Origin of the sequence: Thermomonospora catenispora (assembly GCF_006363815.1) — a bacterium.
GTDB classification, from domain to species: domain Bacteria; phylum Actinomycetota; class Actinomycetes; order Streptosporangiales; family Streptosporangiaceae; genus Thermomonospora; species Thermomonospora catenispora.
The window spans coordinates 1-110,873 of the sequence record NZ_RRYT01000016.1; the positions used below are offsets into that span (position 1 = coordinate 1).

111 protein-coding genes, 3 pseudogenes and 3 riboswitches (1 of these 117 running past the window's edge) are annotated in these 110,873 nt (G+C 73.6%); of the genes and pseudogenes, 73 read left to right on the forward strand and 41 right to left on the reverse strand.

Annotation, left to right across the window (positions count from 1 at the left end):
- The 4 genes and pseudogenes from EIO00_RS13980 to EIO00_RS13990 all read right to left on the reverse strand — a co-directional run.
- A partial coding sequence (locus EIO00_RS13980) for a M17 family peptidase N-terminal domain-containing protein (protein ID WP_277752879.1) occupies window positions 1–320 on the reverse strand: 320 nt, incomplete at its 3' end.
- Window positions 321–473: 153 nt separating this feature from the next.
- On the reverse strand, window positions 474–644 hold the full coding sequence (locus EIO00_RS25800; protein WP_338325931.1) for an adenosylcobinamide-GDP ribazoletransferase: 171 nt from the start codon (window positions 642–644) through the stop codon (window positions 474–476).
- Between the two features lie 112 nt (window positions 645–756).
- Window positions 757–1,224: pseudogene (locus tag EIO00_RS25805) on the reverse strand (adenosylcobinamide-GDP ribazoletransferase); the annotation flags it as partial.
- Window positions 1,221–2,165, reverse strand: coding sequence for a bifunctional adenosylcobinamide kinase/adenosylcobinamide-phosphate guanylyltransferase (locus tag EIO00_RS13990; RefSeq protein WP_140179018.1), 945 nt, complete (start codon window positions 2,163–2,165; stop codon window positions 1,221–1,223). The pseudogene EIO00_RS25805 and the gene EIO00_RS13990, both read right to left, overlap by 4 nt.
- 106 nt (window positions 2,166–2,271) lie before the next feature.
- Between EIO00_RS13990 and EIO00_RS13995 the strand changes: the two genes are divergently transcribed.
- Window positions 2,272–2,460: a hypothetical protein gene (locus tag EIO00_RS13995; protein ID WP_338325928.1), complete on the forward strand. Its 189-nt coding sequence runs from the start codon at window positions 2,272–2,274 to the stop codon at window positions 2,458–2,460.
- A 90-nt stretch (window positions 2,461–2,550) separates the two neighbouring features.
- Here the strand turns inward: EIO00_RS13995 and EIO00_RS14000 are convergent, their stop codons facing one another.
- Entirely contained in the window at window positions 2,551–3,552 is a 1,002-nt protein-coding gene (locus tag EIO00_RS14000) for an aldo/keto reductase family protein (RefSeq protein ID WP_140179023.1), read from the reverse strand.
- A gap of 50 nt (window positions 3,553–3,602) precedes the next feature.
- Window positions 3,603–4,199 carry a DUF3043 domain-containing protein gene (locus EIO00_RS14005; protein WP_140179025.1) on the reverse strand — a complete coding sequence of 199 codons (597 nt, stop codon included), beginning with the start codon at window positions 4,197–4,199 and terminating at the stop codon, window positions 3,603–3,605.
- 172 nt (window positions 4,200–4,371) lie between these two features.
- Between EIO00_RS14005 and EIO00_RS14010 the strand changes: the two genes are divergently transcribed.
- Window positions 4,372–5,223: a PspA/IM30 family protein gene (locus EIO00_RS14010; protein WP_206664138.1), complete on the forward strand. Its 852-nt coding sequence runs from the start codon at window positions 4,372–4,374 to the stop codon at window positions 5,221–5,223.
- A complete protein-coding gene (gene pspAA / locus EIO00_RS14015; protein ID WP_140179029.1) occupies window positions 5,220–5,498 on the forward strand; it encodes a PspA-associated protein PspAA in 279 nt (92 codons plus the stop codon). Before EIO00_RS14010 ends, pspAA begins: the two co-directional genes overlap by 4 nt.
- Before the next feature lie 125 nt (window positions 5,499–5,623).
- On the opposite strand, the gene nadA is transcribed toward pspAA, so the two are convergent.
- Window positions 5,624–6,805: a quinolinate synthase NadA gene (nadA, locus tag EIO00_RS14020; RefSeq protein ID WP_140179031.1), complete on the reverse strand. Its 1,182-nt coding sequence runs from the start codon at window positions 6,803–6,805 to the stop codon at window positions 5,624–5,626.
- A 299-nt stretch (window positions 6,806–7,104) separates the two neighbouring features.
- Here nadA and EIO00_RS14025 point away from each other — a divergent pair, with 299 nt between their 5' ends.
- Together EIO00_RS14025 and EIO00_RS14030 are read left to right on the forward strand one after the other, a co-directional pair.
- On the forward strand, window positions 7,105–7,467 hold the full coding sequence (locus EIO00_RS14025) for a HesB/IscA family protein (RefSeq protein ID WP_140179033.1): 363 nt from the start codon (window positions 7,105–7,107) through the stop codon (window positions 7,465–7,467).
- Between the two features lie 202 nt (window positions 7,468–7,669).
- The gene (locus tag EIO00_RS14030; RefSeq protein ID WP_140179035.1) at window positions 7,670–8,644 is read left to right on the forward strand and encodes a carbohydrate kinase family protein; all 975 of its coding nucleotides are present in this window, start codon (window positions 7,670–7,672) and stop codon (window positions 8,642–8,644) included.
- Window positions 8,645–8,771: 127 nt separating this feature from the next.
- On the opposite strand, the gene EIO00_RS14035 is transcribed toward EIO00_RS14030, so the two are convergent.
- Both EIO00_RS14035 and EIO00_RS14040 read right to left on the reverse strand, forming a co-directional pair.
- Window positions 8,772–9,146 (reverse strand): sulfurtransferase TusA family protein, encoded by a 375-nt coding sequence (locus EIO00_RS14035; RefSeq protein ID WP_140179037.1) that lies wholly within the window; start codon window positions 9,144–9,146, stop codon window positions 8,772–8,774.
- A gap of 11 nt (window positions 9,147–9,157) precedes the next feature.
- Entirely contained in the window at window positions 9,158–10,309 is a 1,152-nt protein-coding gene (locus EIO00_RS14040; RefSeq protein ID WP_140179039.1) for a cysteine desulfurase family protein, read from the reverse strand.
- Between the two features lie 198 nt (window positions 10,310–10,507).
- Between EIO00_RS14040 and ctaC the strand changes: the two genes are divergently transcribed.
- The 4 genes from ctaC to EIO00_RS14060 all read left to right on the forward strand — a co-directional run bounded on the left by ctaC (window position 10,508) and on the right by EIO00_RS14060 (window position 14,868).
- The gene (ctaC, locus tag EIO00_RS14045; protein ID WP_422100049.1) at window positions 10,508–11,272 is read left to right on the forward strand and encodes an aa3-type cytochrome oxidase subunit II; all 765 of its coding nucleotides are present in this window, start codon (window positions 10,508–10,510) and stop codon (window positions 11,270–11,272) included.
- Window positions 11,269–12,951 carry an aa3-type cytochrome oxidase subunit I gene (gene ctaD, locus EIO00_RS14050; protein WP_140179043.1) on the forward strand — a complete coding sequence of 561 codons (1,683 nt, stop codon included), beginning with the start codon at window positions 11,269–11,271 and terminating at the stop codon, window positions 12,949–12,951. The genes ctaC and ctaD overlap by 4 nt, the downstream gene beginning before the upstream one ends.
- Window positions 12,952–12,954: 3 nt before the next feature.
- The gene (locus tag EIO00_RS14055; protein ID WP_140179045.1) at window positions 12,955–13,365 is read left to right on the forward strand and encodes a cytochrome c oxidase subunit 4; all 411 of its coding nucleotides are present in this window, start codon (window positions 12,955–12,957) and stop codon (window positions 13,363–13,365) included.
- Window positions 13,366–13,554: 189 nt separating this feature from the next.
- Window positions 13,555–14,868 carry a L,D-transpeptidase gene (locus EIO00_RS14060; protein WP_241661347.1) on the forward strand — a complete coding sequence of 438 codons (1,314 nt, stop codon included), beginning with the start codon at window positions 13,555–13,557 and terminating at the stop codon, window positions 14,866–14,868.
- A 10-nt stretch (window positions 14,869–14,878) separates the two neighbouring features.
- On the opposite strand, the gene EIO00_RS14065 is transcribed toward EIO00_RS14060, so the two are convergent.
- The 6 genes from EIO00_RS14065 to EIO00_RS14090 form a co-directional block, all read right to left on the reverse strand.
- On the reverse strand, window positions 14,879–16,174 hold the full coding sequence (locus EIO00_RS14065) for a M48 family metallopeptidase (protein ID WP_140179047.1): 1,296 nt from the start codon (window positions 16,172–16,174) through the stop codon (window positions 14,879–14,881).
- Window positions 16,171–17,427: a hypothetical protein gene (locus EIO00_RS14070; protein ID WP_140179049.1), complete on the reverse strand. Its 1,257-nt coding sequence runs from the start codon at window positions 17,425–17,427 to the stop codon at window positions 16,171–16,173. The genes EIO00_RS14065 and EIO00_RS14070 overlap by 4 nt, the downstream gene beginning before the upstream one ends.
- Window positions 17,428–17,478: 51 nt before the next feature.
- Complete coding sequence (locus EIO00_RS14075; RefSeq protein WP_140179051.1) at window positions 17,479–18,270, reverse strand: CHAP domain-containing protein; 792 nt, start codon at window positions 18,268–18,270, stop codon at window positions 17,479–17,481.
- A gap of 11 nt (window positions 18,271–18,281) precedes the next feature.
- Window positions 18,282–18,432: riboswitch (cyclic di-AMP (ydaO/yuaA leader) on the reverse strand.
- A 145-nt stretch (window positions 18,433–18,577) separates the two neighbouring features.
- The gene (locus EIO00_RS14080; protein ID WP_140179053.1) at window positions 18,578–18,784 is read right to left on the reverse strand and encodes a hypothetical protein; all 207 of its coding nucleotides are present in this window, start codon (window positions 18,782–18,784) and stop codon (window positions 18,578–18,580) included.
- A gap of 32 nt (window positions 18,785–18,816) precedes the next feature.
- Window positions 18,817–18,985: riboswitch (cyclic di-AMP (ydaO/yuaA leader) on the reverse strand.
- Between the two features lie 408 nt (window positions 18,986–19,393).
- Window positions 19,394–20,323: a C40 family peptidase gene (locus tag EIO00_RS14085; RefSeq protein ID WP_241661348.1), complete on the reverse strand. Its 930-nt coding sequence runs from the start codon at window positions 20,321–20,323 to the stop codon at window positions 19,394–19,396.
- Window positions 20,324–20,535: 212 nt separating this feature from the next.
- On the reverse strand, window positions 20,536–21,966 hold the full coding sequence (locus EIO00_RS14090; RefSeq protein WP_241661349.1) for an NYN domain-containing protein: 1,431 nt from the start codon (window positions 21,964–21,966) through the stop codon (window positions 20,536–20,538).
- Between the two features lie 98 nt (window positions 21,967–22,064).
- Here EIO00_RS14090 and EIO00_RS14095 point away from each other — a divergent pair, with 98 nt between their 5' ends.
- The 3 genes from EIO00_RS14095 to EIO00_RS14105 all read left to right on the forward strand — a co-directional run bounded on the left by EIO00_RS14095 (window position 22,065) and on the right by EIO00_RS14105 (window position 24,944).
- Window positions 22,065–23,846 carry a DEDD exonuclease domain-containing protein gene (locus EIO00_RS14095; protein ID WP_241661350.1) on the forward strand — a complete coding sequence of 594 codons (1,782 nt, stop codon included), beginning with the start codon at window positions 22,065–22,067 and terminating at the stop codon, window positions 23,844–23,846.
- 4 nt (window positions 23,847–23,850) lie between these two features.
- Window positions 23,851–24,597 (forward strand): rhomboid family intramembrane serine protease, encoded by a 747-nt coding sequence (locus tag EIO00_RS14100; protein WP_140179061.1) that lies wholly within the window; start codon window positions 23,851–23,853, stop codon window positions 24,595–24,597.
- A gap of 62 nt (window positions 24,598–24,659) precedes the next feature.
- Entirely contained in the window at window positions 24,660–24,944 is a 285-nt protein-coding gene (locus tag EIO00_RS14105; RefSeq protein ID WP_140179063.1) for an Lrp/AsnC family transcriptional regulator, read from the forward strand.
- Between the two features lie 37 nt (window positions 24,945–24,981).
- Here the strand turns inward: EIO00_RS14105 and trpD are convergent, their stop codons facing one another.
- Window positions 24,982–26,043: an anthranilate phosphoribosyltransferase gene (gene trpD / locus EIO00_RS14110; protein WP_140179065.1), complete on the reverse strand. Its 1,062-nt coding sequence runs from the start codon at window positions 26,041–26,043 to the stop codon at window positions 24,982–24,984.
- A 73-nt stretch (window positions 26,044–26,116) separates the two neighbouring features.
- Complete coding sequence (locus EIO00_RS14115) at window positions 26,117–26,560, reverse strand: response regulator transcription factor (RefSeq protein WP_140179067.1); 444 nt, start codon at window positions 26,558–26,560, stop codon at window positions 26,117–26,119.
- An 82-nt stretch (window positions 26,561–26,642) separates the two neighbouring features.
- On the opposite strand from EIO00_RS14115, the gene ctaE reads away from it, so the two are divergent.
- The 5 genes from ctaE (at window position 26,643) to EIO00_RS14140 (ending at window position 32,207) form a co-directional block, all read left to right on the forward strand.
- Window positions 26,643–27,302 carry an aa3-type cytochrome oxidase subunit III gene (ctaE, locus tag EIO00_RS14120; RefSeq protein WP_140179069.1) on the forward strand — a complete coding sequence of 220 codons (660 nt, stop codon included), beginning with the start codon at window positions 26,643–26,645 and terminating at the stop codon, window positions 27,300–27,302.
- A 43-nt stretch (window positions 27,303–27,345) separates the two neighbouring features.
- A complete protein-coding gene (qcrC, locus tag EIO00_RS14125) occupies window positions 27,346–28,257 on the forward strand; it encodes a cytochrome bc1 complex diheme cytochrome c subunit (RefSeq protein WP_140179071.1) in 912 nt (303 codons plus the stop codon).
- Window positions 28,254–29,369: a cytochrome bc1 complex Rieske iron-sulfur subunit gene (gene qcrA / locus EIO00_RS14130; protein WP_140179073.1), complete on the forward strand. Its 1,116-nt coding sequence runs from the start codon at window positions 28,254–28,256 to the stop codon at window positions 29,367–29,369. Before qcrC ends, qcrA begins: the two co-directional genes overlap by 4 nt.
- Entirely contained in the window at window positions 29,366–31,003 is a 1,638-nt protein-coding gene (gene qcrB, locus EIO00_RS14135) for a cytochrome bc1 complex cytochrome b subunit (protein ID WP_140179075.1), read from the forward strand. Before qcrA ends, qcrB begins: the two co-directional genes overlap by 4 nt.
- Before the next feature lie 70 nt (window positions 31,004–31,073).
- On the forward strand, window positions 31,074–32,207 hold the full coding sequence (locus EIO00_RS14140) for a glycosyltransferase family 4 protein (protein ID WP_140179077.1): 1,134 nt from the start codon (window positions 31,074–31,076) through the stop codon (window positions 32,205–32,207).
- Window positions 32,208–32,290: 83 nt separating this feature from the next.
- On the opposite strand, the gene EIO00_RS24205 is transcribed toward EIO00_RS14140, so the two are convergent.
- Entirely contained in the window at window positions 32,291–32,722 is a 432-nt protein-coding gene (locus tag EIO00_RS24205) for an ATP-binding protein (protein ID WP_161602720.1), read from the reverse strand.
- Window positions 32,723–33,061: 339 nt separating this feature from the next.
- Between EIO00_RS24205 and EIO00_RS14150 the strand changes: the two genes are divergently transcribed.
- Both EIO00_RS14150 and EIO00_RS14155 read left to right on the forward strand, forming a co-directional pair.
- Window positions 33,062–33,592 carry a DUF6624 domain-containing protein gene (locus EIO00_RS14150; protein ID WP_140179081.1) on the forward strand — a complete coding sequence of 177 codons (531 nt, stop codon included), beginning with the start codon at window positions 33,062–33,064 and terminating at the stop codon, window positions 33,590–33,592.
- Between the two features lie 178 nt (window positions 33,593–33,770).
- Window positions 33,771–34,334: an NADAR family protein gene (locus EIO00_RS14155; RefSeq protein ID WP_140179083.1), complete on the forward strand. Its 564-nt coding sequence runs from the start codon at window positions 33,771–33,773 to the stop codon at window positions 34,332–34,334.
- Window positions 34,335–34,709: 375 nt separating this feature from the next.
- On the opposite strand, the gene EIO00_RS14160 is transcribed toward EIO00_RS14155, so the two are convergent.
- On the reverse strand, window positions 34,710–35,117 hold the full coding sequence (locus EIO00_RS14160; protein ID WP_140179085.1) for an ATP-binding protein: 408 nt from the start codon (window positions 35,115–35,117) through the stop codon (window positions 34,710–34,712).
- 210 nt (window positions 35,118–35,327) lie between these two features.
- On the opposite strand from EIO00_RS14160, the gene EIO00_RS14165 reads away from it, so the two are divergent.
- The gene (locus tag EIO00_RS14165; protein ID WP_140179087.1) at window positions 35,328–35,981 is read left to right on the forward strand and encodes an NAD(P)H-binding protein; all 654 of its coding nucleotides are present in this window, start codon (window positions 35,328–35,330) and stop codon (window positions 35,979–35,981) included.
- Between the two features lie 69 nt (window positions 35,982–36,050).
- Here EIO00_RS14165 and EIO00_RS14170 read toward each other — a convergent pair whose 3' ends face one another.
- Window positions 36,051–37,841 (reverse strand): AMP-dependent synthetase/ligase, encoded by a 1,791-nt coding sequence (locus EIO00_RS14170; protein ID WP_140179089.1) that lies wholly within the window; start codon window positions 37,839–37,841, stop codon window positions 36,051–36,053.
- A gap of 264 nt (window positions 37,842–38,105) precedes the next feature.
- Between EIO00_RS14170 and EIO00_RS14175 the strand changes: the two genes are divergently transcribed.
- The 5 genes from EIO00_RS14175 to EIO00_RS14195 all read left to right on the forward strand — a co-directional run bounded on the left by EIO00_RS14175 (window position 38,106) and on the right by EIO00_RS14195 (window position 41,990).
- Window positions 38,106–38,804, forward strand: a complete 699-nt coding sequence (locus EIO00_RS14175) for a copper homeostasis protein CutC (protein WP_140179091.1) — start codon at window positions 38,106–38,108, stop codon at window positions 38,802–38,804.
- Between the two features lie 76 nt (window positions 38,805–38,880).
- Window positions 38,881–39,648 (forward strand): metallophosphoesterase family protein, encoded by a 768-nt coding sequence (locus EIO00_RS14180; protein ID WP_140179093.1) that lies wholly within the window; start codon window positions 38,881–38,883, stop codon window positions 39,646–39,648.
- Between the two features lie 96 nt (window positions 39,649–39,744).
- Window positions 39,745–40,176, forward strand: a complete 432-nt coding sequence (locus tag EIO00_RS14185; RefSeq protein WP_140179095.1) for an SRPBCC family protein — start codon at window positions 39,745–39,747, stop codon at window positions 40,174–40,176.
- A 145-nt stretch (window positions 40,177–40,321) separates the two neighbouring features.
- On the forward strand, window positions 40,322–41,269 hold the full coding sequence (locus EIO00_RS14190) for an ROK family glucokinase (RefSeq protein ID WP_140179097.1): 948 nt from the start codon (window positions 40,322–40,324) through the stop codon (window positions 41,267–41,269).
- A gap of 19 nt (window positions 41,270–41,288) precedes the next feature.
- Window positions 41,289–41,990 carry an endonuclease/exonuclease/phosphatase family protein gene (locus EIO00_RS14195; protein ID WP_140179099.1) on the forward strand — a complete coding sequence of 234 codons (702 nt, stop codon included), beginning with the start codon at window positions 41,289–41,291 and terminating at the stop codon, window positions 41,988–41,990.
- A 39-nt stretch (window positions 41,991–42,029) separates the two neighbouring features.
- On the opposite strand, the gene EIO00_RS14200 is transcribed toward EIO00_RS14195, so the two are convergent.
- Window positions 42,030–42,827 carry a hypothetical protein gene (locus tag EIO00_RS14200; protein WP_140179101.1) on the reverse strand — a complete coding sequence of 266 codons (798 nt, stop codon included), beginning with the start codon at window positions 42,825–42,827 and terminating at the stop codon, window positions 42,030–42,032.
- Between the two features lie 366 nt (window positions 42,828–43,193).
- On the opposite strand from EIO00_RS14200, the gene EIO00_RS14205 reads away from it, so the two are divergent.
- From EIO00_RS14205 to thiI, 9 genes are all read left to right on the forward strand, one after another.
- A complete protein-coding gene (locus EIO00_RS14205; RefSeq protein ID WP_140179103.1) occupies window positions 43,194–43,910 on the forward strand; it encodes a lysophospholipid acyltransferase family protein in 717 nt (238 codons plus the stop codon).
- 4 nt (window positions 43,911–43,914) lie between these two features.
- Complete coding sequence (macS, locus tag EIO00_RS14210; protein ID WP_140179105.1) at window positions 43,915–45,069, forward strand: MacS family sensor histidine kinase; 1,155 nt, start codon at window positions 43,915–43,917, stop codon at window positions 45,067–45,069.
- Between the two features lie 106 nt (window positions 45,070–45,175).
- Window positions 45,176–45,862 carry a response regulator gene (locus EIO00_RS14215; protein ID WP_140179227.1) on the forward strand — a complete coding sequence of 229 codons (687 nt, stop codon included), beginning with the start codon at window positions 45,176–45,178 and terminating at the stop codon, window positions 45,860–45,862.
- Between the two features lie 148 nt (window positions 45,863–46,010).
- Entirely contained in the window at window positions 46,011–46,949 is a 939-nt protein-coding gene (locus EIO00_RS14220; RefSeq protein WP_161602721.1) for a TIGR04222 domain-containing membrane protein, read from the forward strand.
- Window positions 46,950–47,051: 102 nt separating this feature from the next.
- Window positions 47,052–47,597: a hypothetical protein gene (locus EIO00_RS14225; protein WP_140179109.1), complete on the forward strand. Its 546-nt coding sequence runs from the start codon at window positions 47,052–47,054 to the stop codon at window positions 47,595–47,597.
- On the forward strand, window positions 47,594–48,418 hold the full coding sequence (locus EIO00_RS14230; RefSeq protein WP_140179111.1) for an MbnB/TglH/ChrH family RiPP precursor modification enzyme: 825 nt from the start codon (window positions 47,594–47,596) through the stop codon (window positions 48,416–48,418). Before EIO00_RS14225 ends, EIO00_RS14230 begins: the two co-directional genes overlap by 4 nt.
- A 23-nt stretch (window positions 48,419–48,441) precedes the next feature.
- Window positions 48,442–48,939 (forward strand): SCO6045 C-terminal-like domain-containing protein, encoded by a 498-nt coding sequence (locus EIO00_RS14235; protein WP_206664139.1) that lies wholly within the window; start codon window positions 48,442–48,444, stop codon window positions 48,937–48,939.
- A gap of 112 nt (window positions 48,940–49,051) precedes the next feature.
- Entirely contained in the window at window positions 49,052–50,077 is a 1,026-nt protein-coding gene (locus EIO00_RS14240; RefSeq protein ID WP_140179113.1) for a 6-phosphofructokinase, read from the forward strand.
- Between the two features lie 149 nt (window positions 50,078–50,226).
- On the forward strand, window positions 50,227–51,462 hold the full coding sequence (gene thiI / locus EIO00_RS14245) for a tRNA uracil 4-sulfurtransferase ThiI (RefSeq protein WP_140179115.1): 1,236 nt from the start codon (window positions 50,227–50,229) through the stop codon (window positions 51,460–51,462).
- Window positions 51,463–51,474: 12 nt separating this feature from the next.
- On the opposite strand, the gene EIO00_RS14250 is transcribed toward thiI, so the two are convergent.
- The 3 genes from EIO00_RS14250 to aroF form a co-directional block, all read right to left on the reverse strand.
- Window positions 51,475–52,371: a DUF5954 family protein gene (locus EIO00_RS14250; protein ID WP_140179117.1), complete on the reverse strand. Its 897-nt coding sequence runs from the start codon at window positions 52,369–52,371 to the stop codon at window positions 51,475–51,477.
- A gap of 126 nt (window positions 52,372–52,497) precedes the next feature.
- Window positions 52,498–53,424 (reverse strand): EamA family transporter, encoded by a 927-nt coding sequence (locus EIO00_RS14255; RefSeq protein ID WP_241661351.1) that lies wholly within the window; start codon window positions 53,422–53,424, stop codon window positions 52,498–52,500.
- A 347-nt stretch (window positions 53,425–53,771) separates the two neighbouring features.
- Complete coding sequence (aroF, locus tag EIO00_RS14260; protein WP_140179121.1) at window positions 53,772–54,818, reverse strand: 3-deoxy-7-phosphoheptulonate synthase; 1,047 nt, start codon at window positions 54,816–54,818, stop codon at window positions 53,772–53,774.
- 252 nt (window positions 54,819–55,070) lie between these two features.
- Between aroF and EIO00_RS14265 the strand changes: the two genes are divergently transcribed.
- Window positions 55,071–55,694, forward strand: coding sequence for a sulfite oxidase-like oxidoreductase (locus EIO00_RS14265; protein WP_140179123.1), 624 nt, complete (start codon window positions 55,071–55,073; stop codon window positions 55,692–55,694).
- Window positions 55,695–55,786: 92 nt separating this feature from the next.
- Entirely contained in the window at window positions 55,787–56,581 is a 795-nt protein-coding gene (locus tag EIO00_RS14270) for a LytR/AlgR family response regulator transcription factor (RefSeq protein ID WP_140179125.1), read from the forward strand.
- 363 nt (window positions 56,582–56,944) lie between these two features.
- Here EIO00_RS14270 and EIO00_RS14275 read toward each other — a convergent pair whose 3' ends face one another.
- The 5 genes from EIO00_RS14275 to thiO form a co-directional block, all read right to left on the reverse strand.
- A complete protein-coding gene (locus tag EIO00_RS14275) occupies window positions 56,945–57,844 on the reverse strand; it encodes a deoxyribonuclease IV (RefSeq protein WP_140179127.1) in 900 nt (299 codons plus the stop codon).
- A 73-nt stretch (window positions 57,845–57,917) separates the two neighbouring features.
- Window positions 57,918–59,921 carry a Stk1 family PASTA domain-containing Ser/Thr kinase gene (gene pknB / locus EIO00_RS14280; protein WP_140179129.1) on the reverse strand — a complete coding sequence of 668 codons (2,004 nt, stop codon included), beginning with the start codon at window positions 59,919–59,921 and terminating at the stop codon, window positions 57,918–57,920.
- An 85-nt stretch (window positions 59,922–60,006) separates the two neighbouring features.
- The gene (locus tag EIO00_RS14285; protein ID WP_140179131.1) at window positions 60,007–60,801 is read right to left on the reverse strand and encodes a thiazole synthase; all 795 of its coding nucleotides are present in this window, start codon (window positions 60,799–60,801) and stop codon (window positions 60,007–60,009) included.
- 1 nt (window position 60,802) lies between these two features.
- Window positions 60,803–61,003 carry a sulfur carrier protein ThiS gene (thiS, locus tag EIO00_RS14290; protein WP_140179133.1) on the reverse strand — a complete coding sequence of 67 codons (201 nt, stop codon included), beginning with the start codon at window positions 61,001–61,003 and terminating at the stop codon, window positions 60,803–60,805.
- Between the two features lie 16 nt (window positions 61,004–61,019).
- Complete coding sequence (gene thiO, locus EIO00_RS14295; RefSeq protein ID WP_206664140.1) at window positions 61,020–62,168, reverse strand: glycine oxidase ThiO; 1,149 nt, start codon at window positions 62,166–62,168, stop codon at window positions 61,020–61,022.
- Window positions 62,169–62,371: 203 nt separating this feature from the next.
- On the opposite strand from thiO, the gene EIO00_RS14300 reads away from it, so the two are divergent.
- The 4 genes from EIO00_RS14300 to EIO00_RS24545 all read left to right on the forward strand — a co-directional run bounded on the left by EIO00_RS14300 (window position 62,372) and on the right by EIO00_RS24545 (window position 64,922).
- Complete coding sequence (locus tag EIO00_RS14300; RefSeq protein WP_140179137.1) at window positions 62,372–63,562, forward strand: NAD(P)/FAD-dependent oxidoreductase; 1,191 nt, start codon at window positions 62,372–62,374, stop codon at window positions 63,560–63,562.
- Window positions 63,563–63,609: 47 nt separating this feature from the next.
- A complete protein-coding gene (locus EIO00_RS14305; RefSeq protein WP_140179230.1) occupies window positions 63,610–63,984 on the forward strand; it encodes an Rv2175c family DNA-binding protein in 375 nt (124 codons plus the stop codon).
- A gap of 92 nt (window positions 63,985–64,076) precedes the next feature.
- On the forward strand, window positions 64,077–64,721 hold the full coding sequence (gene thiE, locus EIO00_RS14310) for a thiamine phosphate synthase (RefSeq protein WP_241661356.1): 645 nt from the start codon (window positions 64,077–64,079) through the stop codon (window positions 64,719–64,721).
- Window positions 64,722–64,766: 45 nt separating this feature from the next.
- Window positions 64,767–64,922 (forward strand): hypothetical protein, encoded by a 156-nt coding sequence (locus EIO00_RS24545; protein ID WP_175596226.1) that lies wholly within the window; start codon window positions 64,767–64,769, stop codon window positions 64,920–64,922.
- 18 nt (window positions 64,923–64,940) lie between these two features.
- Here the strand turns inward: EIO00_RS24545 and EIO00_RS14315 are convergent, their stop codons facing one another.
- Window positions 64,941–65,867: a serine/threonine-protein kinase gene (locus tag EIO00_RS14315; protein ID WP_140179141.1), complete on the reverse strand. Its 927-nt coding sequence runs from the start codon at window positions 65,865–65,867 to the stop codon at window positions 64,941–64,943.
- Window positions 65,868–65,957: 90 nt separating this feature from the next.
- Window positions 65,958–67,019, reverse strand: coding sequence for a polyprenyl synthetase family protein (locus tag EIO00_RS14320; RefSeq protein ID WP_140179143.1), 1,062 nt, complete (start codon window positions 67,017–67,019; stop codon window positions 65,958–65,960).
- A 102-nt stretch (window positions 67,020–67,121) separates the two neighbouring features.
- Here EIO00_RS14320 and EIO00_RS14325 point away from each other — a divergent pair, with 102 nt between their 5' ends.
- A complete protein-coding gene (locus tag EIO00_RS14325) occupies window positions 67,122–68,489 on the forward strand; it encodes an acyltransferase family protein (RefSeq protein WP_140179145.1) in 1,368 nt (455 codons plus the stop codon).
- Window positions 68,490–68,498: 9 nt separating this feature from the next.
- Window positions 68,499–69,440 carry a methylenetetrahydrofolate reductase [NAD(P)H] gene (gene metF / locus EIO00_RS14330; protein ID WP_140179147.1) on the forward strand — a complete coding sequence of 314 codons (942 nt, stop codon included), beginning with the start codon at window positions 68,499–68,501 and terminating at the stop codon, window positions 69,438–69,440.
- Here the strand turns inward: metF and EIO00_RS14335 are convergent.
- The 5 genes from EIO00_RS14335 to EIO00_RS14355 are packed head-to-tail and all read right to left on the reverse strand — an operon-like array spanning window position 69,426 to window position 72,108.
- Window positions 69,426–70,025 carry a GNAT family N-acetyltransferase gene (locus tag EIO00_RS14335; RefSeq protein WP_241661352.1) on the reverse strand — a complete coding sequence of 200 codons (600 nt, stop codon included), beginning with the start codon at window positions 70,023–70,025 and terminating at the stop codon, window positions 69,426–69,428. The genes metF and EIO00_RS14335 overlap by 15 nt on opposite strands.
- Window positions 70,026–70,034: 9 nt before the next feature.
- Window positions 70,035–70,364 carry a hypothetical protein gene (locus tag EIO00_RS14340; RefSeq protein ID WP_140179149.1) on the reverse strand — a complete coding sequence of 110 codons (330 nt, stop codon included), beginning with the start codon at window positions 70,362–70,364 and terminating at the stop codon, window positions 70,035–70,037.
- Window positions 70,361–71,218, reverse strand: a complete 858-nt coding sequence (locus EIO00_RS14345; RefSeq protein ID WP_140179151.1) for a hypothetical protein — start codon at window positions 71,216–71,218, stop codon at window positions 70,361–70,363. The genes EIO00_RS14340 and EIO00_RS14345 overlap by 4 nt, the downstream gene beginning before the upstream one ends.
- Window positions 71,219–71,268: 50 nt before the next feature.
- A complete protein-coding gene (locus EIO00_RS14350) occupies window positions 71,269–71,622 on the reverse strand; it encodes an arsenate reductase family protein (protein WP_140179153.1) in 354 nt (117 codons plus the stop codon).
- An 18-nt stretch (window positions 71,623–71,640) separates the two neighbouring features.
- A complete protein-coding gene (locus tag EIO00_RS14355; protein ID WP_140179155.1) occupies window positions 71,641–72,108 on the reverse strand; it encodes a YbaK/EbsC family protein in 468 nt (155 codons plus the stop codon).
- Window positions 72,109–72,195: 87 nt separating this feature from the next.
- Between EIO00_RS14355 and EIO00_RS14360 the strand changes: the two genes are divergently transcribed.
- From EIO00_RS14360 to EIO00_RS14370, 3 genes are all read left to right on the forward strand, one after another.
- Window positions 72,196–72,981 carry a L,D-transpeptidase family protein gene (locus tag EIO00_RS14360; RefSeq protein ID WP_140179157.1) on the forward strand — a complete coding sequence of 262 codons (786 nt, stop codon included), beginning with the start codon at window positions 72,196–72,198 and terminating at the stop codon, window positions 72,979–72,981.
- Window positions 72,982–73,405: 424 nt separating this feature from the next.
- Window positions 73,406–73,846 carry an SAV_6107 family HEPN domain-containing protein gene (locus EIO00_RS14365; RefSeq protein WP_140179159.1) on the forward strand — a complete coding sequence of 147 codons (441 nt, stop codon included), beginning with the start codon at window positions 73,406–73,408 and terminating at the stop codon, window positions 73,844–73,846.
- Window positions 73,847–74,317: 471 nt separating this feature from the next.
- On the forward strand, window positions 74,318–75,739 hold the full coding sequence (locus EIO00_RS14370) for an MFS transporter (protein ID WP_140179160.1): 1,422 nt from the start codon (window positions 74,318–74,320) through the stop codon (window positions 75,737–75,739).
- A gap of 147 nt (window positions 75,740–75,886) precedes the next feature.
- Here EIO00_RS14370 and bldD read toward each other — a convergent pair whose 3' ends face one another.
- Window positions 75,887–76,381, reverse strand: a complete 495-nt coding sequence (gene bldD / locus EIO00_RS14375; RefSeq protein ID WP_140179162.1) for a transcriptional regulator BldD — start codon at window positions 76,379–76,381, stop codon at window positions 75,887–75,889.
- A 505-nt stretch (window positions 76,382–76,886) separates the two neighbouring features.
- Here bldD and pyrR point away from each other — a divergent pair.
- The 19 genes and pseudogenes from pyrR (at window position 76,887) to rpe (ending at window position 99,106) form a co-directional block, all read left to right on the forward strand.
- A complete protein-coding gene (gene pyrR / locus EIO00_RS14380) occupies window positions 76,887–77,543 on the forward strand; it encodes a bifunctional pyr operon transcriptional regulator/uracil phosphoribosyltransferase PyrR (protein ID WP_140179164.1) in 657 nt (218 codons plus the stop codon).
- Window positions 77,540–78,481 (forward strand): aspartate carbamoyltransferase catalytic subunit, encoded by a 942-nt coding sequence (locus tag EIO00_RS14385; RefSeq protein WP_140179166.1) that lies wholly within the window; start codon window positions 77,540–77,542, stop codon window positions 78,479–78,481. The genes pyrR and EIO00_RS14385 overlap by 4 nt, the downstream gene beginning before the upstream one ends.
- A 49-nt stretch (window positions 78,482–78,530) precedes the next feature.
- Complete coding sequence (locus EIO00_RS14390) at window positions 78,531–79,820, forward strand: dihydroorotase (protein WP_140179168.1); 1,290 nt, start codon at window positions 78,531–78,533, stop codon at window positions 79,818–79,820.
- Window positions 79,817–80,935, forward strand: a complete 1,119-nt coding sequence (carA, locus tag EIO00_RS14395) for a glutamine-hydrolyzing carbamoyl-phosphate synthase small subunit (RefSeq protein WP_140179170.1) — start codon at window positions 79,817–79,819, stop codon at window positions 80,933–80,935. Before EIO00_RS14390 ends, carA begins: the two co-directional genes overlap by 4 nt.
- Before the next feature lie 91 nt (window positions 80,936–81,026).
- On the forward strand, window positions 81,027–84,362 hold the full coding sequence (gene carB, locus EIO00_RS14400; RefSeq protein WP_140179171.1) for a carbamoyl-phosphate synthase large subunit: 3,336 nt from the start codon (window positions 81,027–81,029) through the stop codon (window positions 84,360–84,362).
- Between the two features lie 7 nt (window positions 84,363–84,369).
- A complete protein-coding gene (locus EIO00_RS14405) occupies window positions 84,370–85,269 on the forward strand; it encodes an iron-sulfur cluster-binding protein (RefSeq protein ID WP_140179173.1) in 900 nt (299 codons plus the stop codon).
- Complete coding sequence (locus EIO00_RS14410; protein ID WP_140179175.1) at window positions 85,266–86,273, forward strand: dihydroorotate dehydrogenase; 1,008 nt, start codon at window positions 85,266–85,268, stop codon at window positions 86,271–86,273. The genes EIO00_RS14405 and EIO00_RS14410 overlap by 4 nt, the downstream gene beginning before the upstream one ends.
- Window positions 86,270–86,965 (forward strand): orotidine-5'-phosphate decarboxylase, encoded by a 696-nt coding sequence (gene pyrF / locus EIO00_RS14415; RefSeq protein ID WP_140179177.1) that lies wholly within the window; start codon window positions 86,270–86,272, stop codon window positions 86,963–86,965. Before EIO00_RS14410 ends, pyrF begins: the two co-directional genes overlap by 4 nt.
- Before the next feature lie 297 nt (window positions 86,966–87,262).
- Window positions 87,263–87,589 carry an integration host factor, actinobacterial type gene (mihF, locus tag EIO00_RS14420; protein WP_140179179.1) on the forward strand — a complete coding sequence of 109 codons (327 nt, stop codon included), beginning with the start codon at window positions 87,263–87,265 and terminating at the stop codon, window positions 87,587–87,589.
- A 169-nt stretch (window positions 87,590–87,758) separates the two neighbouring features.
- A complete protein-coding gene (gene gmk / locus EIO00_RS14425; protein WP_140179234.1) occupies window positions 87,759–88,307 on the forward strand; it encodes a guanylate kinase in 549 nt (182 codons plus the stop codon).
- 14 nt (window positions 88,308–88,321) lie between these two features.
- Window positions 88,322–88,579 (forward strand): DNA-directed RNA polymerase subunit omega, encoded by a 258-nt coding sequence (gene rpoZ / locus EIO00_RS14430; protein WP_140179181.1) that lies wholly within the window; start codon window positions 88,322–88,324, stop codon window positions 88,577–88,579.
- 21 nt (window positions 88,580–88,600) lie between these two features.
- Window positions 88,601–89,876, forward strand: a pseudogene (coaBC, locus tag EIO00_RS14435) (bifunctional phosphopantothenoylcysteine decarboxylase/phosphopantothenate--cysteine ligase CoaBC).
- A gap of 168 nt (window positions 89,877–90,044) precedes the next feature.
- Entirely contained in the window at window positions 90,045–91,238 is a 1,194-nt protein-coding gene (metK, locus tag EIO00_RS14440) for a methionine adenosyltransferase (RefSeq protein WP_140179183.1), read from the forward strand.
- A 146-nt stretch (window positions 91,239–91,384) separates the two neighbouring features.
- A complete protein-coding gene (locus EIO00_RS14445) occupies window positions 91,385–93,427 on the forward strand; it encodes a primosomal protein N' (protein ID WP_140179236.1) in 2,043 nt (680 codons plus the stop codon).
- Between the two features lie 16 nt (window positions 93,428–93,443).
- Window positions 93,444–95,207, forward strand: coding sequence for a hypothetical protein (locus EIO00_RS14450; protein WP_140179185.1), 1,764 nt, complete (start codon window positions 93,444–93,446; stop codon window positions 95,205–95,207).
- Between the two features lie 73 nt (window positions 95,208–95,280).
- Window positions 95,281–95,826, forward strand: coding sequence for a peptide deformylase (def, locus tag EIO00_RS14455; protein ID WP_140179187.1), 546 nt, complete (start codon window positions 95,281–95,283; stop codon window positions 95,824–95,826).
- Window positions 95,827–95,882: 56 nt separating this feature from the next.
- Window positions 95,883–96,809 (forward strand): methionyl-tRNA formyltransferase, encoded by a 927-nt coding sequence (gene fmt, locus EIO00_RS14460; protein ID WP_140179189.1) that lies wholly within the window; start codon window positions 95,883–95,885, stop codon window positions 96,807–96,809.
- Window positions 96,809–98,218, forward strand: a complete 1,410-nt coding sequence (locus tag EIO00_RS14465) for an RsmB/NOP family class I SAM-dependent RNA methyltransferase (protein ID WP_140179191.1) — start codon at window positions 96,809–96,811, stop codon at window positions 98,216–98,218. Before fmt ends, EIO00_RS14465 begins: the two co-directional genes overlap by 1 nt.
- 210 nt (window positions 98,219–98,428) lie before the next feature.
- Window positions 98,429–99,106, forward strand: a complete 678-nt coding sequence (rpe, locus tag EIO00_RS14470; RefSeq protein WP_140179193.1) for a ribulose-phosphate 3-epimerase — start codon at window positions 98,429–98,431, stop codon at window positions 99,104–99,106.
- 48 nt (window positions 99,107–99,154) lie between these two features.
- Here the strand turns inward: rpe and EIO00_RS14475 are convergent, their stop codons facing one another.
- On the reverse strand, window positions 99,155–99,562 hold the full coding sequence (locus EIO00_RS14475) for a DoxX family protein (protein ID WP_140179195.1): 408 nt from the start codon (window positions 99,560–99,562) through the stop codon (window positions 99,155–99,157).
- 159 nt (window positions 99,563–99,721) lie between these two features.
- Window positions 99,722–99,852: riboswitch (FMN riboswitch) on the forward strand.
- Between the two features lie 287 nt (window positions 99,853–100,139).
- Here EIO00_RS14475 and EIO00_RS14480 point away from each other — a divergent pair.
- The 7 genes and pseudogenes from EIO00_RS14480 (at window position 100,140) to EIO00_RS25810 (ending at window position 105,294) form a co-directional block, all read left to right on the forward strand.
- Complete coding sequence (locus EIO00_RS14480) at window positions 100,140–100,745, forward strand: riboflavin synthase (protein WP_140179197.1); 606 nt, start codon at window positions 100,140–100,142, stop codon at window positions 100,743–100,745.
- A 106-nt stretch (window positions 100,746–100,851) separates the two neighbouring features.
- A pseudogene (locus tag EIO00_RS14485) lies at window positions 100,852–101,448 on the forward strand (nicotinamide mononucleotide transporter family protein); the annotation flags it as partial.
- 218 nt (window positions 101,449–101,666) lie between these two features.
- Window positions 101,667–102,887 (forward strand): bifunctional 3,4-dihydroxy-2-butanone-4-phosphate synthase/GTP cyclohydrolase II, encoded by a 1,221-nt coding sequence (locus EIO00_RS14490; protein ID WP_140179238.1) that lies wholly within the window; start codon window positions 101,667–101,669, stop codon window positions 102,885–102,887.
- Between the two features lie 34 nt (window positions 102,888–102,921).
- Window positions 102,922–103,434, forward strand: coding sequence for a 6,7-dimethyl-8-ribityllumazine synthase (ribH, locus tag EIO00_RS14495; protein WP_140179199.1), 513 nt, complete (start codon window positions 102,922–102,924; stop codon window positions 103,432–103,434).
- A gap of 47 nt (window positions 103,435–103,481) precedes the next feature.
- Window positions 103,482–104,357, forward strand: a complete 876-nt coding sequence (gene hisG, locus EIO00_RS14500) for an ATP phosphoribosyltransferase (protein WP_140179202.1) — start codon at window positions 103,482–103,484, stop codon at window positions 104,355–104,357.
- On the forward strand, window positions 104,350–104,799 hold the full coding sequence (locus tag EIO00_RS14505; RefSeq protein ID WP_241661353.1) for a PH domain-containing protein: 450 nt from the start codon (window positions 104,350–104,352) through the stop codon (window positions 104,797–104,799). The genes hisG and EIO00_RS14505 overlap by 8 nt, the downstream gene beginning before the upstream one ends.
- Window positions 104,800–105,087: 288 nt before the next feature.
- Entirely contained in the window at window positions 105,088–105,294 is a 207-nt protein-coding gene (locus EIO00_RS25810; RefSeq protein WP_338325930.1) for a hypothetical protein, read from the forward strand.
- A gap of 19 nt (window positions 105,295–105,313) precedes the next feature.
- On the opposite strand, the gene EIO00_RS14515 is transcribed toward EIO00_RS25810, so the two are convergent.
- From EIO00_RS14515 to EIO00_RS14525, 3 genes are all read right to left on the reverse strand, one after another.
- Window positions 105,314–105,751 carry a hypothetical protein gene (locus EIO00_RS14515; protein WP_140179204.1) on the reverse strand — a complete coding sequence of 146 codons (438 nt, stop codon included), beginning with the start codon at window positions 105,749–105,751 and terminating at the stop codon, window positions 105,314–105,316.
- Window positions 105,748–108,309 carry a multicopper oxidase domain-containing protein gene (locus EIO00_RS14520; RefSeq protein ID WP_140179206.1) on the reverse strand — a complete coding sequence of 854 codons (2,562 nt, stop codon included), beginning with the start codon at window positions 108,307–108,309 and terminating at the stop codon, window positions 105,748–105,750. Before EIO00_RS14520 ends, EIO00_RS14515 begins: the two co-directional genes overlap by 4 nt.
- Window positions 108,310–108,526: 217 nt before the next feature.
- Window positions 108,527–109,213 (reverse strand): helix-turn-helix transcriptional regulator, encoded by a 687-nt coding sequence (locus EIO00_RS14525; RefSeq protein WP_140179208.1) that lies wholly within the window; start codon window positions 109,211–109,213, stop codon window positions 108,527–108,529.
- 75 nt (window positions 109,214–109,288) lie between these two features.
- Between EIO00_RS14525 and EIO00_RS14530 the strand changes: the two genes are divergently transcribed.
- Together EIO00_RS14530 and EIO00_RS14535 are read left to right on the forward strand one after the other, a co-directional pair.
- Window positions 109,289–110,116: a DUF2249 domain-containing protein gene (locus tag EIO00_RS14530; RefSeq protein WP_161602723.1), complete on the forward strand. Its 828-nt coding sequence runs from the start codon at window positions 109,289–109,291 to the stop codon at window positions 110,114–110,116.
- Window positions 110,117–110,207: 91 nt separating this feature from the next.
- Window positions 110,208–110,873 carry the start of an amidase gene (locus EIO00_RS14535; RefSeq protein WP_140179212.1) on the forward strand. 693 nt of this gene lie beyond the right edge of the window, so the window shows 666 of its 1,359 coding nt (coding positions 1–666); its start codon is at window positions 110,208–110,210; the stop codon falls past the right edge of the window.

The window sequence follows — 110,873 nt, forward strand, 5'->3', positions numbered from 1 at the left end:
AGCGCGCGCACCGCGGCGCCGGCCGCGCGGCGCAGCGCGTCGGCGTCCGCCTCCTCGCCCAGCCCGGCGGCCACCACGAGCCGGGCGGGCACCGCGCCCAGCGTGGGCAGCTTGACGACCTCCCCGGCCTTGCCGGTGGCGCCCATCGACCGCAGCGCGTCGCCCAGTCGGCCGTCGAAGGCCCGGTCGACGTCCTGGCCGCCGGCGGCGAGCCGGGGCGGGGCGGTGGGGTCGTCGGAGCTTCCGGGAAGGGTCCCGATCACGATCGCGTCGACGTCCAGGGCCGACGGGGCTGAGCTGTCGAGGCTGATGGTCGTCACATCGTCCGATGCTAGTCCTCCCGCCGACCGCTTTCGCCCACGGGACCGAGCCGCGCCCTCGGCGGGCCGATCCGGGCCGTTCGGCCCGGCCGGCGCGGCGGAGACGCTCTCGGGCGCGCGGGAGGACGCCGACGTGCGCGCCCGGAGGACGCTTCAGCGGACGGCGATGAAGGCGACCAGCGCGGCGGTCTGGGCGATCTCCACGAGGGCGCCGAGCACGTCCCCGGTCACCCCGGACAGACGCCGGACGACGCGCCGGAGCGTCACCAGCCCGGCGGCGAGCCCGGCGGCGACGGCGCCCGCCCCGTGCAGGGCGCCGTCCAGGCCGCCGGCCGCCGCCCCCGCCGCCCCCGCCGCGACNCGCGGTGACGGCGACGGCGGCGGGCGCGGGGACCGTGCCCGCGACGAGCGCGCCGAGGCCGCCGGGACGCGCGCTCGGCACCCCGACCCGGCAGGCCCACGGCAGCGTGAGCCGCCCGGCCACCGCCGCGATCACCGCCGCGAGGGCCGGGTCGGGCGTCGCGGCCAGCACGGTGACCTGGATCAGCAGCGTCAGCAGCACCGCGACGACCCCGAACGGGCCGATGTCGGACCGCTTCATGATCTCCAGCGCCTCGGCGGCGGGCCGGGCGCTGCCGAGACCGTCGGCGAGGTCGGCCAGGCCGTCCAGATGCAGGGCGCGGGTCACGCCCGCCGTGGCGGCCACCGCCAGCGCCGCGGCGGGCAGGCGGGGAACGCCGAGCGGATCCGCCGCCAGCAGCACCGCCGCGGCGGCGCCGCCGGTGATCAGCCCGACGGCCGGGGCGAGCAGCATCGCCGCCCGGGCCGCCGCGCGGTCGGTGCGCACCGGCCCGGCCGGGACGACGGTGAGCAGCGTCACCGCCAGCCGCAGGCCCGCGATCACCGAAGCTCCAGGACGCGCCCGGCGACGACGAGCGCCGCCTCCTCCGACTCGGCCGCGAGCCGTTGATTGAGCCGGCCGAGCCGGTCGCCGAACGCCCGCCCGGCCGCCGTCAGGGGGACCGGCGCCAGGCCGACCTCGTCGCTCACCGCGACGACGCGGGCCCGGGCGGCGCGCCACGCCGCCACCAGCTCCTCCAGGAGCGGATCCACGCGGGAGGGGTCGTCCCAGGCGCCGGCCTCGTCCATCGCCGCGGCCAGCCAGGCGCCGACGCCGTCCACCAGGACCGCGCCCGTGGCGGACGACAGGACGCCCGCCAGGTCGGTCGTCTCGACCGTGCGCCACCAGTGCGGGCGGCGCCGCCGGTGCTCCTCGATCCGCGCCGTCCACTCGGCGTCGCCCCTCCTCGGCGCCGCGGTCGCCACGTACGTCACACGCGGATGCGTCAGCAGCCGCAGCTCGGCCTCGGCGGACTTGCCCGACCGCACGCCGCCCAGCAGCAGCGTCCGGTGCGGCCCCTCCTCGGGGCGCGTCCACCAGCGGAGACGGCGGCGCAGCTCCTCGGGGGAGGGGAGGCGGTGGTCGTTGTGCACGGCGAACACCCGGGTGGTCGCGGCGACCGCCCCCCGGTGCCGCAGCAGGCCCAGATGCTCGGGGCATCCGGCCAGGTCCAGCAGCACCGCGTCGTAGACGACGCCGGCGGCGGGCTCGGGACGCGCGCCGGGACCGGACGCGTACAGCACCCGTCCCCCGCCCGGCGCGCGGACGTCGTATCCGCCGGGCACCTCGCGGCGGGGGAGATCCTCCAACGGGACGCCGTCGATCAGGGCCCGGGTGGGCTCGAACGCCGTCCCCCGGGCCCGCAGCCCGTTGCAGGAGGCGCAGCGGCACCCGGGTTCGGGCCAGCCGCGGGGGCCGGCGGTCCCGGGGAGCTCGATCTCCATGCCGTCCATGTCACCGCGCCACTCTACGGGGCCGCCGGCGGCGGACCGGCTAGTCTCGATCTCCGGACGAGGGAGGTCGAGACTGTCCATGCCGTGGAGCTGGCGTTTGCAGAAGGGCGACGGGGAGACGGTGACCGTGCCCGGCATGTCCGAGGAGACCTTCGCCACGCAGTCCGACGCCGAGTCGTGGCTGGGGCTGCACTGGCGCGAGCTCCGGGACGAGGGGGTCGAGCAGGTGGTCCTCGTCGAGGACGGCCGGGTCGTCTACCCGATGAGCCTGCTCGACCCCGAATAGGACCGACCCGAACAGGACCGGCGGGACCGGCGGCTCCGGAGCGCCGGTCCGGACCGGCGCTCCGGACCGGCGACGGGGCGGCGGGACCGGTCAGGGGCGCTGGGCGGGGCTGGCCGTCTTGGCCGGGTCCCGCACGACGACGGGCCCGAGCACCTCGTCGATGCGCTTGAGCACGTCCTCCTCCAGCTTCACCCCGGAGGCCTTGACGTTGTCGCGGACCTGCTCGGGCCGCGAGGCCCCGATGATCGCCGCCGAGACGTTGGGGTTCTGCAGCACCCAGGCGATCGCCAGCTGCGCCATCGACAGGCCCAGCTCCTGGGCGATCGGCCGCAGCCGCTGCACCCGGGTGAGGATGTCGTCGGTCAGCAGCTTCTTGATGAAGTTCGCCCCGCCGGCCTCGTCGGTGGCGCGCGATCCGGGCGGCGGCGGCTGCCCCGGCAGGTACTTGCCGGTCAGCACGCCCTGGGCGAGCGGGGACCAGACGATCTGGCCGATGCCCTCCCGCTCGCACAGCGGGACGACCTCCTCCTCGATGACCCGCCACAGCATCGAGTACTGCGGCTGGTTGGAGACGATCCGGTCCAGGCCCATCTCGTCGGCGATCTTCAGGGCGCGCTCGATCTCCTCGGCCCGCCACTCCGAGACGCCCACGTACAGCACCTTGCCCTGCCGCACCAGGTCGTCGAACGCCCGCAGGGTCTCCTCCAGCGGGGTCTCGTGGTCGAACCGGTGCGCCTGGTACAGGTCGATGTAGTCGGTCTGCAGCCGGCGCAGCGAGCCCTCCACCGACTCCATGATGTGCTTGCGCGACAGCCCGCGGTCGTTCTTGCCGGGGCCGGTGGGCCAGTACACCTTGGTGAAGATCTCCACGCTCTCGCGCCGCTGGCCCTTGAGCGCCCGGCCCAGCACCTCCTCGGCGCGGGTGCCGGCGTAGACGTCGGCGGTGTCGAACGTGGTGATCCCCTCGTCGAGGGCCGCGTGCACGCAGGCGACGGCGGTGTCCTCCTCGACCTGGGAGCCGTGGGTCAGCCAGTTGCCGTACGCGATCTCACTGATCATCAGGCCGCTGCGGCCAAGGTGTCGGAATTCCATGTCCTCGACCCTAAACCTCAAGATCCGGCGCCCCGGACCGCGAGGCCCGATCAGCCGCGGCCGCGCGCCTCCACCCGCTCGCCCAGCTCGACCCTGGGCTCGGGGATGCGGAACCGGCGGATCTGCATGGCCCGGACCGCCGCGTACAGGCCCACGCCCTTGAGGTTCTCGCCGGGGAACCGCTCGGCCGCCAGCCGCTTGACCCGCCAGCTGATCCACGCCCCCTCCACCAGCACGATCAGCAGCAGCAGCGGCGGGGCGAACAGCGTCAGCAGCACCGTGATCGGGGAGCGGATGAAGCTGAGCAGCACGATGACGAACATCGCGTACATCAGATAGGACCCGAACGTGCGCCGGCCGTCGACGTAGTCGCGGGCGAACGCGCGGACCGGACCCCGGTCGCGCTTGGGCAGGTACCGCTCGTCGCCCCTGCGCATGCCCTCGCGGATCCTCCTGCGCTGCTCCGCCTGACGCTCGCGGAACCGCCGGTAGGCCTCCTTGCGGTCACGGGGCGCGGTGATGTACTGGCGCCGCCGCTTCTCGGCCTCCTTGCGCTTGGGCGTGGGGCGGCCCTTGCCCCCCGGCTTCACCGGTCGGGGGGGCTCCTGGGCGGGGACGGTCTCGGTGCGACGTCGGAACACGGGCATCAGGGTACCGTTCGCCGCCCGTCGCGCCGTCCGGTGGAACTCCGCGCATGCCGGGTACGTCTCACCTGTACCAGGTAGGCGACATCATGGAGCCGCCGCCCGTTAGCGCGTAGGGTGATAACAACCCCAGCAGTGGTCATTGAGTACATCACGAAGGGACCGGCGCCGCGCGATGAGCGTGATGAAGCGAATGTCGATGATCTTCAAGTCCAAGGCGAACAAGGCGCTGGACCGGATGGAGGATCCTCGCGAGACCCTGGACTATTCCTATCAGCGCCAGCTGGAGATGCTGCAGAAGGTGCGCCGGGGCGTGGCGGACGTCGCGACCTCGCGCAAGCGCCTGGAACTGCAGATCCAACAGCTCGAGAAGCAGCATGAGAAGCTGACCGAGCAGGGGCGCAAGGCGCTGCAGGTGGGGCGCGAGGACCTGGCCCGGGAGGCGTTGCAGCGGCGGGCGGCCCTGGACACGCAGCTGGCGGACCTGCGGACGCAGTACGAGAACCTGCAGAGCGAGGAGGAGAAGCTCACGCTGGCCTCCCAGCGACTGCAGGCCAAGGTGGACGCGTTCCGCACCCGCAAGGAGACGATCAAGGCCACCTACACCGCGGCCGAGGCGCAGACGAAGATCAACGAGGCGTTCGCCGGGATCTCCGAGGAGATGGGCGACGTCGGCCTGGCCATCCAGCGGGCCGAGGAGAAGACCGAGACCATGAAGGCCCGCGCCGGGGCCATCGACGAGCTGCTGGCCTCCGGGGCGCTGGACGACTTCTCCGGCCCGCGCGACGACATCCAGGCCGAGCTGGACCGGATGGGCGCCACCGCCGGTGTGGAGCTGGAGCTGGAGCGGATGAAGGCCGAGCTGGGCCAGGGACCGGCGCCCAAGCAGCTCGATCCGGGCACCGCGCAGGGGCAGGGCCAGGCCCAGGCGGGGCAGGCGCAGCAGCCGGCCCCTCAGCAGCAGCCGGCGCCCCCGCAGCAGCCGGGTCAGGGACAGTGGCCGCAGCAGCCCGGAGGTGCGCAGTGATCGTCCGGATCATGGGGGAGGGGCAGCTGGACGTCTCCTCCGAGGATCTGGCCGCCCTCCAGGAGCTCGACGGGGCGGTCGAGGCCGCCATCGAGGCCGGGGACGAGGAGGCGTTCCGCACCGCGCTGCACGCGCTGCTGGACAACGTGCGCAGCGTCGGCAAGCCGCTCCCGGCCGACAGCCTGGAGCCCTCGGAGCTGATCCTGCCGCCGGCCGACTCCGACATGGAGGAGGTCCGCAAGATGCTGGGCGACGAGGGGCTCATCCCCGACTGACGACGCCCTCGATTGGCGTCCCCGGCCGACGTCCCCGACCGGAGTCCGATCGACGACGCACCGTGCGGTCCCGCCCGCGCGATGCCGCCGTGGCCACGCCTCCGCGGCCACGGCGGCGACCGCCGTCACGGCAGGGCCAGCATCCGATCCAGGGCGACCCGGGCGTAGTGCGCGGTCTCCTCGTCCACCTGGATCCGGTTGACGACCTCGCCGTGGGCCAGCGACTCCAGCGCCCACACCAGGTGCGGCATGTCGATCCGGTTCATGGTCGAGCAGAAGCACACCGTGCGGTCCAGGAACATGATGTTCTTGTCCGGGTGCCGGTGGGCCAGCCGCCGCACCAGGTTCAGCTCGGTGCCCACCGCCCACGACGAGCCCGCCGGGGCCTCGGCCAGGGTCCTGATGATGTACTCGGTCGACCCGACGCGGTCGGCCTCCACCACCACCTCGTGCCGGCACTCGGGGTGCACCAGGATGTTCACCCCCGGCACCCGCTCCCGCACCTCGTCCACCGACCGCTTGGTGAACCGGCCGTGCACCGAGCAGTGCCCTTTCCACAGCAGCATCCGCGCGTCGCGGATCTGCTGCGGGGTCAGTCCGCCGTCCGGACGGTGCGGGTTGTAGACCACGCAGTCCTCCAGCGACATGCCCAGCTCCAGCACCGCGGTGTTGCGGCCCAGGTGCTCGTCGGGCAGGAACAGCACCTTCGAGCCCTGGGAGTACGCCCACTCCAGGGCGCGCCGGGCGTTGGAGGAGGTGCACACCACCCCGCCGCGCCGGCCGACGAACGCCTTGATGTCGGCGGAGGAGTTCATGTACGTGACCGGGACCACCTCGTCGGCCAGCCCCATGTCCTCCAGGATCTCCCAGCACTCCTCGACCTGGTCGAACGTGGCCATGTCGGCCATCGAGCAGCCGGCCGCCAGGTCGGGCAGCACCACCTGCTGGTGGTCGGCGGTGAGGATGTCGGCGGACTCGGCCATGAAGTGCACGCCGCAGAACACCACGTAGGGGGCCTGCGGGCGGGCCGCGGCCTGCTGCGCCAGCTTGAAGGAGTCGCCGGTCACGTCCGCGAACTGGATCACCTCGTCGCGCTGGTAGTGGTGGCCCAGCACGAACACCTGCTCGCCCAGGGCGGCCTTGGCCGCCCTGGCACGCTCCACCAGTTCGGGGTCGGAGGCCGGCGGCAGCGCGCCGGGGCAGTCCACACCGCGTTCGCTGTTCGGGTCCGACCCGGCGCCCAGCAGCAACAGGGGCAGGCGCGGCCCGGCGGAGCCGGGGGCGCCGATCTCCGGGGTGGTGGTCACGGTGGTCTCCCTTCGCGACGGGGACTTATCGTCGCATTGACGACTAATGGTCGCACATGCCCGGGAGTGCGCGTTCCCTCGGGTGGGGGATCGGCCGCAGGGCGCCCGCACGGCGTCCGGATCGCCGGATGGTCCGCCGACGCGTCCGGCGATGGGCGGAATGCTCGCGGAGCGGGGTACGTTGGTGTGTGCCAGAGGCGCAACGGCGTCTTGGGGCCACCGGCCCCGATCCGACAACAACGACATCTGGACGCGACGGTCGCCGGACGGCCGGCGGAGTGAGACCGGGAGCTGAACACATGACGGTAGAGAGCACGCAGGAGACCACCGAGCAGGTCACTGGCGTCATCCTCACCGACGCGGCGGCGAGTAAGGCCAAGGCCCTGCTGGAGAACGAGGGGCGCGACGACCTGGCGCTGCGTGTCGCCGTGAAGCCGGGTGGCTGCTCCGGGCTGATGTACCAGCTCTACTTCGACGACGAGGAGAGGGACGGCGACCTGATTCAGGACTTCAACGGCCTGACCGTGCGGGTGGACCGGCTGAGCGCTCCGTACCTGACCGGCGCCACCATCGACTTCGTCGACACCATCGAGAAGCAGGGCTTCACCATCGACAACCCCAACGCCACGGGCTCGTGCGCGTGCGGCGACAGCTTCAACTGAGCCGCGACGATCGTTCCCCGGCGGCCCGGACGCCCGGCGTCCGGGCCGCCGGCGTGTCCGGGGGTGCGCGCGGGGCGCCCGCCGTGATGCGATGGACGGTAACCGCTAACCTGTCCAGGCCCCCACGACGGGGCCGGACGGCCCCGGGGTTGACCACAGCCGGATACAGAGCCGGACGACCCAGACGAGGAGAAGCGACGTCGTGCGCATCGCCGTGACCGGATCCATCGCGACCGACCATCTGATGACCTTCCCCGGCAGGTTCACCGACCAGCTCGTGCCGGACCGGCTCGACCAGATCTCGCTGTCCTTCCTGGTCGATGAACTGGAGGTGCGCCGCGGCGGCATCGCCGCCAACATCTGCTACGGCATGGGGTCGCTGGGGCACCGGCCGATCCTGGTCGGCGCGGTCGGCGACGACTTCGCCGACTACCGCTCCTGGCTGGAACGGCACGGCGTCGACACCGCCTCGGTGCACGTGTCCGAGCTGCGGCACACCGCCCGGTTCCTGTGCACCACCGACATCGACCACAACCAGATCGCCTCGTTCTACGCCGGCGCGATGAGCGAGGCCCGCGACATCGAGCTGAAGCCGGTCGCCGACCGGGTCGGCGGGCTGGACCTGGTGATGATCAGCCCGAACGACCCCGAGGCGATGATCCGGCACACTGAGGAGTGCCGCGAGCGCGGCTACGCCTTCGCCGCCGACATCTCCCAGCAGCTGGCCCGCATGGACGGCTCCGACATCCGCACCCTGGTCGAGGGCGCCGCGTACTTGTTCACCAACGAGTACGAAAAGGGATTGTGCGAGCAGAAGACCGGCTGGAGCGACGCGGAGATCCTGGACCGGGTGCGGATCCGCGTCACCACCCTCGGCGCCAAGGGCGTGGTGATCAACCGTAAGGGCCAGCCGGAGATCCACGTCCCCGCCGCCCCCGTGGCCAAGGCGGTCGAGCCCACCGGCGTGGGGGACGCCTTCCGCGCCGGATTCCTGTCCGCGGTGGCCTGGGGCCTGTCGCTGGAGCGCGCCGCCCAGGTCGGCAACCTGCTGGCCGCCCACTGCCTGGAGAGCCCCGGCCCGCAGGAGTACCGCCTGACCAGCGCCTCCTTCCTGGAGCGGCTCGCCGACGCCTACGGCCGGGAGGCCGCCGACGAGGTGGCCCCGCACCTGCCGTGACCTCGCGGGGGTAGACCGCGGACACGGGCCGGGTCCGCGTCCCGCCCGCCCGTCCCGCCGCGCCGGAGCCGCTCCGCGGCGGCTCCGGCGCGGTCTCTTCTCGCGCCCGCGCGGGGCCCGGCCCGCATCAGTAGCAGCGGCGGATGTGGAAGGCCCACCCGCCGCCCTCGAGGGTCTCCTCCCGGACGAACTCCTGGGACTTCATCCGGCACCAGGCCGGAACGTCGGTGCGCGCCGCCGCGTCGTCGGCCAGCACCGCCACCACCTCGCCCACCGGGACCTCCCGGATCCGTTCGGCCAGCCAGATGATGGGGATCGGGCACTTGCGGCCGAGGGCGTCGATCACCAGCGCCGGGGCCGGGCCGGCGGGCTCGGCCGGCGCCCCGGCCGGCGTCCCGTCGGACGGTCCCGCGGACGCGGCGGCCCGCTGCTCGGGTGCGGGCTGGTCGCGCCGATGGCGGCCGGTGGTGGCGCGGCGGGTGCCGCGGCTACGGAACCTCATGGGCGCTCCTGTCACGCGGTGGTCATGCCGGCACCGCGACGCAGCCTGCTCACCGCGTCCGGGAGCACGGCCAGGAACCGGTCGACTTCGGTGGACTGCACGCCACGGGGCAGCGATACCCGGACGTTCCCGTGGGTGATCACTCGCATCGCCTCCAGCACGTGGCTGGGACGAAGCGTATCGGCTGTGCACGAGCTGCCGGAGGAAACCGCGAATCCCAGCCGGTCGAGTTCGGTCAGCAGCGCCTCGCCCTGGACGTACAGGCAGGAGAACGTGACGATGTGCGGGAGCCGCCGCACCGGGTCGCCCACCACCTGCACGTCCGGCACCGTCTCCGGCACGGTCCGGCGGATCCGGTCCACCAGGGCCGACAGCCGGGGGCCGTCGGCGGCCATCTCGGCGCGGAAGGCGCGCAGCGCCGCCGCGGCCGCGGCGGCGGCCGGCACGTTCTCGAACCCCGGGACCCGGCGGCCCTCGCGCTCGTCGTCGGGCAGCGGCGACCTCCATCGGGTGTTCTTGCGGATCACCAGCACCCCGACCCCGGCCGGGCCGCCCCATTTGTGCGCGCTGGCGGCCAGCATCGACCATCCGCCGGGCACCTCCACCCGGCCCACGGACTGGGCGGCGTCCACCATCAGCGGCACCCGCGCGGCCCGGCACGCCTCGGCGACCTCCGCCACCGGCTGCAGCGTGCCCACCTCGTGGTTGGCCGACTGCAGGCAGGCCAGTGCGGTGTCCGGGCGCAGCGCGGCGGCGAACGCCTCCGCGTCGACCCTGCCGAACTCGTCCACGCCGATCCGGGTGACCTCGCCGCCCTCGCACTCGTGCAGCTCGGCCGCGTGCAGCACGCTGGAGTGCTCCACCTCGCTCACCACCAGGTGCCGGCCGGCGCGACGGCGGGCGCGCAGGCCCCCCAGCACCGCCAGGTGCACCGCCTGGGTGCCCGAGGAGGTGAAGAAGACCTCATCCGGCCGGACGCCGAGCACCTCGGCGACCTGGGCGCGGGCGGCGTCCAGCAGCATCCTGGCCCGGCGGGCGGAGCCGTACAGCCGCGCGGGATCGGCCCAGCCGCCGTCGAGGGCCTCCAGCAGCGTCGAGCGCGCCGCCGGATGCAGAGGCTCGGTGGAGGCGGCGTCGAAATAGCCTTCGGGCGCACTGCTCACGCCCCGACACTAACCCGTCCCGTCCCCAAACCCGCCACCCGATCAGGGGGGTGAGGCACCTTCGCGCTAATGTGTCTGCACACATGTGAACTACCGACCTGACCGCCCGGGAGCTCCGGGCTTCACCTGTGGGGAAGGCATTCCGTGAGTCCGACCCGCTCAAAGGAGCGGCGTACGCCGGTGCGCGGCCGCCGCACAGTGACCAGTGCCGGCGCGCTGGCCCTGCTGGCGCTGAGCGCCACCGCGTGCAGTGAAGAGGCGACCCGCCTTGGCATGCCCGAGCCGATCAGCGAGCAGGCCGAGCGCATCCTGACGCTCTGGCAGGGCTCCTGGATCGCCGCGTTCGCCGTGGGAGGCGTCGTCTGGGGTCTGATCATCTGGGCGGTGTTGTTCCACCGCAAGCGCTCCGACGACCTCCCGCCGCAGGTCCGCTACAACCTGCCGATCGAGATGCTCTACACCGCGGTGCCGTTCGTGATCATCGCGGTGCTGTTCTACTTCACCGCGCGTGATCAGAACTACGTCGAGAAGACCACCGACGACGTGGCCGCGGTGATCGACGTGCACGGCTTCCAGTGGAGCTGGCAGTTCGATTACAAGGAGAGCCTGGCCCCGAACGCGCCCGTGGTGGCCTCGGTGGTGGGCGTCCCGGTGGACCCCAACGCCGCCGACAAGCCGCAGGTCGTGATCCCTGCGGGGCAGAAGGTCCGCTTCCGGCTGCACTCCAACGACGTGATCCACTCGTTCTGGGTGCCGGCCCTGCTGTACAAGAAGGACGTCATCCCCGGCTACGTCAACGAGTTCGAGGTGACGGCCACCAAGACCGGTCTGTACGAGGGCCGCTGCGCCGAGTTGTGCGGCGTCGACCACAGCCGGATGCTCTTCCAGCTCAAGGTGGTCACGCCCGATGAGTACCAGAAGTTCATTGCCGATTCGAAGGCGGCCCGAGGAGCACAGCAGTGACAACGCTCAGCCCCGCTCCGAGCGCATCGCTCGCCGCGTCGCGGACCAGCAAGGGGCGCATCATCGCCTCCTGGCTGTCCTCCACCGACCACAAGGTGATCGGTAACCTCTATCTGATCACCTCGTTCGTGTTCTTCCTGATCGGTGGCGTGCTGGCCATCGTGATGCGGGCCGAGCTGTTCAAGCCGGGCCTGCAGGTGGTGAGCAACGAGCAGTTCAACCAGTTGTTCACCATGCACGGCACGATCATGCTGCTGATGTTCGCCACGCCGCTGTTCGCCGGCTTCGCCAACGCGATCATGCCGCTGCAGATCGGCGCTCCGGACGTGGCGTTCCCGCGGCTGAACATGCTGTCGTACTGGCTGTTCCTGTTCGGCAGCCTGATCGCGCTGTCGGGCTTCCTGACCCCCGGCGGCGCCGCCAGCTTCGGATGGTTCGCCTACGCCCCGCTGTCGGACGCGGTCCGCTCGCCCGGCGTCGGCGGCGACCTGTGGGTGCTGGGACTGGCCCTGGGCGGTCTGGGCACCATCCTGGGCGCGGTCAACTTCATCACCACCATCCTGTGCATGCGCGCTCCGGGCATGACGATGTTCCGGATGCCGATCTTCACCTGGAACGTCCTGCTCACCTCGATCCTGGTGCTGCTGGCGTTCCCGCCGCTGGCGGCGGCGCTGCTGGGACTGGCCGCCGACCGGCTCTACGGCGCGCACATCTTCGACTCCTCCCACGGCGGAGCGATCCTGTACCAGCACCTGTTCTGGTTCTTCGGCCACCCGGAGGTCTACATCATCGCGCTGCCGTTCTTCGGCATCGTGACCGAGATCCTGCCGGTGTTCAGCCGCAAGCCGATCTTCGGCTACATCGGCCTGGTGTTCGCCACCATCGCCATCGCCGGTCTGTCGGTCACCGTGTGGGCGCACCACATGTACGTGACCGGCCAGGTGCTGCTGCCGTTCTTCTCCTTCATGACGTTCCTGATCGCGGTGCCCACCGGGGTGAAGTTCTTCAACTGGGTCGGCACCATGTGGCGGGGACAGCTCACCTTCGAGACGCCGATGCTGTGGGCGGTCGGCTTCCTGGTGACGTTCCTGTTCGGCGGTCTGACCGGCGTGATCCTGGCCTCCCCGCCGCTGGACTTCCAGCTGTCGGACTCCTACTTCGTGGTGGCGCACTTCCACTACGTGCTGTTCGGCACCGTGGTGTTCGCGATGTTCGCCGGCTTCTACTTCTGGTGGCCCAAGTGGACCGGCAAGATGCTGAACGAGACGCTCGGCAAGGTCCAGTTCTGGATGCTGTTCATCGGCTTCCACGGCACCTTCCTGGTGCAGCACTGGCTGGGCGCGGCCGGCATGCCGCGGCGCTACTCCGACTACGCCGAGGAGTTCACCGCGCTGAACCAGGTGTCGACGGCCTTCACGGTCCTGCTGTCGCTGTCGATGCTGCCGTTCTTCTACAACGTGTACATCACTGCGAAGCGGGGCAAGAAGGTCGAGGTCGACGACCCGTGGGGCTACGGCAACTCGCTGGAATGGGCGACCTCCTGCCCGCCGCCCCGGCACAACTTCACCTCGATTCCACGGATTCGCTCGGAGCGTCCGGCGTTCGACCTGCACCACCCGCATGTGGGGGTGCGCGGCGAGCTGGCCGGCGCCGGGACCGCTACCAAATCGGAGCACTGACCGATGCGCGTTCAGGCGTTCATGTTCTACGGGTGCGCCATCTTCTTCCTGGTCACCGACGTCGTCTACTGGCTGTGGTCCAAGGAGTGGACGGGCACCACCGCACTTGCCCTGGCGGTCGGTCTGGCCGGGCTGATCGGGTTCTACATCCACTTCACCATCCGACGGCTGGAGAAGGCCAACGGCGGACCGCTGTATGAGGACGACCCCGACGGCGAGATCATGCAGGCGGCCGGTGAGCTGGGCTTCTTCAGCCCGCACAGCTGGTGGCCGCTGTTCGTGGCGCTGTCGGCGGCGACCTTGACGCTGGGCTTCGTCTTCGGCTGGTGGCTGGTGATCTTCGGAATCGCGGCGGTCCTGATGAGCAGCATCGGACTGGTCTTCGAGTACTACCGAGGCCACTTCCAGCACTGACGGTTGGTTTTAGGCAAAAGGTCTCCTAAGGGGGCCGGTGTCCGCTTACCGCCGGGCATCGGCCCCCTTCATAATTGACCCGTCCATCCAATCGGGTGAGCGCGTGACATAACGGGGGAAAACGGGCGTTCCGTCTCCAGTGGGCGGGGAACGAACGCGGTCGCCCGACGAGGAACGGGGGGTGGAGACGTGAGCGGTGGCGTCCGGAATCCGGGGGGCGGCAGGACCGCCCGCACCGCCGGGGCGATGGCGACGGCGGCGGCGCTGGCGGCCGCGGCGGCCGGGTGCAGCGGAGACGACGCCCGGCCCGTCCGACCGTTACCGATCGGGCTCAGCGTGATCCCGCAGGGGGCCGCAGAGGTCCCTCCCGAGAACCCCATCGTGGTCCGGGTGCACGACGGCACCCTGCAGAACGTCACCGTCCGGACCGGGAACGAGCGGGTCGAGGGCTTCTTGAGCGGCGACCGCAGCGAATGGCGGTCGCGCTGGGCGCTCACCCCGGGCTCCGGCTATGAGGTGATCGCGACCGCCATGGGCCGCGACGGGCGGACCCGCACCGTCACCGGCCGGTTCACCACCCGCAAGGTCTCCAAGGGGATCGAGGCGTCGGTGGAGGCGCCGAATCCCGGGGAGACGGTGGGCGTCGGGATGCCGATCATCCTGCGGTTCGACCGTCCGGTGACCGACCGGGCGGCCGTGGAGCGGGCCCTGGAGGTGCGCTCCAGCCGCCGGATCGAAGGGGCCTGGCACTGGTTCGCCGAGGGACGGAGCGTGGTGTTCCGGCCCCGCAGATACTGGCCGGCCCACACGGAGGTGCGGCTGATCGCCCACCTGAACGGGGTCCGCGCGGTCCGTGACGGCTACGCCACCGAGGACCTGGACCTGAAGTTCCGGATCGGGGAGGAGCACGCCACCGTGGCCGACGCCAAGACGCACCGCATGGTCGTCTACCGCAACGGCCGGAAGATCAAGGACTTCCCGATCAGCATGGGCAAGGGGACGATCCGCAAGTACACCACCACCAACGGCGTCCATCTGACGATGGACAAGGGCAACCCGGTGATCATGGACTCCTCCACCGTGGGCTGCCCGCCCGGATGCCCCGACTACTACCGCCTGACCGTCCACTGGTCGGTCCGCATCTCCAACAGCGGCGAGTACGTGCACTCCGCGCCCTGGTCGGTCGGCTCGCAGGGACGCGCCAACGTCAGCCACGGCTGCATCAACATGCATCCCACGGCGGCCCGCTGGTTCTACAACTTCAGCTACCGGGGCGACCCCTACACCGTCACCGGCACCGACCGCGAGCTCGAGCCCGACAACGGCTGGGGATACTGGCAGCTCGGCTGGAAGAAGTGGGTGGCGGGGAGCGCCCTGGGACAGTCGGTGATGGTCGGTCCCGAGGGCAGCACCCCCGTCCCGCCGAGCCGCCCGGAGCAGCGCCCGCCGGCGTCGCCCTCGGCGGCGATCCCCTCGGCCTCTCCGGCCGCCCCGGGTGGCTGAACGGGGCCGGTCACCAGCCGCGCGGCTCGGGCACCCCGTTGAGGCGGGCCCAGGTGCGGGCCATGGCGATCCGTTCGGGCCCGCTGGGGTGGGTGAACCACAACGCGTACTCGACCGGGTCGGGCCGCAGATCCGACAGGTTGCGGATCGACAGCTCGCGCTGCATCGACACGAAGGTGGCCGGGTCGCGGGTCAGGTTCAGGGCGTGGGCGTCGGCGCGGGCCTCGATGCGCCGGCTGACCAGATTCTGCACCGGGCCGCCGAGCTGGGTCAGCACGGTCACGGCGGCCAGCAGCAGCGCCAGCTGTCGGGGATCCGCTCCGTCGGAGCCGTCGTCGGCCAGCCCGGCCCGGCGGCGCAGCCGCGGCGAGGTCAGCACCAGGAACAGCAGGCAGACGCAGCCCGAGACGCTCAGCGCACCCACCAGGGTGCCGTGCAGCACGTCCCGTCGCTTGGCGTGCCCCAGCTCGTGCGCCACGATCGAGCGGATCCGCTCCGGCGGCGAGGACAGCAGCGTGTCGTACACCACGATCCGGCGGGTGGAGCCGAAACCGGACACGTACGCGTTCAGTGCGGTCGTCCGCCGGGACGCGTCGGCGACCAGCACGTCCTCGACCGGCACCCCGTCGCGCTCGGCCATCTGCAGCAGCTCGGTGCGCAGCCGTCCGGCCGGCAGCGAGGTGAACCGGTTGAAGAGCGGCTCCACCACCACCGGATAGACGAACGACACCGCCACCACCAGCGCGAACCCGCCCACGGCGGCCCCGGTCCACCAGTAGCGCGGGAACCGGCGGGCCAGCGCGAACAGCGCCAGCGCCGCCACCGTCCAGATCACCCAGGTCAGCCCCAGCGACTTGAGCTGGTCCAGCAGCCAGGAGGGCCAGGTCTGGACCGACAGCCCGTACCGTCGCAGCACGCTCTCCCGCCAGACCGCGAACGGCAGCGCCACCAGCCGCAGCAGCGTGGTCAGCGCGATCACCGCCGTCACGAGCCGCAGCGTCCGCCGGCGCGTCCACCCGGTGCACGCGCCGAGGAGACGCGCGCCCAGCGGCGTCAGGCCCAGCAGCCCCACCGCCAGCAGCCCGACCAGCAGCCCGGCGTAGGCGGGCGGGGTGATCGCCTGATCGAACGCCGCCGAGCGGGCCAGCTCGGCGGGGGCGAAGTCGCGCTCGGGGTCCGGCCGCACCGCGCCGCCCGGCACCCGGCCGGGCAGCGGGTTCCACGGCGTGGTCGCCGCCAGCACCGCGGCCACCGCCGTCAGCAGCACCGCCGCCGTGATCAGCGCCGCCCTCCGGGCCCGCCTCATCCCAACTCCTTCCGCAGATAATCGCGCCACATCGCGGTGAACTCGGCGGTGCCCACGCCCAGCGTCGCGCGCAGCGCCGCCTCCTGGGACCGGCGGCCCGCCGTCCGGTACAGCGTCATCAGCGTCTTCTCGCCGTACCGCTCGGCGATCATGCGGCAGGCCAGCCACGCCTCCGCGTACACCTGGGGGAGCCGGGCCGGGCCGTCGAAGTCGGCGGCCTCCGGCAGGGATTCGGGCACCCGGCCGGCCGCCACCTCGCGGGCCAGTTCCCGCGCCGCCGAACGCACCGGCACCGTGGTCGACCGGTAGCCGAGGTAGTCGGCCAGCCCTTCGATCAGCCACAGCGGGGTGCGGCCGTCGCGTGCGGCCCCCGTGGCGATGTGGGCGAGCTCATGGGTGAGGACGACCTCGCGGCCGAGGGCGTTCAGCCTGCCGAAGGTGCCGGGGGCGATCACGATCCGATCCTCCCCGGAGGGACCGGAGACGGCCAGCGCCGCGACGTTCGTCACCGAGTCTCCGGGGGTCAGCGCGGCGGCCCCCTGATCGTCGGCGGGGACCAGCGCCACCGCCCGACGCGGCCAATCCTCCCCCACGACCTCGGTGATCTGCGGCACGGCGGCGTCGAGCCGAGCGGCGATCTCCTCCAGGCCGCCGGTCGCACCGATCACCAGGCTGCGCCGGCCGCGCACCACGGCGATCCGGGCCCCGTCCCAGACGTCGGCGTCGTCGCGCAGCCCGTGCACGGTCCCGTCGCCGACGATCCGCCAGGCGGATCCCTCGCCGGGGGCGAAGGTCAGGTAGCGGGTCCGGACGACGTCGCGTTCGTCATGCCCGCGCAGCCGGTACCGCAGCGTCAGCCGCATGGTGGCGCCGCGGTCGCCGGTGGCGACGGGCACGGGGGAGTCCACCTCTTCCCGCCAGGTCTCCAGCGGCAGCCGCATCAGGTTGTCGAACAGCAGACGCTGCGCCTCGCGGAACGTCTCGGCGGCCCCGGACACGGTGGCCAGGAAGGCGATCCGGTCGCGCTCCCGGACCGCGCGCGCCCGGTTCCGCAGGAGCGCCTGCACCGCCTGCGCATCGGGAGGCGGGACGGATGCGCTCGCGGCGGCCGCCGGGGCGGGGGAGCGGCCCGGTCGGGAGACCGTCCACACGCCGCCGGCGAGCAGGACGGCGACCAGGACCGAGACGACGAGCACCGGCCGGCGCCTTCCGCGCCGGCCGGTGCTCGGGGGGTGCGGTGTGCCGTCGGCCATGCCGGTGATCCTATTGACCGGGCATGGGCGCGGCCTCTCCGCGGGAGGAGGTCACTCGACGTACTCGGGGTAGCCGTAGCCCACGATGGTGTCGGGGGTGCGGACCTTGGAGACGACCTGGTTGGAGATGTTGCCCTCGACGGTCTTGACCTTGCCGTCGTCGAGGACCTCGGTGACCAGGCCCACGTGATCGATGCCGCCGATCCGCTTGCCGCCGGCCCAGTCGAAGAAGACGATGGCGCCCGGCTTGGCCTTGGTGCCCCAGCGGCCCTGGTCCTTGAACGAGCTCGCGTAGGTCACGGTGTAGGGGTCGGCGCCGAGCACGTCCTTGTCCCCGGTCTTGTCGGCGACCCAGGCCAGGAACATCGCGCACCAGGCGGCGTCCTCATAGACCTTGGGGTTGCTGCCGCCGTCGCGCCTCACGGTCTCCTTCGCACGCTCGGTGGTGGCGAACCACTGGCCGTACTTGGACCGGCCAGCGCCGTCCTCACTGATGCCCACCTGGCTCTTGGCGATCTCGATGACCTCCTCGGCCGTGGCCTTCTTCGCGGCGGTCGCCTCGCCCTCGCCCTTGCGCGCGCGCTTGTCCTTCGTGCTCTCGCCCTCGTCGGCGGAGCGGTCGCTCACGTCGGTGAACGCGGTGATCGGGGAGGCGGCCTTGACGGCGGACTCGGCCGGAGCCTGGGTCGCGATGGTCAGCCCGGTGGTGGCCACCGCGCCGGCGACCAGGGCGCCGGCGACCGCGCTCTGGCGGGAGCGGAAGCCCTCGGCCAGACGGGTCAGGGCGGGGATGGCGGTGTCGGTGATGCTGGTGAGACGGTCGAAACGACGCTTGCCTGCCACGGCGTGTGCGCTCCTCTGCTTCCAAGCCGCCTACCGGGTTAGCTGACGGGTTCGGGCTGGAAGTCGCCCTACGGCCCGATCGGGCCGATTCACCCCGGGATGTAGGTGGGTCCCCGGCTCCGCACCTCTGTGCGAGACATGCGGACTCGGCGGCGGGCGCCTCGTGAACGGGCGCCCGTCTGGGCATGTGGACAGATCGCCCTGCGGTTCAGGGCACGGCTCGGCCTAGGGCCGGCCTTCGGTAAGGGTCTGGGTGCGCCGGAATGATGCGGTGGGACCGGTCGGGCCCATGGCGCCGGCGCGCGCCTCAGGGAGTGGCGGCCCGAGTCCCGGCGTCGCCTGCCGCGTCGGGCGCGACCTGCGGGTGCTGCACGGACGAGGTGTGCACGCGCTCGGCCGGGTTCGGCGCCGTGTCGGTCGGCGCCTGAGCCGGGGTCGCGGTCGCCAGGACCAGGACCGGGGTCAGGGCGAGCGTGCCGGCGACGGCGCCGCCCGCGAGCTTGACCTTGCGCATGAGACTGATGACAGCGTTGCTGGACAGGGGTGACTCCTTCTTCCAGACGCCTACCGGGTTAGCTGACGGGTTCGGGCTGGAAGTCGCCCTACGGTGCTCCTCGCCCCGGAAGGATCCGGGACAGGTGCGCCGATTCACCCCGGGATGTAGGTGGGTCCCCGGCTCCGTCGCGCCTCTGTGCGGGTCCGGCGCCCGGTGCTCGGACCGGTGCGCCGTCCGTCCGGGGGAGAGGAACTGACGGACTCGGCGTGGCCGCGTGCTCGAGCGGCCTCGTTGACGAGCTTTCCTGATTGTGCGAACCGGGCGGACCGGTCGGCGGCCGTGTGGATCACAGCGGGCCGGAACCGGAGCGGCCGGTGCAGGCTCGGCATCTGGGGGACACCGTCGCCGCTGCGACGCGTAGGGGAACGCCGCTGTCCGTTATACGGTACCAAACACCCAGCTCTAGGCAAATCATCCGCAAAACGGACACGGCGTGGGTCACGAGACCCTGCTGGGCGTCCGCTCTAGGTTATGCAGGGGTAAACGTCAGGTCTAGGCGGAGGTATTCCCGGTCGTCGGGCCGTCCGCCGAGCGGACGGCCCGTGCCTCACCGACCGGGCGAGGGCGTCATGGACGCCCGGCGCCGTAGTAGTTGGCGGCGTAGTAGCCCGAGGTGATGTCGACGATCTCCACGTTCTTGCCGGTGCGCGGGGCGTGGATCATCTTGCCGCCGCCCACGTACATCCCCACGTGCCCCAGGTTGTTGAAGAACACCAGGTCACCGGGCTGCAAGGCGGAACGGGAGACCCGACGGGTGGCCGCGTACTGCGAGTTGGTGGTGCGGGGCAGGTTGACCCCGGCGGCCCCCCAGGCCCGCATCGTCAGACCGGAGCAGTCGAAGGCGTTCGGACCCTCGGCGCCGTACTGGTACGGCTTGCCCAGCTGCGCGTAGGCGTAGTTGAGCGCGACGCGCGCCGAGCCGCTGGCCGGGCCGGTGTAGGTGCCGCCTATCTTGCCCGGCCGGTCCGGGGAGATGCCCATCCGTTGCAGCAGGGCCTTCTGCTGCGCGATGGACTTCTCCACCGTCTTCTTCCGCTCGCGCAGCTCGTCGGTACGACGCTTGACCTCGTCGTAGGCCTGCTGCGCCTGTCCCTGCTGACGCTGCAACCGCTGCGCGGCGGCCAGGAAGGTGGCCAGCTCCGAGCTGCGGTTGCGGGCCAGGTGGGTGAAGATCGCCGACTGGTCGAGGACGGCCTGCGGATCGCCGGTGCCGATGAACCTGGCCACGTCCAGCTCGCCGTTCTTGTAGGCCTCGGCGGCCATCTCGGCGACCCGGGTGCGGGCCTTCTCGAAGTCGGCCTGCTCGGCGGCGGCGGCCTTCCGTGCGGCCTTCAGCTTGGCCCTGGCCGCCTTGAGGTCCTCCTCCGCCTGGTTGTACTTCTCCACCAGCTGCTCGACTTCTTTGTTGAGCTTGTCGAGCTTCTTTTGCACTGCAGCGGCCGAGGGGGTGGGATCGGCGTGGGCGGTGGCGACGGGAAGCGCCACCGTCGTCGCCACGGTGAGGCAGGCAGCTGCCCAGAATCGGCGGGTTCTGTCGCTGGCCACGATCGTGTTAGCCCCTCTCTTCCACCTTGTCGGCGGATCACGTTAGCGAGGGGTCACATCAGTCACAACCGATACGTGCGTTCTTTCAGGCTCAATTAAGGCGATGTCGCCATACGCTCCCGCGTGGACGCGGAGCGTCATCGGATGATCGCGGAGAGGGCGGCTCAGGCCCGGCCCAGCCGGCGCAGCAGGAGGGTGGAGGGGGCCGGGCGGGCCTCCGCGCGACGGGCGGCGTCGGCCACCTCCTGGTCGGAGGAGACCACCACCACCGGACGGCCCGGCGGCTCGGCCCGCACCAGCTCGCCGATCAGCTCGTCGGCGGTCTGCCCCGGCCGGCTGAACCGCACCCGCACCCCGCGCGGCGGATGCATCGGGACCGGCGCGTCCAGCTCGGCCCCGTCGAACACGCAGGTCACCTCGGCCCCGGTCTGGGCGGCCAGCCCGCCCAGCGCCCGCACCAGCCGATTGCGCTGGTCGGCCAGCGGCAGCTCGCCGTAGCCGGTCTTGGTGACGTTGTAGCCGTCGATGATCAGATGCACCTGGGGCAGCGTCAACAGCCGGTCCAGCAGCTTGGGGTCCTGGTCCGACAACGCCCGCCCGGGCAGCGCCCGGTACGTCGGCTCGTGCGGGTCCCCCGCCCCCACCGCGTCGGCCGGCCGGTCGATCATCGACGGCAGCGCCAGTTCCCGACGCACCCCCTGCGCCGCGTCGATCAGGGTGTCCAGCAGCATCCGCAGCCGGACGTCGTCGACGTTGCGGCCCGCTCGCGCGGACCGCCGGGCGAGTTCGACGCCGGCCTCGGCCTCCGCCAGGCGGGCGCGCAGCCGGCGCAGCTCCTTGTCGGCCGCGGCCGAGGCCTCCCGCGCGGCGGCGTGCTCCCGCTCGACCTCGGCGGCCAGCTCGCGCATCCGCTCCCTGGCGGCCTTGTGCCCCATCCGCTCCTCGTGCAGCCTGCGGCGCAGATCGGCGATCTCCGCCTTGGCCGCCCGCAGCTCGGCGCGCAGCCGATCCAGCTCCGCGCTCCGCGCCTCCCGCGCCGCGGCCAGCTCCCGCTGCAGCGCGGCGACCCGGCGCTCCAGCGCCGCCCCCTCGGCCGCGTCCGCCGAACGCTCCAGCTCGGCCCGGGCCGCCTCGACCAGCCGGGTCCAGCCCGGCGGACGCAGCAGGTAGGCGGCGGCGGCCACCGCCGCGGGGTCGGCGAGCGGCGGCGCCGCCCCCGACTCCACCGCCTCGACCAGCTCCGGTTCGCTCTCCCGCAGCCGCTCGGCCACTCGGACGCGGAACTCGGCGTCCTTCTCCAGCACCGGGGCGATGTGCCGCCCCGCGTGCCGGGCCCGCTTGCGCGGCTCCCACCGGGCGAAGGGACGCAGCGTGGGCGGGATGCGGTCCATCGGCAGCGCCCCGATCAGCTCCGCGGCCACCTCCACCACCCGGTGGCGCACCGCCTCGGGGAGCGGACCGCCGAGCCGTTCGGGCGGGTCCGCCCCCGGGGTTTCCGGGCCGCTGTCGATGATCGTGCTCCCTCCAGGATCCCGATTGCGATTCGGCGCGCGCGGCGGCACCTCACCGGCCTTCCACGCGTGAAACGATCGCAAACGCACAAGCGTACGTATCCACAGTAGAGCCCTTCGCAGGGCCGTGAAGCGGGGGTGACCGGACTGAAATGTCCTCGTTGTGGATTACCGTGCCCGCCATGACCTGTGAGGGGGCGGACCATGCGGCACCGGCCGCGCGGGCGGTGCAGGGCACGCTGGAGGACCTGGGCACCCCGCTGGCGGATGTCGCCTTCGTGGTGGTGGACCTGGAGACCACCGGGAGCTCGGCCGCCGAGGCGGCCATCACCGAGATCGGCGCGGTCAAGGTGCGCGGCGGCGAGGTGCTCGGCGAGTTCGCCACCCTGGTCGACCCGGGCGGCCCGATCCCGCCGTTCATCACCGCCCTCACCGGGATCACCCAGCAGATGGTGGCCGCCGCGCCGCGGATCGAGTCGGTGCTGCCGGCGTTCCTGGAGTTCGCCCGCGGCTGCGTGCTGGTCGCCCACAACGCCCCGTTCGACGTCGGCTTCCTGAAGGCCGCCTGCGCCGCGCAGGGATACCCCTGGCCGGCCTTCCCGGTCGTCGACACCGTCGACCTGGCCCGCCGGGTGCTCACCCGCGACGAGGTGCCCGACTGCCGGCTGGCCACGCTGGCCCGCCACTTCCGCTCGACCGCCGATCCCCGCCACCGGGCGCTGGCCGACGCCCGCGCCACCGTCGACGTGCTGCACGGGCTGATCGAACGGCTCGGCTCCCTCGGGGTGCACTCGCTGGAGGAGCTGCGGACGTTCGCCAAGACGCCCACCCCCGAGCAGCGGCGCAAGCGGCGCCTGGCCGACGGCATGCCCGACGCCCCCGGCGTCTACCTGTTCGAGGACGCCCGCGGCGAGGTGCTCTACGTGGGCAAGAGCACCAACCTGCGCAGCCGCGTCCGGTCCTACTTCACCGCCTCGGAGACCCGCCGCGGGATCCGCGAGATGATCGGCCTGGCCGAGCGGGTCCGGCCCATCGTGTGCGCCACCGCGCTCGAGGCCGAGGTGCGCGAGCTGCGGCTGATCGCCGAGCACAAGCCCCGCTACAACCGGCGGTCCAAGTTCCCCGAACGGGCGCTGTGGCTCAAGCTCACCGCCCACGAGCCGTTCCCCCGGCTGTCGATCGTCCGGGAATGCCGCGACGACGGCGCGGTCTACCTGGGGCCGTTCGGCTCCACCCGGCTCGCCGAGGAGGCCCGGGCCGCCCTCCACGAGGCGGTTCCGCTGCGGCAGTGCACCCAGCGGCTCACCCTCCGCCTCGTCGAGCAGGGCAGGGCGCGCGGCTGCGTGCTGGGCGAGATCGGCCGCTGCGGCGCCCCCTGCGAGGGCCGCGAGCCGCCCGAGGCCTACGCCCGTCGTGTCGAGGCCGCCCGCGCCGCGATGGAGGGCGACGTCCGCCCCGTGATCGACGCCGCGCTGCTGCGCATCGACCGGCTGGCCGCGCAGATGCGCTACGAGGAGGCCGCCGCCCAGCGCGACAGGCTCGCCGCGTTCGTCCGCGCCGCCGCCCGCAGCCAGCGGCTGGCCGCCTTCACCCGCTGCGCCCAGATCGTCGCCGCCCGGCCGGCCCTCGACGGCGGCTGGGAGCTGGCGGTCGTCCGGTACGGACGGCTCGCCGGCACCGGGACCGTCCCGCGCGGGGCGCACGTTCGGCCCTATGTCGACGCGGTGGTCGCCACCTCCGAGACCGTCGTCCCGGGGCCGGGCCCGGCCGGCGGCGCGCTCCCCGAGGAGAGCGAGTGCATCCTGCGCTGGCTGGACCTGCCCGGCACCCGCCTGGTCGAGGTGGACGGCGAGTGGACCTGTCCGGTGCACGGGGCCGAGAGCCGGCGGGAGTGGCTCGACCGCGCCTACGCCCCGGTCGAGCCGGAGGACCGTGTGCGCCGGGCCGGTCGGCCACTAAGGTGAGCGCGTGGCCCTGCCTCTGTACGACAGCCAGCCCACCCGCCGCCCCCCGGTGGTCACCTACCTCCTGGTGGCCGTCAACGTGCTGATCTTCCTGGGCACGCCGATGGCCTCGATCATCGCCTCCTACGGCGCGGGCGAGGTGCGCGAGTGCGCCGCGGTCGAGTTCGTCCTGGAGCAGGGGGCCGTCCCCAAGGAGCTGCTCAGCGGGGAGCAGCAGCCGCCGCCGGAGCGGGTCGGGTCCTGCCCGGTGGGGCCGTACCGCAAGGTGCCGTGGGTGACCGCGTTCACCTCGATGTTCCTGCACAGCGACTGGCTGCACCTGACCGGGAACGTGGTCATGCTCTTCGTCCTGGGGGCGGGCGTGGAGGACCGGCTGGGCCGGTGGCGGTACCTGCTGGCCTATCTGCTGTTCGGGCTGGTGGCGGTGTACGGGTTCGCGCTCGCCTCGCCGGACTCGACGGTCCCGCTGATCGGCGCGTCCGGGGCCATCGCGGGCGTGCTGGGCGCCTACATGGTCCTCAACCCGCGCGGCCGGATCGTCAGCTACGTCGCCCCGGTGTTCGTCAGCAGGCTGCCGGCCTGGGTGCTGCTGGGACTGTGGTTCGTCCTGCAGTGGCTGTCCCTGGAGGACACCGACAGCAACGTCGCCTACGTCGCGCACATCTACGGCTTCGTGGCGGGCGTGGTGTTCGCGCTCTGGGCCCGGTGGACGGGGCCCGCCCGCAAGGCCGTCGCGCTGGCCGCCGAGTGAGTTCCGGGAGGATCCCGGCGCACCGGTAGGCTTCCTGCGCAACCGAGGAAGCAGGAGGCGCAGTGATCACCGCGATCGTGCTGATCAAGACCGAGGTCGCCCGGATCGACGAGGTGGCCAGGGAGATCGCCGCTCTCGACGGGGTCAGCGAGGTCTACTCCATCACCGGCGAGTACGACCTGGTCGCCATGGTCCGGGTGCGCGGGCACGAGCGGCTGGCCGAGGTGATCCCCGGACGGATCAACAAGGTCCCCGGAATCCGCGAGACCGAGACCCACCTCGCCTTCAAGACCTACTCCCAGCACGACCTGGAGGCCGCCTTCTCGCTGGGGCTGCCCGAGGAGTAGTCGGGGCGGATCCCGGCGCGGGCGCCGGGATCGCGCGTCAGCCTCGGAACGACTGCGACACCTGGACCCAGCGATCCAGCAGCGCGGCGGCCCGGCCGGAGTCGACCGCCTCGGCCGCCCGCGCGTAGGCCTCGCGCAGCGCCTCGGTGAGCCCGGCGGCCGGCGGCGCGCCCTGGGCCGCCACCATCACCGCCGCGGCGTTCAGCAGCGTCATGTCCCGCACCGGGCCCGGCTCCCCGGCCAGCAGCCTCCGCGCCACCTGCGCGTTGTAGGCGGCGTCCGCGCCGCGCAGCTGGTCGAGCGTGGACCGCGGCAGCCCCAGCTCGGCCGGGTCGAACCGGACCTCCTCGGCGGTGCCCTCGCGCACCACCCACACCGACGAGGTCCCGGTGGTGGTCAGCTCGTCCAGTCCGTCGTCCCCGCGGAACACCAGCGCCGAGGCGCCCCGCTCGGCGAACACCCCCGCGATCACCCCCGCCATCCGCGGATGGAACACCCCCACCGCGGCCGCCTGCGGCTGGGCGGGGTTGGTCAGCGGGCCGAGGAAGTTGAACACCGTCGGGGTGCCCAGCTCGCCGCGCGCCTTGGCGGCGTGCTTGAGCGCCGGGTGGTACAGCGGGGCGAAGCAGAAGGTGATGCCGACCTCCTCGGCGACCCGCGCGGTCGCCTCCGGAGGCAGGTCGATCGCCACCCCGAGGGCCTCCAGCACGTCCGCCGATCCGCTGGAGGAGGAGGCGGCGCGGTTGCCGTGCTTGACGATCCGCACCCCCGCCGCCGCGGCGACGATCGAGGCCATCGTGGAGAAGTTGACGGTGTGCGCGCGGTCTCCGCCGGTGCCCACCAGGTCGGCGGTCCGCGCCCCGTCGGGGGCCTGGACCTGGATCCGGGTGGCGTTGGCGAGCATCCCCTGGGCCAGCCCGGTCACCTCGGCCACCGTCTCGCCCTTGGCCCGCAGCGCCACGGCGAACCCGGCGATCTGCACGTCGGTGGCCTCGCCCGACATGATCTCGTTCATCGCCCACGCCGTCTCCTCCGCCGACAGCGACTCGCCGTCGAGCAGGGCGTTCAACAGTGCGGGCCAGGTCCTGCGCGCGTCCATCGGTTCCCCACAGGAAATAGGTGTCGGCAATGCAGAGGACGGCGGGCGCCGTCCCGCGCCCGCCGGACTCGGACTAGCGGACCGGCAGCCGGGCGGCCCGGCGGCGCCGCAGCTGATCCGCCACCGCCTCGGCCAGCGCCATGGGGTCCAGCGGCTGGCTCACCACGGCGTCGGCCCGGGACCAGGTCGCCAGCCACCCGTCGTCGCGCCGGGCGATGATCGCCACGAACGGCGGGCAGTCGTAGACCTCGTCCTTGGCCTGCCGGCAGACCCCGAGGCCGCCGGCCGGCTGCGCCTCCGCGTCCACCACGGCCACGTCGATGTCGCCGGCGTCCAACCGCGCCACCACGGCGGGGTGGGTGGCGACCTCCACGTACTCCACCGGGGGCAGGTCGGCCGCCGGCCGCCGGCCGATCGCCATCCGCACCTGCGCGCGGGTGTCGGCGTCGTCGCTGTAGACCAGGACCTTCATGGGGGCTTCGCCGTCGGCGGCGGGCCCGGACGTGGAGATGCTCATGGCAGGCTAGGCTACCGGTTCCGAGCCGGTCGGACCCCCTAGTGGGGGGTCATGCTCGGGACCTCCCCCGGGTGCCGCAATAATGTCGCCCGTGGCAACAGCATCCGCGATTCAAACAACTCCGCACGCTCGGACCAACCGTCCCAACCTGGTCAGCGTGGGGACGATCGTCTGGCTGTCGTCCGAGCTGATGTTCTTCGCGGCGTTGTTCGCGATGTTCTTCACCATCCGCTCGGTGACCATCGGCCAGGACGGCCAGGAGGCGTGGCCTGGGGTCGAGCTGGACCTTCCGTTGGCCTCTTTCAACACCATCATCCTGGTGTTGTCCTCGATAACCTGCCAGTGGGGCGTGTTCAAGGCCGAGGCCGGCAAGGTCAGGCGTGACGGCAGCATCTTCAACGTCCGCAAGTGGGGCCTGCGCGAGTGGTACGTGCTCACCTTCCTGATGGGCGCGTACTTCGTGGGCGGCCAGCTCTTCGAGTACTACAACCTGGTCACCCACGACGGCCTGACGCTGTCGTCGTCGGCGTACGGCTCGGTCTTCTACATGACGACCGGCTTCCACGGCCTGCACGTGACCGGCGGGCTCATCGCCTTCCTGTTCGTCCTCGGCCGTACCTTCGCTGCCAAGCGCTGGACTCACGAGCAGGCGACCAGTGCGATCGTCGTGTCCTACTACTGGCACTTCGTCGACGTGGTCTGGATCGGCCTGTTCGGCGTGATCTACCTGCTCGACCTCTAGCCTCTGCCCGACTTCCATCGACATGACCCGAACGGGGATATCCGTGAAAAGGTTCACCGCATGGCGACGGCGCCCCTGGGCGGGCTACGCCGTCGTGCTGGCGGCCCTGGCGGCGATCGGGGTGATCTACGCCGGACTCTCGCCGCGCACCGACCGCGCCGAGGCGGCTCACTCCGCGCAGGCCGCCGCCGACCTGGCCAACGGCCGGCAGCTTTACAACAAGAACTGCGCCAGCTGCCACGGACCCAACGCCGAGGGCACCAAGGACGCCGAGGGCCGTCCGCTGGCGCCCAGTCTGATCGGTGTCGGCGCGGCCTCGGTCGACTTCCAGGTCTCCACGGGCCGCATGCCCGCGATGAACCCCGGTGCGCAGGTGCCCCGCAAGGAGCCGATCCCGGAGTTCAACACCAACATCCCGACCGACTACCACGACCCGAAGCAGCGGGAGAAGGCCGAGAAGCAGAAGGCCCAGGCCGAGAAGAACCTGGCCGACCTGCGCAACTACATCCAGTCGCTGGGCGGTGGACCCGAGGTCCCCAGCGCCGAGATGGTCGACCCCGACAGCGGCGACGTCGCGCTCGGCGGCAAGCTGTTCCGCACCAACTGCGCCCAGTGCCACAACTTCGTCGGCTCCGGCGGCGCGCTGACCGGCGGCAAGTACGCTCCGCCGCTCAGCAACTCCGACGTCACCCCGACGCAGATCTACGAGGCGATGCTGACCGGGCCGCAGGCCATGCCGGTGTTCAACGACACCACGCTGACGCCGGAGCAGAAGAAGGCGATCATCGCCTACGTGGTGAAGACCCGTGAGGAGCCCAACCCCGGCGGCAACGGCCTGGGCCGCATCGGTCCGGTGGCCGAGGGCCTGACCGGCTGGCTGGTCGGCCTGTCGATGATGGTCCTGGCGGCGATGTGGCTGACCGCCAAGAAGCCCAAGAAGCTGAAGAAGTCATGAGCGACAACACCGGCTCGAACGAGCCCATGGAGTCCGGCGACGCCGTCCGCAAGGAGCAGTCGCCCAAGCGCAAGGTCGGCACCCCGGCCCAGGGCGGTCGGCTGCTGGCCACCGACGAGTCCGAGCCCGCCCCGCAGGGCGCCGGCGCCAAGCTCGACGAGGCCGCCGCCAAGCGGGCCGAACGCGTGGTCGCGGCGCTCTTCCTGCTGGCCGCGCTGGCCAGCGTCGGGTTCATCGCCGCGTACGTGTGGAGCGGGACCCAGGGCCCCGACGGCATGCACGGCATTGACGACGCGCGAGCCTCCAACTACGCGCTCGGCGCCTGCATGACCGTGGCGATGCTGGCCATGGCCGTCGGCGTGACCATCTGGGTGCGCCGGCTCATGACCAGCAAGCAGATCGTCCAGCAGCGCGGAGAGCTGCCGTCCGGCGAGGCCACCCGGGCCGAGTTCGAGGCCGCCTTCATGGAGGGGGCCGAGGACAGCGGGATCACCAAGCGGCCGCTGCTGCGGCGCACCCTGCTGCTGGCCGCCGCCCCGTTGGGGCTGGCCCCGCTGGTGCTGCTGCGCGACCTCGGCCCGCTGCCGGAGAAGCGGCTGCGCCACACCTTCTGGGGCGAGGCCGTCAAGCAGGCCAAGGCCCAGGGCAAGCAGGGCGTCCGCCTGGTGGTGGACGGCACCAACCGGCCGCTGCGGGTCAGCGACTTCGCCACCCCCGGCTCCATGATCACGGTGGTGCCGGAGGGGATCGACAAGTCGCCCCACGCGATGAACGAGATCGCCAAGGCGGTCACCATCCTGATCAACGTCCCCGCCGAGAAGTTCAAGCCGGTCAAGGGGCGGGAGAACTGGCACGTGAACGGGATCGTCGCCTACTCCAAGATCTGCACGCACGTGGGCTGCCCGGCGGCCCTGTACGAGCAGACCACGCACCACATCCTGTGCCCGTGCCACCAGTCCACGTTCGATGCCACCGATGGCGCCAAGGTCATCTTCGGTCCGGCGGCCAGGCCCCTTCCGCAGCTTCCGCTGTCGGTCGACAATGAGGGTTACCTGATCGCCACCGGCGACTTCCCCGAGCCAGTCGGTCCGAGCTTCTGGGAGCGCGGATGAGCACGCAGAGCACGCCCCCCAAGGCGGTCTCCGGGCCGCTGAACTTCCTGGACGACCGGCTCGGATCCACCACCTTCTTCCGCCGGAACATGAAGAAGGTGTTTCCGGATCACTGGTCGTTCATGCTGGGCGAGATCGCCCTCTACTCGTTCGTCATCCTGCTGCTCACCGGAACCTTCCTGACCCTGTGGTTCCAGCCGAGCATGCACGAGGTGGTGTACGAGGGGTCCTACACCAAGCTGCGCGGCGTGGTGATGTCGGAGGCCTACGCCTCCACCCTGCACATCAGCTTCGACGTGCGGGGCGGTCTGCTGATGCGGCAGATCCACCACTGGGCCGCGATCCTGTTCATGTGCGCGATCGCCGCGCACATGCTGCGGGTGTTCTTCACCGGCGCCTACCGCAAGCCGCGTGAGCTGAACTGGCTGATCGGCATCGGCCTGTTCACGCTCGGCATGGTGGAGGGCCTGTTCGGCTACTCGCTGCCGGACGACCTGCTGTCGGGCACCGGTCTGCGGATCACCCAGGGCGTCGCCGAGGCGATCCCGGTGGTCGGCACCTACATCTACATGTTCCTGTTCGGCGGCGAGTTCCCGCACGGCACCCACGGCGAGATCATCCCGCGTCTGTTCACCCTGCACGTGCTGCTGATCCCCGGCGTCATCCTGGCGCTGATCACCGCCCACATGATGATCATGTGGCATCAGAAGCACACGCAGATGCCTGGCCCCGGCCGCACCAACGACAACGTGGTGGGCTACCCGTTCTACCCGGTGTTCATGGCCAAGACCGGCGCGTACTTCCTGTTCACCTTCGGGGTGATCGCGCTGCTGGCCACGTTCGCCCAGATCAACCCGATCTGGATGTACGGGCCGTACGACCCGGGCGCCATCTCGGCCGGCTCCCAGCCGGACTGGTACATGGGCGTGCTGGAAGGCTCGCTGCGCATCATGCCGAACTGGGAGACCACCGCGTTCGGCCACACCATCAGCTGGAACGTGCTGATCCCGGCACTGGTGCCGCTGGGCCTCGTCTTCGGCGGCGCGGCGCTGTGGCCGTTCCTCGAGCAGTGGATCACCGGTGACAAGCGCCACCACCACCTGGTGGAGCGTCCGCGCAACGCCCCGGTCCGCACCGGCGTGGGCATGGCCGCCATCACCTTCTACGGCCTGCTGTGGCTGGCCGGCGCCAACGACGTGATCGCCGAGCGGTTCCACGTCTCGCTGTTCGCCACCACGTGGTTCTTCCGGTTCGCGATCTTCATCGGCCCGGTGCTGGCGTTCGTCGTCACCAAGCGGATCTGCCTGGGCCTGCAGCGCAAGGACGCCGCCGTCATGCACCACGGCGTCGAGGCGGGCATCATCATGATGTCGCCCGAGGGGGGCTTCAGCGAGAAGCACGAGCCTCCGACCGAGGAGGAGCGGGCGGTCATCCTCAGCAAGGAGAACAAGTCCCCCGCGCTGCGGACCGCCGACGACAACGGCATCCCCGCGCCCGGCGCCAAGGGGCCGCTGGGCCACCTGCGGGGGCGGCTGCACCGCTACTGGACCTTCGACGACATCCCCGTGGAGGAGCACGACCACGAGGAGCACGCCGAGGTCGACGAGGGCGCCCGCAAGGAACTGACCCACTGAGCCGCCTCGAGAGCGCGAACGAGCCCGTCACCGCTTGCGGTGGCGGGCTCGTCCGTACGCTGGAGCCGACATGACCAAGACGCTCGTGGTGACGAACGACTTCCCGCCCCGGCCGGGCGGCATCCAGGCGTTCGTGCACAATCTGGCGGTGCGCCGCCCGCCCGGATCGGTGGTGGTGTACGCGCCCGCCTGGACGGGGGACGCCGCCTTCGACGCGGCGCAGCCGTTCCCGGTGGTGCGTCATCCCACGTCGCTGATGCTGCCGGAGCCGTCGGTGCTGCGGCGGGCCAGGGAGATCGTCCGCTCGGAGGGCTGCGACTCGGTGGTGTTCGGAGCGGCGGCGCCGCTGGGGCTGCTGGCTCCGGCGCTGCGCCGGTGCGGGGTGCGGCGGCTGGTGGGCATCACCCACGGGCACGAGGCGGGCTGGGCGGCGCTGCCGGTGGCGCGACGGGCGTTGCGCCGGATCGGGGACGAGGTGGACGTGCTCACCTACCTGGGGGAGTACACCCGGTCCCGGATGGCGGCGGCGCTCTCCCCCCGGGCGGCGGCCCGGATGGCGCGGCTGGCTCCGGGGGTGGACGAGAAGGCGTTCTTCCGGGGGAGCGGGGGCGAGGAGATCCGGCGGCGGTACGGGCTGGGGGACCGGCCGGTGGCGGTGTGCGTGTCGCGGCTGGTGCCCCGCAAGGGCCAGGACGCGCTGATCCATGCCTGGCCCGCGGTGCTGCGCCGGGTGCCGGACGCGGCCCTGCTGCTGGTCGGCGGCGGGCCGTACCGCGCCGCGCTGGAGCGGCTGGCCGCCGCCCGGGGGGTGGCGGACTCGGTGTTCTTCACCGGCAGCGTGCCGTGGGAGGAGCTGCCCGCCCACTACGACGCCGGCGACGTGTTCGCGATGCCGTGCCGGACCCGGCGGCGGGGCCTGGACGTGGAGGGTCTGGGCATCGTGTACCTGGAGGCGTCGGCGACCGGCCTGCCGGTGGTGGCCGGGAACTCGGGGGGCGCTCCGGACGCGGTCCTCGACGGCGAGACCGGCCTGGTGGTCGACGGCCGGTCGGTCCGTGCGGTGGCCGAGGCCGTGGCGGGGCTGCTGGCCGATCCCGGGCGGGCGCGGGAGATGGGCGAGCGGGGCCGGGCCTGGGTGGAGCGGGACTGGCGATGGGACGTCCAGGCCGCGCGCCTGGACGCTCTCCTGAACGGGACTTCCTGAGCGGGGCTTGGCCCTCGCGCCCGGCGGCGTCGCCCGCCGCGGACGCCGGATCGCCCTGAGGCGGCTTCAGTGCGTTCGCGGGCTCAAGCGCGTTCGGACTCGTGCCGCTCCGGAGCCGACGGCGTCGATTCCACCGCGCAGTCGGGGTCGTGCAGCTCGAACCACACCAGCCGGCCGGAGCCGGTGCGGCAGCTGCCCCATTCCTTGGCGAGCAGATCCACGATCAGCAGCCCGCGGCCGCTCTCCTCCGCGGAGCCGCGGCGGGGGGCCGGAACCGGATCCGCGCCCAGGTCGCGGACCTCGCCGCGGACGATCTGCCCGGCGTGACGCAGGGCGATCTCGACGGTGGGCGAGCCGATGTGCACGATGGCGTTGGCGGCGACCTCGTCGAGCAGCAGCACCGCGTCGTCGTGGACGGAGCAGCCGCGCAGCGCGGCGGACGCGAAGGCGCGCACCTTGGCCAGCTCGGCCGGGTCGCCCTTGAAGGTCCTCCGGTGAACCCCGTCGCGTGCCACGCCCCGTCCTTCCCATGCCGTCCGTCCCCGCTCGGGTCCGGCATGCTTCATCGCCCCGGGTCGGCGCTCCCTCCCCGCCGCCGTGGCGCAACCGAACGTAACACTACGCTCTCGAAGCGTTGTCGGCGCTGCTTTCGATGCCCGGCGGGCGGTACGCCGCACCGGCCGCACCACCGGCGGCACGGGCGCCGACGGGAGAATCCCCCATCCGTTTCCGGTTACATGTCCATTATCTCCGTCGCGCGCAGGGCGTGTCATCGCTCCGCGGGCCGATTTCCGGCGGTCCGTCCGTTGCTAGCGTGACACCGCCTCCCGCACGGAACGATCGGACGGAGACGCATGAACGAGGAACTGGCGCAGGAGCTCATCGCCATGGGCCGGGCCGACGGCGCCGCGGCGCACAAGGCGCTCAGCGACGACTTCGCCGAGCGGCTTCAGTGGCGGCGGCTGACCGCCGAGCACGGCGACCGGCTGATGCAGATCATGGACGAGCACGGCTGGCCGACGGCCGACGAGGTGGGCACGGAGGCCGCGCGCGCCGCCTGGCTGATCGCGCAGCACGCCGACCGGCAGCTGGAGGTGCAGCGGCGGGCCCTGCGGCTGCTGGAGCGGGCGGTGGCCGAGGGCCGGGCCGGCGCCCGTGAGCTGGCGTTCCTGCGCGACCGGGTGCGGGTGAACGAGGGACGTCCGCAGATCTACGGCACCCAGATCGCCGGGGTGCGCGACGGCGTTCCCGTGCCCTGGCCGTGCGTCGATCCCGAGCGGATGGACGCCCGGCGCGCCGAGGCGGGCATCCTCCCGTTCGCCGAGCACGTCGCCCGGTACGCCCCGGACCGGGGCGCGGATCGGGATCCGGCTCCGGGATCGTGACGGCGGCCTCCGGGGCCGCCGTGCCGGGGGCCCGCGCCTCGGCGGTCGCGAAGGCGCGCGTGCGGCTCGGCGGCGTCGCGCCCGCCCGTGCGCGCCGGCGGGCGCTCATCGGCGCGGCCGTCGGTCGCGGCCGGATCCCGTTTGCGCGGCGGCCGGCCCGGGCGGGAGAGTGACCGGCATGGATTCCGCAGAGCCGCGCAGCGTGGCGGACGTCCGCAGGCTCGAAGAGCTGGGGCGTCCGATGGAGTTCCTGTTCTTCTGGGGGCACCGGCCGTCCCGGTCGGGCGAGATCGGCAGGAGCAGCCTCAGCCAGTGGTGGGAGTGCCCGTTCACCGTCGACGGCGTCACCTACCGCAGCGCCGAGCACTGGATGATGGCGCACAAGGCGCTGCTGTTCGGCGACGAGCGGGCGTTCGCGCGGATCCTCCGGGCCGAGCACCCGGCGGAGGCCAAGAGGATCGGGCGTCAGGTGGCAGGCTTCGACGAGGCGACGTGGGCGGAGCGCCGCTGGGAGATCGTGGTGTCCGGGAACGTCGCCAAGTTCGGTCAGAACCCCGAGCTGGGCGCCTATCTGCTGGGCACCGGCGACCGGATCCTGGTGGAGGCGAGCCCGCTGGACCGCGTCTGGGGGATCGGGCTGGCCGCCGACGACGAGCGGGCGTCCTCGCCGTCCCGCTGGCGAGGTCTCAACCTGCTGGGATTCGCCCTGATGGAGGCGCGCTCCCGGCTGCGCGCCTCCTGATCGGGCGGATCGATCACGGTGTGGAGGAGGGGCCGCGCCGGCACCCCCGGGCTTGGGGTTCCACGCCGCCCGTTCCTGCCCGGGGCGCGGATCCGGTCGTGCTCGGCGGCCTAGCGCCCAGGGTGGGGGAGTCTGGGGTGGGCGCCGACGGTGCGGCGGCCGCCTGGCCGGATCGGACGCCGGCGTGGACGGGGGTGCCGGACGCGGTCCGATGGCACGGTCGGCCGTACCGAGGAGGGAGCGTGGGTCGCGCCCAAGTCGCCTCCATGGGTCCTCCTCGGTGGTGCCGGTGACCGACCGCATCAGCGACGTTAGGCGCGAGAACGATCACGCGCACGTCTCTTAGTCCTGTCTTAAGGATCAGCTGAGCTTGCCCTAAGCCGCGCGCAGGCCGTGGGCGCAGGCCGGCTCGAACCGCACCAGGCGGCCGTGGGGGAGGCGTCGGGTGCCCCAGCCGGCGGCGAGCACGCTGACCGGCAACAGTCCGCGGCCCGCCTCGCGGCCCCGGTCCGGCGGGGCCGACCGGGGCCGGGTCGGCGCGCCGGCGTCGACGACCTCCGCCCGGAGCGCGTCGACCCGGTGCCGAATCGTCACCTCGAACTCTCCGCCGGGGCGGCCGGAGTCGCTGTGCAGCACGGCGTTGGCGGCCGCCTCGTCCAGCAGCAGGACGAAGTCGGCCGCCGCCGGGCAGCCCGGCGGCAGCGAGCGGCGGGCGAACCGGCGGACCTCCGCCAGTGCGGCCGGCTCGCCCCGGAACGTTCTGCGGTGGACCCGCTCGTCCATCGGCCTCTCCTCGTGGATCGCCGAGCGACCGCACCGGCACGATAAACCCGGATGTTTTATGTAAAAGGTGTCTTATATGACATTTAAGGGTGGCGACGGGAAAGGCTGATCCCGGCGCCGGCCCGCCCGTGCCCGCCGGCCGGTCCGCACGGCCGCATGCGGCCGGGTCGCGGGGAGGGGCGGCGTGCGGAGGTGCGTAGGATCGGCGACATGGACGTCGTGATCGCCGGGGGCCATGGGAAGATCGCGCTGCGGCTGGAGCGGATCCTCTCCGCTCGGGGAGACCGGGTCACAGGACTGATCCGCAATCCGGACCACGCCGAGGACCTGCGCGCCGCGGGCGCCGAGCCGGTGGTGCTCGATCTGGAGCGGGCGTCGGTCGAGGAGGCGGCCGCCGTCCTGGAGGGCGCCGACGCGGCGGTGTTCGCCGCCGGGGCCGGGCCCGGCAGCGGCGCCGCCCGCAAGGACACCGTCGACCGCGCCGCATCGGTGCTGCTGGCCGACGCCGCCCAGCGCGCCGGCGTCCGCCGCTTCCTGCAGATCTCCTCGATGGGGGTGGACGAGCCGCCGCGTCCCGGAAGCGACGAGGTGTGGGCCGCCTACCTGCGCGCCAAGGGGGAGGCGGAGCGGGATCTGCGCGCCCGCGATCTGGACTGGGTGATCCTGCGCCCGGGCCGGCTCACCGACGACCCGGGCACCGGGCTGGTCACGCTGGCCGAGCCGAAGGTGGGGCGCTCCGACGTCACCCGCGACGACGTGGCCGCGGTGCTCGCCGCCCTGCTGGAGGCCCCGCACGTGCGGCGTCGCACGCTGGAGCTGGTGGGCGGGACGACCCCGATCGCCGAGGCCGTCGCCGCCCTGTGAGCCGCACCGCCCGACCCGGGCGGCGGGGTTCGGGCGGCGCGGCTCAGGAGGCGGGGATCGAGAGCGCGATCAGGAGTACATCGCCTCGATCTCGTCGGCGAAGTCCTTGATCACCACGTTCCGCTTCACCTTCAGCGACGGCGTCAGGTGGCCGCTCTCCTCGGTGAAGTCCACGTTCAGGATCCGGTACTTCTTGATCGCCTCGGCCTTGCTGACGCTCTTGTTGGCCTCGGCCACCGCCGCGTCGATCGCGGCGATCACGTCCGGGTCCTCGCGCAGCTGCTCGACCGTCAGATTCTCGGGCTTGCCGTGGGCCTTCAGCCACGGCCCGGCCGCCTCGACGTCCAGCGTGATGAGCGCGCCGATGAACTTGCGGCCGTCGCCCACCACCAGGCACTGGCTGATCAGCGGGTGCGCCCGCAGCCGGTCCTCCAGCGGCGCGGGCGCCACGTTCTTGCCGCCCGCGGTCACCAGGATCTCCTTCTTGCGCCCGGTGATCTTCAGGAAGCCCTCGTCGTCGAGCGAGCCGAGATCGCCGGTGTGGAACCACCCGTCCTCGACCGCCTCCTTGGTGGCGGCCTCGTTGTGCCAGTAGCCGCGCAGCACGTTCACGCCCTTGACCAGGATCTCCCCGTCGTCGGCGATCCGCACGGCGACGCCGGGCAGCGGCTTGCCGACGGTGCCGATGCGCAGCGCGCTGGGCCGGTTGACGGTGGCGGGCGCGGTGGTCTCCGTCAGGCCGTAGCCCTCCAGGATGGTGATGCCGACGCCGCGGAAGAAGTGCCCGAGCCGCTCGCCGAGCGCGGCGCCGCCGGACACCGCATAGGTGACCCGTCCGCCGACCGCGGCCCGCAGCTTGCGGTAGACCAGCAGGTCGAACAGCCGGTGCTTGAGCTTCAGCCCCAGACCGGGGCCGCCGGGGGAGTCCAGCGCCTTGCTGTAGGCGATGGCGGTGTCGGCGGCCTTGTGGAAGATCTTGCCCTTGCCCTCGGCGATGGCCTTCTGCTCGGCGCCGTTGTAGACCTTCTCGAACACCCGCGGCACCGCCAGCAGGAACGTCGGCCGGAAGCTCGCCAGGTCGGGCAGCAGGCTGGGGATGTCGCTGTGCCCGAGCACGATCCCGGCCTCGATGGTCAGCACCTGGATCAGCCGGGCGAACACGTGCGCCAGCGGCAGGAACAGCAGCGTCTGCGCCCCGTCGATGGCGATCTCGTTCAGCGCGCCCTCGATGGCGTTGCGCGAGGTCTCCAGGAAGTTGGCGTGGGTCAGCTCGCAGCCCTTGGGGCGGCCGGTGGTGCCCGAGGTGTAGATGATGGTGGCCAGGTCGGAGGACTTGCGGGAGGTGCGCCGCTCGGTCAGCGTCTCGTCGGAGACCTCGGCGCCCAGCCGGGTCAGCTCCTTGACCGCGCCGCCGTCGATGCTCCACACGTGCTTCAGCCCGGTCAGCTTGTCGCGGACCTGGGCGACGGTCTTCAGGTGGGCGTCGTGCTCGACGATCAACGCCGTGGCCCCGGAATCGGAGACGATCCACTCGATCTGTTCGGCGGAGGAGGTCTCGTAGATCGGCACGGTGACCCCGCCGGCCGCCCAGACGGCGTAGTCCAGCAACGTCCACTCGTACCGGGTGCGCGCCAGCAGCGCCACCCGGTCGCCGGGCTCGACGCCCGCCGCGATCAGTCCCTTGGCCGCCGCGGAGATCTCGGCCGCGAACTCGGCGGCGGTCACCGCGCTCCACGCGTCGCCGGACTTGCGGCGCAGCACCACTCGGCTCGGCTCGGCCTCGGCACGGGAGAACGGCGCGTCGGTCAAAGTGGTGGAGTCCGGGACCTCCACCAGAGGGGGGACGCTGAACTCGCGCACGGTCACTCCTCCATTGAGCACGGCAAACGACCTGATGGGACGCTACCGCCTTCCACTACTCGTTGGTAGCCTCGGGGGCGAGAGCCCGTTCACAATCGCGTCACATTCGGGCCGCGACGCCGTGACGGTCGAGCGTTCCCGCCGAATCCCGGCGCCTCATTCGTACCCGGTCCTAGGCTGGATGCACAGCATGCGGGCGTCCGGGTGGGGGGCGCCCGCCCGCGGGCCGACGCGCCCGCCCGACGACGGCGATGCGGAGGGGGCATGGCGCTGCTCGAGGTGATCGCGCTCGATGACGCCGACGCCCGTGCGGCCGAGCGGGGCGGCGCCGATCGGATCGAGGTCGTCGCCGACATGGCCGCCGGAGGACTGACGCCCGACCCGGAGGCCGTCGCCCGGATCCGCCGGGCGACCACGCTGCCCATGCGGGCGATGCTGCGCGCCAACTCCGGCTTCCGCATCACCCCGCCCGAGCTGGACCGGCTGCGCCGCGCCGCCGGAGACCTCAAGCGGGCCGGGGTGGACGGGTTCGTGTTCGGCTTCCTCGACGCCTCCGGGGCGGTGGACCTGGCCGCCGTCGCCAAGCTCGCCGCGGTCGCCGACCCCCTGCCGTGGACGTTCCACCGGGCGATCGACCACGCCGCGGAGCCCGACGCGGCATGGCGGTCGGTGCTGGAGATCGGCGGCACCCTGGACACCATGCTGACCGCCGGTTCCGCGCGCGGCCTGGACGCCGGGGTGGAGGCGCTGGTGCGCCGGGCGGCCGGCGATCCCGCGGCGGCCCGGATGATCATGGCCGGCGGCGGGCTGCGCCGCCGGCACGTGGCCCCGCTGGCGGCCGCCGGGGTGGGCGCGTTCCACGTCGGCGGCGCGGTGCGGCCGGACGGCTCCTGGACCGTCCCGGTGGACGCCGGGCTGGTCCGCGAATGGCGGGCGCTGGTCTCGGCGGGCGCCGCGGCCTGATCCGCGGTCGGACGGGACGGCCGCCCGGCCCTCGGACGCACGGGCCCTTCGGGCGAACGGGTCTTATCGTCAGGGCATGCGGATCCATGTGGTGAGCGACGTCCACGGTAATGCGGAGGACCTGCGGCGGGCCGGCGAGGGGGCCGACGTCTTCATCTGTCTGGGCGACCTCATCCTGTTCATCGACTACGCCGATCACGGCCAGGGCATCTTCGCGGAGCTGTTCGGCCGGGAGAACGCCGACCGCCTCATCGCGCTGCGCACCGAGAAGCGGTTCGAGGAGGCGCGCGAATTCTCCCGCCGCCTGTGGAACTCCCTGGAGGGCGGCGCCTGGCCGCACATCGAGCGTTCGGTGCGCCGCCAGTACGCCGAGCTGTTCGCGGCCATGCCCTCCCCGGCGTACCTCACCTACGGCAACGTCGACGTCCCCGCGATGTGGGGGGACTACCTGCGCGAGGGGCACCGGGTGCTCGACGGGGAGGTCGCCGAGATCGGCGGGCTGCGGTTCGGGTTCGTCGGCGGCGGGCTGCGCACCGTCTACCGCACCCCCTATGAGCTGGACGAGGAGGAGTACGCCGCCAAAGTGGCCGCGGTCGGCGAGGTGGACGTGCTGTGCTGCCACATCCCCCCCGCCGTGCCGGAGCTGCTGTACGACACCGTCGCCCGCCGGTTCGAGCGGGGCAGCGAGGCGGTGCTGGACGCCATCCACCGCACCCGGCCCCGGTACGTGCTGTTCGGGCACGTGCACCAGCCGCTGGCAAAACGGATGCGGATCGGCCGTACCGAATGCGTCAACGTGGGCCACTTTCGGGCCAGCGGAGCGCCGTACGTGCTGGAGCTGTGACGATACTGGCCATCGATGCGGTCATCGATACGGCCGTCGAGGCCGGCGACGACGGGCGCCCGGCGCGCCCGGGGCACAGGCGGGAGGGGGCAGACGATGGCGGACCGGACGAGCTCTTCCATCACCATCAAGGCGGGCCGGGACGAGATCATGGCGGTCATCGCCGACCTGGAGGCCTACCCGGAGTGGACCGACGGGATCCGCGACGTCGAGGTGCTCGACACCGGCCCGGACGGGCGGCCGGCCCGGGCGCGGCTGACCATCGACGCCGGTCCCGTCCGGGACTCCTACACGCTGGCCTACACCTGGCGGGACGACGGCGTCCGCTGGGAGCTGGCGGAGAGGGGCGCCGTGGTCTCCGGCCTGCGCGGCTCCTACCGGCTGCGGGAGGGCGCGGACGGCACCGAGGTCACCTACGAGCTCACCGTGGACGTGCGGATGCCGATGATCGGTCTGGTCAAGCGCAAGGCCGAGAAGAGGATCGTCGATTCGGCCCTGAACGGGCTGCGCCGCCGCCTGGAGGGCTGAGCGATACCGCGGCGGTACCGACTCCTCGCACGGGAACGATACGGTTATCGGCCGGCGACGGGTGGATGATGTTCCCGTGACGGGCACCGTCGCCCGTCGGGGCCCGCACGCGTCGGGCGGTCGGGCCCCGTGAGGAGGAGGGTTCATGGCGCTGACCATCGGTGTGGACGTGGGCGGTACGAAGGTCGCCGGCGGGGTCGTCGATGACCAGGGCAGGATCTTGGAGAAGGTCCGCAGACCCACCCCCTCCACCGATCCCCGACAGACCGCGAACGTCATCGCCGAGGTCGTGGACCTGCTCAAGGGCAAGCACCCCGAGGTCGAGGCGGTGGGGCTGGGCGCGGCGGGGTTCGTCGACCAGGCCCGCGCCACCGTGTTGTTCGCCCCCAACCTGGCCTGGCGGAACGAGCCGATCAAGGAGAAGGTGGAGCGGCTGACCGGGCTGCCGGTGGTGGTGGAGAACGACGCCAACGCCACCGCCTGGGGCGAGTACCGGTTCGGCGCCGGCCGGGGCGAGCAGTTCCTGGTGCTGGTGGCGCTCGGCACCGGCATCGGCGGCGGCATCATCGTCGACGGCGAGCTGTACCGCGGCCGGTTCGGCGTCGGCGGGGAGATCGGCCATCTGCGGATGGTGCCCGACGGCCGCCGCTGCGGCTGCGGCAACCGCGGCTGCTGGGAGCAGTACGCCAGCGGCAACGCGCTGGTGCACGAGGCCCGCGAGCTGGCCCGGGTGGCGCCGCTGACGGCGGCCCGGCTGCTGGAGCTGGGCGCGGGCTCTCCGGAGGGGATCAGCGGGCCGGAGATCACCCAGGCCGCCCGGGAGGGCGACCCGGCCGCGCTGGAGTGCTTCGAGATCGTGGCCTCCTGGGTGGGGAAGGGGCTGGCCGATCTGGCGGCGATCCTGGACCCCGGCGCGTTCGTCATCGGCGGCGGGCTGTCGGACGCCGGGGACCTGCTGCTGGAGCCGGTCCGCGCGGCGTTCGAGGCCGCGGTCACCGGTCGCGGTCACCGGCGGCTGGCCGACATCCGGATCGCCGAGCTCGGCTCGGCCGCCGGACTGGTGGGCGCGGCGGATCTGGCACGTTCCCGGTGACGGTTCCGACGGTCGTGCGATGACCGAGCTGCGGGTGCTCGGCTACAACATCCGGTCCATGCGCGACGACCGGAACGCGCTGAGGCGCGTGATCCGGCACTGCGCGGCCGACGTGGTGTGCCTGCAGGAGGTCCCCCGGTTCGGGCGCTGGCGGGCCCGCCGCGACGCGCTGGCCGCCTCCTGCGGCCTCGCCGTGGCGGCGAGCCGCCGCCCGGCGGGCCTGGCCGTGCTGATCGGCCCCCGCTGCCGGGTCCTGCACGCCGAGCACCGCCTGCTGTCCCGGGTGCGGGGCATGCACCGGCGGGGCCTGGCGCTGGCCGTCCTCGAGATCGACGGCGCCCGGATGATCGCCGCCAGCACCCACCTCGACCTGCACCCCGACCCTCGTCGTGCGCACGCCGCCGAGGTCCTGGCCGTCCTGGAGCGGGCGGGCCGGGAGCACGCCGCCCCCGTGATCCTCGCCGGCGACGTCAACGAGCAGCCCGGAGGCCCCTCCTGGTCGCTGCTGACGGACGCGCTCGCCGACGCCTACACGACGGCGCCGCGCGGATCCGGGGACACCTACTCCTCCCGCAACCCGCGCAGGCGCATCGACGGCGTCTTCGTCGACCGGGGCGTCACCGTGCTCGGCTGCGGCGTCCCCGACGACCCCGCCCTGGCCCCGGACCTCCCGCTGGCCACCGACCACCTGCCGGTGGTGGCCGACCTGCGGTTGCCGTGACCCGCGGCCGCCGTAGGGCTCCGCGCCGCCCGGAGGGGGTCAGACCACGGCGCCGTCGTCGGTGTCGCGCGGGTCGTCGCCCATGCGCAGCACCAGGGTGACGAAGCCGCCGATGAACGCCGCGACCGACGCGAACGCCGCCCAGCCGGGGACCTCCCAGCTCAGCAGCACCGAGATCAGCAGGTACAGCGGTCCGCCGACCAGGGCCAGCCAGGCGGTCTTGGTGACCGGGTCGGCGCTGGGCAGCGGGGGAGGCGGCGGCGGGACGTAGTGCCCCTCGTCGTCGGGCTCCGGCGGCTCGTCGGCGGGCTTGATCACCCGGGCGGTCGGCAGCGCGCCGGTGCGGTCCTCGCCCTCCGCGCGATCGGACGGCTCGTCCAGATCCTCCTGCTCGGGCCAGGGCGCCTCGCCCTCGACGGGCGGGGCGTCGAACCCGGCGACGATCTCCGCCCAGATGGCGTCCTCGTCGCGTTCGGCGGTGACGGCGCCGCCGGGACGCCCGGGGGAGCCGGGCCGGTCGGGCCGGCCCGGATCGGCGGGGTCCCGGTCGGCCGGCTCGGGAAGGTCGGCGTCGGCCGCCCGCAGCCGGGTCAGCTGGACGCGCAGGATGCCCTCGGCCGCCGACTGCATCGTGGTGTCGACGTACAGCCGGTCCAGGCAGTCGCCGTCGGCGCCCGTGGTGCGCGGCCCGTCCTCGCCCGGCCCCGGGGTCGGGATGACATAGGCGGCCACCCCCGCCTCGCGCAGCGCCTCCAGCATCGTGTCGGCCAGATGCGGTGCCAGATCGATCAACGGGGCGTACGAGTCGGCATCCAGTCCATTGCCACGGCGCTTCACGGGGCCGGCTCCTTCGACGACTCCAGCGCGACCGACAGCACCGGCATGACGGCCTCCGCTCCCAGTTCACGTGCGTCCCCACGGTACCCGCCGCATCGCCCGGTCGGACCGGGACGCACACCCGCGTGGTTTTCTACGGTATTCGTTCGGCGGCGCCGGACAAGACGGGCGGGGGACATTCCATGACGAGTCCGGCGGCCGGGTCCGGCCGTCCCCCCGGCCCGGACGCGTCCTGCGGTGTGGGCACACGCGCCGCAGGGATGGGAGGATGACCCATCATCATTCCCGTGTCACGTCGTGACCGGGCGTGTTCGGTGCTCAGTGTGAAGGCGCGGGCACCCCTGGCGGACCGAGGAAGGTGTCGGCATGTTCTGGTTCTGGATGCTGCTGCGGATCATTCTGTCACCGATCCTGTACATCGTGTGGCGGCCGCAGAACTCGGGAATGGAAAATGTTCCCAAGTCGGGCCCGGCCCTCCTGGTCAGCAATCACCAGTCGTTCGCCGATCATTTTTTCGGGCCGCTGCCGCTGCGCCGCCGGATCTTCTTCCTCGGCAAGGCCGAGTACTTCACCGGCAAGGGCCTCAAAGGGCTGATCAGCAAGGCGTTCTTCACCGGCGTGGGCGTGGTGCCGGTCGACCGCAGCGGCGGCAAGGCCAGTGAGCGGGCGCTGGAGACGGGCCTGCGGATCCTGGCCGAGGGCAAGCTGCTGGGCATCTACCCCGAGGGCACCCGGGCCCCTGACAAGCGGCTGTACCGGGGCAAGACCGGCGTGGCCCGGCTGGCGCTCAAGTCGAAGGTGCCGGTGATCCCGATGGCGATGATCAACACTTTCGACCTGATGCCGGCCGGACAGCCCTACCCGCGGCTCGGCGTGCGGCCGGGGGTGAGGTTCGGCAAGCCGATGGACTTCTCCCGCTACTACGGCATGGAGGACGACCCCAAGGTGCTGCGCAAGGTCACCGACGAGATCATGCAGGCCATCCGGGAGCTGTCGGGACAGGAGTACGTGGACCGGTACGCCGCGGAGGTCAAGGCCGAGATGGCGGCCAAGAGGCGGAGCGAGGCCGAGGGCGACGGCTGACCCGATGGGGTTCGAGGCGCCGTTGTGGCGGGCGCTGGCGGTCTTCCGGATCGCCGCCCTGTTGTACGCCGGCGCCGTGATCTTGCGCAACGTCGACCAGTACCGCAGCCAGGCCGGCGGCTGGACGGTGCTGGCGATCATGGCGGCCTGGACGGCGTGCACCGCCTACGCCTACGCCGATCCGGCCCGGCGCCGGTGGCCGCTGCTGGTCGTCGACCTGGCGGTGGCCACCGGCTGCCTGCTGGCCACCGCCTGGGTGGAGCGTCCCGAGCGGATCGCCGCCGGCGCCCCCACCCTGACCATGGCCTGGGCGGCGGCGCCGGTGCTGGCGTGGGCGGTGTCCGGCGGCAGACGGCGCGGTTCGGCGGCGGCCGCGGCGGTCGGGGCGGCGAGCATCGCGGTGCACGGCATCGCGGGCCACGGGCTCATGCCGACCCAGGCCGCGTTCAACGGCGTGGTGCTGCTGTTCCTGGCCGGGATCGTGGTCGGGCACGTCGCCGAGCTGGGCATCGAGGCCGAGGCCCGGCTGGCGCGGGCGATCGAGCTGGAGGCGGCCACCCGGGAGCGGGAGCGGCTGGCCCGCCGCATCCACGACTCGGTGCTGCAGGTGCTGGCCCTGGTGCAGCGGCGCGGCAGCCGGCTCGGCGGGGAGGCCGCCGAGCTGGGGCGGCTGGCGGGGGAACAGGAGGCGGCGCTGCGCGCGCTGATCGGCAGCGGCCCCAGGCTCGGGGAGGACGAGCGCCTGGAGTCCGACGCGGACGCCGATCTGGGGGCGCTGCTGCACGCGCACGCCGACGCGACGGTCACCGTCTCCACCCCGGCCGACGCGGTGCCGGTCCCGGCGCGGGCCGCCCGGGAGATCGACGCGGCGGTCGCCGCCGCGCTGGACAACGTCCGCCGCCACTGTCCGCCGGGAACCCGGGTCTGGGTGCTGGTGGAGGACGATCCGGAGGCCGTCACGGTCAGCGTCCGCGACGACGGGCCCGGCATGCCCGCCGGGCGGCTCGCCGAGGCCGAGGCCGCCGGACGGCTGGGGATCGCGCAGTCGATCAAAGGGCGGATCCGTGATCTGGGCGGCACGGTCGACATCGTCTCCGCACCGGGGGAGGGCACCGAGATCGAGATGATCGTTCCCCGCGCCCGGCTCGGGGGCTCATGACGGGGCCGTGGCGGCCTTATGACGGTCCCGCATGGCAGTACCGCGACGGTCCGTGCGAGGGTGGCCCGTCCGTCCGGCCGTCCCTATGGTGACGTTCGTGACCGACATGAGCGACTTCGGGCAGGCCCCCCGATCGGTGCGGGTGATGATCGTCGACGACCATCCGATGTGGCGGGACGCCGTCGCCCGGGACCTGACCGAGGCCGGACACGAGGTCGTGGGCGCGGTCGGGGAGGGACGGGCCGCCATCCGCATCGCCGCCGCGACCCGCCCCCAGGTGGCCGTCGTGGACCTGCAGCTCCCCGACATCAGCGGCGTCGAGGTGGCCCGCGCCCTGGTCGCTCCCGGCGAGGACGGCGAACCGGCGGTGCGGGTGCTGGTGCTGTCGGCCAGCGGCGAGCGGCAGGACGTGCTGGACGCCGTCAAGGCGGGCGCCACCGGCTATCTGCTCAAGTCCGCCGCCCGCGAGGAGTTCCTGGAGGCGGTGCGGCGCACCGCCGAGGGCGACGCGGTGTTCACGCCGGGGCTGGCCGGGCTGGTGCTGGGCGAGTACCGCAGACTGGCCGCCGAGTCCGGCCGCGCCGCCGACGACGCCCCCCGGCTCACCGAGCGGGAGACCGAGGTGCTGCGGCTGGTCGCCAAGGGCCTGACCTACAAGCAGATCGCCCAGCGGCTGGTGCTCTCGCACCGCACCGTGCAGAACCACGTCCAGAACACCCTGAACAAGCTGCAGCTGCACAACCGCGTCGAGCTCGTCCGGTACGCCATCGAGAAGGGGCTGGACCGGGAGTGAGCGCCTTGCGGGTGACGTCTCGGGTGATTTAAGGGCGAACGTCCGACCTCTCCGTATTCGGGGGACTTTCGGGTGAACCGGCGGGCGGGGCGGGCCGTCCAACACGTCGAGGCCCGGAGTGCCGGGCCGGAGACATCAGGAGGCGCCCGTGAACGGGCTCGCTGCGGACGTGCTCGCCGCCGCCGGGGACACCTGGGGGATCCCCGGACCGTTGTTCCTGGCCGGCTATGTGCTCATCGCGCTGCTCCTGGTGGTGCGGGCGCTGAGGAAACGGCGCGCCGGCTCCACCTCCGCCCCCGCCCGCGACCTGTCCGCCTTCGAGCTCGCCTACCTGGCCGGCGGCCGGCCCCGGGCGCTCGCGGCCGCGCTGGCGTCGCTGCGCGCCCAGGGGGCCGTGGAGCCCGCCGGGAGGGGGCGGCTGCGCGCCACCGGCGCCCCCGGCCGGTTCGCCGACGGCGCCCTGGACGGCGCGGCCCTCGCCGTCGTCCGCTCGAGCGGCGAGATCGCCGTCACCAGGCTGCAGAACGCGCGCCAGGTCAGACGTCTCCTGGACGACATGCAGTCCCGGCTGGAGCGGCGCGGGCTGCTCAACGGCGCCCTCCGGCGCGCCCGGCTGCGGCTGCCCGCGCTGTGGCTGTTGGCGCTGGCGGCCGTCGGCGCCGTCCGGGTGATCGCGGGCGTCCGGAACGAGCGTCCGGTGCTCTGGCTGGTCCTGGCGATCGTCGCGACCGTCGCCGCGGCCGTCGCCGTGGCGTCGACCGTCCCCCGGCTCGCCCCCGCCGGGCGCCGGGCCCTGGAGGAGGCTCGGCGGGAGCATGCGCACCTCGATCCCGCAAACCGGCCGGCATGGTCCACCTACGGGGCCTCCGGCCTGGCCGTCGCCGTGGCCGTGTACGGCCTCACGGCGATGGAGGGCTATGACCCCCGGTTCGTCGCCGAGGCCGGGCTCCACCGCATCCTGCAGTCCGGACAGTCCGGAGGGCACGCCGGCGGCGGGGACGGAGGCGGCTGCGGAGGCGGCTGCGGCGGGGGCGACGGCGGAGGCGGCTGCGGCGGTGGAGGCTGTGGAGGCGGCTGCGGCGGCTGACCCGCCGGCTCCGTTCCACGCCTCGACGTCCCCGCCGACATCCCCGCCGAACGGACCTCGACCACAGGAGATCGGCGAAGCAGCGCCGGGGAAGGAGGGCACGTGGAGGTCCTCATCGGGGCGGGGGACGCCTGGGGCGTCGCCGCCCCCGTGTTCCTCGCCGTCCATCTCGCCGCGGGAATCGCCGCGACCGGATGCGTTCTGGCCGTCCGCCGCCGCGTCACCGCGGGCCGTCCGCCGGACGGCGAACCGACCCCCTATGAGCCGGCCTGTCTGGCGGGCGGGCGGCTGCGGGTGGTCATGGCCTCGGCGGGCCGGCTGCATCACCAGGGGGCGGTCCGGCTGCGCTCCGACATGGCCGCGGTGCAGGCCGCCCACGACCGCAACCCCCACCTGGACCCCGGGCTGAGGCCCGCCTTCGCCGCCTACGGCGCCGAGGCGGTGGCGCTCAGCACGGCGCTGTACGGCGCCCGGACGCCGGCCCGCCTCGACCGCTCCTTCATCGTGGACCGGACGGTGTCCAAGGTCCTGTCCTCCTCGTCCGGCTCGCCCTCCGCCGCGGTGTGCGCCGACGCGATCCACGGCACCTGCGCGAGCGGTTGCGGAGGCTGCGGCGGTGGAGCCTGCGGAGGCGGAGGCGGCATATGACCGAGGTCCTCGCTCAGTGCGGCGTCGGCATCGGCTGGCGCCCGGAGATCGCCGGGTTCGTCGCCGGCCTGCCCGGGCTGCGGTTCACCGAGGTCATCGCCGAATCCGTGCATCCCGGTCATCCGCCGCGGCTGCTGGCGGAGCTGCGCGACCGCGGCGTGCGGGTCGTCCCGCACGGCGTGCGGCTGTCGCTGGGCGGGGCCGAACCGGTGGCGCCCGAGCGGGTCGCCCGTCTCGCCGCCGTCGCCGAGACGCTGGACGCCCCGCTGGTCAGCGAGCATGTGGCGTTCGTACGGGCGGGCGGACTGGAGGCCGGGCATCTGCTGCCGGTGCCGCGCACCCGGGCCGCGCTCGAGGCGCTGACCGACAACATCCGGCGGACCTGCGCCGAGCTGCCCGTGCCGCTCGCGCTGGAGCCCATCGCGGCGCTGTTCGACTGGCCGGACGCCGAGTACACCGAGGCCGAGTTCCTCACCGAGCTGCTCGAACGCACCGACGTGCACCTGCTGCTGGACGTCGCCAACGTCTACGCCAACGCCCGCAACCGGGGACAGGACCCGCTCGACCTACTGGACCGCCTGCCCCTGGAGCGGATCGCCTACTGCCATGTGGCGGGCGGCAGGCGGCACGAGGGCCTCTATCACGACACCCACACCGATCCGGTCCCCGCCGAGGTCCTCGACCTGGTGAGGGAACTGTCCGCCCGCCGTCGCCCGCCCGCCCTGCTGCTGGAGCGCGACGGCCGCTACCCGCCCGCCGCCGAGCTGCGCGCCGAGTTGGACGCCGTCGCCGCCGCGGCCGGGCTCCCCGCGATCACATGACCGGTCGCGAGGGGAGCGGCTCCGTGCCGGAGGAGGGCCGGATCCGTCCGCATGCGGACGGATCCGGCGCCGTCGACGGCGCCCGGGAGGCGCTGGCGGCGGCTCAGGAGGCACTGGTCGCCGCGCTGGTGGCGGGCGGTCCCGTCCCCTCGGGATTCGACCCGGACCTGCTGGGGGCCGCGTCCCGGGCGCTGCTGAGCAAACGGGCCGGGGAGGTCGCCCGCGCCTGGCCGGCGCTGGCCGCCTCCTTCGGGCCGCGGTGGGGCGAACGGTTCGCGCGCTGGGCGGAGGGTAGGCCTCCCCGTGGTCCGTGGCGGGACGGCTGGGACTTCGCCCGCGCGCATCGCGACGCGCTGGACCCGGCCGCCGCCCGCGAACTGGCCCTCGCCGAGGCGCGTTGGCGCTATGACGGGAACGGGGAACCGCGGCCCCGCAGGTTCGCCCTCCGCCGGATCCCCGGGGGAGGGGTGGCGGTGATCGTCTCCGGCAGGCTGCAAACCGTCCTGCAGAGGCCTTCCTGACGATATGGTCTAGACCAATGGCGAGGCCGTGGCGTCGGCGCGGGACGCGGGCGCGCCGTGCCGTCACACCCGTGCGGCCAGGCAGATCAGTGACTTCTGGGGAGGAGAGCAGATGCGCGTCGGAGTACTGACCGGGGGAGGCGACTGTCCCGGCCTGAACGCCGTGATCCGCGCCGTGGTGCGCAAGGGCGTCCAGGTCTACGGCTATGAGTTCCTGGGCTTCAGGGCGGGCTGGCGCGGCCCCCTGGAGGGCGACACGGTCACGCTGGACGTCCAGGCCGTCCGGGGGATCCTGCCGCGCGGCGGGACGATCCTGGGATCGTCGCGGACCAACCCGCTCAAGACCGAGGGGGGCATCGAGCGGATCAAGGACAACCTGGCCGGGCTGGGCGTGGACGCCCTGATCGCCATCGGCGGCGAGGACACCCTCGGCGTGGCCAGGGAGCTGCACGCCAACGGCGTCAACGTGGTCGGCGTGCCCAAGACCATCGACAACGACCTGGGCGCCACCGACTACACCTTCGGCTTCGACACCGCGGTCAACATCGCGATGGAGGCCATCGACCGGCTGCACACCACCGCCGAGAGCCACCACCGCGCGCTGATCTGCGAGGTGATGGGGCGGCACGCGGGCTGGATCGCGCTGCACGCCGGCATGGCCGCCGGGGCCAACGTCATCCTGATCCCGGAGAAGCCGTTCGACATCGACAAGGTCGTCGAGTACGTCGAGAGCCGCTTCAAGACCCGGTACGCGCCGATCATCGTGGTCGCCGAGGGCGCGCACCCCGTCGAGGGGCAGATGGCGGTGCAGAGCAAGGAGCTGGACGCCTTCGGCCACGTCCGGCTCGGCGGCATCGGCCAGTGGCTGGCCGACGAGATCGAGAAGCGCACCGGCAAGGAGGCCCGCTGCACCGTGCTGGGCCACATCCAGCGCGGCGGCACCCCCAGCGCCTTCGACCGGGTGCTGGCCACCCGCTTCGGGCTGCACGCCATCGACGCCGTCCACGACGGCGACTACGGCAAGATGGTCGCGCTGCGCGGCACCGACATCGTCCGGGTCGGGCTGGATGAGGCGACCAAGGAGCTCAAGACCGTCCCGCTCGAGCGCTACACCGAGGCCGAGGTCTTCTTCGGCTGACCGGCGGCCGGCCGCGGCCGGCCGCCCGCGCCCGCGGGTCCGGGGAATGCACCCGGATCCGCGGGCCTTATCGTGTCGCGGTGGTCGTCCGCTTGGGCGACACTGGAGAGACGTTTCCTTCCCCGATACCTGGTGCAGGAGGTCCTCGCATGACCGTGCTCGACGCCACGGCCCAGACCGCCGACGGCATCACGGTGGCCGGTGAGCCGTGCGTGCTGATCAAGCTGGGCGAGGTCGTGCTCAAGGGCAGGAACCGGGAGACGTTCGAGCGGCGGCTGCAGGGCAACATCCGCTCGGCCGTCCGGGACATCGCCCCGGTGGAGATCTGGCGTCGGCACGGCGTGATGGTGGCGCGCGTCGGCGGCGGGACCGCGGACGTCGCCACGGTGGACGCGCTGGCCGAGCGGATCGCCGACGTGATGGGCATCGTCTGGGTGCACCGCGCCTGGCGGGTCGGCAAGGACCCCGACAGCGTGGTGCGCGCGGCGCTGGACCTGATGTCCGGCCGCACCGGCTCGTTCGCGGTGCGGTCCCGCCGGCGCGACAAGCGGTTCCCGCTGACCTCCACCGAGATCGACCGGCTGGTCGGCACGAAGATCGTCGAGGCCTACGGGCTGCCGGTCAGGCTCAAGAACCCCGACCACACCCTCGCGGTCGAGGTCGACCGCGACGAGGTGTTCGTCTACACCGACGGACTGCCCGGGCAGGGCGGGCTGCCGGTGGGGATGAGCGGGCGGGCGCTGGTGCTGCTGTCGGGCGGCATCGACTCCCCGGTCGCCGCCTACCGGATGATGCGCCGCGGGCTGCGGGTGGACTACCTGCACTTCTCCGGCATGCCGTTCACCGGCCCCGAGTCCATCTACAAGGCGTACGCGCTGGTCCGGGAGCTGGACAAGTTCCAGGGCGGCTCGCGGCTGTTCGTGGTGCCGTTCGGCAAGGCCCAGCAGCAGATCAAGTCCTCCGGCGCGGATCGGCTGGCGGTGCTCGCCCAGCGTCGGCTGATGCTGCGCACCGGCGAGCTGATGGCGCACCGGCTCGGCGGCGCCGCGCTGATCACCGGCGACTCGCTCGGCCAGGTCAGCAGCCAGACGCTGGCCAACATGACCGCCCTGAACGACGCGGTCGAGCTGCCGATCCTGCGCCCGCTGGTCGGCATGGACAAGGTCGAGATCATGGACACCGCCCGCCGGATCGGCACGCTGGCCATCTCCGAGCTGCCCGACGAGGACTGCTGCACTCTGCTGGCGCCGCGCCGGGCCGAGACCCGCGCCAAGATCGAGGACCTGCGGCAGATCGACAAGCGGCTGGACGCCGAGGAGCTGGCCGAGCGGCTGGCCGACTCGGCGCAGGAGCACCGGCCCGCCTACGGCGAGGGCGCCGCCTGAGCGCCGGGCGGTTCAGCCCAGCAGGTCGCAGGGCCGGGGGGTCTCCGGACCGTCCGGCCCCACCAGCACCATCCGCTCGACCCGCACGATCCGGAAGCGCCGTCCGGCCACGGCGATGTCGTTGCGCCGGCGCCGGTCCTGCATCATGTCCGCCGCGGCGGCGTAGGCGGCCCGATCCGCCGCTCCGGGCTGCTCCACCGCCGGCACCACGTGCCGGAAGTAGGCGGCCAGCGAGTCCCGAGCCTCCTGCGGCAGCCGGTACAGCCGGGTGCCGGGCCGCCACAGCTTCCCGGTCCGCTCGGCGACGGTGAACATCGGCGGCAGCTGCACCGGCGCCAGGAACGGCTCCACCGGCTCGGTGCCGGTGCGCGCCGCCTCGTCCAGGTACTGGCACAGCAGTTCCGCGGTGAGCAGATCCGCCGTGTCGCGGCCGCCCGACGACGCGGTGGGGATGAAGTCCAGCGAGCGCTCACGGGACGGCCGCAGCGGGTCGAGGTCGGTGGGCCGGGGCGGCTCGGGGCCGTCGGGGCCGGTCCGCATCAGCTGTTCGATCCGCGCGATCCGGAACCGGCGGGCCAGCACGGTCACCTCGTCGCGCTCCCCGGCCTCCAGCCGCAGCGCCGCCTCGTGACACTCCCGGGCCGCCCGGCCGTCCGCCGGGGCCCATCCGCGCAGCCGGGCCGCCAGCAGCTCCCGGGCCCCTTGGGGCAGGGGATCGCACGGGCACACGATCTGCCACCCGCCGGGCACCTGCTCGGCGGCGGCGAACAACGGCCCCGCCACCACCAGATCCGGGTAGGCGATCAGCGACCGGCGCGCGTCGGCCGAGATCACCTCCGCCACGGGGTCCATGGTGTGCAGATCCCTGGGGAAGAGCAGGCCGCCGCCGTCGCCGTCGCCGATAGTCATGCGCAGAATCTTCCTCGGACCGCCGCGGGTGCGCGAGCGATTCGAGCCACTTTCGTCGGACGATTTTGTCAACCGATTCCAAGATCGCGGGTGCCGCGGGCCGGTCGCCCGCGGCACCCCGGTCGCTCAGCGTCGCCGTTCGCCTGCGATGAGCAGCAGCAATCCCGCCGCCAGCGCCGCCAGACCCGCCCATGCGACGCCGCCGAGCCGCTCGCCCAGCACCAGCAGTCCCAGCAGCGCGGCGACCGCGGGCTCGGCCAGCGTCAACGTGGTCGCCACCGTCACCGGCGTGGTGCGCAGGCCCCGGGCGTACAGCAGATAGCCCCCGGAGGTCGTGACGACCCCCAGATAGCCGGCGACCAGCGCCCCCGAGGGGGTCAGCGCCCAGCCCGGCGAGGAGCCCAGCAGCACCGGCAGCAGCATCACCGCCGCCGCGCCGAACAGCGCGCCCGTCACCGCCGGGCTGCTCTCGCCCCGGCCGATGAGCCGCGCGGCGACGGTGGCGTACGACGCGTACGCCAGTCCCGACAGCAGGGCCAGGGCCACTCCCAGGGGCTCCACGCCCGCCGACCGGCCGCCGCCGATCAGCGCGGCGCACCCGGCCACCGCGCAGGCGGTGGCCGCCCCCCAGCGCAGGGTGGGCCGCGCCCCTCCGGTGAGGACGGCGATCAGCCCGGCGAACGCGGGCGAGCTGCCGATCGTGACGATGGTGCCGGTGGCGACCCCGGTGCGGGCCACCGCGGCGAAGAAGGCGGTCTGGTACACCGCGACGCACACCGCGCCCAGCGCCAGCGCCCATCGGCTGCGGCGATGGGACACCAGCCGCCGCAGCCCCTCGCCGTTGCCGGTGAACGCCGCCAGGGCCAGCAGGACGGCCCCGCCCAGCACGATGCGGGCGGCGCCGACGGAGACCGGGTCGGCGCCGGCGGGGGCCAGGGTCTGAACGGTGCCGGTCGTCCCCCAGACGGAGGCGGCCAGCAGGATGAGCGCGCTGCCGGTCGGGCGTCGGCCGCGCGCGGCCGGATCAGTGGACTCGATGAGGCGTGTGGACACGCAAGACGCTCCTGAACTCGAACCGACGGGAGAGATCCGGTTCGGGGCGCGCCTGATCGCGGCCGGGCGCATGCCGCGCCGGGCCGTGGACGTCGATGGGACCAGATCGCGCCCCGGTCAGGAGCGCGGAGGCCCGAGCTGCGCGGTCCAGTACGCCATGACCGGAACTTTACCCCACGACGCCGCGTCGCGCGGGACGCCATGCAGGACGTCGTGCGGGGCGTCATGCGGGACGTCGTGCGGGACGTCGTGCGGCGCGGGCCGGACGATGCCCTCTCGCCCGGTCGTCCGGCCCGCCTCCCCGAGACGGCCGCGCCGCTCCGAGCCCGTCGCGTCCGTCCGAGGGCTCAGCCGGCGGTCGCCAGCGCATCGGCCGACTCGGTGAGGGAACGGCCGAACACCGGCGGCAGCTCCCTCACCAGCCGGGCCAGCTCCCGCAGGTCTCCGTCCACCAGAGCCTGCGCCCCGTCGCACAACGCGCTCTCCGGGTGCGGGTGCACGTCGACGATCACGCCGTCCGCGCCGACCGCGATCGCCGCCCGGGTCAGCGGCAGCACCAGGTCGCGCCGCCCGCCCGAGTGCGAGGGGTCCACGATCACCGGCAGGTGCGACAGCTGCTGCGCCACCGGCACCGCCGAGATGTCCAGGGTGTTGCGAGTGGCCCTCTCGAAGGTGCGGATGCCCCGCTCGCACAGCACGATGTCCAGGTTGCCGCGCTGGGCGATGTACTCGGCGGCCATCAGCCACTCCTCGATGGTGCCGCTCATGCCGCGCTTGAGCAGCACCGGCTTGCCGACCTCCCCGACGGCCTGCAGCAGCGAGAAGTTCTGCGCGTTGCGGGTGCCGATCTGCAGCATGTCGGCGTAGGAGGCGACCAGCTCCACATCGTGGGCGTCCACCACCTCGGTGACGACCGGCAGCCCGGTCTCGGCGCGCACGTCGGCCAGGATCTTCAGGCCCCGCTCGCCCAGCCCCTGGAAGGCGTAGGGGGAGGTGCGCGGCTTGAACGCGCCGCCGCGCAGCAGGGTGGCGCCGGCGGCCTTGGCCATCTGGGCGGCCTGCAGGGTCTGGTCGGGGGTCTCCACGGCGCAGGGGCCGGCGATCAGGGTCATGGTGCCCGGGCCGATCGGCACGCCGCCGACCCGCACCACCGAGCGCTCGGGGTGGTTCTCCCGGCTGACCAGCTTGTAGGGCGCCGAGATGCGGATGACGTCGCGCACCCCGGGCATGCCGCGCAGGTTCAACGAGCCGAACTGGTCGACGTCCCCGACCAGGCCGACGATCGTCCGGGCCACCCCCCGGCTGACGAAGGCCTCCCCGCCGGCCGTCTCAACGGTGGAGACGACGGCTGCGATATCCGCCTCGGTGGCCTCCGGGCCCATCACCACGACCATGCTGTTCTCCTCGGTTGTTCCGTGCCGCTGTGGAAGCCGACCACACGAAAAAACCCCGGGCGGTGGATTGCCCGGGGCCTCGGTGCGGTTCGTCAGCGCAACGCCGAATGGACCGCCACCCGTGTCCCGGGCCGGTCATAAAAGCCGAAGAAGGCGTTGCGCATGGGAACAAGCGTAGACCATCCGACCTCTCCGGTGGGGGAAGGGGGCGCGGTATGGCTCACGTCACGGAGATGGCAGGATGAGCCCGTCATGTCCTCCCCATCGGAACAGCCCCCAGAGCGCAAGGTCCTGCCGCCCGGACAGTACGTCCCTCGTGGCTGGCCCGTCCTGCACTACGGCCCGGTGCCCAAGTTCCGTCCCGAGACCTGGTCCTTCCAGGTGTTCGGGGCCACCGCGTCCGGCGAGCAGCACATCTGGACCTGGGAGGAGTTCGAACGCCTCCCGCGCACCGAGGCGGTCGCCGATTTCCACTGCGTCACCAAGTTCACCGTCCCCGACAACCACTGGGAGGGGGTCGCCGGGTCCACGATCGTGGAGCTGGCGCCGCCGCACCCCGACGCCACCCATGTGATGGTGTGGGCGGAGTACGGCTACAGCGCCAACATCCGCATGTCGGACTTCCTCGCCGAGGCGACGATGTTCGCCCTGTACCGCAACGGCGAGCGGCTCACCCCCGAGCACGGCTTCCCCGTCCGCCTGGTGGTGCCGCACCTGTACGCCTGGAAGAGCGTCAAGTGGGCGCGGGGAGTGGAGTACCTCATCAAGGACCGCCGCGGGTTCTGGGAGGAGCGCGGCTACCACAACATCGCCGATCCCTGGCGCGAGCAGCGCTACTCCTACCAGGAGGAGGAGGGCGAGGCCCCGCCCCTGTGACGCCCGCCCCCGGACGCCCGCCCGTCCGCCGCACGATGATCGCATTGCGGAATCGATTGCGGACGGACAGTAATTGGGGGCATGGTCCTGTCATGCTACGAGTGCTCGCGGTCGATGACGACGTCGCCGCGGTCGAGGAATTGGCGCGCCTGCTGCGGGCCGACCCCCGGATCGCGGAGGTCTCCGTCGCCGGCGACGCGGCCGCCGCGCTGCGCGACCTGGGATGCAGGGTGGCCGCCGGCAGTCGGTTCGACGCGGTGTTCTGCGACATCCGGATGTCCGGTCTGGGCGGCCTGGACGGCCTGGACTTCACCCGGCTGCTGCGCGGCTTCGCCCGGCCCCCCGCGGTCGTCTTCGTGACCGCCTGCGAGGACGGCGCGGTCGCGGCCTACGAGGTGGGCGCCGTGGACTATGTGCTCAAGCCGGTGCGTCCGCAGCGGATCGCCGAGGCCGTGCGGCGGGTCGAGGAGGCGGTCCGCCGCACGCCCGCGCCGCCCGCCGCCGAGGGAGGGCCGGTCGCGCCGCCCCCTGATGAGCTGATCCCCGTCGAGCTGGGCGGCCGCACCCGGATGATCTCCCGCAACGCGGTGCGGTACGTCGAGGCGCACGGCGACTACGTCCGGCTGCACACCGCCGACGGCAGCTACCTGGTCCGCATGCCCCTGGCGTCGCTGGCCCGCCGCTGGGAGCCGATGGGGTTCATCCGGATCCACCGCAGCACGCTGGTGTCGGCCGCGCACATCACCGAGCTGCGCTTCGACGCCGGCCGGGTCGCCGTTCAGGTCGGCGACGACGTCCTGCAGGTCAGCCGGCGCCATGCGCGCCGGGTCCGGGACCTGCTGGTGCGCAGCTTCCACCGGGAGGCCCCGCCGCTGCAGCCGCGCTGAACCGCTCGTCGCACCCGATCGCCCGCCCGTCGATTGACTACTGTGCGTAAGGCGACGGATGCGTACCGTTGGTCGAGGGCGTTCCCGCGGAACCCCCGCGGAGCGCTCCGAGCGCCTAGCGTTCTGTACGTCGCACCGGCTCACAAGACGACACCGGAGACCCGGGCACGATCGCGGTCAGCTCCGCCGCCCCGGGTCACGCCGCCGGATCCCGTACCGGGGGGGTGGGATCCGATGGCCGGAGGCTCGGGCGCCGCTGGACAGTCGGGGGGTTGTTCAGCGGCGCCCGAGCGCGTTCCGGGCCGGTGCGGGCGGTCGCCCGCACCGATCCCCGGCGCCCGGGGCGGGCCGCCCCCGTCTCTTTCACGCCTCCCGCGGGCGGGGACGCCCGGGGCCGGTCCCGTCGGAGGGCGGCGGGGCGTCGCGGAGGCGCTTGAGGGCCTCCACGTCCCGGCGGTGCGGCTCGGCGGACCGGCCGGGGGTCTCGATGACGAACGGAACGCCCTCGGTGGCGGGGTGGTGGAGGAGGGCGGCGAACGGCGACTCGCCGATATGGCCGGCGCCGATGTTCTCGTGGCGGTCGCGGCGGGAGCCGCAGGGGTCCTTGGAGTCGTTGGCGTGGACGAGCTTGAGCCGTCCGGGGCCCACGGTCTCCACCAGCAGTCGCAGCATCTCGTGGACGCCCTTCTCGGCGGTCAGGTCGTGACCGGCGGCCCAGGCGTGGCAGGTGTCGAGACAGACGCCGAGCTTGGGATGGTGCTCGAGGGCGTCGAAGTAGGGGCCGAGCTGGTCGACGGTGGCGCAGAGCATGTTCTGCTGGCCCGCCATGGGCTCGAGCAGCAGCGCGGGCCCGTCGTCGGGGATCTCCTCCAGGACGGGGAGCAGACGCTCGTGGACCTGGCGGAGGGCGTCGTCCTTGGAACGGGTGACCGCCGATCCGGTGTGGATCACCACGCCGCCGGCGCCGACGTCGCGGCCGCGCCGCAGTGCGTGGCGGACGGCGGCCAGGGACCTCTCCAGCGTCTCCGCGGTGGGGGAGCCCACGTTGATCAGATAGTTGGCGTGCACGAAGACGGGGACGCCGCTGGCGCGCAGCTTCTCGTCCTCCTCGGGCCTGCCCTCGGGCAGCGCCCACCCCCGGGGGTTGGAGACGAAGATCTGGACGACCTCCGCGCCGATCTGCTCGGCGTACTTCAGCCCGCCGGTGGCCGGGCCGCCGGCGACCGGAACATGGCCCCCGATGGGGCGGTCCACAGCGCTCATAGCGTCCTCAGCGTAGTGCGGCCCCGTCGCCTCGACCGGTGACGGGGCCGCGCGCGTCGCCCTCGAGCGCCGCTCAGTGCCAGATCTTGACCTTGTGGCCGCGCGGAGCGGTGCCGTTCGGGCCGGGCTCCTGGCGGATGACCCGTCCGGTGCCCAGCTGCCGGATCACCTCGACGTCGAAGCCGGCGCCGCGCAGCGCCTGCACGGCCGCCTTGACGTCCTGGCCGAGCACGGTCGGCACCGGCAGGGCGTCCGGGCCGCCCTCGTTCTCGTGGCAGAACGGGTTGATGGGGGCGAGGATGCAGTCCTTCTTGTTGACGACCAGCGTCACCTGGTCGCCGCGCGACACGCCGGTGCCGGGCGGCGGGTTCTGCTCCAGCACCACGTCCCGCGGCTGGTCCGGCAGGTCGCGCTCTTCGATCTTGACCTCCAGCCCCATCGCCCGGAGCTGGTTGGCGGCCTGCTCGGCGTTCACGTTCACCAGGTTCGGCATCTCCATGCCGGAGCTGACCACGATGTCGACCGGCTGGTCCGGGGAGACCTTCTTGCCGGCCTTGGGCGCGGTGCGGATCACCTGGTCCTTGGGGATGGTCTGCGAGGACTCCCGGATCACCTCGCCGGGGGTGAAGCCGGCGTCCTGGAGGATCTTCCGGGCCTCCTCCAGCGACTTGCCCGCGGTGTCGGGCACCGGGATCGGCTCCTTGCCCTTGGACAGGGTGAGCGTGACGACCCCGCCCGCCTCGACGCGCTGGCCCGGGCCCGGGTCCGAGGTGACGACGTGCCCCTTGGGCACCTTGTCGCTGTAGGCGGACGGACCGGTCCGCACCACCAGCCCGTTCTCGGCCAGCAGCCGCTTGGCGTCCTCCAGCTTCATCCCGACGATCTGCTCGGGGACCCGCTCGTACTGACCGGCCACCTGGTACCAGACCGCCCAGCCGAGGATCACCGCCGCCAGCGCGCCGATCGCGATCAGCACGTACCGGCTGGTGACCGTGTTGAGCACCCGCTCCATCGGGCCGGGGGGCGGAGGCGGTGCGGCCGGGGGCGGGGGATGCTGCCCGGGGACGACCGGAGGCAGCGTCTCGGCGCTCAGCACGCGGGTGTGCGACCCCGGCGGCCCCGGGGGCGCGGCCGGTGCCGGGGGCGCGGCGGCCGGCGGGGACGCCATGGGCAGCACCGAGGCGGCCTCCTGGGCCGGCGCCGCCTCGGCCAGCCGTTCGTCGATGTCCGGCGGCAGCGCGGCGACCACGTCGGAGACCGCCGCCAGGAAGGCGCCCGCGTCCTGCGGCCGGCGCGCCGGGTCGCGGCTGGTCGCCAGGGTGACCAGGGTGTCCAGCTGCGACGGCAGGCCGGGCACCGCGCTGGACGGCGGCGGCACCACGTCGTTGACGTGCTTGTAGGCCACCGCCAGCGGGGTGTCGCCGGTGTGCGGCTGCCGACCGGTGAGCAGCTCGAACAGCATGATCCCGGCCGCGTAGACGTCGGAGCGCACGTCGGCGTGCCCGGTCAGCACCTGCTCGGGCGCCAGATAACCGACCGTCCCGATGATCAGCCCGGTCTTGGTCTGCTTGCCCGCCGTCTCGGCCCGGGCCAGGCCGAAGTCGGCGACCTTGACCTGGCCCTCCTCGGTGAGCAGCACGTTCTCGGGCTTGACGTCGCGATGCACCAGACCGGCCCGGTGCGCGGCGGCCAACGCCGCCAGGATCGGCTGCATGAATCCCAGCGCCTCGCGCGGGCCCAGCCGACCCCGCTCGGTCAGCAGCGCACGCAGCGTCCTGCCCCGCACGTACTCCATCGCCAGGAATACGTGCTGGCCGTCGGTGCCCTGGTCGTAGACCGCCACCACGTTGGGGTGCGACAGGGCCGCGGCCGCCTTCGCCTCGCCGATGAAACGCCGCACGAAGTCCTCGTCCTGGGCGAGGTTGGCGTGCATCACCTTCAGCGCGATCCGCCGATCGAGCTTGATGTCGCGGGCCACGTACACCGTGGCCATGCCACCTCGGGCGATCCGGGACTCCACGCGGTAGCGCCCGTCGAGCACCTGCCCGACGAGAGGATCGGCAACCGTCGTGTCCATCACAGGGAGTCTACGGGCGATTCGGCCGAAGCCTCATCACACTGCGGAATGACGAGGCCGACGATCGCGCCGTGAAGTCGCGCGGTCACGATGTGCCGATCCCCTCCCACGGCGAGGACGCCTGCGCGTAGCGGCGCTTGGGGATCCGCCCCGCCCGGCGGGCCAGCCTCCCCGCCTGCACCGCGTGCCGCATCGCCGTCGCCATCGCGACCGGGGACTGCGCCCGGGTCACCGCGGTGGCCAGCAGCACCGCGTCGCACCCCAGCTCCATCGCCAGCGCCGCGTCGCTGGCGGTGCCCACCCCGGCGTCCAGGATCACCGGGACCTCGGCCTGCTCGACGATCAGCTCGATGTTGTGCGGGTTGCGGATGCCCAGCCCCGACCCGATGGGGGAGCCCAGCGGCATCACCGCGGCGCAGCCGACCTGCTCCAGCCGCCGCGCCAGCACCGGATCGTCGTTGGTGTACGGCAGCACCGTGAACCCGGCGTCCACCAGCTGCTCGGCCGCGTCCAGCAGCTCCACCGGGTCGGGCAGCAGGGTGCGCTCGTCGGCGATCACCTCCAGCTTGATCCAGTCGGTGCCCAGCGCCTCGCGGGCCAGCTTGGCGGTCAGCACCGCCTCCCCGGCGGTGAAGCAGCCGGCCGTGTTGGGCAGCACCCTGATCCCGCGGCGGCGCAGCACGTCCAGCACCGAGCCGCGGGCCGAGGGGTCCACCCGCCGCATCGCCACCGTGGTCAGCTCGGTGCCCGAGGCGACCAGCGCCTCCTCCAGCACGTGCATGCTGGGCGCTCCCCCGGTGCCCATGATCAGCCGGGAGCCGAACGTCTCCCCGGCGATGACCAGCGGATCGGTGTCGCCGGTCGGATCGGTCGCGGCCATGTCATCCTCCCTGCACGGCGGTCAGCACCTCGACCCGGTCGCCGTCCCGCACCGTCGTCCCGGTCCACGCCGCCCGGCCGACCACCTCGTCGTTGACCGCGACCGCGATCCCGGTCGCGGCCGGGCTGATCGACTCCACCACGGCGGCCACGGTGGTGCCCTCCGGCAGCTCCCGCGGCTCTCCGTTGACGATCACCTTCACGCCCTGGCCTCCACCTTCACGCCCTGGCCTCCTCTGCGAACCTGTCGGGGGCGAACGGCACGGCGACCTCCGGAACGGTGCCGTCCACCAGGATCTCCGTCATCGCGTCCGCCGTCACCGGGGTCAGCAGCACGCCGTTGCGGAAGTGGCCGACGGCCAGGAACAGCCCCGGCAGGGGGCTCGGCCCCAGCGCCGGCGCGTTGTCCGGCGACCCCGGCCGCAGCCCCGCCGACACCTCGGCGAACTCCAGCTCGGTGATGCCCGGGAGCAGTTCGCGGGCGTCGCGCAGCAGCTGCCACACGCCCCCCGCGGTGACGGTGGTGTCGAAGCCCATCTCCTCCTGGGTGGCGCCCACCACGACCTCTCCGTCGTCGCGGGGCACCACGTAGATCGACGAGCCCCGCACCACGCCGCGGGTGCTGCGCCCCAGGAACGGGGTCGCGGTGCGCAGCCGGATCACCTGTCCCTTGACCGGGCGCACCTGGGGGACCGCCCCGTCGGGCAGGCCGTCCAGATCGCCGCTGTGCGCGCCGGCCGCCAGCAGGATCTTCTCCGCCCGCAGCACGGTCCCGTCGTCGAGCCGCACGCCGACGGCGATGTCGCGTTCCACGACCAGGCCCGCCGCGCGCCGCCGGTCCATCCGCACGCCGGTCCGCTCCGCCGCCGTCAGCAGCGCCGCGGTCAGCCGCCGCGGATCGATCGAGCCGTCCTCGGGGGCCAGCAGTCCGCCGCGCACCGAGGGCGCCAGCATCGGCTCCAGCCGCCGGCACTCGCGCCCCGACAGCGCCTCGGCCGGGACGCCCAGCGACTGCCGGAAACGCCGCAGGTCCTCCAGGAACGCCAGATCGTCGGAGTCGAACGCGATCTCCAGGATCCCGTCCCGGCGATATCCGGTGCGCCGCCCGGAGACCTCCTCCAGCTCCGCCACGAACGCGGGATAGCGGTCCCGTGAGGCGATCCCCAGGTGCAGCAGCGGCTCCTCGCCGTAGGTCAGCTCGCTGACCGGGGTCAGCATCCCCGCCGCCACCCGGGAGGCGCCGCCGGCGGGGGCGGGGTCCAGCACCGTCACGGCGAGGCCGCGGCGGGCCACCCGCCAGGCGGTGGCCAGCCCGATCACCCCCGCCCCGATGATCAGCAGGTCGGGGGCGTTCGTCGAGGTCGGCATCGGCATGCTCCCTTCGCCGGCATGATCCGGATCAGGTGGTGGCGGTCGGCGGCCCGTTCAGCCGCCCTCTCAGCCCGGTCGCACCGGACTCCCGCGTTCGTCACCTCTAGCCTAAGCTGCCCGGATCGATCCCGCTCCGTACGGGTTCGCCGGTCAGATCCCGTTGCGGTCCGGTGGAGGGCCGGGCACTAGGGTGTGCGTCCATGGATCGCGTCATCGTGGTGGGCGGTGGGCTGGCCGGAGTCCGCTCGGTCGAGGCCCTGCGCGCCAAGGGCTATGAGGGAGGGCTCACGCTGGTGTCGGCGGAGCCGCATCGCCCCTACGACCGGCCTCCGCTGTCCAAGGCGGTCCTGCTGGGCGACGCCGACGACACCACCGTCGACGCCGACTGGGACGCGCTGCGCTGCGAGCTGCGGCTCGGCGAACGCGCCACCGGTCTGGAGCTCGCGTCCGCCGGCGGCGGCACGCTGCGCACCACGGCCGGAGAGCTGCCCTTCGACGGGCTGGTCATCGCCACCGGGGCGGCGCCGATCACGCTGCCCGGCGACGGCCCCCAGCACGTGCTGCGGACCATCGACGACGCCCGGCGGCTGCGGGAGCGCCTGCGCGCCGGCGCGCGGATCGCGATCGTCGGGGCGGGCTGGATCGGCGCCGAGGTCGCCACCGCCGCCGCGGCCAAGGGCTGCGCCGTCACCGTGGTCGAAGCCGCCGACGCCCCCCTGGCCGGCGCGGTCGGCGCGCGGATCGGCGCGCACACCGCTCCCTGGTACGCCCAGGCCGGGGTGCGTCTGCTGACCGGGGTCGAGGTCGCCGCCGTCGAGCACGGCGGCCTCGCCCTCGCCGACGGCGGGCGCATCGAGGCCGACGAGGTGGTGGTCGGCGTCGGGGTGCGCCCCGAGACGGGCTGGCTGGCGGGCTCGGGCGTCGAGGTCGACGGCGGGGTGCTGGTCGACGAGTCGATGCGGACCAGCGCGCCCGGCGTGGTGGCGGTCGGCGACTGCGCCGCCTGGTGGTCGCGCCGGTACGGCCGGCGGATGCTGGTCGAGCACTGGGACACCGCCCTCCACGCCCCCGAGGTCGCCGCCGCGGCCCTGCTCGGTCAGGACGCCGTCTACGACGCCGTCCCCTACTTCTGGTCCGAACAGTTCGGCCGGATGGTGCAGTACGCCGGGCACCATCGGGCCGCCGAGCGGCTGATCTATCGCGGCGACCCCGCCGCCGACCCCCGGTGGGCCGCGTGCTGGGTCACCGGCGACCGCCTGGAGGCGATCGTGACCGTCGACCGTCCGCGCGATCTGGTGCAGGCCCGCCGGATCATCGCCGCGGGCTCCCCGGTGGACGTCGACGCCCTCGGCGACCCGGCCGTCCCGTTGCGCAAAGCGATGATCAGCTGAGGGTTTCAAAAAGGTGTGGACGTGGTAGGCCAGGTGGCGTGATGCAGATGCAAGCCCCAGGTGAAAGCGGCCTCGACGCGACGACCGACGCCCTCGTCGGGGAGTGGCTCACGCTGCAGGAGGCGGCCGAGCGGCTCGGCCTCAGCATCAAGCGGACCAAGCAGCTCATCCGCGATCACAAGCTGGTGGGGGTCCACCGCAACGGGACCCTCATGGTGCCGGCGGCGTTCATCCGGGACGGCCGGGTGGTCAAGGGGCTTCCGGGCACCCTGACGCTGCTGGCGGACGCCGGCTATGACAGTGTGGAGGCGCTCCGGTGGCTGTTCACCGCTGACGACACCATCCCCGGCACCCCGGTGCAGGCGCTGCTGGAGAACCGGGGCACCGAGATCCGACGCCGCGCTCAGGCGCTGGCGTTCTGACCGACCGCTCACTGCGCGTCCGAGCGGTCCGAAGCGGTCTGGAAAGGCACCCCTCGTTGTCGAAGCATCTGTTGTCCGAACGTGCGGTCGCGTTGCGGACCCGGCTGGAGCGGGCGCGCCTGTACCTGTGCACCGACGCCAGGGAACGGCAGGGCGATCTGCCGGAGTTCCTCGACGCCGTGCTCGGGGCGGGCGTGGACATCGTCCAGCTCCGCCAGAAGGGCCTGGAGGCCCGCCGGGAGATGGAGTATCTGGAGGTCTTCCGGGACGCCTGCGATCGGCACGGGGCGCTGTTGGCGGTCAACGACCGCGCCGACGTGGCCTACGCGGTCGGGGCGGACGTGCTGCACCTGGGCCAGGGCGACCTGCCGGTGGAGCACGCCCGCGCCATCGTGGGAGAGGACGTGCTGATCGGCCGGTCCACCCACTCCGACGAGCAGGCGTCCGCGGCCGCCGCCCAGCCCGGCGTGGACTACTTCTGCACCGGGCCGGTGTGGGCCACGCCCACCAAGCCGGGGCGGCCGGCGGCGGGGCTGAAGCTGGTGGAGTACACCGCCGGGTTGCGGACCGGCCGGCCCTGGTTCGCGATCGGCGGGATCGACGGCGGCAACCTCGACCGGGTGCTGGCCGCCGGAGCCCGCCGGGTGGTGGTGGTCCGGGCGATCACCGAGGCCGCCGACCCCGGAGCCGCCGCCGCCGAGCTGGCGCGCCGGCTCCGGGAGGCGCCGCCGATGTGACGGCGTGCGCAGCGCGGTCCGGCGCGGCGATGGGACAATGGGCGCATGACGATCAGCCCTGACGAGGAACGCCCCGTCGACCTGGTCGACGACGAGCTCGAGATCCTGCCCGATCAGACGAGCGACGACACCGAGAGCCGGTGGGGCGAGTGGCGCGACGACGACTCGCGGCTGCTCGAGGAACGTCCCCCGCACTGGTGACGGCCCGCTGCCCGGCGGTCAGCCGCCGGGCAGCAGCACTCCTATGGTGAAGCCCACCGCCACCACCACGGCCAGCGCCACCATCATCCGCCACCGGTAGGGCGGGATCCGCTCCGGTCGCGGCTTGGGCTTCGGCGGACGACCCTCCCGCAACGCCCGCACCAGCTGCGGAGCGGTGGGCCGGGCGGCGGGGTTCTTGTCCAGACAGGCCGCCACCAGGTCGCGCAGCGGCCCGCGCAGGTCGCCCAGATCCGGCCGGCGGGAGGTCACCCGGCGCATCACCGCCGCGTCCGGCCCGGTGCCGAACGGCGGGCGCCCGGTCGCCGCGAACACCATGGTCGCGCCCCAGGCGAACACGTCGGCGGGCGGGCCCACCGGTTCGTCCTCGATCTGCTCGGGCGCCAGATAAGCAGGGGAGCCGGCCGGTGCGGCGGCGGTCGCGGCGCCGTCCGGCAGCGAGGCGACGCCCACCCCGATCACCTTGGCGCCGCCCTTGGCCAGCAGCACGTTCCCCGGCGTGAGATCGCGGTGCACCACCCCCGCACGATGGATCGCCGCCAGCGCCCGCGCCGTGCGCAGCGCCACCCGCTGCAGCCGCTCCTCCGGCAACGGCCCGCGCTCGGTCACCACCTGCTGCAGCGACGGCCCCCGCACGTACTCGCTGATGAGGTACGGCCGGTCTCCGATCGCCCGGGCGGCCAGCACCCGCGCCGTGTGCGGACCGGTGATCTGCCGCGCCGCCTCCGCCTCCCGGGCGAACCTGCTGCGCGCCCGCGGCCCGGCCGCCCGGCCCCCGCGCAGCAGCTTCACCACGACCAGCTCGCCGTCGCGGCCCCGGCCGAGGAAGGCGACCCCTCGCCGGCCCTCGCCCAGCCGCCCCAGCAACGTGTAACCGCCCAGCCGGCGCGGGTCGCCGGGGCACAGCGGAACCGTCTCCGGCAGCACGAGAGACCTCCGGGGGGAGAAGCTGCGAGATCGTCTCTTTGTACCAGTGCGCGGCGCGGGCGGCCCGGCGTATCGATCAACCCCTGTCGATCAACCCCTGCGGACGGTGGCCGCCACGGCGAGGTCGGCCAGGGCGTCGCGCGCGTCGGAGGCGATGGGGGCGACGGCCAGCGCTTCGCGGGCCTGGTCGGTGTACCGGTCGATCAGCTTCTCGCAGGCGCTCAGGGCGCCGGTCTCCTCGATGATGGTGCGCAGCTCGTCGACGCCGGCGGCGTCCAGCTCGGGATCGCCCAGCCGCCGCTCGACCAGCTCGGCCTGGGCGGGTGTGGCCCGTTCCAGCGTGAAGGCGATCAGCACGGTGCGCTTGCCCTCGCGCAGGTCGTCGCCGGCGGGCTTGCCGGTCTCGGCGGGGTCGCCGAACACCCCGAGCACGTCGTCGCGGAGCTGGAAGGCGGTGCCCAGCGGCAGTCCGTAGGCGCGCAGGGACGCCACCACCTCGGGACCGGCGCCGGCCAGCTCGGCGCCCATGTGCAGCGGACGCTCGATGGTGTACTTGGCGGACTTGAACTCCACCACCGTCAGCGCCGCCTCCACCCGTCCGGTGGCCCGCGCGCTCTCCAGCATGTCCAGGTACTGCCCGCAGATCACCTCGGTGCGCATCAGGTCGAACACCCGGCGGCCGCGGCGCAGCGCCTCGGCGTCCAGCCCGCTGGTGTCGAACATCTCCGCCGACCAGGCCAGGCACAGGTCGCCGAGCAGGATCGCGGCCCCCTCCCCGAACGACCCGGCGGCGCCCCGCCATCCGTGCTCGCGGTGGGTCGCCTCGAAGCGGCGGTGCACCGAGGGCTGGCCGCGGCGGGTGTCGCTGGCGTCCATCACGTCGTCGTGGATCAGCGCGCTGGCCTGCAACAGCTCCAGGGACGCGGCGGCGGTGGCGATGCCGCGGCAGGCCTCGATGTCCTCGCCGCCGGCCGCCCGCCAGCCCCAATAGCAGAACGCCGGCCGCAGCCGCTTTCCGCCGGCCAGCAGCGCGTCCAGCGCCGACAGCAGCGGAGCCAGGTCGCCACTGATCTCCAGCACCCCGGGGCGCTGCCGGTCGACGAACGCCAGCAGGGCGTCGTCGATCTCCTTGCGTACACGGCCAGCGGACATGTCGATCACCCTAGTGGACCCCCCACTCAGGTACTCCTACCCAGGCGGGACTGAGCACCCCAGCTCATGCGCAGGCGTCCCGGCACCGCCGATCATCACATTATGAGCGTTAACGCCGAACAGTCCACAACTTGCAGCGGTAACCGATTTACCACGGCCGCGGAACTGGCCGCGCGCACCCCCGCCGACCGCGATCGGTACGTCGATTTCCTCCGGGTCTTCTCCCTGGCCGTCGTGGTGTTCGGGCATTGGCTGATGGCGGTGCCGCTGGCCGGGCCGGACGGATCCGTCCGGCCCGGAAACGCGCTGGCGATGCTGCCGTCGTTGCAGCCCCTCACCTGGCTGCTGCAAGTGATGCCGGTGTTCTTTTTCGTGGGCGGTTTCTCCCATGCCATGGTCCTGCGGCGGCGACCCCGGTACGGCGAATTCCTCCGGAGGCGGGCGGCCCGGCTGCTGACCCCGACCGCCGTGTTCATCGGCGTCTGGCTGCTGATCGCCCTGCTCCTGGAGACGACCGGACGCGACGAGGGGACGCTCGGGCTCGCCGTCCGGACCGTCGCCCAGCCGCTGTGGTTCGTCGGGGTCTATCTGGCGATGGTGGCCTTCGCCCCGCCGATGTGGCGGCTGCACCGCGCCTGCGGCGCGGCGGTGCCGGCGGCGCTGGGCGCGGGCGTGGTGGTCGTCGACCTGCTCAGGTTCGCCGGCGGTCTCGCCGCCGTCGCGCCGCTGAACCTGCTGCTGGTCTGGCTGGCGGTGCACCAGCTCGGCTTCTTCCACGCCGAGGGGCGGCTGGGGCGGCGCGCCGCGGCGGCCCTGGCCGGAGGCGGCCTGACCGCGATGCTCGCGCTGATCGCCTGGGGGCCCTATCCGGTGTCCATGGTGGGGATGCCGGGCGCGCCGGTCTCCAACATGGCCCCGCCGACCCTGGCGCTGCTCGCGCACGCCCTGTGGCTGGTGGGCCTGACCATGCTGGTGCGCGGGCCGGTCGCCCGGCTGCTCGCCCGCCCCCGCGTCTGGATCGCGGTGATCGCGGCGAACGGGATGGCGATGACCGCGTTCCTGTGGCACCTGACCGCGCTGTTCCTGCTGAGCGCGGTGCAGCTCGGCCTGGGCCTGCCCTGGCCCGCGGTGGGGAGCCCGGCCTGGTGGCTGTCCCGGCCGCTGTGGCTGGCGATGCTGACCGCGGCGACCGCCGCGCTGGTGGCGGTGTTCCGCGGAGCCGACCGGCCGCGCCCGCCCGCGCCGCGCTCCCACGGGCCGCTGCGCGATGCGGCCGGGATCGCGCTGTGCGTGCTGGGCGTGCTGGGGTTCTCGGCGGTCGGGTTCGGCGAGGTGTTCGCCCTGCGGCGCACGGCGATGGCGCCCCTGCCGATCAGCCCGGCGGCGTGCCTGGCGGCGCTGGCGGCGGGCGCCGCGCTGCTGGGCCTGCCGGGCGGCTCGTCGGAGACCGGCCGGAAGGGGACCCACTAATCTAAGGGGATGCCTTCCGTGCTTCCTGGTCGCGCCCCCACGATCCGCGAGCTGCTCGCGGCCGGGGGCAAGTCGTTCTCGTTCGAGTTCTTCCCGCCCAAGACCGAGGCGGGGGAGCGGAACCTGTGGCGCACCATCCGGGAGCTGGAGGCGCTGCGGCCGACGTTCGTCTCGGTGACCTACGGCGCCGGCGGCGGCACCCGTGACAAGACCGTCGACATCGTCGAGCGGATCGCCACCGACACCACCTTGACCCCGGTGGCGCACTGCACCGCCGTCAACCACTCGGTCGCCGAGCTGCGCCACCTGATCGGCCGGTTCGCCTCCGTCGGGGTCCGCAACATCCTCGCGCTGCGCGGCGACCCGCCCGGCGACCCGATGGGGGAGTGGGTCAAGCACCCCGAAGGGGTCGAGTACGCCGCGGACCTGGTCCGCCTGATCCGCTCCGCCGGGGACTTCTGCGTGGGCGTGGCGGCCTTTCCCTACAAGCACCCGCGCTCGCCCGACATCGACAGCGACACCCGGCACTTCGTGGCCAAGTGCCGGGCCGGCGCGGACTACGCCATCACCCAGATGTTCTTCCGCGCCGAGGACTACTTCCGGCTGCGCGACCGGGTCGCCGCCCACGGCTGCGACGTGCCGATCATCCCCGGCATCATGCCCGTCACCCAGCTGTCCACCATCGAGCGCTCCGAACAGCTGTCGGGCGCCCCGTTCCCGCCGGAGCTGGCGGCCAGGTTCGAGGCGGTCGGCGACGACCCCGAGGCGGTCCGCCGGCTCGGCATCGAGCACGCCGCCGGGCTGTGCCGGGAGCTGCTGGAGCAGGACGCGCCGGGCATCCACTTCATCACCTTCAACAAGTCCACCGCGACCCGTGAGGTGTATCGGATGCTGGACGTGGACGCCCTGGGCGGCGCGGCCTCCGGCAGCCCGGCCTCAGTGGTCGGCTGAGCCGCCCTTCAGCGGGAGCCGCGCCCCCATCACCGCGTAGCGCGGCCCCCCGCCGGGGAAGGTGAACTCCGTCAGCAGGTCGACCATGCCCACCGACCGGTACAGCCGTCGGGCGGGGGTGTCGGGCCTGCGGTCCAGCGTGGACAGCACCACGGTCCGCTCCGTCCGGCCCGCGCACAGGGCGAGCAGCAGCGCCCGGCCCACCCCGTGCCGTTGGTGCTCCGGGTGCACGTGCAGCTCGGCGACCTCGAAGCTGTCGCCCAGCCACTCCTCGGCGTGCGCGGACCCGCCCTTCTCGGTGAGCGCCCGGTGCACGACGTCGTGCCACCACTGGCCGGGCTCCCCGTGGAAGCCGTAGGCGAAGCCCTGGAGCACGCCGCCCCACCGGAGCGGACGGCGGGTCTCGGCCAGCAGGGCCCGGAACCGCGGGTACTGGGCGTGCCGCTCCATGATGGCCCGTCGCCCGGGCAGCTGATCGGGCGGTGGGCTCATCGCCGCGGCGTAGATGTCCAGGATCGGAGAGAGCCGCCGGGTGAATCCCCGCCGGTCCACCTCGCGCAGCTTGGCGGGTTCAGGGTCGTTCACTCGGCCAGATTAGACCCGTCGGATCGTCCGGGGCGTGGCCACCAGGGCGGCGTGCAGATCGATCAGGATCCGATCCGCCGCCCGGTGCAGCATCCGCCGGTTCTCCTCCAGCCGGCCGCCCCAGGCGCGGGCCTCCGGGCCCAGCCAGGCGTCGGTCTCGGCCAGCGTGCGGGCCGGCGGGTCCAGCGCCCGCCGCAGCCGGTCGATGCTGCCGTAGGCGTCCCGGTAGGCGTGGTACAGCCGGGCGTAGTCGGGGTTGGGCACCTCTCCCGGCGGGAGCTGGGCGGCGGCGACCGCGTCGATCGGGGCCTGCAGGGTGCCCGGGGGCGGCGGGCTCACGACGTCCTCCCCGCCGGGGTCGGGCATCCTGCCCCGGAGAGCACCCCCAGCCGGGCCAGCGCCTGGTCGGTCCGCGGGCTCATGTCGGCGCGCAGCAGCACCGCCTCGGCCGTGTCCCGCACCCCGAGCCGCTGCGACTCGGTCAGCAGCGTCCTCAGCCAGACGGTGTTCATGCCCAGGTGGAAGCTGGCGGTGCCCAGCGACCCGCTCAGCGCCTCCAGCCGGGCCTCCTCTCCCGCGGCCCGGCGGATCAACGCGGCCGTCCCGGCGGGGCCGAGCCGCTCGTACAGCTCGGCGGTGTAGTCGGGGTCGCCGGCGTTCTGCTCCAGCCGCCGCCACACCCCCTCGGGGAGCGGCCCGCCGGCCCGTTCGGCCCGGGCGACGGCCAGCGCGTCGGAACGGGCCGCCTTGTGCGCGCTCCGCTGATCGGGGAACGCGCCCAGGTCCGGGCCCGCCCCGTGCGGGGTGAGGCGCGGGGCGGACGGCGCCTTCGGCGGGACGGCCACCGGCCGCGGCCCGTTCCCGGCGCCCCGGTCGCCGCCCGTTCGCGGCGTCGGCGACCGGGGCGGCGGCGTCGGCCCCGGGCGGACGCCGCCCGCCGGGTCCGGGCGGGTGATCGCGTAGTTGTGCCGCCGATGCAGCATGCTGAGCTGCTCGGCCACCCAGACGGCGACCTCCTGGGCCCGGCGGTGCCCCTCGGCCGACACCCCCGCCGGCGGCGGGTGCGCGGCCAGCCAGCCCATGATCGCCTTGTCCGCGTCGTGCATCTGCCGGATCAGCTGGCCCAGCGCGGCCGGATCGATGCCGCGGAACTGCGGGTCGCGCGCGGCGGGGCCGGTGCGCATGCTGCTCATCGCCGCTCCGATGCGGTGCCGAACGGTCGGTCCCAGGATCACACCGCCGGTCAGGCGCTGTCGAGGGCGCTGCGGATCGCGTCGGCGTCCCGCGCCACCACCGCCCGGCCGCCGTCGGTGACGATGATCGGCCGTTGGATGAGCACCGGGTGCTCCACCATCAGCTCGATCCACCGCGCACGGTCGCGTTCCAGGTCCTTCAGGCCGAGCTCCTTGGCGACGGGCTCGTTCAGCCGGGCGATCTCCCAGGGCTCGGCGCCGATGGCGGTCAGCACCTTCTCCAGCTCCTCCGCGCTCGGCGGATCGTCCAGGTAACGGCGTTCGGTGTAGCTCACGCCGGCCTCGTCGAGGGCGGCCTTGGCGGCGCGGCTCTTGGAGCAGCGCGGATTGTGCCAGATCTCCATGGTCTCGATTCTTCCCGCTCAGGCGCCCACGTCGGCGGGCGTTCCCCCGGTGATGCGCAGCAGCTCGGCGTAGGAGGTGGGGAAGACGGTGTGCGGATGCCCGCCGGCCGCCCACACCGTCTCGTGCCTCTCCAGCCAGGTGTCCACCAGCGTGCGGATGGGGGAGGGGTGCCCGACCGGGGCGACGCCGCCGATGGGCTGACCGGTGGCCTCGCGGACGAACTCGGGAGTGGCCCGCCGCACCCGCCGTGCGCCCACCAGCGCGGCGACCTTGGCCGTGTCCACCCGGTGCGCGCCGCTGGTCAGCACCAGCAGCGGCGCGCCGTCGGCGTCGAAGATCAGGCTGTTGGCGATGGCCCCCACCGGGCAGCCGAGCTGGCGCGCGGCGGCCTCGGCGGTGGGGGCGGCCTCGGGCAGTTCGATGATCTCGCCGGCGGCGCCGCGCTCCTTGAGCGCGGCGGCCACCTTCTCGGTGTTGGGATGCATGTCGAGCACCCTAAAGCCCTCCGCGCCCCGAACCCGGTGGATGGAACGACCGTCCATAAAGGGAACGCTGCCGGTGGGAGGTTGCATATGAGGACGAGGGTGCGGATCGGTGCGATCGTGGCCGCGGGCGGGGTCCTGGCGCTGCCGGGATGCTCGCAGCCGGCCGCCACCACGGCGGCGGGGCGGGACCGGCCTCCGGCCTCTCCCGCGCCCTCGGCGACCGGCGCGCCCTCCCCCACCCCGACGCCCCGGCCCACGCTCAAGCCCGGGGCCGAGGGCGAGGACGTCAAGGTCCTGCAGCGGCGTCTGAAGGAGCTCGGATACGCGCCGGGGCCCGTCGACGGGCGGTACGGCATGACCACGCAGATGGCGGTGTGGGCCTTCCAGAAGGTCAACCGGCTCAAGGTGTCCGGCACCGTGGGCCGCAAGGTGTGGCAGGCCCTGGACCGTCCCGCCTCGCCCCGTCCCGTGGCCGGCTCCCGGGAGCCCGACCGGGTGGATGTGGATCTGCGCCGCCAGTACCTGGTCGTCTACAAGGGCGGCAGGCCGGTGCTGATCTCCCACATCTCCTCCGGCTCGGGGGAGCTGTTCTGCTCGCGGGACGTCCCCGGCGCCGCGCCGCGCTGCCGCTATGCGGTCACCCCGACGGGGAACTTCCGGACCGGGCGCCGGGTGTCGGGATGGGAGACCTCGCCGCTGGGGCGGCTGTACAACCCGATCTACTTCAACGGCGGCATCGCCTTCCACGGCGCGCTCAGCGTCCCGCGGTACCCGGCCTCGCACGGATGCGTGCGGTTGCCGATGAACGTCGCCGAGGTGTTCCCCGATCTGGTGGGGACGGGCGTGCCGGTCTACGTCCGGCGGCCCGGGTGAGGTCCTGAGCGGAGGGGCCTTCGGGCCCGGGCGATGAGGCCGGCCCCGTCGCCGTGCCGGAAGCGCGCCCGGGGCGTGGGCGAGGAGCGGGCGAGGCGTGGGCGAGGCGTGTCCGGCGCGGGGCGCGCCGGCCCGGGTGACGCGGGATGCGGAAGGTGTTCGAACGTATTGACGAATCCTGCCGAGGGTTGTTTACTGAGGTGTGTCGAACTTATGTTCGAGATGGCGCGGGGCTCACGGCCCGCGTCGCGGGGCACACGTCCCGCCGGGGGCAGCGCGAACCGGCCGGCGGAACGTGACGGTCGGGCGGAGTGAGGGGAAGCCCTCCGCCCGACCGGCCCGAAGCCGGAAGGAGAGGCGAATGTCCGGATCGACGACCGCCCGACGCACAGTCCGCACCGATGTCGACGGCGAGGTCCGTTCCGTGCCTGCGCCCCGTCCCCGGCCCGCCCGGGCCCGCACCGGCCGCACCGCCCTCGGCCAACTCCACGCCGCCCGCATGTGCCTGGCCGAGGCCGCCGAGGCCACCTCGCCGGCCGTGCGGTTCGTGTCCGCCCACCTGGCCGCGCTGCGCGCCGCCGCGGCCGTGCTGGCCGCCCACGAACCCCTGCGGACCCACCGCCGTGGGCGTCCCCGCAGCGTCTGGGTGCTGCTCCCCGAGGCCGACCCGGCGCTGCGCGAGTGGGCCGCCTTCTTCGCCGCCGGCGCCGACAAGCGCGCCGCCGCGGAGGCCGGCCTTCCCCGGGCCGTGACCCGACGGGAGGCCGACGAGCTGCTGCACGACGCCGAGATCTTCGTCTCACTGGTCGAGGACACGCTGGGCATCCCGGGCCAGCCCACTCTTCCCGTCCCCGAGGCCGGCTGACCGGACGCCGTCTCACGGCCTGCCCGCCGCCCGTCCAGGGCGGCCGGGCGCCGGCAACCCCCGTGGAGGCAGACCGGCGCGCGCCAGCGCCCTTCGCCGGAGCGCATCCGCCTCCCCCGGGCCGTCACCGGGTCACCCTCCCCGGACCGGTGACGGCCGCCCCGCCGCGTCGGCGGAGTCGCGGACCCCACCGGCCGACTCCGCCGACGCGGCCTCGCCGCGCCTCGTCGCTCCTCCCGTGCGTCCTCCGAGCGCCTCCCGTGCGCCCGCCCGTCCGCCACGCGCCTTCCACGGGCCCTCCGTCCGTCCCGTGCGCCCGCCCTCCGCCCCTCTTTCGCGCCTTCGCGGTGCCCTCCGGTGCGCCTTCCGTGCGCCGTCTTCCGGGTGGTGCGGCCGGTTCGCGGGGGTGAGGGGGGACTGGCCGATGGGGGTGGGGTTCGTGGTGATGCGTCGGAGTAACGTTGGGGCGCCATGGGTTCGGGAGGCGGGCAGACGCGGCGAGAACGGTCCGTCGTGCCGCTGCTGGCGTTCCTCGGGGTGATGGCGTACTCGCTGTCGATGGCGGTGGTGACGCCGGCGCTGCCGTTGATCCAGGAGGGACTGGGGACCACGGCCGGGGGAGCGGCGTGGGCGTTGACGGCGATGACGCTGTCGGCGGCGGTGGGGACGCCGGTGATCGGACGGCTGGGGGACCTGTTCGGGCCCCGGCCGGTGCTGCTGGCGGTGCTGGCGGCGACGATCGCGGGGATGGTCGTCGCGGCGCTGGCCGTCTCGCTCCCGGTGATGCTGGCGGGACGGGCGCTGGCGGGCGTGGGCGGGGGAGTGTTCCCGCTGGCGTACACGATCATCCGCCAGGTGCATCCGCCGCACCGCACGGCCTCGGCGGTGGGGCTGATGTCCTCGATGCTGGGACTGGGCGGGGCGCTGTCCTGGGTGATCGCCGGACCGATCATCGACTGGTTCGGCTGGCGATGGCTGCTGTGGGTGCCGGTGATGGGCCTGGTGCCGGGGATGGCGCTGGCGTGGTGGATCGTTCCACAAACGGAGCGGCAGAAGGACGCCCGGATCGACTGGTGGGGGGCGTCGCTGTTCGCGGCCTGGCTGGTGTGCGGGCTGACGGCGTTGACGCAGCTCCCCGCGTGGGGATGGCGGGATCCCCGGGTGCTGGGGCTGGGCGCGTCGGCCGCCGTCCTGGCGGGATGCTGGCTGGCGGTGGAGTCGCGCGTGGCCGAACCCCTGGTGGACCTGCGGCTGATGCGGCGGCGCGGGGTGTGGACGGCCAACGTCGCCTCGATGCTGGCGGGGTACGCGCTCATGGCCGGGGGCATCCTCTTCCCCCTGCTGGTGCAGTCGCCCGTCGCGACCGGATTCGGCTTCGGGGGGTCGGCCACCCAGGCGGCCCTGCTGCAGCTGCCGGCCAGCGTCGGGATGACGGCGGCGGGGTTCACCGCGGGCGCGCTGGACGCACGGGTCGGCTCGCGGGCGGTGTTGCTGGCCGGAGCGGTGCTCACGCTGCTCGGGTACGGCTACGTCGCGGTCGCCCACGACCACATGTGGCAGCTGTACGCGGGCGGGATCGCCCGCGGCATCGGGCTCGGGCTGGCCTATGCGGCGGTCGCCAACCTGGTGGTCGCCGCCGTCCCCGCCGGCCAGACCGGAGTGGCCACCGGGGTCAACACCCTGATCCGCACCGTCGGGGCGTCCCTGGGCACGCAGACCAGCGCCGCGATCGTCACCGCCTCCGCCCCGTACCCCGGCGGAACGCCGACCGAGAGCGGCTTCACGCTGGGCTTCGCCGCGGCCGCCGCGACCATGGTCGCCGCGATCGGGCTCGCCCTGGCGGCCCCACGGCGGCCCTCCGGCCCGGGCGGGTCGCGCCGGAACGCGCCCTGACCGGGGCCGCCGCCCTGCGCCGGGTCCCGGGGCGCCGGGCGGAGGGGGAGGGGCGCGGCCCGCCGGCTCCCGCGCCCGCTCGCAAGACCGGACCGCCGCGTCCGCCCTCGGGCGGACGCGGCGGCGATGCGGCGAAGAGGTCGGAGGTCAGAACGCCTCGACGGCGCGGCGCGCCTCGGGATCGAGGACGCCCCAGCTGATCAGTTCCTCGGTCAGCTCGTTCGGGGACTTGTCGTAGATCACCGCCAGCGAGCGCAGGTCCTCCTGGCGGATCGACAAGACCTTGCCGTTGTAGTCGCCGCGCTGGCTTTGGATGGTGGCGGCGTAGCGGGCCAGGGGGCCGGCCTTCTCCTTGGGCAGCTGCTGCAGACGCTCCAGGTCGATCACCAGCTTGGGAGTGGGGCCCAGAGGACTCGGCGAGGCGCCGCCCGGCAGCAGTTCCGACACCGGAACGCCGTAGAAGTCGGCGAGCTCGGCCAGCTTCTGCACGGTCACCGCACGGTCACCGCGCTCGTAGGAACCCACCACGACGGCCTTCCACCGGCCGCGGGACTTCTCCTCCACGCCGTGCAGGGACAGACCCTGCTGGGTGCGAATCGCGCGCAGCCGCGCGCCCAGAGCCTTTGCGTATTCAGACGGCATCGTTGCGGCCCCCCAGGCTCACTTTCATCATCGTCAATCGGGCCCCGGGGAGCGGCGGTCGGGTCGCTCCCGCAGGGAGCGGGACCCGGGACCGAACGCCCCGGACCCGTCTCCAGGGATGGTTACGGACAGTGACCGTAAAACGGGGAGGGCCGAAGGTCAAGCCGATTGGAAAAAAGCGGTCGAACCGTTCGGCGCCGCGCGATCGCAGGGGCTCGCTCACCAGCTGCGGGAGCGCTCCCACGGGACCTCTCCCCGCCGGTTCCCACGGCCGGTCCCGCCCTCCTCGGCGCCGGCTCGTCCCCCGTTCGCGGGCGAATGCGCGGATTTCGCAGTGTGACCACTCTCACCAGGCCCCACCCGGCCCTCACCGGGCTCTCATCGTGCTCTCACCAGGCAGGACGCGGTCCGGGCCCCGGCGGACCGGCTCCGCCGTGCTGCTACCGTGAGGGGGACGAAAACGTCCTTTAACCCCGTCCCGTGAGGCGGGAAAGGAGGTTCGGCGGTGAACGCTGCCTTCCGGCCGGCGGAGCCGGCCGCCCCCCGTCCGGCCGAGGGCGCCGACGGTGATGCAGGCCATAAGGCCGTTCTGGAGGCCCCCGACATCCGGCGCGCCCTCACCCGCATCGCGCACGAGATCCTCGAACGCACCAAGGGCGCGGAGGACGTCGTCCTGCTCGGCATCCAGACCCGCGGCGTCACCCTGGCCCGCCGGCTGGCCGCCCGGCTGGAGGAGGTCGAGGGCAGGCCGGTGCCCTGGGGCTCCCTCGACGTGACGATGCACCGCGACGACCTGCGGATGCGGCCGGCGCGGGCGCTGGGCCGCACCGATCTGCCCGCGGGCGGCATCGACGATCGCGTCGTGGTCCTGGTCGACGACGTGCTGTTCTCCGGCCGGACCGTGCGCGCCGCCCTGGACGCCCTGAACGACCTGGGCCGTCCCCGCGCGGTGCAGCTGGCCATCCTGGTCGATCGGGGCCATCGCGAGCTGCCCATCCGCGCCGACTACGTGGGCAAGAACCTGCCCACCTCCAAGCGGGAGACCGTCCGGGTGCTGCTGGCCGAGAACGACGGGCGGGATGCGGTCCTGCTCGGCCCCGCGGCGTCCCCGCCGCCCGGGCCGGCGCGCCGACCCGCGGCGGACAGGGGGGCCGGACGATGAAGCGCCATCTCATCTCCGCGGCCGATCTGAGCAGGGACGACGCGCTGCTGGTCCTGGACACCGCCGAGGAGCTCGCCCAGATCGCCGACCGGTCCATCAAGAAGCTGCCGACGCTGCGCGGCCGCACGGTGGTCAACCTGTTCTACGAGGACTCCACCCGGACCCGGATCTCCTTCGAGGCCGCCGCCAAGCGGCTGTCGGCGGACGTGATCAACTTCTCCGCCAAGGGCTCCAGCGTGTCCAAGGGGGAGAGCCTCAAGGACACCGCGCTGACCCTGGAGGCCATGGGCGCCGACGCCGTGGTGATCCGGCACGGCGCCTCCGGGGCGCCGCACCGGCTGGCCGGCTGGGTGCGCGGCAGCGTCATCAACGCCGGGGACGGCACCCACGAGCACCCCACCCAGGCGCTGCTGGACGCGTTCACCATGCGCCGGCGGCTCGGCGACCTGGAGGGCCGCAAGGTCACCATCGTCGGGGACGTGCTGCACAGCCGAGTGGCACGCTCCAACGTGCTGTTGCTGAACACCCTCGGCGCCGACGTCACGCTGGTCGCCCCGCCCACCCTGCTGCCGGTGGCGGTGGACTCCTGGCCGTGCTCGGTCTCCTACGACCTGGACGCGGTGCTGCCCAAGAGCGACGTGGTGATGATGCTGCGCGTCCAGCGGGAGCGGATGAACGCCGCCTACTTCCCGACCGTTCGCGAATACAGCCGTCGGTACGGCCTGGACGCCGAACGGCTCGCCAAGCTGCCCGAGCACGCCATCGTCATGCACCCGGGCCCGATGAACCGGGGCGTGGAGATCGCCGCCGAGGTGGCCGACTCGCCCCGCTCCACCATCACCGAGCAGGTCGCCAACGGCGTCAGCGCCCGCATGGCGGTCCTGTACCTGCTGCTGGGCGGCTCCGAGCCCGCCATCGGCGCGGAGGTCCCCGCGTGACCGCGCCCTTCGCCAGCAACGACGAGAGCACCGCCGGGGAGGTCGTGCGTTGAGCCGTACGTTCGTGATCAAGGGGGCGCGGATCCTCGGCGCACAGCCCGCCGATCTGCTGCTGCGCGACGGCGTGATCGCCGAGGTCGGCACCGGGCTGGACGCCGCCGGGGCCGAGGTGGTCGACGCCGACGGGCTGGTGGCCCTGCCCGGCCTGGTCGACCTGCACACGCATCTGCGCGAGCCGGGCCGCGAGGACGCCGAGACCGTCGAGACCGGCACCCGCGCCGCCGCCCGCGGCGGCTACACCGCGGTGCACGCCATGGCCAACACCCACCCGGTCGCCGACACCGCGGGCGTGGTGGAGCAGGTGTGGCGGCTGGGCCGGGAGGCCGGGTACTGCGACGTGCACCCGGTCGGCGCGGTCACCCAGGGCATCGCCGGCAAGCAGCTCGCCGAGCTGGGCGCGATGGCCGACTCGGCCGCTCGGGTGCGGGTGTTCTCCGACGACGGGCACTGCGTGTCGGATGCGATGATCATGCGGCGGGCGCTGGAGTACGTGAAGGCGTTCGACGGCGTCATCGCCCAGCACGCCCAGGAGCCGCGGCTGACCGAGGGCGCGCAGATGAACGAGGGCGAGGTCTCGGCGCGGCTGGGGCTGCCCGGCTGGCCCGCGGTGGCCGAGGAGGCGATCATCGCCCGGGACTGCCTGCTGGCCGCGCACGTCGGCTCCCGGCTGCACGTGTGCCATGTCTCCACCGCCGGGTCGGTGGAGATCCTGCGCTGGGCCAAGAGCAAGGGGTGGCGGGTCACCGCCGAGGTCACCCCGCACCACCTGCTGCTGGACGACGCGCTGGTGGCGGGCTACGACCCGGTCTACAAGGTCAACCCGCCGCTGCGCACCGCCGAGGACGTGGCCGCGCTGCGCGAGGCGCTGGCCGACGGGACCATCGACGCGGTCGCCACCGACCACGCCCCGCACCCGGCGGAGGCCAAGGAGACCGAGTGGGACTGCGCGGCCATGGGCATGATCGGCCTGGAGACCGCGCTGTCGGTCGTCCAGGAGGCCATGGTCGAGACCGGGCTGCTGGACTGGGCCGGGGTCGCCGACCGCATGTCCTTCCGGCCCGCGCGCATCGGCCGCCTCACCGGGCAGGGCCGGCCGCTGGAGGCGGGGTCGCCGGCCAACGTGGTGCTCTACGACCCGGCGCCGCGCACGGTGGTCGACCCCTCGCAGTTCGCCTCCAAGAGCCGCAACTGCCCGTTCGCCGGACTCGAACTGCCCGGCCGCGTCGTCGCGACGTTCCTGCGCGGTCGGCCGACCGTCTTGGAAGGGAAGCTGCAATGAACCGACCGCCGGCGATCCTCGTGCTGGAGGACGGCAGGGTCTTCCGCGGGGTCGGGTTCGGCGCCGAGGGCGAGACGTTCGGCGAGATGGTCTTCAACACCGGCATGACCGGCTATCAGGAGACCCTGACCGACCCCTCCTACGCCGGGCAGATCGTGGCGATGACCGCCCCGCACATCGGCAACACCGGCGTCAACGACGAGGACCCCGAATCCGGCCGGATCCAGGTGGCCGGGTACGTGGTGCGCGAGCCGTCGCGGATCGCCTCCAGCTGGCGGCACCGCCGCACCCTGGAGGAGGAGCTCAAGGCGCAGGGCGTGGTGGGCATCGCCATGCCCGGCACCCGCGCCCTGACCCGCCACCTGCGCGAGAGGGGCGCCATGCGCGGGGCCGTCTCCACCGTGGAGACCGACCCCGACGCCCTGCTGGAGCGGGTCCTGGCCAGCCCGTCGATGGAGGGCGCCGACCTGGCGCGCACGGTCACCACCCCCGAGCCGTACGTGGTGCCCGCCCGGGGGGCCAAGCGCTACACGGTGGCGGCGGTGGACCTGGGCGTCAAGGCGATGACCCCGCGGCGGATGGCCGAGCGCGGCTGCGAGGTGCACGTGCTGCCGGCCACCTCGACCGCCGCCGACATCCTGGCGCTCGACCCCGACGGGGTGTTCTTCAGCAACGGCCCCGGCGACCCGGCCGCCACCGGGTACGCCGTCACCGCGCTGCGCGGGGTGCTGGAGGCCGACGTCCCGTTCTTCGGGATCTGCCTGGGCAACCAGATCTTCGGCCGGGCGCTCGGGCTGGGCACCTACAAGCTGCGGTTCGGTCATCGGGGCATCAACCAGCCCGTCCGGGACCGCGCCACCGGGCGGGTGGAGATCTCCGCCCACAACCACGGCTTCGCCGTGGACGCGCCGTTGGACGGCCCGTTCGACACCCCCTACGGGCCGGCCGAGGTCAGCCACGTCAACCTCAACGACGGCTGCGTGGAGGGCCTTCGGCTGCTGAGCGGCCGCGCCTTCAGCGTGCAGTTCCACCCCGAGGCCGCCGCGGGACCGCACGACTCCACCGGCCTGTTCGACCGGTTCTGCGAACTGATGGACGGGAGGGCGCGCGGTTGATGCGCTTCGATTTCCCCCGCCGTCGGCCCCCGGCCGAGGAGCCGGCCGATCTGCTCGACCACTTCTGTGAACTCCCGGAGGGCGCCCGGTAATGCCTCGCCGTCAAGACCTCTCCTCAGTCCTGGTGATCGGCTCCGGACCGATCGTGATCGGCCAGGCGTGCGAGTTCGACTATTCCGGAACCCAGGCGTGCCGGGTGCTCAAGGCCGAAGGGCTGCGGGTCGTTCTCGTCAACAGCAATCCCGCGACGATCATGACCGACCCGGAGTTCGCCGACGCCACCTACATCGAGCCGATCACCCCCGAGGTGGTCGAGAAGATCATCGCCAAGGAGCGGCCCGACGCGCTGCTGCCCACCCTGGGCGGCCAGACCGCGCTCAACACCGCGATCGCCCTGCACGAGGCCGGGGTGCTGGAGCGCTACGGCGTGGAGCTGATCGGCGCCGACATCGACGCCATCCAGGCCGGGGAGAACCGCGAGCGGTTCAAGGAGATCGTCGCCCGGGTCGCCGAGACCCACGGGCTGAACGCCGGGTCCGCCCGCTCGGTGATCTGCCACACCCTGGAGGAGTGCCTGGACGCCGCCGGCGAGCTGGGCTATCCGCTGGTGGTGCGGCCCTCGTTCACCATGGGCGGGGCCGGCTCCGGCATGGCCCACGACGAGGACGACCTGCGCCGCATCGCCGGCGCGGGCCTGGCCGCCAGCCCGACCAGCGAGGTGCTCCTGGAGGAGTCCATCCTCGGCTGGAAGGAGTACGAGCTGGAGGTCATGCGGGACCGCGCCGACAACGTGGTCATCGTGTGCTCCATCGAGAACCTCGACCCGATGGGCGTGCACACCGGCGACTCCATCACCGTCGCCCCCGCGATGACGCTGACCGACCGCGAGTACCAGAACATGCGGGACGTGGCGATCGCGGTGATCCGCGAGGTCGGGGTGGACACCGGCGGCTGCAACATCCAGTTCGCGGTGCACCCGGAGACCGGGCGGATGGTCGTCATCGAGATGAACCCCCGGGTGTCGCGCAGCTCGGCCCTGGCCTCCAAGGCCACCGGCTTCCCGATCGCCAAGATCGCCGCCAAGCTGGCCGTCGGCTACACCCTGGACGAGATCCCCAACGACATCACCCGCAAGACCCCGGCGTGCTTCGAGCCGACCCTGGACTACGTGGTGGTCAAGGTGCCGCGGTTCGCCTTCGAGAAGTTCCCGGGCGCCGACGCCACCCTCACCACGCACATGAAGTCGGTGGGCGAGGCGATGGCGATCGGCCGGTCCTTCCCCGAGGCGCTGCAGAAGGCGCTGCGGTCGCTGGAGCAGAAGGACGCCTCCTTCTCCTGGGACGGCGAGCCGGGGGACCCGGCCGCGCTGCTGGAGAGCGCCAGCCGGCCGCACGACGGGCGGCTGCGGGACGTGCAGCGGGCGCTGTGGGCGGGCGCCGCCATCGAGGAGGCGCACCGGGCCACCGGCATCGACCCGTGGTTCCTGGAGGAGATCGCCGCGATCAACGAGGTCGCCGAGCGGATCCGCACCGCCGAGGACGCGCTGACCCGGGAGAACCTGCTGCTGGCCAAGCGCCACGGGTTCTCCGACGCGCAGATCGGCCGGCTGCGGGGCCTGTCGGAGGAGGTCGTCCGGGAGCTGCGGCGGGCGCTGGGGGTGCGGCCGGTCTACCACACCGTCGACACCTGCGCGGCGGAGTTCGCCGCCGAGACCCCCTACCTGTACTCGACCTACGACGAGGAGACCGAGGTCCCGCCGGGCACCAGGCCCAAGGTGATCATCCTGGGCAGCGGGCCCAACCGGATCGGGCAGGGCGTGGAGTTCGACTACTCCTGCGTGCACGCCTCCTTCACCCTGGCCGAGGCCGGCTACGAGACCGTCATGGTCAACTGCAACCCCGAGACCGTCTCCACCGACTACGACACCTCCGACCGGCTGTACTTCGAGCCGCTCACCCTGGAGGACGTCCTGGAGGTGGTGCACGCCGAGCAGCAGACCGGCGAGGTCGTCGGGGTGATCGTCCAGCTCGGCGGGCAGACCCCCCTGGGGCTGGCGCAGAAGCTCAAGGACGCCGGCGTGCCGATCGTGGGCACCTCCCCGGAGAGCATCCACCTGGCCGAGGACCGCGGCGCGTTCGGGCGGGTGCTGGACCGGGCGGGGCTGCCGGCGCCCAAGCACGGCACCGCCGCCTCCTTCGAGGAGGCCCGCCGGATCGCCGCCGAGATCGGCTACCCGGTGCTGGTGCGGCCCTCGTACGTGCTGGGCGGGCGCGGCATGGAGATCGTCTACGACGACGAGACCCTGCAGGCCTACATGGCCCGGGCCACCGAGGTCAGCCCCGAGCATCCGGTGCTGGTCGACCGGTTCCTGGACGAGGCGATCGAGATCGACGTGGACGCCCTGTTCGACGGCGAGGAGCTGTACCTGGGCGGGATCATGGAGCACATCGAGGAGGCCGGGATCCACTCCGGCGACTCCGCCTGCGCCCTGCCGCCGATCACCCTCGGCCGCGACGACGTCCGCCGGATCCGCGAGTCCACCGAGAAGCTGGCCCGGGGCATCGGGGTGCGCGGCCTGATCAACGTCCAGTACGCCCTCTCGGCCGGCGTGCTGTACGTGCTGGAGGCCAACCCGCGCGCCTCGCGCACGGTCCCGTTCGTGTCCAAGGCGACCGCCGTGCCGCTGGCCAAGGCCGCCGCCCGGGTGATGCTCGGCGCCACCATCGCCGAGCTGCGCGCCGAGGGGCTGCTGCCGCGCGAGGGGGACGGCGGGACGATGCCGCTGGACGCCCCGATCGCGGTCAAGGAGGCGGTGCTGCCGTTCGACCGGTTCCGCACCGAGCAGGGGCAGAACGTCGACATCGTGCTCGGCCCGGAGATGCGCTCCACCGGCGAGGTGATGGGCATCGACGAGACCTTCGGCACCGCGTTCGCCAAGTCCCAGCAGGCCGCCTACGGGGCGCTGCCCACCAAGGGCCGGGCGTTCGTGTCGGTGGCCAACCGGGACAAGCGGTCGATGGTCTTCCCCGTCAAGCGGCTGGCCGACCTGGGCTTTGAGATCCTGGCCACCGAGGGCACCGCGGAGGTCCTGCGGCGCAACGGGGTGCGTGCCAAGATCGTGCGCAAGCACAGCGAAGGCCCCGGTCCGGACGGCGAGCCCACCATCGTCCGGCGCGTCCTCGATGGAGAGGTGGACCTCATCGTCAATACTCCCTTCGGCAGCCCCGGGCAGTCCGGACCCCGGCTGGACGGGTACGAGATCCGCACCGCCGCCGTGCTGCGGGGGATCCCGTGCGTGACCACCGTCGCCGGGCTGGCCGCCGCGGTGCAGGGCATCGAGGCCATCGTGCGCGGCGACGTGGGCGTCCGCTCGCTGCAGGAGCACGCCGAACGCCTGAGGGCCGCGCAGGAGACAGCACGCCGATAGGGGAGGCATGACCGACACGCCCGGCCGGGCCGCCGGCCTGCAGACGTCGGCGACCGTGCTGACGGTCCGCCAGGTGCGGGACTACCACGCCCTGACGCTGGTGGCGCCCGCGGTGGCCGAACGGTTCCGGCCGGGCCAGTTCGTGGCGCTGGCGGTGGGCGGGGCGGACAGCGCCCGCCTGGTGCGCCGCTGCCTGCCGGTGTACGAGGTCAAGCCCGACTACGGCGGCACCGTGGAGGTGGTGTTCGACCACCGCGGATCCGCCGACCCGGGCACCGGCTGGCTGGTCTCCCGCCGGGCGCGGGACCGGATCGATCTGATCGGGCCGCTGGGCCGGCCGTTCCGGCTGCCCCGCGATCCGGTGCGCTGCCTGCTGGTGGGCGGCGGACCGGGGGCGGCGGCGCTGTTCTCGCTGGCCGACACGCTGCGCCGACGCGAGTGCACGGTGCACTTCCTGCTCGGCGGGCCGACCGCCGGGGCGGTGTTCGGGGCGCAGTCGGCGCAGCGCATCGGCGACTCGGCGACCGTGGTCACCGAGGACGGCTCGCTGGGCGAGGCCGGGACGGTGCGCGAGGCGCTGCCCGCGGTCATCGAGAAGACGGGCGCCGACGTGGTGTACGCCTGCGGGCCGACGCCGCTGTTGCGCGCCGTCAGCGCCGTGGCGACCGAGTTCGGGCTGCCGTCGCAGGTGTCGGTGGAGGAGTTCCTGCGGCAGACCGCCGTCTGCGGCACCGGGCTGTGCATGACCTGCGTGCTGCCGATGATCGACGACGACGGGGTCACCCGCATGGTGCGGGCCTGCGCCGACGGGCCGGTGCTGCGCGGCGACCGGGTCCGCTGGGGCGATCTGGGGACGATCCCGTTCGACGCGCTCGGCGCCCCCCGCGCCCTGGGGGGTGCGCTGTGACCGATCTCACCACCCGGATCGGGCCGCTGGAGCTGGCCAACCCGATCGTCACCGCCGCCGGATGCGGCGGCACCGGGCGGGAGCTGGCCCGGTTCTTCGAGCTGGCCCGGCTGGGCGCGTTCACCACCGCGTCGGTCATGCTCCAGCCGAGGGCCGGCCGGCCCACCCCGCGGGCGGCCGAGACGCCCAGCGGGATGCTGACCGCCATGGGGCTGCCCGGGCCCGGGATCGACGCGTTCCTGGAGCGCGACCTGCCCTGGCTGGCCGAGCAGGACGTGCCGGTGATCGTGTCGGTGGCCGGCAACAGCCGTGAGGAGTACGCCGAGGTGGCGCGGCGGCTCAACGCCGTCCGCACGGTCGCGGCCGTCGAGGTCAACCTGGCCGCCCCGAACGTGGAGGACCGCGGCCGGATGTTCGGACGGCTGCCCGGCCCGGCCGCCGAGGTGGTGCGGGCGGTGCGGACCGCCGTCCGGCGTGGCGTCCCGGTGCTGGCCAAGCTCGCCCCGGACGTGACCGACCTGGTGAACGTCGCGCTGGCGTGCGTGGACGCCGGCGCGGAGGGGCTGAGCCTGATCAACACGATGACCGGGCTGGTGATCGACCCGACCACGCTGCGTCCGGCGCTGGCCGGGGTGTCGGGCGGGTTGAGCGGCCCGGCGATCCGGCCGGTGGCGCTGCGCTGCGTGTACGAGGTGCACGCCGCGCTGCCCACGGTGCCGATCATCGGCAGCGGCGGGGTCGCCAGCGGCCTGGACGCCCTGGAGTTCGTGCTGGCCGGCGCCAGCGCGGTCGCCGTGGGCACCGCCCTGTTCCGCGATCCCACGGCGGCTCCGCGGATCCTGCGCGAGCTGGAGGAGGCGCTGTCGGACCGCCGGATCGGCCGGCTCGCCGACGCGGTGGGGCTGGCCCACCGCCCGCCCGGCCGTGTCCCCCCGCAGATCAGCCCGCGCCGCGGCGCCGCGTCGCCCGGCCGGGTCAGCGAGCCCGAGGAGAAGCTCCCGTGACCCCAGCCCCCATCGCCGTCGCCCTCGACGCCCCGGACCTGGAGACCGCCGCCCGCTGGGCGAGCATGGTGATCCCGCACGTCAGCACCGTCAAGGTGGGACTGGAGCTGTACCTGCGGTACGGGCCCGACGTGGTCGCCAGCGTGCGCGGCGCCAGCGGGGTGCAGGTCTTCCTGGACCTGAAGCTGCACGACATCCCGGCCACGGTGGCCGGGGCGGCGCGGGCGGTGGCCCGGCTGCGGCCGGAGTTCCTCACCGTGCACGCCATGGGCGGCGAGGCGATGATCCGGGCCGCCGTGGAGGCGGCCCCGGACACCGCCGTCGCCGCGGTCACCGTGCTGACCTCCCTGGGCGAGGACGATCTCGGCCGCCTGGGCATGGCCGGCCCCGCCTCAGACGCCGTACGGCGGCTCGCCGCCATGGCCGTGGGGGCGGGGGCCCGGGCGCTGGTCTGCTCGCCTCAGGAGGCCGCTGCGGTCCGCGCGGAGGTGGGGCCGTCCGTCACCCTGATCACCCCGGGGGTGCGCCCGGCCGGGACGGCCGTCCAGGATCAGGCGCGGGTGGCCACCCCGGAGGAGGCGCTGGCGGCCGGGGCCGATCTGTTGGTGATCGGCAGGCCGATCACCGGCGCCGCCGATCCGGGCGCGGCGGCCGCCAAGATCGCCGCGGCGCTGCGGCGCACGGGGGCGTGAGGACAACGCCGACGCGGTCCTTCGGGTTGTCTCGGAAGCGGAATTCGAGATCTGGATCACGTCGGCCCTCCGGAGGCTCCGGAGCCGTTCGGAGCGGCGACGAAACCCCTGGCTCGCGCGGGAATCGGGGCCCGACCCCCTCCGGTTGTGTACACTCTGTATTCGGGACACTCCAGGGAGTGATTTTCGTGATTTTGTGGCGGGCTGAACAGCACTTCACGTTGCTTTATGGGGTGTGAACTCGCTAGTTTCCGAACCCGTCCGACTCCGTCGAGTGGAAACACGAGGTGACCCGGCGTGGCTCTTCCGCCCCTAACCCCCGAACAGCGCGCCGCAGCATTGGACAAGGCGGCCAAGGTCCGTAAGGAGCGGGCCGAGGTCAAAAACCGGCTCAAGCGTGGGGGTACCTCGCTCGCCGAGGTCCTCAAGAAGGGCCAGACCGACGACGTCATCGGGAAGATGAAGGTGTCGGCCCTCCTGGAGTCCCTTCCCGGCGTGGGCAAGGTCCGTGCGAAGCAGATCATGGAGCGCCTGGGCATCGCCGAGTCCCGTCGCGTACGGGGCCTCGGCGCCAAGCAGCGCGCCTCCCTGGAGCGTGAGTTCGGCGGCGGTGCGAACCGCTGACGGCGATCACGCGGGCGGGCGCGGCGGGGAGACCGCCGCGGCCGGGTCCGGCGTGCCCGCTTCGGCGGCCGACCGGAACGGCTCCGACCCGCCCCACGCGAACGCGGCGCACGGCGCCCCGGGCGGAGGGGAAGGCTCCGCGGCGAGGCCTGAGCCGCGTCGGCGCCGGCTGACGGTGCTGTCCGGTCCGTCCGGCGTCGGCAAGAGCACGGTGGTCGCCGAGATCCGGCGGGCGCACCCCGAGGTGTGGCTGTCGGTCTCGGTGACCACCCGGTCTCCCCGGCCCGGGGAAAAGCACGGCGTGCAGTACTACTTCGTCGACGACGCCGGTTTCGACCGGCTGGTCGCCCGGGGCGAATTGCTCGAATGGGCGGAGTTCGCCGGCAACCGTTACGGAACGCCGCGGGCCCCGGTCGTCGAAAAGCTCGCCGCCGGCGTGCCGGTGCTGCTGGAAATCGACCTCCAGGGGGCCCGGCAGGTGCGCCGGGCGATGCCCGAGGCCCGGCTGGTGTTCTTGGCGCCCCCCTCCTGGGAGGAGCTGGTCCGGCGGCTGACCGGCCGTGGTACGGAGCCTCCGGAGGTGATCGAGCGCCGGCTGGAGGCGGCCCGGATCGAGCTCGCCGCCGAGAAGGAGTTCGACGTCACGCTGGTCAACACGTCCGTCCAGGACGTGTGCCGGGAGCTGCTAGCCTTGATGGCCGACCCTGAAGCGGATTAACGGGAAGGCCGAGCGTGGCAGCCAACAGCGAAGGCATCACCAACCCGTCGATCGACGAGCTGCTCGAGGTCGTCGACACCAAGTACGGCCTGGTGACCATCGCGGCCAAGCGGGCGCGTCAGATCAACGCCTACTACGCCCAGCTGGGCGAGGGCCTGCTGGAGTACGTGGGGCCCCTGGTCGAGACGCAGGTGCAGGAGAAGCCCCTGTCCATCGCGCTCCGTGAGGTGCGCGAGGGCCTGCTGCACGCCGAGCCCATCGAGGCTCAGTAGGCCGGCGTCGACGACCGTCCGATGACCGAGCGCAAGCCCCGGGTGGTGCTCGGGGTGTCCGGCGGCATCGCCGCCTACAAGGCGTGCGAGCTGCTGCGGCGGCTCACCGAGTCGGGGCACGACGTGCGGGTCGTGCCGACGCGCGACGCGCTGCGTTTCGTCGGCGAGCCCACCTGGGCGGCCCTGTCGGGGAACCCGGTGGCCACCGACGTGTGNCGAGCCCACCTGGGCGGCCCTGTCGGGGAACCCGGTGGCCACCGACGTGTGGACCGGGGTCGAGGAGGTCCCGCACGTACGGCTGGGCCAGACCGCCGACCTGGTGTTCGTGGCGCCCGCCACCGCCGATCTGCTGGCCCGGGCCGCCTGCGGACTGGCCGACGACCTGCTCACCAACACCTTGCTCGCCGCCCGCTGTCCGGTGGTGTTCGCGCCCGCGATGCACACCGAGATGTGGGAGCACCCGGCGACCCAGGCCAACGTCGCCGCCCTGCGCTCCCGGGGCGCGATCGTGCTGGAGCCCGCCGTCGGCCGCCTGACCGGCCCCGACACCGGCAAGGGCCGGCTGCCGGAGCCGGCCGAGCTGCTTGAGACGGCCCGCCGGGTGCTGGCCCGCGGCGGACTGGAGGCCGACCTGACCGGCCGGCACGTGGTGGTGTCGGCGGGCGGCACCCGCGAACCGATCGACCCGGTCCGCTTCATCGGCAACCGCTCCTCCGGGCTGCAGGGGTACGCGCTGGCCCGCACCGCCGTCGCCCGGGGCGCCCGGGTGACGCTGGTGGCCGCCAACGTGGCCCTGCCGGACCCGGCGGGCGCCGACGTGGTGCCCGTGGGGACCGCCGAGGAGATGCGCGAGGCGGTGCTGAAGGCGGCCGGCTCGGCCGACGCGGTGGTGATGGCCGCGGCGGTGGCCGACTTCCGCCCCGCCGAGTACCGTGAGTCCAAGATCAAGAAGTCCGAGAGCGCGGGCCCCGCTCCGATCGAGCTGGTCCGCAACCCCGACATCCTGGCCGAGCTGGGCCGGACCCGACGGCCCGGCCAGGTGATCGTCGGATTCGCCGCCGAGACCGACGACGTGCTGGCCAACGGCCGCGAGAAGCTCGCCCGCAAGGGCTGCGACCTGCTGGTGGTCAACCAGGTCGGGCCGGACCTGGCCTTCGGGAGGCCCGACAACGCCGCGGTCGTGCTGGCCGCCGACGGCGAGCCGATCGAGGTGCCGCGCGGCCCCAAGGAGGCGCTGGCCGACGTGATCTGGGACCAGGTGGCGGCCCGGCTGGACCGGCCGGCGACCCGGCGATGACCCCGGAGATGACCGGGATCCGCTCCAGGGTGCAGGATGAAGGGGCCGCCGAGAAATCGTTCCCGATACACTTCGGCGGACACCTCGGCGGCGTCCACCCGCGCCGCCTGCGATGCACAGTCCGTCCTGCGACGTCAGTCAGCAGCCGCTGCAAGGAGTTCACGTAACGTGTCTCGCCGCCTGTTCACCTCCGAGTCCGTCACCGAGGGGCACCCTGACAAGATCGCTGACCAGATCAGCGACGCGATCCTGGACGCGATGCTCAAGGACGACCCCAAGAGCCGGGTCGCCGTGGAGACCTTGATCACCACCGGCCAGGTACATGTCGCCGGTGAGGTGACCACCGAGACCTACGTGGACATCCCCGGGGTCATCCGCGAGAAGATCCTGGAGATCGGCTACGACTCCTCCAAGAAGGGCTTCGACGGCCACTCGTGCGGGGTGTCGGTGTCCATCGGATCCCAGTCGCCCGACATCGCCCAGGGCGTCGACGACGCCTACGAGGCCCGCGAGGGCGAGGCCACCGACGAGCTGGACCGGCAGGGCGCCGGCGACCAGGGCCTGATGTTCGGCTACGCCACCAACGAGACCCCGGAGCTGATGCCGCTGCCGATCACCATCGCGCACCGGCTGGCCCGGCGGCTGACCCAGGTCCGCAAGGACGGCACCATCCCCTACCTGCGGCCCGACGGCAAGACCCAGGTCACCATCGAGTACGACGGCGACCGCGCCGTCCGCCTGGACACCGTGGTGGTCTCCAGCCAGCACGCTCCCGACATCGACCTGAAGGAGCTGCTCACCCCCGACATCAAGGAGCACGTGGTCGACCCGGTGCTGGCCGACTTCGACCTGGAGACCGACGGCTACCGGCTGCTGGTCAACCCGACCGGGCGCTTTGAGATCGGCGGCCCGATGGGCGACGCCGGCCTGACCGGCCGCAAGATCATCGTCGACACCTACGGCGGCATGGCCCGGCACGGCGGCGGCGCCTTCTCCGGCAAGGACCCCTCCAAGGTCGACCGCTCCGCCGCCTACGCGATGCGCTGGGTGGCCAAGAACATCGTGGCCGCCGAGCTGGCCGACCGCGCCGAGGTCCAGGTGGCCTACGCGATCGGCAAGGCCAAGCCGGTGGGCGTGTTCGTGGAGACCTTCGGTACCGAGAAGGTCCCGGTCGGCAAGATCCAGGAGGCCGTGCTGGAGGTCTTCGACCTGCGTCCGGCCGCCATCGTGCGCGACCTGGACCTGCTGCGGCCGATCTACACCCAGACCGCCGCCTACGGCCACTTCGGCCGTCAGGAGCCGGACTTCTCCTGGGAGCGCACCGACCGCGTCGACGCGCTGCGCACCGCCGCCGGCCTGTGACCGCCCCGCCGGCCCGCCGGCGCTCCGCTGACCCTCCCGCCCGCCGCCGACGCGCGCTGCGCGTCGGCGGCGGGCGGACCGCTGTCCGCGCCATCTGGTAGGACGGGACCGTGACGAACGGCGGCGTGGTGGAACCGATCTTCGGGATGGAGCAGCTCCCCCGGGCCGCGCCCGATGAGGCTCCGCGCCGCGGGACCGCCGCCGGGAAGGCGCGGCGGCCCGCCGAGACCCTGCCGGTGGCGCGGGTCGCGGTGGACGTCCCGCTGTCGCATCTGGATCGGCCGTTCGACTACCTGGTGCCGGCCGAGCTGGACGCCGCGGCGGTCCCCGGCTGCCGGGTGCGGGTGCGGTTCGCCGGGCAGCTGGTGGACGGCTTCCTGCTGGACCGCGTGGCCGACAGCGACCACGAGGGGCGGCTGTCGTTCCTGGAACGGGTCGTCTCGCCCGAGCCGGTGCTCACCCCCGAGATCGCCGCGCTGAGCCGGGAGATCGCCGACCGGTACGCCGGGACCCTCGCGGACGTGCTGCGGCTGGCCGTCCCGCCCCGCCACGCCCGGGCCGAGGCCGAGCCGTCGCCCGAGCCGCCGCCGCGGCGGCCCGACCCGCCCGCCCCCGGCCCCTGGGCGCACTACCCGGCCGGGCCGTCGTTCCTCGCCGCGCTGACCGCCCGGCGCGCCCCCCGCGCCGTGTGGACCGCGCTGCCTGGCCCGCACTGGCCCGAGGCCATCGCCCGCGCCGTGCAGGCGACCCTGGCGGGCGGGCGGGGGGCGCTCGTGGTGCTCGCCGACGGTCGCCAGGTCGCCCGCGTCGACGCCGCACTGACCGAGGCCTTGGAGGGGGGCGCCTGGCACGTCGCCCTGACCGCCGAGTCCGGGCCGGCCGAACGCTACCGCCGGTGGCTCGCCGTGCTGCGCGGCCGGGCCCGGGCGGTGGTCGGCACCCGCGCCGCGGCGTTCGCCCCCGTGCGGGACCTGGGCCTGGTCGTGCTGTGGGACGACGGCGCCGACGTGCACGCCGAGCCGCACGCCCCCTATCCGCACCCCCGCGAGGTGCTGGCGCTGCGCGCCCACCGCGCGGGGGCCGGGGCGCTGATCGGCGGATTCGCCCGCACCGCCGAGGCCACCGTGCTCGTGGAGACCGGTTGGGCGCACGCCCTGGTCGCCGAACGGCAGCGGATCCGCACCATGATGCCCAGGGTGCGGCCCGCCGGGGAGGACGAGGAGCTGGCCAGGGACGAGGCGGCCCGCACCGCGCGGCTGCCGATGCTGGCGCTGCGCACCGCCCGACGGGCGCTGCGCGAGGGGCCGGTGCTGGTGCAGGTGCCCCGTCGCGGCTACCTGCCGGGACTGCGCTGCGGCCGCTGCCGCGAGCCGGCCCGCTGCCCCGACTGCCGGGGGCCGCTGGCGCTGCGGTCCTCGCACGCCGCCCCCGGCTGCCGGTGGTGCGGGCGGATCGCGGGCGGCTGGCGGTGTCCCGAATGCGGCGACGGGCGGGTGCGGGCCGCGGTGGTCGGGGCCCGGCGCACCGCCGAGGAGCTGGGCCGCGCGTTCCCGGGGGTGCCGGTGCGGACCTCCGGCCGCGACGGCGTGCTGGACCGGGTGGACGCCGCGCCCGCCCTGGTGGTGTCCACCCCGGGGGCCGAGCCGGTCGCCGACGGGGGCTATGCGGCGGCGCTGCTGCTGGACGGCTGGGCGCTGCTGGGACGGGCCGATCTGCGCGCCGCCGAGGAGACGCTGCGCCGCTGGATGAACGCGGCCGCGCTGGTCCGCCCGGCCGGGCCGGTGATCGTGCTGGCCGACGGGTCGCTGCCGCCGGTGCAGGCGCTGATCCGCTGGGACCCGGTCACGCTGGCCGAACGGGAGCTGGCCGACCGGCGCGAGCTGGGGTTCCCTCCGGCCGTGCGGATGGCGTCGCTGACCGGGACCCCGGCGGCGATCCGCGAGCTGCTGACCGAGGCCCGGCTGCCCCCGCAGGCGCAGGTGCTCGGACCCGTCCCGGTCCCCGAACCGCCCGGTCCCCGGTCCGGCGGCGGGGACGGCGGGGCGGAGCGGCAGCGCGCGCTGATCCGGGTGCCGAGGTCCGCCGCGGCCGCCCTGGCCCGCGCCCTGAAGGAGGCGCAGGGGGTGCGCAGCGCCCGCCGGGCGGCCGATCCGGTGCGTGTGCAGATCGACCCCTTGGAGCTCATCTGAGCGCTAGGGTTTCCGGGTGGCTGACGACTGGGTGGACGACATCACCGAGGACCTGGACCGCTGGGCCGACAAGGCCGCCGGCGACGTCGACGTGCACGGGATCCGGCTGCTGCTGGACCTGGCCCGACGGGAACCCGGTCTGGACGGGCCGGGCGATCTCACCCCGGAGCGGCTGCGCCGGCTGATGCTGCAGACCTTCCCCGAGCAGGTCGTCGCCGAGGTCGCCGACGTCCCGTCGATCCTGGACACCGCCCGGGCGATGGTGGACTTCCTGGCCGACGCCGGGCGGCTGGCCGCCGACGCCGAGGCGCTGCGCCGGGAGCTGACCGCGCTGGAGCCGCGGCTGACCGAGGCGATCGCGAGGATCGACGAGGCCGAACGGGAGGTCGCCGGCGAGGTGGTGCGCGGCATGATGCTCGCCGACGGGGTCGACCTCGACGACGAGCGGGCGGTGCAGGCCTGGCTGGAGGACTTCGAACGGCTCGGCGAGGAGGAGCGGATCGACCGGGCCACCGCCTACCTGCGGCAGGTCGAGGAGATGACGCTGCCGGCGGCGCCGCTGGCGCCGCGGCCCGAGCTGGCCGCCGCCGCCCGCGCCTCCGGCCTCCTGCGCCGGGTGAGCGCGCTGGCCGAGTGGGCCGCCCGACGGGCCGTCACCGAGCACGGCGAGCCGCTCCGCGAGGACCTTCCGGCCGCCGCCGAGGCCGCCGGCCTGCCCGCGTCGGCCGCCGGCGGCCTCGCCGACCTGCCCGACCTGGAGCGCCTGTGGCGGGCGGCGGTGGAGGCCGGCGCGCTCCTCGTCGAGGACGGCCGGGCCGAGCCCGGGCCGCTGCTGGCCGACCTGCGGGACGGCGACGACGAGGCGGTGCTGGCCGCCTGGCTGCGGCTGTTCGACGAGGCCGTCACCGGCGGGGGCGGCGCGATCGACGACGGCGACACGGCGCGGCTGGTGCGCGCCGAGCTCACCGGGGTGCTGATCCACCTGTACGAGCAGGAGGAGCCCGCCACCCGCGAGGGCCTGGCCGCGGCGCTGGCCGGCCACCTGCTGGACACCCAGTTGGACCACGGGCACGCCCCGGCGCCCGCCGAGGTCGCCGAGCTGCTCGACCGGGAGCTGGCGGAGCTGGAGTCCTGGGGCGTGGTCGAGCCCTCCGGAGAGGGCCTGGAGCTGGCCCCGCTCGGCGTGTGGGGGGTGCGGGAGCTGCTGCGCGCGGAGGGCTTCACCGCCCCGGTGGTGGGGGAGCTGGTCGACCGTCCGGCCGCCGAGCTGATCGCCGGACTGGCCTGGCACCGCGAACGGACCGTCGGGCAGGAGATCGCCGGCTGGCTGGCGGCCAGGTCCGCCGAGCAGGCCGCCGCCGACCTGATCGAGGTGATGCGGACCGGCGGCCCGGGCGCCCGCAGCGTGGCCGCCGAGGTGCTCGGCGAGGTCGGCCCGGACGCCGCGGCGGTGGTGCGGGCCGCGCTGGAGGACCCGGCGACCGGCCCGTACGCCCGGCTGTGGCTGCACGAGCACGGCGACGCCGAGGTCGGGCCGCGGCGCGCCGATCTGGCCTGGATGCTGGTCGACACGGTGGCGGCGATGCTGGAGACGGCCGACCCGGCCGAGGCGGTCGCCGCCGCGCTGGCCGAGCTGCCCGACGACGTCGGACTGGACCTGCTCATCGCGGACATGGGCGGGCTGGGGCATCCGCAGGCCGACGCGGTGCTGGAGGCCTTGGCGGCGCACCTCCCCGACCCGGGGGCGGCCGCGGCGGCCCGGGCGGCGCGCACGGGATGACGCGGAATGAAGGGGGAGGAAGTCTCCCTAGACTTAGACGACCGCCTTATCCCAGCCCTGACAGGAGCCATCGTTGGCCGTCAAACCCATTCGCCTGTTCGGCGATCCGGTGCTGCGCACGCCCGCCGCGCCGGTCACCGACTTCGACAAGGAACTGCGCACCCTGGTCAAGGACCTCACCGACACGATGATCGACGCGCCGGGGGTCGGCCTGGCCGCGCCGCAGATCGGGGTGAGCCTGCGGGTGTTCACCTACTACGTCGACGACCGGCTCGGTCATGTGGTCAACCCCACCCTCGACCTGTCCGACGAGCAGCAGGAGGGCGAGGAGGGCTGCCTGTCCCTGCCCGGCCTGAGCTTCCCCACCAAGCGGGCGTGGCGGGCGGTGGCCAAGGGGTTCAACATGTACGGGGAGCCGATCGTGCTGGAGGGCACCGATCTGCTGGCCCGCTGCGTGCAGCACGAGACCGACCATCTGGACGGCATCTTGTTCATCGACCGGATGGACCCCGAGCAGCGCAAGGCGGCGATGAAGATGATCAGGGAGGCCGAGTGGTTCGGCGAGCCGGCCCCTGTGATCAAGGACTCGCCGCACCGCACCTTCGGCAAGGCCCTGTAGACGCGGGGCCGGGGCGAGAGGGACGCGGACGGCCCGCTGAGGGAGGCAAGGAGTCGATGAAGCTGGTCTTCGCCGGAACGCCGGAGACGGCGGTGCCCGCCTTGGAGGCGCTGCTGGAGTCCAGGCACGAGGTGGCCGCGGTGGTCACCCGGCCCGACGCGCCCGCCGGGCGGGGGCGGCGCCTGACCGCCAGCCCGGTGGCGCGGCGCGCGGCCGAGGCGGGCGTCGAGGTGCTCAAGCCGGCCAAGGCCGGGGACCCGGACTTCCTGGACCGGCTGCGCCGGATCGCCCCGGACTGCTGCCCGGTCGTCGCCTACGGGGCGCTGCTGCCCCGCGCCGCGCTGGACGTCCCCCGGCACGGCTGGGTCAATCTGCACTTCTCCCTGCTGCCGGCCTGGCGCGGCGCCGCCCCGGTGCAGCACGCCATCCTGCACGGCGACGAGATCACCGGGGCCTGCACGTTCCAGATCGAGGAGGACCTGGACACCGGCCCGGTGTACGGGGTGCTGACCGAGCCGATCCGGCCCGACGACACCGCCGGCACGCTGCTGGACCGGCTGGCCCGCGCGGGCGCCCGGCTGCTGGTCGACACCATGGACGGCATCGAGCAGGGGGTGCTGGAGCCCCGCCCGCAGCCGGCCGAGGGCGTCTCCTACGCCGCCAAGATCACCAGCGCCGACGCCCGTGTCGACTGGACCGCCCCCGCCATGCGCGTGGACCGGCTGATCCGCGCCTGCACGCCGGCCCCCGGGGCGTGGACCACGTTCCGCGGCGAACGGCTCAAGCTCGGCCCCGTCCGGCTCGCCGCGGACGGCGGCGACCTGCCCCCCGGCGGGATCAGGGCCACCAAGCGGGAGGTGCTGGTCGGCACCGCCACCCATCCGGTCGCGCTCGGCGAGGTGCAGCCGCAGGGCAAACGCCGGATGCCCGCCGCCGACTGGATGCGCGGCATCACCCTGACCGACGAGGACATGCTGATCTGATGGCACGTCGCACAGCCCGGGATCACCGGGACCGCAACCGGCGCCCCGGAGGGCCGCGCCGCCCCGAGGACCTGGTGCGGCGCACCGCGTACGAGGTGGTGCGGGCGGTGCAGACCCGGGACGCCTACGCCAACCTGCTGCTGCCCGGCCGGCTCCGCGCCCGCGGCCTGACCGGCCGGGACGCCGCGCTGGCCACCGAGCTGACCTACGGGACGCTGCGCGGGCGCGGCACCTACGACGCGATCCTGCAGGTGTGCAGCGACCGGCCGCTGCGCCGCATCGACGGGCCGCTGCTGGACGTGCTGCGGCTGGGCGTCCACCAGCTGCTGGGCACCCGGATCCCGCCGCACGCCGCCGTCGGCACCACCGTGGAGCTGGCCCGCTCGGTCGCCGGCCCGGGACAGGCCAGGTTCGCCAACGCGGTGCTGCGCAAGATCGCCACCCGTGATCTGGCGGCCTGGCTGGAGATCGTCGCGCCCGAGGACGACGAGGTCGGCCGGTTGTCGGTCACCTACAGCCATCCCCGCTGGATCGTCACCGCGCTGCGGGACGCGCTGGGCGCCGACCGGGCGGAGATCGAGTCGCTGCTGGCCGCCGACAACGAGCGGCCCCGCGTCACCCTGGTCGCCCGCCCGGGCCGCGCCGCCGTCGAGGAGCTGATCGCCGCCGGCGCCGCGCCCGCCCCGTACTCGCCGCTGGGCGCGGTCCTGCCGGAGGGCGATCCGGCGACGATCCCGGCGGTCCGCGAGGGGCGGGCCGCGGTCCAGGACGAGGCCAGCCAGCTGGTCGCGCTGGCGCTGGCGGACGCGCCGCTGGAGGGGCCCGACGGCCGCTGGCTGGACATGTGCGCCGGCCCCGGCGGCAAGGCGGGCCTGCTGGCGGCCCTGGCCGCTCGGCGCGACGCCCGGCTGCTGGCCTGCGACGTGCAGCCGCATCGGGCCGGGCTGGTGCACCGCGCGGTCGATGCGCGCGCCGGGGTCGTCGTGGCGGACGGCACGGCCCCCGCCTGGCGGCCGGGCTCGTTCGACCGGGTGCTGGTGGACGCGCCGTGCACCGGGCTGGGGGCGCTGCGCCGCCGTCCGGAGGCCCGCTGGCGGCGCGAGCCCTCCTCGCTGGCCGAGCTGGGGCCGCTGCAGCGCCGGCTGCTGACCTCGGCGCTGGAGGCGGTGCGGCCGGGGGGAGTGGTCGCGTACGTGACCTGCTCGCCGCACCTGGCCGAGACCCGCGTGGTGGTCGACGACGTCCTCGCCGACCGCGCCGACGCGGAACGGCTGGACTCCCCGGGGGTTCTCCGCCGCGTCGCGGCGGGGGGCCTGGACGGGCTGGGCGACGGCCCGTACGCGCAGTTCTGGCCGCATCGGCACGGCACCGACGCGATGTTCCTGGCATTGCTGCGCCGGACCGCATGAGCCGCCCCGCCGGGGGCATGATCGGGTGACCGGCTCCGTGCGGGCGGCGCCGCTCCTCGGCGGCGCCGGGTTCTGCGCACCGCCGCCGGCGCCGGCGTTCCGGTGCGCGCCCCTCGCGGTGCCGTGGCCTCTCGCGCCGGAGCGGACCACCCGCCTCCTCACCCGACCGGGTGAACCCGCACCGAGCGGGGGTTCCTAGACTCGGACATCATGGCCGCAAAGATCTCGCCCAGCATCCTGTCCGCCGACTTCGCCCGTCTCGCCGAGGAGGTCGCGCTGATCTCCGACGTCGCCGACTGGGTGCACGTCGATGTGATGGACAACCACTTCGTGCCCAACCTCACCCTGGGGCTCCCGGTGGTGGAGGCGCTGCTCAAGCACAGCGCCCTGCCCCTGGACTGCCATCTGATGATCGAGGACCCCGACCGGTGGGCGCCCGCCTACGCCGAGGCCGGGGCGGGCAGCGTCACCATCCACGCCGAGGCGGCCAAGGCCCCGATCCGCACCCTGCGCGCCATCCGGGCCGCCGGGGCCCGCGCCGGGCTGGGCATCAACCCGGCAACGCCGGTGGAGCCGTATGAGGATCTGCTGGACGAGATCGACATGCTGCTGATCATGACGGTGGAGCCGGGCTTCGGCGGCCAGAAGTTCCTGGACGTGGTGCTGCCCAAGGTCCGCCGCGCCCGACAGATGATCGCCGGCCGGGACCTGCCGGTGTGGCTGCAGGTCGACGGCGGGGTCAGCGCCGAGACCATCGAACGCTGCGCGGAGGCCGGAGCGGACGTGTTCGTGGCGGGCAACGCCGTCTACGGCGCCGACGATCCCGCCGAGGCGGTCCGGAACCTGCGCGCCAGGGCGGAGGCCGCGAGCGCGGGCCGCACGGGCTGACCGGCGGCGCTCCGGCCGGGCCGCCGGTCCCGGATCGGCCGGAGCCGCTCAGAACAGCGGGCCGACCAGGTTCAACCCCGGATGCGGGTCGGCGGCGTACATGGCGAAGAGGGCCAGCGCGCCGCCGGCCAGTGACACGTCCTTGAGGAACTGGGTCTGCTCCTGCTGGCGGGCGCCCGGGTCCGTCGCCGTCCAGAAGTCGTGGAAGATGAACGCGGTCATCAGCAGGAACGGCACCAGCGCCAGCGCCGCCAGGTCCGGCCAGATCCCCAGGATCAGCATCACCGAGGCCACCAGGATGTAGACCCCCGACACCTGCACCGCCAGCCGGGGCTGCGGCAGCTTCTTGGCCTGGGCGTACCGGGCCATCGCGTCGGTGGCCGTCAGGTGGCCGACGGCCGAGCCGAGGAAGATGGCGGTGAAGAGGATTCGGCCGATCAGCGCGATCACGTCCATGACCACCTCCGGTCCGGGGGAACGATCGGACAGATACCCCCTCGGGAGATCGTCGAACGGCGCCCCCGGCGGACGGTCCCGCTCGAGGGACTCTCGCGGTGGGCAGACTCACATGCGGCACGGAATTTCCGACATGGCACACTGGTTTTGAGCCAGTGAACGCGTGCTCCGGGGTCGGTGAAAGTCCGAACCGGCGGTGACAGTCCGCGACCCGGCCGAAGCCATCGGCCGGTGGACCCGGTGGAACTCCGGGACCGACGGTGAAAGTCCGGATGGGAGGCAGCGCGCGAGGCGCCCCTGTGCGGGCGCGCCGTACCCGTACGTCACCCGTACGTTCCCCCGGAGCCAGGACCGTCTCGACGAGACGCGGGAGGCCCGGGGTGAGAGACCACCCGAGACCGACGCGAGCGGACGGCACGCCGCCGTCCGCCGTCGCCGCCCGCTCCTTGAGCGCGTCCCGCCGGCCGCCGCTTCGGAACGCTCGCGTCCGGACGGTTCCTCCCGGCGGCGTTCAGCACTGCCTCATGCCAGGCCCGGACCGTGCCAGGCCGGCACCTGCCCCCGAGAGGAGCGCGAGATGTTCACCGGCATAGTCGAGGAGCTCGGCGAGGTCGTCGCGATGGAGCCCCATGGGGACTCGATCCGGCTGACCGTGCGCGGGCCGCTGGTCACCGAGGACGCCGTGCACGGCGCGTCCATCGCGGTCAACGGCGTCTGCCTGACCGTGGTCGAGACGGCCGACGGCGCCTTCACCGCCGACGTGATGAAGGAGACCCTGGATCGATCCAGCCTCGGCGCGCTGGAGGTCGGCTCGAAGGTCAACCTGGAACGTCCCCTGCGGCTGTCCGACCGGCTCGGCGGCCACCTGGTGCAGGGCCACGTCGACGGGGTCGGCCGGATCCTGTCCCGCGAGGCGGGGGAGCGCTGGGAGACCGTCACCGTCTCCGTCCCCCCGAGGCTGAGCCGCTACATCGTCGAGAAGGGCTCGATCGCCGTCGACGGCGTCAGCCTCACCGTGGTCGAGGCCGGCGACGAGCACCTGTCGGTGTCGCTGATCCCCGCCACCCTGGAGCTGACCACCCTGGGGCGCAAGGTCCCCGGCGACCCGGTCAACCTGGAGGTCGACGTCGTCGCCAAGTACGTCGAGCGGCTCACCGCCGCCCGTCCGGGGACGGGCCGGTGAACGGGTCGAGGAGGCGCGGCATGGTCGGGCGGAACGCGCCGGGCGGACGGGGCGCGCGCCGCGCGGCCGCGCCGCACGGCCGCCCGCCGGTGGACGGGGGCCGGGCATGAGCTGGTGGGAGGCGGGTTTCACGGTCCTCGGGCAGAGGGTGCTGTGGACCGACCTGGCCGGCAACGCCGCCGCGCTCGGCACCGTGGCGCTGGCCATCCGCAAGACCATCTGGACCTGGCCGGTGCAGCTCACCGGCTCGGTGCTGCTGCTCGCGGCCTCGGTCAGCGCCGGGCTGGCGGGGAACGCGCTCAAGCAGGCGATGTTCGGCGCGCTGGCGGCGTGGGGCTGGTGGAAGTGGTCCCGGGGCCGGACCGGTGACGGCCTGCCGGTGCGCCCGGCCACCGGGCGGGAGCGGCTCGCCCTGCTCGGCGCGATGGCCGCCGGCACCGCGCTGGTCGCCGCGTTCTTCGCGGCCACCGGCTGGTCGTGGGCGCCGCTGCCGGACGCCTACATCTTCGTCGGCAGCGCCGTGGCCACCTACGCGCAGGGACGGGCGCTGACCGACTTCTGGCTGGTGTGGATCGCCGTCGACCTGGTCGGCGTGCCGTTGGCGTTCGCGTCCGGGCTGGTGGTGTCCGGCGCGGTGTACGGGGTGTTCCTGGTGATGGTGCTGGTCGGCTACCGCGACTGGCTGCGCCAGTACCGGGCCCGTCGGCGGGAGGGCCTCCGCTCCGCGGCGGATCCGACGCCGGCGGAGGAGGGCCCGCGGGGGCGCGGGGCCGCGACGACGGGGCGGACGCGGAGCACGAGACGGGGAGAGCCGGTGCCGCAGGGCGCGCCGTGGGCGCACGGGGAGCGGACATGACCGGCGAGGCATGGGACGGGACGCCCGTGGGCGATCAGGCAGACCTGGGAGATGAGGCGGACGGCATGGTGAACGACGGCATCTTCGACCCCATCGAGGACGCGCTGGCCGACCTGGCGGCGGGCAAGGCCGTCGTGGTGGTCGACGACGAGGACCGGGAGAACGAGGGCGACATCATCTTCGCCGCCGCCAAGGCCACCCCCGAGCTGCTGGCGTTCACCATCCGTCACACCAGCGGCGTGATCTGCGTGCCGATGCTCGGTGAGGACCTGGACCGGCTGCACATCCCGCTGATGACCGCGCAGAACGGCGACCGGATGCGCACCGCGTTCACCGTCAGCGTGGACGCCCGTGAGGGCGTCACCACCGGCATCTCCGCCGCCGACCGCGCGCACACCATCCGGCTGCTGTGCGACCCGGCCACCACGGCGCAGGACCTGGTGCGACCCGGCCACGTCTTCCCGCTGCGCTACCGCGAGGGCGGGGTGCTGGTCCGCCGCGGCCACACCGAGGCGGCCGTGGATCTGGCCCGGCTGGCCGGGCTGCCGCCCGCCGGGGTGCTGGCCGAGGTGGTCAACGACGACGGCACCATGGCCCGGCTGCCGGAGCTGCAGGTCTTCGCCAAGGAGCACGGCCTGAAGCTGATCTCCATCGAGCAGCTCGTGGAGTACCGCAAGCGCACCGAGTCGATGGTGCGCCGCGAGGTCGAGACCCGGCTGCCCAACCGGTACGGCCTCTGGCGCGCCATCGGGTTCTCCAGCGCCGTCGACGGCGGCGAGCACGTCGCCCTGGTCTACGGCGACCTGGGCGACGGCGAGGACCTGCTGGTGCGCATCCACTCCGAGTGCCTCACCGGGGACGTGCTGCACTCCGAGCGCTGCGACTGCGGCTTCCAGCTCGACGCCGCCATGGAGGCCATCGCCGCCGAGGGCCGCGGCGCGGTGCTGTACCTGCGCGGTCACGAGGGCCGCGGCATCGGGCTGCTGGCCAAGCTCAAGGCGTACGCGCTGCAGGACGCCGGGCACGACACCGTGGACGCCAACCTGGAGCTGGGGCTGCCCGCCGACGCCCGGGAGTACTCCAACGCCGCCCATATGCTGCTGGATCTGGGGGTGCGCTCGGTCCGGGTGCTGACCAACAACCCGGCCAAGCTCGCCGGGCTGGAGGGCTTCGGCCTGACGGTGCGCGGCCGGGTGCCGATGCCGGTCGTGGTCACCGAGCACAACCGTCGCTACCTGTCCGTCAAACGGGATCGGCTCGGCCACCGGATCGAGGACCTGGTGTGACCGCCCGTCCCCGTCCTTCGGAGGAGAACCGATCATGAGCGGCATCGGACGCCCTGAGCAGACCGTCGTGCACGCCGCCGGGGTGACCCTCGGCATCGCCTGCACCCGCTGGCACGCCCAGGTCACCGACCGGCTGCTGGAGCGGGCGGTGCTGGCGGCGGGGGAGTGCGGCGTCGAGGATCCGGTGGTGGTCCGGGTGGCCGGCGCGCTGGAGCTGCCGGTGATCGCCCAGCAGCTGGCCCGCGACCTGGACGCGGTGGTCTGCCTGGGGGCGGTCATTCGGGGCGAGACCGCGCATTTCGACTATGTCTGCGACTCCGTCACCGCGGGTTTGACCAGAGTTGCCCTTGACGAGGCCACACCGGTGGGCAACGGAGTCCTCACGTGTGACACCATTGAGCAGGCACTGGATCGCAGCGGACTGCCGGGCAGCCGCGAAGACAAGGGATGGGAGGCGACTGTGGCCGCTCTTGACACGGCTCTGACCCTGCGAGGTCTGCGGCACCACGGTCCCGCCGGGCATCTGTCGGAGCATCCGGGCTCCTAGACCGATCCCCGGACCGTCCACATCCCTTCGACCGAAAGGCCAAGACTGTGCTGTCCCTCGTTCTGCCCAAGGGGTCGCTGGAGAAGGCGACCATGGAGCTGTTCGACGCCGCGGACCTGACCGTCCGCCGCTCCTCGGACCGCGACTACCGTGCCTCCATCGACGACCCGCGCATCGACCGGGTGCGGGTGCTGCGCCCCCAGGAGATCCCCACCTACATCGAGCAGGGCCTGTTCGACCTGGGCATCACCGGTCGCGACTGGATCACCGAGACCGACTCCGACGTGGTCAGCCTCGGTGAGCTGAAGTACTCCAAGGCCACCTCCAACCCGGTGCGCGTGGTCATGGCGGTGCCCAACGACGCCCCCTGGCAGAAGGTCTCCGACCTGCCCGAGGGGGTGCGGATCTCCACCGAGTTCCCCTCCCTGACCCAGCGGTTCCTGGAGAAGCACGGCGTCAAGGCCACCGTCGTCCCCTCCTACGGCGCCACCGAGGCCAAGGTCCCCGACATCGTCGACGCGATCGTGGACCTCACCGAGACCGGGTCCTCGCTCCGCAAGAACGGCCTGCGCATCCTCGACACCCTGCTGACCAGCTACACCGAGCTGGTCGCCAACCGGGAGGCCTACGAGGACGAGGCCAAGCGCGCCGCCATGGAGGACATCGCCCTGCTCCTGCAGGGCGTCATCCGGGCCCGCGGCCAGGTCCTGCTCAAGCTGAACGTCGACGCCGCCGACCTGCAGAAGGTGCTGGACATCATGCCCGCCATGTCCTCGCCCACGGTCACCTCGCTGGCCGGCGGCGAGGCCCACGCGGTCGAGTCGGTGGTCGCCAAGCGCGGCGTCAACACCCTCATCCCCGCCCTCAAGGCGGCCGGCGCCCGCGACATCCTCGAGCTGCCGATCAGCAAGATCGTTGACTGAGCGTTCCGCCGAGACGCCGTCGATCCGGGTGTGGCGCCCGCGCCGCACCCGGATCGTCGCCTACACGATGGCGGGCGTGATCGTGCTCGGCATGATCGTGCTCGCCGTCGTGGTGGCCCCCCAGTTCACGCTCTTCGACCGGCTCCTGCTGGTGGTGCTCGGCCTGTTCGGGGGGTGGCTGCTGCACATGTTCGCGCGTTGCCGCGTCGAGGCCGACGAGCACGGCCTCACCGTCGTCAACGCCTTCCGCACCCGCCGCCTGGCCTGGGCCGAGGTCGTGCGCGTCACGATGGCCGAGGGCGACCCCTGGCCCACCCTCGACCTGTCCGACGGCACCTCTCTCGGCGCCATGGGCATCAACGGCGCGGAGAAGGCCCGCGCCGCCCGCCATCTCGCCGAGCTCCGCGCCCTCCTGGCCGAGCACGAACCCCCCGACCGCTGACCGGTGCGTGCCGGAGGAGGCCTTGCGGCGGGGAGAACGGCGGAGTTCCACGGCGTGACGCCGACGGCAGTGGGACAGTGGGTGGTACATGGTTCCGCGAACGACTGTCGGACTCCGTCGCAGAAAGTGATCTCATGGGTGCCGCCGCACTGTCGGGCTGGGTGATCCCGCCGCCGGGCGGTTTCACCGCCGATGACTTCCTTCGGACGGAGGGCCTGCCCCGCCACACGGAACTGATCGACGGGAGCCTCGCTTTCGAGAGCCCGCGAGAGAAGCGGCACAGCCGCGTTGTCAACCTGCTCGTGCACGAGGGCGGGCGTCCGGCATTTTCGGCGGGCGGAGAACGACGCCGGCGGGACCGCGGTCTACGTCTGCGAGCTGGATCCGGCGACCACGTGCTACGCGCTGGCCGGCATTCACCACGACCGGCTGGTGGTGTCCGTTCCCTACGACATCGACATCGATCTGACCCGGGTGGGGCGGCGCGGAGCCTAGAGGCGCCCGTTTCGGCCGGTCAGGTGGGAGGCAGGGCGGTGGCCAGCAGCACGATGCCGACGGACCCCACCAGCGAGGTGATCGCCATCGCCCGGGCGAAGGCGGGCCGGCCCCGCCCGTTGGCCCGTCCGTGCAGCGCGGCGGCGGCCATCACCGCGCAGAACAGCAGCAGCTTGGCGGCGAGGATGCGGCCGTAACCCGGCTGGGCGAGCGAGGAGGGGGTCACGCCCTTGTGCCAGGCGATCGCGACCCCGGTGGAGAGCTGCACGGGCAGGAACACCAGACCGGTGAACGCGCCGAAACGGCGGCCCACCTCGCGCAGCACCCGGCCCCGCTGTCGCGGGTCCAGCAGGCGGCGGGCCAGCGGCAGCACCACCAGGGAGACGGTGAGCTGGCCGCCGACCCACAGGGCCGCCGAGGTGACGTGCAGGAAGCGGACCACCGACCACCAGGTCATCGGCGCACCTCGAAGAACCCGTGAGCGCCCGCCTCGCCGTGCCGCATGTCGTGGTCGACGAAGGGGTAGCGCCCGGCCTCGGGGAAGACCGTCTCGACGAAGCCGCCCTGCGCGGCGGCCAGGTCGAGCGCCTGCGCGCCGCCCGGATCCCCGCGCCGCAGCAGGTAGGCGCCCTCCTTGTAGACCGTGTCGAACTGCGCCCCGACGATGTGGAAGGACGTCCCCGAGGAGGGGCCGGCCGCCACGACCCAGATCCGGACCCGCTCGCCGACCCGCGCGGTCAGCGGGGCGTGGTCGTATCCGGCGGCCATGCCGTTGAACATCCAGGCGTCGGGACGCCCCTCGCGCATCTTGGCGACCTGCCCGGCCTCACCCGGCCGCCCCAGGTACAGCTCGCCCTGGACCAGCAGGTACTCGCGGTCGGCCCGCGGCAGGTCGGGCGGGTCGATGATGACGGCCCCGTACATGCCGTTGGCGATGTGCTGCATCATCGGCGCCGTGGAGCAGTGGTACAGCCAGGCGCCCGCCCGCTCGGCCTTGAACCGGTAGGTCAGCCGTTCCCCCGGCTGGATGGTGCGCATGGGCCGGTCGGGGGCCAGCGAGCCGGCGTGGACGTCGATGCCGTGCCCCATCGCCGCGTCGTTGACGAAGGTGATGGTGAACACGTCGCCCACCTTGCCGCGCAGCACCGGCCCGGGCACCGTTCCGCCGAACGTCCACATGCGCTGCCGGACGCCGGGCGCCACCTGCAGCTCCGCCTCGGTGGCGCGGATCTGGAGACGGTGCTCGGCGCCGCCCGGCGCCGGCTCGAGCGCGGCGTCGGCCGGTCCCGTGCCGGGGAGCGGCGGCGCCGCCAGGTCGAGGGGCGCGGGGGACGCCGCCCCGGAGTGGGCCTCGGAATGAACGGCGCGCCCCGTGGCCGGGTCGGTCCCGGCGACCTTGATGGTCATGGTCATCCCGGCGGCCCGGTGCCCGGCGACGGTGCACCAGCCCTCGATCGAGCCGGTGAGCGGGGGCAGGCGCAGCGTGGCGGTCTGGCCGGCGCGCAGCAGAGGGGTGCGCTCGCCGGTCGCCAGGCGCAGGTCGTGACGCTGGGCGTCGGCGTTGGTCACCCGCAGCACCAGCCGGGTCCCGGGGGCGGCCTCGATCACCGACGGACGGATCCGCATGCCCGACAGCGTGACGTCCACCGTCTGCACGCCCCCTCCCGCCACCGACCGGGTCGCCGGGGCCGGATCGCCGCTCACCGCCACGGCCACCGCCAGCGCCGTGAGCAGCGCGCCGGTCAGCGCGCCCGCCGCCGGCGGGGAGAGCCGCAACCCGCGCGAGCGCGCCACGGCGAACGCCGCGACCGCCACGAAGGAGCCCAACGCCGCCAGCACCAGCGCCCAGGCGGCGTGCACCGCCCAGGCCGGGACGGGCAACGCCGTCAGCGGCACCGCGACGGTGGTGCCGGCCAGCCGGAGCGCCCAGCCCCGCTCCAGCAGCGCCGCGTTCCGCTTCAGCGCCGCCGGACCGCCGCCCAGCACGACCGGCAGCAGGAAGATTAGCGAACCGACCAGGACATGGCCCGCGAACCCCGCCGCCACCAGCGGCACCGTCGGCTCCAGGGCCCCGGCGACCTCGTCGACGGGACGGGTGGCCACCACGACCGAGGCCGCGGCCAGCGCGACGACGAACCAGGCCGTTCCGGCCGCCAGCGTCCACGAGGCCGCCGTGTGCGGGCGGCGTCGCCGCGCCGTCCGCAGGAACGGCGTCAGCGCCGTCAGCGCCGCCGCCGCGTACAGCAGCAGCCCGGCCGCGGCGATCCAGCGCGCTCCGCCCAGCAGCCCGCCCACCGCCAGGGCGAGGCCGGGCGCCGCCAGGCGCAGCGAACGGCGGGCCAGCGGGCCGGTCCCCTCGTCGATCCTGGTGCGCAGCACCGTGGGCCACAGCGTGAACAGCGTCCCCAGCACCGTCAGGCCCACCCAGCCGAACAGGTTGGCGTGCAGGTGGGCGGCCTCCAGCCGGGGATGCCAGGCCTGCGGCGCCCGTTCGGAGACCATCAGGCCGCCCAGCGTCCCCCCGACGACCAGGGCGGCGCCCGCGCACACGTACCAGTCCCGCACATGGGAGAACCGCCCGCCCAGCGCCCGGCGCGCCCCCACGGTCAGCCGTCCGCAGTGCCAGGCGACGACGAGGACCACGACGGCGGCGCCGGCGACCGCCAGCGGGGGGAGGCCGCCGACCGTCCCGCCCAGCACGGCCGCCGCCCCGGCGTTCAACGCGCCCAGCCGGGCCGGCGGCCACCAGCGGGGCGGCGACGGCAGCCGCAGCAGCGTGTTCGCGAAGTGCTCGCTCCAGGTCACGACGGCGTTGGTCACCGCCCCCAGCAGGAACAGGTGGATCAGCAGCCAGCGGGGCGCCGGCAGCGCCCCCCGCGCCAGGGCCGCCGCCACGGTCAGCGCCAGCCAGGCCAGCACCACGACGTTGGCCCGCAGATGCCAGGAGGCGGGCCGGCGCGGCGGCCGCGGGGGCCGCTGCACGGGCGGCCGGGGCCGCAGGTCGGCCGTGGTCATCGGGGTCTCCTTCCGGTGCGGGAGAGACGGGGACGGGAGAGGCCGGAGGCGAGGGCCGGCCCGCCCCGCGGTCCGGCTGCAAGGGACGCCGCGCCCGCCGGCGGCGGCCGGCGCGTCGCGACGCGGGGGCGGGAGGCCGCGTCGCCCGCCGGGGCGCTCACCCGGCCGCTCATCGCGTCGCCCGCCGTGCAGGTCGTCGTGCAGGTCATCGGGCCGGTCATCGTGCGTCGTCCGGCGGGCGCCGCAGCCGCGCCTCGCAGCGGCCCGGGGTCACGAACGGCAGCAGGGCGGCGACCTCGACGGGGGCGCCGAGCTCGGCCAGCGCGCCGCGCATGATGCCCAGGTGCATTCCGCACACCGCGTCGGGATGGCGTTCGGCCAGTTCCCGGAACGGGCAGTGGTGCAGGTCGATGCGGGCGCCGTCGGGGGAGAGACGGGGCTGGAAGCCGATCTCGGCCAGCAGGTCGACGATCTGGCGGACGCCGGCCTCGGCGTCGGTCTCGACGCCGGGGTCGCGGTGGACCAGCCGCCTGCCGTAGGAGCGCCCGGCGGCGGTCGCGGCGGCGCGCTCCTCGTCCTGCTCCACCAGGTAGGCGATCAGCGCCTCGGCCAGCAGCCGGTAGTTGCGCCGCTCTCCCTCGGCCCGCTTGCCGGTGACCGAGTACAGCAGACGGGGCCGGCCGGGCCGCTGCCGGTCCTCCGGTTCGCCGTGGACGTAGCCGTGCTCGGCCAGCTGGGCCAGGTGGCCGCGCACCGTGTTGGGGTGCAGGCCCACCTCGGCGGCGATCTCGGGCACCGACAAGGGCCGCCCCGCCCTGCGCAACGCCTCCAGGACGGCCACCCGGCTCATGTCCGCCAGGACCCGGTGGGCCCGCGGGTCGGGGGCGGCGGGATGCTCGCTCATGCCTTGAGTTTGTACGATGCTTGCTGTAAATACAACTTCGGCCGTGAAAAAGACGGGCCGAACCGGAGGAGCCCCATGACCACCGCACCGCACCCGCCCGAGGACCCGCCCGACGGCCGGCCCGGCGAGCCGCCCAACGATTACGCCCAGCAGGCCACCATGACGGCGATCCGCGACCACCACGCCCGGCTCGCCCGCACCGTGGCCGACCACGCCCTCACCGTCCGCCGCTCGATCGACCGGCTGGCGCCCTCCGCCGGCCCGCGGGCGGCCATGGTCGACTTCCTCTTCGCGGAGGTGATCCCGCACGCCCTGGCCGAGGAGCGGACCCTGTACGCCGCCGGCGCCGGGCTGCCCGGCACCCGCCTGCTGGTGGAGGCCATGACCGGGGAGCACGCCCGGCTGCGGGAGCTGGCCGGGGAACTGCGCGAGGCCCGCACCCCCGGAGAGGTCGTCGGCGCCGCCGCCGCGCTGGACGCCCTGTTCCAGGCGCACCTGGAGAAGGAGAACGACCTCCTGCTGCCCGCCCTGGTCGAGGGCGGGATCGCGCTGACCGGGCTGCTGGCCGGCATGCACGAGATCCTCGGCGAGGCCGCGCACACCGTCTCCGAGAGCCGCCCCTGCGCCTGCGACGATCACCGGGTTCCCGCCGCGGCGGGCGGACCGGAGGCGGCCGCGGCCGAGGAGGAGCTGGACGTCCGCGCCGTTCCGCACGCCCGGCGGCACGAGCGGATCTTCGCCGCCTTCCGCGCCCTCGCCCCCGGCGCGGCCCTCGTCCTCGTCAACGACCACGACCCCGCCCCGCTGCGCCACCAGTTCGCCGAGCGCTTCCCCGGCGAGTACACCTGGGAGTACCTGGAGGAAGGGCCGCAGGAGTGGCGGGTGCGCATCGGCCGCCCCTGACCGGCGCCGGGAGGCGACGGGGCCCGTCCCTCGTCGCGGCCGGAGCGGTCGCCGCGCCGGAGGCCGCTTGAAGCGACCGCGAGGACCGGACATGGTGACGGTCATGGACACCTGGATCGGCCGGAGCGTCGCGGAACTGCACGCGCTCTACCGCGGCGGAGAGGCCACGCCGTCCCAGATCGTCGAAGAGTGCCTGCGCCGCATCGAGGCGTCCGGGCCGCTCGGGGCCTACACGACGGTGCTCGCCGAGACGGCGCGGGCCGAGGCGGAGCGACTGGACCGGCGCATGGGCGAGGAGCCGATGGGGCCGCTGTTCGGCGTGCCCGTCGCGGTCAAGGAACTGATCGACGTGGCGGGCGCCGAGGTCGGCTACGGCAGCCGCGCCTTCGCCGGGCGGATCGCCTCCGCCGACGCCGAGGCCGTGCGGCGGCTGCGCGCGGCCGGGGCGATCGTGGTGGGCGTGACCCGCAGCCCCGAGTTCGGCTGGAGCCTGAGCGGGCGGGATGCCGCCTCGCTGACCCCCGTGGCCAACCCCTGGGACCCGGCCCGCGACCCCGGCGGTTCCAGCTCCGGGTCGGCGGTGGCCGTCGCCACCGGGACCGCCTGCCTGGCCCTGGGCACCGACACCGCCGGCTCGATCCGGATGCCCGCCGCCCTGTGCGGGGTGTGGGGGTTCAAACCCACCCGCGGCGCCGTCAGCGACCGCGGCGTCCGGCTGCTGTCGCGGTCGTTCGACCATGTGGGTCCGCTCGCCGGG

What these genes read in the sequence shown, in the direction of transcription:
- EIO00_RS14515 (WP_140179204.1), bottom strand. Translation starts at nt 105,751, where the DNA reads ATGACCTGGTGGTCGGTGGTCCGCTTCCTGCACGTCACCTCGGCGGCC.
- qcrB (WP_140179075.1), top strand. Translation starts at nt 29,366, where the DNA reads ATGAGCACGCAGAGCACGCCCCCCAAGGCGGTCTCCGGGCCGCTGAAC.
- EIO00_RS14465 (WP_140179191.1), top strand. Translation starts at nt 96,809, where the DNA reads ATGGCACGTCGCACAGCCCGGGATCACCGGGACCGCAACCGGCGCCCC.
- macS (WP_140179105.1), top strand. Translation starts at nt 43,915, where the DNA reads ATGGGGTTCGAGGCGCCGTTGTGGCGGGCGCTGGCGGTCTTCCGGATC.
- EIO00_RS14265 (WP_140179123.1), top strand. Translation starts at nt 55,071, where the DNA reads ATGTCCTCCCCATCGGAACAGCCCCCAGAGCGCAAGGTCCTGCCGCCC.
- EIO00_RS14530 (WP_161602723.1), top strand. Translation starts at nt 109,289, where the DNA reads ATGACCACCGCACCGCACCCGCCCGAGGACCCGCCCGACGGCCGGCCC.
- qcrA (WP_140179073.1), top strand. Translation starts at nt 28,254, where the DNA reads ATGAGCGACAACACCGGCTCGAACGAGCCCATGGAGTCCGGCGACGCC.
- carB (WP_140179171.1), top strand. Translation starts at nt 81,027, where the DNA reads ATGCCTCGCCGTCAAGACCTCTCCTCAGTCCTGGTGATCGGCTCCGGA.
- EIO00_RS14525 (WP_140179208.1), bottom strand. Translation starts at nt 109,213, where the DNA reads ATGAGCGAGCATCCCGCCGCCCCCGACCCGCGGGCCCACCGGGTCCTG.
- EIO00_RS14150 (WP_140179081.1), top strand. Translation starts at nt 33,062, where the DNA reads ATGAACGAGGAACTGGCGCAGGAGCTCATCGCCATGGGCCGGGCCGAC.
- EIO00_RS14010 (WP_206664138.1), top strand. Translation starts at nt 4,372, where the DNA reads ATGAGCGTGATGAAGCGAATGTCGATGATCTTCAAGTCCAAGGCGAAC.
- EIO00_RS14480 (WP_140179197.1), top strand. Translation starts at nt 100,140, where the DNA reads ATGTTCACCGGCATAGTCGAGGAGCTCGGCGAGGTCGTCGCGATGGAG.
- thiO (WP_206664140.1), bottom strand. Translation starts at nt 62,168, where the DNA reads ATGCCGACCTCGACGAACGCCCCCGACCTGCTGATCATCGGGGCGGGG.
- EIO00_RS24545 (WP_175596226.1), top strand. Translation starts at nt 64,767, where the DNA reads ATGACGATCAGCCCTGACGAGGAACGCCCCGTCGACCTGGTCGACGAC.
- EIO00_RS14035 (WP_140179037.1), bottom strand. Translation starts at nt 9,146, where the DNA reads ATGAGGTTCCGTAGCCGCGGCACCCGCCGCGCCACCACCGGCCGCCAT.
- bldD (WP_140179162.1), bottom strand. Translation starts at nt 76,381, where the DNA reads ATGCCGTCTGAATACGCAAAGGCTCTGGGCGCGCGGCTGCGCGCGATT.
- EIO00_RS14240 (WP_140179113.1), top strand. Translation starts at nt 49,052, where the DNA reads ATGCGCGTCGGAGTACTGACCGGGGGAGGCGACTGTCCCGGCCTGAAC.
- EIO00_RS14520 (WP_140179206.1), bottom strand. Translation starts at nt 108,309, where the DNA reads ATGACCACGGCCGACCTGCGGCCCCGGCCGCCCGTGCAGCGGCCCCCG.
- EIO00_RS14065 (WP_140179047.1), bottom strand. Translation starts at nt 16,174, where the DNA reads ATGAGGCGGGCCCGGAGGGCGGCGCTGATCACGGCGGCGGTGCTGCTG.
- EIO00_RS14445 (WP_140179236.1), top strand. Translation starts at nt 91,385, where the DNA reads ATGGAGCAGCTCCCCCGGGCCGCGCCCGATGAGGCTCCGCGCCGCGGG.
- EIO00_RS14270 (WP_140179125.1), top strand. Translation starts at nt 55,787, where the DNA reads ATGCTACGAGTGCTCGCGGTCGATGACGACGTCGCCGCGGTCGAGGAA.
- EIO00_RS14230 (WP_140179111.1), top strand. Translation starts at nt 47,594, where the DNA reads ATGACCGAGGTCCTCGCTCAGTGCGGCGTCGGCATCGGCTGGCGCCCG.
- EIO00_RS14175 (WP_140179091.1), top strand. Translation starts at nt 38,106, where the DNA reads ATGGCGCTGCTCGAGGTGATCGCGCTCGATGACGCCGACGCCCGTGCG.
- EIO00_RS14055 (WP_140179045.1), top strand. Translation starts at nt 12,955, where the DNA reads ATGCGCGTTCAGGCGTTCATGTTCTACGGGTGCGCCATCTTCTTCCTG.
- EIO00_RS14190 (WP_140179097.1), top strand. Translation starts at nt 40,322, where the DNA reads ATGGCGCTGACCATCGGTGTGGACGTGGGCGGTACGAAGGTCGCCGGC.
- EIO00_RS14385 (WP_140179166.1), top strand. Translation starts at nt 77,540, where the DNA reads ATGAAGCGCCATCTCATCTCCGCGGCCGATCTGAGCAGGGACGACGCG.
- EIO00_RS14345 (WP_140179151.1), bottom strand. Translation starts at nt 71,218, where the DNA reads ATGAGCAGCATGCGCACCGGCCCCGCCGCGCGCGACCCGCAGTTCCGC.
- EIO00_RS14355 (WP_140179155.1), bottom strand. Translation starts at nt 72,108, where the DNA reads ATGCATCCCAACACCGAGAAGGTGGCCGCCGCGCTCAAGGAGCGCGGC.
- EIO00_RS14140 (WP_140179077.1), top strand. Translation starts at nt 31,074, where the DNA reads ATGACCAAGACGCTCGTGGTGACGAACGACTTCCCGCCCCGGCCGGGC.
- rpe (WP_140179193.1), top strand. Translation starts at nt 98,429, where the DNA reads ATGGCCGCAAAGATCTCGCCCAGCATCCTGTCCGCCGACTTCGCCCGT.
- carA (WP_140179170.1), top strand. Translation starts at nt 79,817, where the DNA reads ATGAACCGACCGCCGGCGATCCTCGTGCTGGAGGACGGCAGGGTCTTC.
- EIO00_RS14275 (WP_140179127.1), bottom strand. Translation starts at nt 57,844, where the DNA reads ATGAGCGCTGTGGACCGCCCCATCGGGGGCCATGTTCCGGTCGCCGGC.
- EIO00_RS14370 (WP_140179160.1), top strand. Translation starts at nt 74,318, where the DNA reads ATGGGTTCGGGAGGCGGGCAGACGCGGCGAGAACGGTCCGTCGTGCCG.
- trpD (WP_140179065.1), bottom strand. Translation starts at nt 26,043, where the DNA reads ATGGACGCGCGCAGGACCTGGCCCGCACTGTTGAACGCCCTGCTCGAC.
- EIO00_RS14165 (WP_140179087.1), top strand. Translation starts at nt 35,328, where the DNA reads ATGGACGTCGTGATCGCCGGGGGCCATGGGAAGATCGCGCTGCGGCTG.
- EIO00_RS14005 (WP_140179025.1), bottom strand. Translation starts at nt 4,199, where the DNA reads ATGCCCGTGTTCCGACGTCGCACCGAGACCGTCCCCGCCCAGGAGCCC.
- EIO00_RS14215 (WP_140179227.1), top strand. Translation starts at nt 45,176, where the DNA reads ATGAGCGACTTCGGGCAGGCCCCCCGATCGGTGCGGGTGATGATCGTC.
- ctaE (WP_140179069.1), top strand. Translation starts at nt 26,643, where the DNA reads ATGTCGCCCGTGGCAACAGCATCCGCGATTCAAACAACTCCGCACGCT.
- EIO00_RS14490 (WP_140179238.1), top strand. Translation starts at nt 101,667, where the DNA reads ATGGTGAACGACGGCATCTTCGACCCCATCGAGGACGCGCTGGCCGAC.
- EIO00_RS14115 (WP_140179067.1), bottom strand. Translation starts at nt 26,560, where the DNA reads ATGAGCATCTCCACGTCCGGGCCCGCCGCCGACGGCGAAGCCCCCATG.
- EIO00_RS14250 (WP_140179117.1), bottom strand. Translation starts at nt 52,371, where the DNA reads ATGACTATCGGCGACGGCGACGGCGGCGGCCTGCTCTTCCCCAGGGAT.
- ribH (WP_140179199.1), top strand. Translation starts at nt 102,922, where the DNA reads ATGAGCGGCATCGGACGCCCTGAGCAGACCGTCGTGCACGCCGCCGGG.
- EIO00_RS14350 (WP_140179153.1), bottom strand. Translation starts at nt 71,622, where the DNA reads ATGGAGATCTGGCACAATCCGCGCTGCTCCAAGAGCCGCGCCGCCAAG.
- EIO00_RS14025 (WP_140179033.1), top strand. Translation starts at nt 7,105, where the DNA reads ATGACGGTAGAGAGCACGCAGGAGACCACCGAGCAGGTCACTGGCGTC.
- EIO00_RS14325 (WP_140179145.1), top strand. Translation starts at nt 67,122, where the DNA reads ATGAGCGTTAACGCCGAACAGTCCACAACTTGCAGCGGTAACCGATTT.
- EIO00_RS14185 (WP_140179095.1), top strand. Translation starts at nt 39,745, where the DNA reads ATGGCGGACCGGACGAGCTCTTCCATCACCATCAAGGCGGGCCGGGAC.
- EIO00_RS14285 (WP_140179131.1), bottom strand. Translation starts at nt 60,801, where the DNA reads ATGGCCGCGACCGATCCGACCGGCGACACCGATCCGCTGGTCATCGCC.
- EIO00_RS14180 (WP_140179093.1), top strand. Translation starts at nt 38,881, where the DNA reads ATGCGGATCCATGTGGTGAGCGACGTCCACGGTAATGCGGAGGACCTG.
- metF (WP_140179147.1), top strand. Translation starts at nt 68,499, where the DNA reads ATGCCTTCCGTGCTTCCTGGTCGCGCCCCCACGATCCGCGAGCTGCTC.
- EIO00_RS14360 (WP_140179157.1), top strand. Translation starts at nt 72,196, where the DNA reads ATGAGGACGAGGGTGCGGATCGGTGCGATCGTGGCCGCGGGCGGGGTC.
- EIO00_RS14300 (WP_140179137.1), top strand. Translation starts at nt 62,372, where the DNA reads ATGGATCGCGTCATCGTGGTGGGCGGTGGGCTGGCCGGAGTCCGCTCG.
- EIO00_RS14070 (WP_140179049.1), bottom strand. Translation starts at nt 17,427, where the DNA reads ATGGCCGACGGCACACCGCACCCCCCGAGCACCGGCCGGCGCGGAAGG.
- EIO00_RS14095 (WP_241661350.1), top strand. Translation starts at nt 22,065, where the DNA reads ATGACCTGTGAGGGGGCGGACCATGCGGCACCGGCCGCGCGGGCGGTG.
- EIO00_RS14000 (WP_140179023.1), bottom strand. Translation starts at nt 3,552, where the DNA reads ATGGAATTCCGACACCTTGGCCGCAGCGGCCTGATGATCAGTGAGATC.
- EIO00_RS13990 (WP_140179018.1), bottom strand. Translation starts at nt 2,165, where the DNA reads ATGGAGATCGAGCTCCCCGGGACCGCCGGCCCCCGCGGCTGGCCCGAA.
- EIO00_RS14155 (WP_140179083.1), top strand. Translation starts at nt 33,771, where the DNA reads ATGGATTCCGCAGAGCCGCGCAGCGTGGCGGACGTCCGCAGGCTCGAA.
- EIO00_RS14305 (WP_140179230.1), top strand. Translation starts at nt 63,610, where the DNA reads ATGCAAGCCCCAGGTGAAAGCGGCCTCGACGCGACGACCGACGCCCTC.
- EIO00_RS14405 (WP_140179173.1), top strand. Translation starts at nt 84,370, where the DNA reads ATGACCGACACGCCCGGCCGGGCCGCCGGCCTGCAGACGTCGGCGACC.
- pknB (WP_140179129.1), bottom strand. Translation starts at nt 59,921, where the DNA reads ATGGACACGACGGTTGCCGATCCTCTCGTCGGGCAGGTGCTCGACGGG.
- fmt (WP_140179189.1), top strand. Translation starts at nt 95,883, where the DNA reads ATGAAGCTGGTCTTCGCCGGAACGCCGGAGACGGCGGTGCCCGCCTTG.
- EIO00_RS14475 (WP_140179195.1), bottom strand. Translation starts at nt 99,562, where the DNA reads ATGGACGTGATCGCGCTGATCGGCCGAATCCTCTTCACCGCCATCTTC.
- EIO00_RS14205 (WP_140179103.1), top strand. Translation starts at nt 43,194, where the DNA reads ATGTTCTGGTTCTGGATGCTGCTGCGGATCATTCTGTCACCGATCCTG.
- EIO00_RS14195 (WP_140179099.1), top strand. Translation starts at nt 41,289, where the DNA reads ATGACCGAGCTGCGGGTGCTCGGCTACAACATCCGGTCCATGCGCGAC.
- EIO00_RS14320 (WP_140179143.1), bottom strand. Translation starts at nt 67,019, where the DNA reads ATGTCCGCTGGCCGTGTACGCAAGGAGATCGACGACGCCCTGCTGGCG.
- aroF (WP_140179121.1), bottom strand. Translation starts at nt 54,818, where the DNA reads ATGGTCGTGGTGATGGGCCCGGAGGCCACCGAGGCGGATATCGCAGCC.
- thiI (WP_140179115.1), top strand. Translation starts at nt 50,227, where the DNA reads ATGACCGTGCTCGACGCCACGGCCCAGACCGCCGACGGCATCACGGTG.
- EIO00_RS14080 (WP_140179053.1), bottom strand. Translation starts at nt 18,784, where the DNA reads ATGCGCAAGGTCAAGCTCGCGGGCGGCGCCGTCGCCGGCACGCTCGCC.
- EIO00_RS14160 (WP_140179085.1), bottom strand. Translation starts at nt 35,117, where the DNA reads ATGGACGAGCGGGTCCACCGCAGAACGTTCCGGGGCGAGCCGGCCGCA.